Source organism: Kluyvera genomosp. 3 (assembly GCF_011765685.1).
Lineage (GTDB): Bacteria > Pseudomonadota > Gammaproteobacteria > Enterobacterales > Enterobacteriaceae > Kluyvera > Kluyvera georgiana_A.
In genome coordinates, this window is the sequence record NZ_CP050321.1 from 1,256,916 (window position 1) to 1,372,258 (window position 115,343).

Genomic DNA, 115,343 nt, shown 5'->3' on the forward strand with positions numbered 1-115,343 from the left:
TGGCTACAGCGGTCGTTGATGGCATAAAACTCGCCGCCGATATGGAACAGCGCGATGACGGGCGAGGTCTCCAGGCGGAGGGCTTCCCCCTCCGGTAGCTCCGTGGCGGAGCAGGCCAAAATACGGTTCATCAGAAAAGGATGCTCAGGTTGTGGGAGGTGATCACCGCCTGATCGAGCACGATCTCTCGTGCCAGCAGACGCCATGTGTCGTCAGGCAAACGACGGACTTTATCCACGCGAGTACCGACGTAGAACGTTTCATCACGCTCCTTTTGCGCACGGTACAGCAGGTAGTTAAGGCGTACGGCGAACACATCCGGCTGGTCGGTTTCGCTGATCTGCAGGTTACTGATCATGTGGCGGGTGCGGGAAGGCGGCTCCTCCGCCCACGCCATGCCGGTTTCCAGTCGCGCGATACGGCGTTCAAGCTGGTCTTTATTGTCGTTGAAAATCCAGGTGGTCGGCGGTTGTACACCTTTACGGCGGTCGCGCGTCTGGGCATTCACCGTGGTACGCATGGTGTAGCGAATCTCTTCATCCAGTTGCGCCAGCCAGTCGCGAAACTGCCAGTCGTCCAGCAGACGCGCTTCTTCATACAGGAACTGGCTGATGCGGTGATGCAGCTCAGGGGAGACTAACGCGCTCATTTGATCACCTCCTGCTGGTATGCGGCGGTTTTTTCCTGCACTTCCTGCCAGCTTTCGCTGCTTAATAAATCGGCCCAGCGCTGATACATGCCGCGGGCGGCGGTTTCCGAGAAGATGTAGTTGGTGATCCCTGGAATGCCGTCTTCACGACGTTTTTCCTGGCCGAGACCCATCTCCAGACACAGGTTGGTGTTGCGTGCCCGGTGGCCTTTCAGCAGTTTTTGAATTTCACACCAGTTTTCCGAGTCGTCCTGCTCAAGGAACCCCGCCGGTCCGAAGGCGCGGGTGGCGCTGTTTTCAAAAGCGGCTTTGACTTCATCAGAAGCGGCTTTATCGGCGATGCAGAACGCCCATACTTCGACTTTGTCCGGCCCGCGAGGGTGCCAGACGCGCAGCGTGGCGGTGCCATTCAGCCAGGAGAGGGTGGGGAAAATGTTGTTGTGACCGGCGAGACGCAGCGCGCGTACCTTGCCCAGACGCTGCTCGGCCTCTTCATAGGTGTCGCGATAGTAGCTGGAGACTTCGCCGTCGACCCAGACGTTGGCGTCCGGTTTCTCGGTAAAGAAGAAGCCGCTGCCGTGTCCGTCCTGGCCGAACTGCAGCGCGTCTTTGGCGGTTTCCCACACCGGGCGGGCGGTCTGACCGTCGCCGAGGCGCTTATCGCTGCCGTCATCCTTCGCCCCCAGCACCTGCACGGCGGAAGCGTGGCTGAACAGCGCGTGATACTGGTCGCTGGCGAACTGTTCGGCAGGGAATTTCCAGTTACAGTCGATGGTCCACTTCTGCACGCCGCCGACGATTTCGGTGCCGCCTTCACGGCGATCCAGCACGCCGTCGAGATACCAGGCGATGTCGCCGAGATAATCGCGCAGATTCGGCGCGCTGGTATCCCAGTTACCGAAAATCAGCCCTTTGTAGCTCTCGACGCATGGCACTTCGTTCAGCCCCCAGTGGGATTTGCACAGCCCTTGCGGATAGGCGCGCGGCTCCAGCGGCACGTCGATCAGCTCGCCGTTAATGCCATACGACCAGCCGTGATATGGGCAGGTGAAGGCGCGGGTGTTACCGCAGTCGGCGTAACTCACGCGCATCGCGCGGTGGCGACACTGGTTGAGAAACGCTTTGATGCTGCCGTCTTTCTGGCGCACCACCACCACGGCGTCTTCGCCCATATAGGTGTTAAAGAAATCGCCCGGTTTGGGGATTTGGCTTTCGTGGGCCAGAAACAGCCAGCAGCGTCCGAAGATGCGTTCCAGCTCCAGTTGGTAAATGTCAGGGTCGGTATAAATTCGTGGGGTTACGCGACCGTGTTGGGTATCAATCAGTTGGTAGATGTCTAAATTTGAGGGTGTGGTCATATTTTTTAATCCTGAAAGCTAAGATGTATTGACCTTCTTTTTTTGTGCCCTAAGGATGTTGCTGGTTAGTTATCAATCTGTGAAATAGTAAATATCTACCAGCTGAGACGTTTTTTCGATAACAAGGAGAGGGACATGGAACTGAGGCACCTACGCTACTTCGTCGCGGTGGCGCAGGAGTTAAACTTCACCCGAGCTGCAGAAAAATTGCACACCTCGCAGCCCTCCCTGAGTAGTCAAATACGCGATCTGGAGCAGTGCGTGGGCGTCGCGTTGCTGGAACGCGATAAGCGCAAAGTGACCCTCACGGCAGCCGGTGAGTGTTTCTTGCAGGATGCGCAGGCCATTCTGGACAATGCGGAACAGGCCAAGCTGCGCGCGCGTAAAGCGGCGCTGAATAACGACCATCTGGCGATTGGCTTTGTCCCCTCCGCCGAGGTGAATCTGCTGCCAAAGGTGCTGCCGATGCTGCGTCTGCGTCAGCCTGAAACCCATATCGAGCTGGCAAGCCTGATTACCACGCAGCAAGAAGAGAAGCTGCGGAGCGGTGAACTGGACGTCGGGCTGATGCGCTATCCTGTTCACGGGCAGGATATTGAATTTATTGAGCTGTTTCATGAACCGCTGGTGGTGGTGCTGCCGGTAGGTCATCCACTATCCCGCGAGGAGAGCATTTCCGCCCAGCAGTTACACGGTGTGAACTTTGTCACCACCGACCCGGACTATTCCGGCGAACTTTCATCGGTAGTCAACGCGTGGTTTGAGAAAGAGCGCAGCCAGCCGAATATTGTACAGGTGGCGACCAATATCCTGGTGACCATGAACCTCGTTGGTATGGGGCTGGGGGCCACTTTGATACCCGGTTATATGAATAATTTTAATACCGGACAGGTGGTTTTTCGGCCAATTAAAGGCGAAGCGCCGACTCTGGCGCTGCTGATGGCGTGGAAAAAGGGCGAGCTAAAGCCCGCCCTAAGGGATTTTATCGAGCTGGCGCAAAGACCGTTGGTTGAAGCTTAACGCGGGCGTGCTTCTCAGCGGCTGCCGTTAGGGCGGACAACTCTGGAGTGATAAAGAAGGAAGGTGATGCTCGTCACAATTTTCTGGTAACTACCTGCGTTAGTACTCTCCAGAATATGGGGAGAGTCATTAGACTATCGCCTCCATAACGGGAGGAACCATGGTTTTGCACTCCACGCGCTGGCTGGCGCTCAGTTACTTCACCTACTTCTTTAGCTACGGTATTTTTCTGCCTTTCTGGAGCGTCTGGCTCAAAGGCGCGGGGCTCTCTCCCGAAACCATCGGTTTGCTGCTCGGCGCCGGGCTGGTGGCCCGTTTTCTCGGTAGCCTGTTGATTGCGCCGCGCGTGAGCGACCCCTCGAAACTGATTAGCGTTCTGCGCATTCTGGCGTTGATGACGCTGCTGTTCGCGCTGGCCTTCTGGGCGGGCAGCAACGTAGCGTGGCTGATGGTGGTGATGATTGGCTTCAACCTCTTTTTCTCACCGCTGGTGCCGCTGACCGATGCGCTGGCCAATACCTGGCAAAAACAGATAACCATGGACTATGGCCGGGTGCGCCTGTGGGGGTCGATTGCCTTTGTGATTGGCTCGGCGTTGACCGGCAAGCTGGTGAGCTTGTTTGACTATCATGTGATTCTGCTGATGCTGAGTCTGGGCGTTGCTTCGATGCTGCTGGGCATGTTGCTGAAGCCGTCGGTGATGCCGCTCGGCGAGTCCCGTCACCAGGAATCAGTGGGCTGGCCGGCCTGGCGCGCGCTGGTGGTACAAAACTGGCGTTTCCTTGCCTGCGTTAGCCTGCTGCAAGGCGCGCACGCCGCCTATTACGGTTTTAGCGCGATTTTCTGGGAAGGCGCAGGCTACTCGGCGTCGGCAATTGGCTATCTTTGGTCGTTAGGCGTGGTGGCGGAAGTGCTGACCTTTGCCCTGAGCAAAAAAGTGTTTCGTCGCTTTAGCGCGCGGGACTTACTGCTGCTCTCCGCCATTTGCGGCGTGATTCGCTGGGGGCTGATGGGCTGGACCACCAGCTTACCGTGGCTGATTTTGATTCAGATCCTCCACTGCGGCACCTTCACCGTCTGCCATCTGGCGGCCATGCGCTACATTGCCGCGCGCCAGGGCAGCGAAGTGATTCGCCTGCAGGCGGTCTACTCGGCGGTGGCAATGGGCGGCAGCATTGCGGTGATGACCATGTTTGCGGGCTTCCTCTACCAGCATCTGCACCAGGGGCTGTTCTGGGTGATGGCGCTGGTGGCCCTGCCTGCGTTGGTGCTGCGGCCAAAAGCCGTCGTCCGCTAGGTTTCGAGGATCTGGCAGATACGCTGCTGCTGATGTTCGCTGAGCGACTGCTCGGCGTGGATCAGCGGCGGCGAAAACAGCGGCAGCACAATCGCGTAAGGCGATATCACCAGCGTGCTGTCCTTTGGCGCCCCTTCTTTCTGGAAAATATGCGCCGCCAGATATTTCACGTTGAGCGGCAGCAGGGTCAGCTCCCGCAACTGCTGCTCAATCTCCTGTTCCAGCGCCGGGTTATCGCCGGTCAGTAATACCACCTGTTTCTCGTGCAGCTCGCTCTCCTGCATCAACCCCGCGCCGAAAATAACCGCAATCAGCGCCGCTTCGTCATCGCTGAAGCGCAGGGCGTAACGCGTTTCAAAATCAGCCAGCGCGCTGCGGGTGGTGCGAATTAAACGCGGATAGAGGCGATGGATCTCCTCCGGTAGATGATGATCGATGCCGATCCCGAACACACAGCGGTTGAGCGCCTGCGATAAATGAACATAAAGCTGGTTGTGCAGCGCGCGTTCGTCGGTAAAGTGACATCCGGCAAGCTGCTGGAAGCGATCGACCAGATGGGATATCGCCAGATGTAGCTGCTGCTCCTGCTGGCGGCTATCGTCGTGCGGATTGGGGATTTTCAACAGCATAAAGAGTAGGGCGAGGAAATGCTGTTCATAAGGGTCAGGCGTCTGCATAACACGGCGCTGCCAGTGGCGCACGATATCCGCCGCCATCTGGTATTCGTCGGTCGACTGGGTCCAGGCGCTTTGCAATGTTGTGAACCGGGGGCTGACACCCTGATGATGTTGCAGCAGACAATATTGTAAATACAGGCGTAAAAACTGACCGTCCCGGCACTCAAACTCGCGCTCCAGGCTGCGGGCACAGCGGTTAACCAGCGCCTGGAGGTTGGTTTCATCATACAGCGTTCGGGCAATTTTCAGCTGTTTCAGCTGCGTTTTGATAGCCGGTGTAAAATGGTTGGCGACAAACTGCGGGCATAGCCGCAGCGCACGGCGCAGCCAATGCAGCAGACACAGGCGCAGGTCGAGGGTGGTGCCTTCAATCCGATAGCTGCCATCCGCCTGAGTGGCGATTGCCAGACGATGGTAACGCTCAATCTCCTCGCCGGCGTCAACGATATCTTGCCGGGCGGTTGAAACATCGACATTATTCACCATGCCAATGTATTCCGCGGTAATGGTATGCCCTGGGAGATACAGCATCAGCAGCGCCTGGCAGCGGCGCTGGGGACTGGAAAGCACAGATGGCGGTTCAAGTACGGTCATCATCAGCTAGATCCAGTTTTAGGTAACCAGGATTAAGGATAGACAAAAGATAGCGGCGACCACGGCGCTTTCGCTAAGGAATGCTGGCGACGCTCACAGAATTTTTCACTGAGGAACGGATGAAGAGAGTGAAACAATGCGCGGTAATGGTGTTTCTTGCGTTTTTATCATTAAACGCCAGGGCGCATCCGCACAGTTTTATCACCATCACCAATCAATTGGTGGTGAGCGATGGCGCGCTTACCGGCATGAAAATGCGTTGGGTGATGGATGAACTCACCTCGGCCGACCTGCTGTACGACGCGGGTAATGCAAAGCCGGGGGATGAGGTATGGAAAAAACTGGCGGCGGAGGTGATGGCCAACGTGCTGGGGCAGCATTACTTCACCGAGTTCTGGCACAACGGAAAAAAGGTGAAGTTTAACAATCTGCCTGAAGACTACGGTCTGGCGCGTCAGGGGCATCAGGCGGTATTGACCTTCACGCTGCCGCTGGCCTCACCGCAACCGCTGGCGGGGCAAACCTATACGTTCTCCACCTTTGACCCGACCTATTATGTCGATATGAGCTACGAAAAAGACAGCGACGTGGCGTTTGCCGCAGATTTTAAAGGCGCGTGCAAGGTTCGTGTGCACACGCCGCAGCCCAACGAAGAGATGCTCTCCTACGCGCAGTCGCTCGATAAAGAAGACGCGCCGGAGGAGGATATGGAGCTGGGAAAACAGTTTGCCCAGAAGGTGACCGTGCAATGTCAGTGATTTCCGTTAACCGACGCCGTCCGCCGCGCCGCTGGGTCTCGCTCTGGCCGCTGGCGCTGTTTCTTGTTGCCGCTGCAGTAGGGCTGGTCTGGCTGTGGCAGGCGTGGCCGCAGGTGATGCTGAAAAGTGTTATCTGGCAGCGTGACGTGAACCAGCAGATGAGCGGTCTACTGAAAGCGGTGGCTGATAATCCCACTCAGGCGGGCGGCGCGCTGCTGCTGTTCAGCTTTGCGTACGGCGTGTTGCACGCGCTGGGGCCGGGACACGGCAAAGTGGTGATTACCACCTGGCTGGCGACCCATCCGTCAAAACTCAAGTCGAGCATCGGTCTGACGCTGGCTTCCTCATTATTACAGGGGCTGGTGGCGATTGCGTTGGTGGTTATTGTGCTCACCGTATTACGGCTTCCGGCGCGGCAGCTGCATCTCAGCAGCTTCTGGCTGGAAAAGGGGAGTTACGCGCTGGTAGGCGTACTGGGGCTACTGCTGTGCTGGCGGGCGCTGAAAAAGCTGCGCTTACTGCTGCGTAAACCGAAATTCACCGCCTTTACGCCGCATCATGTTCACCATGACGGCTGTGGCTGCGGACACCAGCATTTGCCGAACCCGCAGCAGCTTGAACAGAGCGACGACTGGCGCGCGCGGCTGATGATTATTCTCTCTATGGGAATGCGCCCTTGTTCCGGCGCCATTATGGTACTGCTGTTCAGTAAAGTGATTGGCGTCTTTAGCTGGGGCGTTGCTTCGGCGCTGGCGATGGCGGCAGGGACGTCACTCACCATCTCATCGCTGGCGCTGCTGGTTCACGGCTTCCGTACGCTGGCGGTGAAGCTGAGCGGCAATAAAACACCGGTGCTGTGGCGGCAGGTGGGCTGGACGACGCTGGCCTTAGCGGGCGGCGTTATTCTGATTGCCGCGGCGGTGGTCATGTGGCTGAGCGCGGTGCCGGTGGGCAGAGGGCTGAGACCGTTTTAGCGTTGATGTCGAGGGACATAAAACGGTCTGAGCCCGAAAACAGGGCATTGAGGGCAGTTCTTCTGTGGCATACCTCATCTGCGCCTCTTTTATCAGAGGCGCCAGAATCAGCGGTTTCGCGTTAGTTCAATGTATAATCCAGCGTAATTTCCGCTTTTAGCAGCTGTGATACCGGGCAACCGGCTTTCGCTTTCTGGATAATGCCATCGAACTGTTGCGCGTCAATACCAGGGACCGCCACCTTACTTTGCAGCGCGATTTTGGTAATGGCAAAGCCACCGTCGGTTTTATCCAGCGACACGTCCGCCGTGGTATCAATAGAATCTGCGGTATAGCCTGCTTCGCCCAGCATCAATGATAACGCCATCGAAAAACAGGCCGCGTGAGCCGCGCCAATCAGTTCTTCCGGGTTGGTTCCTTTAGCGCCTTCAAAACGGGTATTAAAGCCATAAGGCTGCTGGTTAAGAACGCCACTTTCGGTAGAAACCGTCCCTTTTCCGTGTTTGATATCACCTGACCAGTGTGCGGAACCGTGCTTGTGAATTGTCATGCTCGTTCTCCTTTTGGCTAACAAAAGGCTAAGTATAGACGACGGATTTGGCGACAACGGGAATAGAGATAATTCTGGGGAAGGGGATAAAAAAGAAGCCCGCGAACGGGCTTCTTAATGACACGCGGTATGAACTTAGCGCTTCAGCGCTTCGCTCAGTTCGTCGCGCATGTTCGCCAGCATGGCTTTCACCACGCGTGGGTTACCGGCAACGATGTTACCGGTCATCATGTAGTTGTGACCGCCAACGAAATCGCAAACCAGCGCGCCCGCTTCACGTGCGATCAGCTCGCCCGCGGCGAAGTCCCACGGCTTCAGGCCGATTTCGAAGTAACCGTCAACGCGCGCAGCGGCCAGGTAGGCCAGATCCAGCGCGGCGGAACCGGAACGGCGGAAGTCCGCGCACTCGGTAAACATTTTGCCGAGGATGTTCATGTAAGCGGTCGCGTGCTGCTTGGCTTTGAACGGGAAACCGGTGGCGATAATGGTGCCATCCAGATCGCGGGCAGTGCTGCCGCGCAGACGGTAACCGTTGAGCTGTGCGCCCTGGCCGCGAGTGGCGGTGAACAGTTCGTTGCGCATCGGATCGTAAACGACAGCCACTTCAGTACGGCCTTTAATGCGTACGGCAATGGAAACAGAGAAGTGTGGCAGACGTTTGATGAAGTTGGTGGTGCCATCCAGCGGATCGATAACCCATTGTACATCCAGATCTTCGCCAACGTGTTCACCGCTTTCTTCGGTGATGATGGTGTGTTGCGGGTAAGATTTGCGAATGGTGTCGATAATTACCGCTTCGGCTGCTTTATCAACGTTGGTCACGAAATCGTTGCTGCCTTTCTGGCTCGCTTCAACAGCTTCTGGCGTTTCGTAGTTTTTGGCAATCAGGTTACCCGCCTTGCGCGCTGCGCGCACGGCGATGTTCAGCATCGGATGCATCAGGTTACTCTCACTGGATGTTAAAGAACGGGAAAACGGCGCATATCATAGCAGCGAATTCGGATTCTGTCTCAGCTTTATGGTAATATGGCCGAATAATCTTTAGACGAAGAATGACAATGCTGCAAAATATCCGAATCGTGCTGGTCGAAACCTCCCATACCGGCAACATGGGCTCCGTTGCCCGCGCTATGAAAACCATGGGTTTAACGAACCTGTGGCTGGTTAACCCGCTGGTGAAACCAGACTCCCAGGCCATCGCCCTGGCGGCAGGCGCCAGCGATGTCATTGGCAGCGCGCAGATCGTCGACACACTCGACGAAGCGCTGGCCGGTTGCAGCCTGGTGGTCGGCACCAGCGCGCGCTCCCGCACTCTGCCGTGGCCGATGCTTGACCCGCGTGAATGCGGCCTGAAAAGCGTCGCTGAAGCTGAACACGCGCCGGTCGCGCTGGTGTTTGGTCGTGAGCGTGTGGGTCTGACTAACGACGAACTGCAGAAATGTCATTATCACGTGGCGATTGCCGCTAACCCGGAATACAGCTCGCTAAACCTGGCGATGGCGGTACAGGTCATTTCTTATGAAGTGCGTATGGCCTGGCTGGCGGCGCAGGAAAGCGCTGAACCGAAGGTGGAACACGAAGAAACACCGTACCCGCTGGTGGACGATCTCGAACGTTTCTACGGTCACCTGGAGCAGACCCTGCTCTCCACGGGCTTCATTCGTGAAAACCATCCGGGGCAGGTGATGAACAAGCTGCGTCGTCTGTTCACCCGCGCGCGTCCGGAAAGCCAGGAGCTGAACATCCTGCGTGGGATTCTGGCCTCTATTGAGCAGCAGAACAAAGGCAAGTAATCGCGTAAATGCCGGATGAGCGAAGCGCCATCCGGCAGATCAATACCGCACGGAACGTCAAATACCTGACTAAATCACTCAAGTAAATAGTTGACTGATTTAGTCGGGAATGTCAGACTTGCTCCTGCTATGCAATACCCACAATATTATTAAAAACCCCGGGCAGGGGCGAGTTTGAGGTTAAGTAAGACATGAGACTGACATCTAAAGGGCGTTATGCCGTAACCGCGATGCTGGACGTTGCACTCAACTCCGAAGCGGGCCCGGTGCCGTTGGCTGATATTTCTGAACGTCAGGGAATTTCACTCTCCTATCTGGAGCAGCTGTTCTCCCGTCTGCGTAAAAATGGCTTAGTGTCCAGCGTACGTGGTCCAGGCGGCGGTTATCTGCTGGGTAAAGAAGCAAACCATATCGCCGTTGGCGAAGTGATCAGCGCAGTGGACGAGTCCGTTGACGCGACCCGCTGCCAGGGGAAAGGTGGCTGCCAGGGCGGCGATAAATGTTTGACCCACGCTCTGTGGCGCGATCTGAGCGACCGTCTGACCGGTTTCCTGAACAACATCACCCTTGGTGAACTGGTAAACAACCAGGAAGTTCTGGACGTGTCCGGCCGTCAGCACTCGCACGACACCTCCCGCACGACTCGCGTACAAGACGCAATCGACGTTAAGTTACGCGCATAATCCAACCGCTCTGCTGGGTACTGCGCAGAGCGAGTTATAGATAACAATGAGATTTCAGAGTCAGGCCGGGACACTCTCCCGTCAACGCGGTCGTACATCCAGCCGGTTGCCTGACTCCTTGCATTGAGTGATGTACGGAGTTAAAGAGCAATGAAATTACCGATTTATCTCGACTACTCCGCAACCACGCCGGTGGACCCGCGTGTTGCCGAGAAAATGATGCAGTTTCTGACCCTGGACGGGACCTTTGGTAACCCGGCTTCTCGTTCACACCGTTTCGGCTGGCAGGCTGAAGAGGCGGTAGATATCGCCCGTAACCAGATTGCCGACCTCGTGGGCGCCGACCCGCGTGAGATCGTCTTTACTTCCGGCGCGACAGAATCTGACAACCTGGCGATTAAAGGTGCAGCCAACTTTTATCAGAAAAAAGGCAAGCACATCATCACCAGTAAAACCGAACACAAAGCCGTGCTGGACACCTGTCGTCAGCTCGAGCGTGAAGGTTTCGAAATCACTTACCTGGCACCGCAGCGCAACGGCATTATCGATCTCAAAGAGCTCGAAGCGGCGATGCGTGACGACACCATCCTCGTCTCCATCATGCACGTGAACAACGAAATCGGCGTGGTGCAGGATATCGCGACTATCGGCGAAATGTGCCGTGCGCGCGGCATCATCTATCACGTTGACGCCACCCAGAGCGTGGGCAAACTGCCTATCGACCTGAGCCAGCTGAAAGTTGACCTGATGTCCTTCTCCGGTCACAAAATCTACGGTCCGAAAGGTATCGGCGCGCTGTACGTGCGTCGTAAACCGCGTATCCGTATCGAAGCGCAGATGCACGGCGGCGGTCACGAGCGCGGCATGCGTTCCGGCACCCTGCCTGTTCACCAGATCGTCGGCATGGGCGAAGCTTACCGTATCGCGAAAGAAGAGATGGAGACCGAAATGGCCCGTCTGCGCGGTCTGCGTAACCGTCTGTGGAACGGCGTGAAGGATATGGAAGAGGTTTACCTGAACGGTGACCTTGAGCAGGGCGCACCGAACATCCTCAACGTGAGCTTTAACTACGTTGAAGGCGAATCGCTGATTATGGCGCTGAAAGACCTGGCGGTTTCCTCCGGTTCCGCATGTACTTCCGCAAGCCTTGAGCCATCCTACGTGCTGCGCGCACTGGGCATGACCGATGAGCTGGCGCATAGCTCCATTCGTTTCTCTTTAGGTCGTTTCACTACCGAAGAAGAGATTGACTACACCATCAATCTGGTTCGCAACTCCATTGGCCGTTTGCGCGACCTTTCTCCGCTGTGGGAAATGTTCAAGCAGGGCGTGGATCTGAACAGCATTGAATGGTCACATCATTAATCGGTACCGATAAGGAGAATTCATCATGGCTTACAGCGAAAAAGTAATCGATCATTACGAGAACCCACGTAACGTAGGTTCCTTCGACAACAGCGACGAAAGCGTCGGCAGCGGTATGGTCGGTGCGCCGGCTTGCGGCGATGTGATGAAGTTGCAGATTAAAGTCAACAATGAAGGTATCATTGAAGACGCGCGTTTCAAGACCTACGGCTGCGGTTCCGCCATTGCTTCCAGCTCCCTCGTCACCGAGTGGGTCAAAGGGAAATCCCTGGACGAAGCACAGGCGATTAAAAATACCGATATCGCCGACGAGCTTGAGCTGCCGCCGGTGAAAATTCACTGTTCTATCCTGGCAGAAGACGCGATTAAAGCCGCTATTGCGGATTACAAAAGCAAACGTGAAGCAAAATAATTAAGAAGAGTTGAGGTTTTTATGTCGATTACCTTAAGCGACAGTGCAGCAGCGCGAGTCAATACCTTCCTGGCAAACCGCGGTAAAGGGTTTGGTCTGCGTCTGGGCGTCAGAACGTCCGGCTGTTCAGGTATGGCCTATGTACTGGAATTTGTTGACGAGCCGGCGGCAGAAGACACCGTTTTCGAAGACAAGGGCGTGAAGGTGGTCATCGACGGTAAGAGCCTGCAATTTCTTGATGGCACGCAGCTCGACTTCGTCAAAGAAGGTCTCAACGAAGGGTTTAAATTTACTAACCCGAACGTGAAAGACGAGTGTGGTTGCGGCGAAAGCTTTAACGTCTGATTTTGTGTCCTGCCAACCCCACCATAGCGCCACTGCTGTGCGTGGGGTTTGTTTTAAATAGTTAACCCTGAGAACGTCATGGATTACTTCACTCTCTTTGGATTGCCAGCCGGTTATCACGTAGACACTCAGGCCCTCGCGGCACGCTTCCAGGACCTGCAGCGTCAGAATCACCCCGACCGTTTTGCCAGCGCCAGCGAAGCTGAACAGCTCGCGGCGGTCCAGCGATCCGCGAATATCAACCAGGCATGGCAAACGCTGCGTCACCCGTTGACGCGCGCCGAATATCTGCTCTCCCTGCACGGCTTCGATCTGGCCTCCGAACAGCATACCGTACGCGATACCGCGTTCCTGATGGAACAGCTGGAGCTGCGTGAAGAGCTGGACGAGATTGAACAGGCGAAAGACGCTGACCGTCTGGAAGCGCTGCTTAAGCGCATCAAAGCGATGTACAGCCAGCGTCAGCAACAGATGGTGGCGGAACTTGATTCGCAAACGTGGGACGCGGCGGCGGATACCGTACGTAAACTGCGTTTTCTCGATAAACTCCAAAGCAGCGCTGAATTACTCGAAGAAAAGCTGCTCGATTTCTGATTCTGGAAGCTTAACATGGCCTTATTACAAATTAGTGAGCCGGGTCTGAGCGCCGCGCCGCACCAGCGTCGTCTGGCGGTTGGCATTGACTTAGGCACCACCAATTCCCTGGTTGCTACCGTGCGTAGCGGTCAGGCGGAAACGCTGGCCGACAATCAGGGGCGTCACCTGCTGCCTTCTGTTGTGCACTATCAGGCGCAGGGCCACGTGGTCGGCTATGATGCGCGTACCAACGCCGCGCTGGACCCGGCCAACACCATTAGCTCCGTAAAACGCATGATGGGCCGCTCGCTGGCGGATATCCAGACGCGTTACCCGCACTTGCCTTACCAGTTCCAGTCCAGTGAAAACGGCCTGCCAATGCTGGTAACCAACGCCGGTGTACTCAACCCGATCCGCGTCTCGGCTGATATCCTCAAAGCGCTGGCGGCGCGCGCCACCGAAACGCTTGATGGCGAACTCGACGGCGTGGTGATTACCGTTCCCGCTTACTTTGACGATGCACAGCGTCAGGGCACCAAAGACGCCGCGCGTCTGGCTGGCCTGCACGTGCTGCGCCTGCTCAACGAACCGACCGCCGCGGCGATTGCCTACGGCCTCGATTCCGGTCAGGAAGGGGTGATTGCCGTCTACGATCTGGGCGGCGGTACCTTCGATATCTCGATTCTGCGCCTCAGCCGCGGTGTGTTTGAAGTGCTGGCCACCGGCGGCGACTCCGCGCTGGGCGGTGACGATTTCGACCACCTGCTGGCAGATTACATTCGCGAACAGGCAGGCATTGCCGATCGCAGCGATAACCGCGTACAGCGTGAGCTGCTTGATGCCGCCATCGCTGCCAAAATCGCCCTGAGCGATGCCGACAGCGTCACCGTTGAGGTGGCTGGCTGGAAAGGCGAAGTGACCCGCGAACAGTTTAACGATCTGATTTCCGCGCTGGTGAAGCGCACCCTGCTGGCCTGCCGCCGTGCGCTGAAAGATGCGGGCGTGGAAGCCGAAGAGGTGCTGGAAGTGGTGATGGTGGGCGGTTCGACCCGCGTACCGCTGGTGCGCGAGCGCGTGGGCGAATTCTTTGGCCGTACGCCGCTGACCTCCATCGACCCGGATAAAGTGGTGGCGATTGGCGCCGCCGTGCAGGCCGATATTCTGGTCGGCAACAAGCCGGACAGCGAAATGCTGCTGCTCGACGTGATCCCGCTCTCCCTCGGCCTCGAAACCATGGGCGGCCTGGTAGAGAAGGTTATCCCGCGTAACACCACCATCCCGGTGGCCCGCGCGCAGGAATTCACCACCTTTAAAGACGGCCAGACCGCGATGTCCATCCACGTGATGCAGGGCGAACGCGAACTGGTGCAGGACTGCCGTTCGCTGGCGCGCTTCGCGCTGCGCGGTATTCCGGCTCTCCCGGCGGGCGGTGCGCATATTCGCGTCACCTTCCAGGTAGATGCTGACGGTCTGCTGAGCGTCACGGCGATGGAAAAATCCACCGGCGTGGAATCGTCTATCCAGGTGAAACCGTCCTACGGTCTGACCGACGGTGAAATCGCCACCATGATTCAGGATTCCATGAGCTATGCCGAGCAGGACGTGAAAGCGCGTATGCTGGCCGAGCAGAAAGTGGAAGCGGCGCGCGTGCTGGAAAGCCTGCACAGCGCGCTTGCCGCCGATGCCGCGCTGTTAAGTGCCGCAGAGCGTCAGGAAATTGACGAGGCCGCTGCGGCGTTGAGCGCGGTAGCTGAGGGCAATGACACTGACGCCATCGAACAAGCCATTAAAAACGTTGACAAACAAACCCAGGAATTTGCCGCTCGCCGCATGGACCAATCCGTTCGTGTCGCGCTGAAAGGCCAATCCGTGGACGAGGTTTAATATGCCAAAGATTGTTTTTCTGCCCCACCAGGACCTGTGCCCGGATGGCGTAGTTGTGGAAGCTGAGACCGGTGAAACCATTCTGGATGCCGCGCTGCGTAGCGGTATCGAGATTGAACACGCCTGTGAAAAATCCTGTGCCTGCACCACCTGCCACTGCATCGTGCGTGAAGGTTTCGACTCGCTGCCAGAAAGCACCGAAGACGAAGACGATATGCTGGACAAAGCCTGGGGGCTGGAACCGGATAGCCGCCTGAGCTGCCAGGCCCGCGTCACGGATGAAGACCTGGTGGTCGAAATTCCGCGTTACACAATTAACCACGCGCGCGAGCACTAAGAGGATAGTATGGGACTGAAGTGGACTGATAGCCGTGAAATCGGTGAAGCGCTTTACGATACCTTCCCGGATACCGATCCGAAAACGGTACGTTTCACCGACATGCACCAGTGGATTTGCGACCTCGAAGACTTTGATGACGATCCTCAGGCATCAAATGAAAAAATTCTTGAGGCAATTCTGCTAGTCTGGTTGGATGAAGCAGAATAATTTTTGCGTCATGATTCGCGCCGCAGGTGCGTTGGCTACGTTCGCTCACCCCAGTCACATAGTTATCTATGCTCCCGGGGATTCGCTCACTTGCCGCCTTCCTGCAACGCGAATCATTTAGCAAAAGATCTAACGGGCTGCCCTTCGGCGGCCCGTTTGCTAATAAGGATAAATAAAATGACAGAAGCGATGAAAATTACCCTGTCTACCCAGCCAGCCGATGCGCGCTGGGGTGACAAAGCGGCCTATAGCATTAATGATGAAGGGATTACCCTGCACCTGACCGGCCGTGACGATGCGGGTCTTATCCAGCGCGCGGCGCGTAAAATCGACGGCATGGGCATCAAGCATGTCGCTCTGGCGGGCGAGGGCTGGGATGTTGAGCGTGCCTGGGCTTTCTGGGCGGGTTACAAAGGGCCGAAAGGCACCCGTCAGGTTGCATGGCCTGAGCTTGACGATGCGCAACGGCAGGAGCTGGATAACCGTCTGACCTACATCGACTGGGTGCGCGATACCATCAACGCCCCGGCGGAAGAGTTAGGCCCGGAGCAACTGGCGCAGCGTGCGGTAGATCTGCTGTGCGGTGTGGCGTGCGACAACGTCTCTTATCGCATCACCAAAGGTGAAGATCTGCGCGAGCAGGGCTACGCTGGCCTGCATACCGTAGGCCGTGGTTCTGAACGTCCGCCGGTTCTGCTGGCGCTGGATTACAACCCAACGGGCGATAAAGACGCGCCGGTTTACGCCTGCCTGGTCGGTAAAGGTATTACCTTCGACTCCGGCGGCTACAGCATCAAACAGAGCGCATTCATGGACTCCATGAAGTCCGACATGGGCGGCGCGGCGACCGTGACCGGCGCGCTGGCGTTGGCGATCACCCGTGGTCTGAACAAGCGCGTAAAACTGTACCTGTGCTGTGCGGACAACCTGATCAGCGGCAATGCATTCAAGCTGGGCGATATCATCCACTACCGTAACGGTAAAAATGTGGAAGTGATGAACACCGATGCGGAAGGGCGTCTGGTGCTGGCCGATGGCCTGATTGACGCCAGCGCGCAGAAACCTGAACTGATCATTGATGCGGCGACCCTGACCGGGGCGGCAAAAACCGCGCTGGGTAATGATTACCACGCGCTGTTCAGCTTTGATGATAAGCTGGCTAACCGCCTGCTGGCGAGTGCGAGTGCGGAAAATGAAGCCTTCTGGCGTCTGCCGCTGGCTGAGTTCCATCGTCACCAGCTGCCATCTAACTTTGCTGAACTGAACAACACCGGCAGCGCGGCCTACCCGGCGGGCGCGAGCACGGCGGCGGGCTTCCTGTCCCACTTCGTGGAAAACTATCATGAAGGTTGGCTGCACATCGACTGCTCCGCGACCTACCGTAAAGCTGCCGTTGAGCAGTGGTCGGCGGGCGCGACCGGGCTGGGCGTGCGGACGATTGCTAACCTGTTGACTGCCGAGTAATTTGTTCCCCTCACCCTAACCCTCTCCCCAAAGGGGAGAGGGGACAGTTCGGTTTTCTCCCTCGCCCCTTTGGGGAGAGGGCCGGGGTGAGGGGAAGATACCCATACCTTCTGGAACCACTATGTCCGAAACCAAAAACGAACTCGAAACGCTGCTGGAACAAGCGGCGACGGAACCTGCTCATCGCCCGGCCTTTTTCCGCACCCTGCTGGAGTCTACCGTCTGGGTACCCGGCGCCGCCGCCGATGACCAGCAGGTTGTCGACGACAGCGCCTTAGAGCTACAGCACTGGGAAAAAGATGACGGCACCTCCGTTATCCCGTTCTTCACCTCACTGGAAGCCCTGAAACAGGCGGTAACCATCGAGCAGTCGTTCGTCGTCATGCCAGTACGCTCGCTGTTTGAAATGACCCTCGGCGAGACGCTGTTCCTCAACGCCAAACTGCCGACCGGCAAAGAGTTCACCCCGCGTGAAATCAGCCACCTGATTGGTGAAGAGGGTAACCCGCTCAGTACGCAGGAAGTGCTGGAAGGCGGTAGCGCGCTGTTGCTTTCTGAAGTGGCGGAGCCACCGGCACAGATGGTGGAATCGCTCACCACGCTGTTCAAAACCCTGAAAACGGTCAAACGCGCGTTCCTGTGCTCGATTAAAGAGCATGCGGACGAGCAGCCAAACCTGCTGATCGGCATTGAAGCGGAAGGGGATATCGAAGAGATTATCCACGCCGCGGGCAGCGTCGCCACCGACACCCTGCCAGGTGATGAGCCGATTGATATCTGCCAGGTGGTGGAAGGCGAGCCGGGGATCAGCCACTTTATGCTGGCGCACATCACGCCGTTCTATGAAAAACGTTGGGGCAGCTTCCTGCGCGATTTTAAGCAGAACCGGATTATCTGACCCGAGGAAAGCCGCCCCGAAGGGCGGCATCCTGGCTTACTTGCCCTGCGCGTTGCTTATCACGCTAACAGCGCTGACGGAGTGACTCCGTTCGCTGTCGGTGCGAAGAAACAAGACGGCAGTAACAATCAGCACGATACAGAAGTATCGTCTGTTCATTGCGCGGTCCATGCGAAGACCGCATCACAGCAGCACCGCTGGCGATAATGTTGCGATAGCAAGCGCTATGGTGTGCCTGCATTTACGGCCATGGGACATCCTTTCCCGAAGCCAGCGCCCGTTTGCGAGACGGCGGAAAGGGCCGGGATGGATTATACATCAACAGCCAAATAGTCACTCTTGTTACTACCTTGACTTTGTCCGATTTTAAAGCCACTATGATGCACACTATGGTGTGCCTGCATTGCTTTAGCAATGTAGCTTGCTGGAAAGGCCGCGAACCGGACCAGCACAAAATAACCGCTGTTACAGGCGGTTTTTTTGTGGCTGAAAAACGTGAAATATCCGACGAGCGGGGAAATTTACCCCGTCGCCTCCAGCAGCAGTAAATCCATCAACAGTACCAGATTGGACTCAAATGACGTGATATCCGCCGCTTCGGCGGCAAAATGCGCGGCTTCGTCATACAGTGCAAAATGCAGATCCGCCAGTCCCGCCAGGGTATTGGCGGAGGCGCGGGTGAAGGCGACGACCGTCATGCCCACGTTGCGGGCGATACGCGCTTTATCCAGCACCTGCTCGGTTTCGCCGCTGCGCGACACCGCGATAAACACCTGGTAGCGCGCGGCGTTACTGAGAAAGATGTTCCGGCTATCGCCCGGGCCGGAAATAAAGGCCGTTTTGCCAAGCACCTGCAGCTTTTTCGTCAGGTACTCGGCAAAGAGATAAGAAAATCCTGCGCCATAGAGAAAGAAGCTCTCCTGCTCGCGCAGCAGGCGGGTAAACTGCTGCCGCTTGTCCGCCGTTGCCCACTGAAAAGACTGCTGGTAGTTGGCGATAAAGCGGTTGAACAGTTCGGGAAATTCCGCGCAGGACTCAGTGCGATGCGCCGCAATATGCGGCGTTTCCGCCAGCAGGCTTTTACAGTGCCAGATAAACTCGCTGTAGCCGCTAAAGCCCAGCTTTTGACATAGCCGCATAATGGTTGCCGTGGAGACAAATGTCGCCTGCGCTAGCTGACGGACGGTGATCTTGCCTACCAGCAGCGGATGCTCTGTCAAATGCGCCAGCACCCGATACTCCGCGCGGGTTAAGGACGCTCCGCGCGTCAGCAGCGTTGCCAGGCGATTATCCATTACTGCGCAGGCTCTATCGGCAGGTCGGCGCGGGCACCCCATTCACTCCAGGACCCGTCGTACAGGGTTACGTCGTCGGCCTCAAGCGTGGCCAGCGCCAGTGCGACCACCGCCGCCGTCACACCGGAACCGCAGCTCACGATAATCGGCTGATGTAAGTCGACACCCTGACGAGCAAAGATAGCTTCGAGCTGGTCGGTGGTTCTTAGCTCACCGTCCACCACCAGATCGCCCCAGGGCACGTTGCGCGCGCCGGGAATGTGCCCACGACGCAGTCCAGGACGTGGTTCATCAACCTGGGCATTGAAGCGCGGCGCCGGACGGGCGTCGACGATTTGCGCGGAGCCTTCATGGCTGGCCAACAGCACGTCGGTTAGTCGTTTGACTGCTTCGGCATGGAATGTAGACTCAAACTCGCCCTCAGCGCTTTGTACGTCTCCCTGCTCGAGCAGCAGATCGTCGCGCTGCCAGCCGGCCAGCCCCCCGGCCAGAATAGAGACCCGCTCTGCGCCAAAGGTACGCAGCATCCACCACGCGCGCGGTGCGGAGAACAGGTTGCCTTCGTCGTAAATCACCAGGTGTTTATCGCGGCTGACGCCCAGCTCGCGCATGGCGACGGCGAATGCTTCCGGGCGCGGCATCATATGCGGCAGCGGCGAGGTGTGGTCGGAGAGGGCTTCAATATCAAAAAAGACCGCGCCCGGCAGATGCCCGGCGCGGTATTCCGCGTGCAGATCGCGATGTTCTTGTCCCGGCGGCGCCATACGGGCGTCGATAATTTGTACTTCCGGGTCATCAACGTGCTCAGCCAGCCAGTCGGCGGCAACAAAAAACGAAGTGGTCATGGTACCCTCCATTGATGAATCATAGAGAGATTGTCGGTGTTTTTGCTCACACCGACAAGCGACCCGCGGTTTATTAGCGCGTTGCCTCACCATTTTGCCAGGCATGTTGCAGCTGCGGCCAGTAATCCCGGTTGGCGACAATCATCTCGTCAAGAATGGCGCGCGCGTGTTCCATTGTCGGCACGGTGCGGTTGAGGGTAAAGGCCTGCAACGCTTTTTCATAGCTGCCCTCAAGCGTGGCTTCAACCAACAGCTGCTCCGAGGCCAGTTGCTGCATCAACAGTGTCTGGTGGAACAGCGGCACATTGCCCATCCGCACCGGCTCCGGGCCATTGGCGGTAATGTAGGCCGGGACTTCTACCATCGCATCGTCCGGCAGATTGGCGATGGCGCCCTGGTTTTCGACGATCACTAAATGGCGCTGGCGTAAATCAAAGGCCAGAGAACGGGCCACTTCAACGATAAACTCACCGTGCACGCCAACGTGAAAAGCATCCGGCAAAATACCGGTTTGCTGATACTCTACGGCTGCTGCAAACAGCTTCTTCTCTCGCCCGTCCATCACTTCGTTGGCGCGCGTGTAGTCCGGGTTCTGATGCTCGACGATTTGGTTAGGCATCAGGTAATACTGCAGATACGGGTTCGGCAGATATTCCGGGAAGCAATCCATAATTGGTTTGATATTGCGCCAGGTTTTCACCCATGACGGATCGGCATGCTGCGGGTCCGTTTGCGCGGCGTCTTCGGTCAGCAGGCCGAATTTCGCCACGTGGCGACGTAACTCAGGCAGTTTGTCTTCGCCATCGACCCGAACCTGGGTAAACCAGCCAAAGTGGTTGAGACCAAAGTAATCCACATCGAGCTTGTGGCGGTCGACGCCGAGAATCGCCCCCATATTGCGCATGGCTGCCACCGGCATATCGCAGATGTTCAACACTCGCGCCTGTGGACGCAGACGGCGAATGCCTTCGGCCACAATCGCCGCCGGGTTGGAATAGTTGACGATCCACGCTTTGGGATCGGCATAGCGCTCAACGAGATCAATCAGCTCTACCATCGGCAGAATGGTGCGCAGGCCGTAGGCCAGTCCGCCAGGGCCGCAGGTCTCCTGGCCGACCACGCCGTGGCGTAGGGGAATTTTTTCATCCTGCTCGCGCATTTTGTACTGGCCGACACGCATCTGGGCAAAGACGAAGTGCGCGCCGCTAAACGCCGTTTCCGGGCAGGTGGTCACGGTAAATTTGATGCTCTGGCTATGGTCGCGAATCACCTTTTCCACCACCGGGGCGATGGTGTTTTGCCGCGCTTCATCGATATCATAGAGGCGAATTTCCGCCAGCGGGAAGTCGCTCAGGCGTACCATCAGGCTTTTGACAATGCCCGGCGTGTAGGTGCTGCCACCGCCGGCGATAGCCAGAATAAATGGGGATTTCAACATGTTATAGCCTCCTTCAGAGAAACATCTCAACGGCTTCTCGCATTTTTTTGACGTGCAGCCCGTAGACCACCTGAACGTTATTACCTTGTTTAATAATGCCTTTCGCACCGGTTGCCTTGAGCTGTGGCTCGTTAATTCGTGCGATGTCCTTCACGGTGACGCGCAGCCGGGTGTAGCAGTTATCCACCACCTCAATGTTGTCGCGCCCGCCTAATCCCTCGATGATGCTGGTGCCCAGACCATCGTTATTGCCCTTCGCCTGATACTCCTGCTTGCTGTAGAGCTTCGTTTGCTGGTCATCCTCTTCGCGGCCCGGCGTTTTCATGTTGAAGCGCAGGATCAGGAAGCGGAAGATGACGAAGTAGAGCGCGAACATAATCAGCCCGACCACGATGTACATCGGCCAGTTGGATTTTTCCGTCCCTAGCGGCAAGTTGTAGAGAATGAAATCAATAATGCCGTTGGCCCCGATGGCGTGGACGCCGAACAGCGAGAACAGCATCATGCCGATGCCGGTCAGCACGGCGTGCACCACGAACAGTAGCGGCGCGACGAACAGGAAGGAAAACTCAATCGGCTCGGTCACGCCGACCAGCAGCGATGTCAGCGCCGCTGGAATGAGAATGGCTTTCGCCGCGGCTTTACGTTCCGGTTTCGCGGTGACATACATCGCCAGCGCGGCGGCTGGTAAGCCGAACATTTTGCTGATGCCGCGTGCGTCCCACACCACGGTACTGCTCAACTGTTTGACGTCAGGGCAGGCCATTTCAGCGAAGTAGATGTTGCGCGCGCCCTGGTACAGGTTGCCGCAGACCTCGTGCGAACCGCCCAGTTCGGTATACAAAAATGGGGTATAGACCAGGTGGTGCAGACCGGTTGGCACCAGAATACGTTCGAGGAAACCGTAAATAGCCACCCCGAACGGGCCGGAGCCTTTAATCGCCAGCGCCAGCGCGCTGATACCGTGCTGCGCCCATGGCCAGAGTTCGCTCATCACCACGCCAAGGATAATCGCCACCGGCAGAATGATGATGGTGACAAAACAGTGACCGGAGTAGATAGCCATCGCCCCGGAGAACTGCACGCCGGAGTAACGGTTGTAGAGATAGCCGGTGAGCGCGCCAGTGAGGATCCCGGCGAAAACGCCCATCTCCAGTACCTGTACGCCCAGCACCATACTTTGCCCGGCGGTGCGCATCTGGTCAGCCGGGGCCAGTTCGCCCTGCCATTGCAGCGTGAAGTTCATGGCGTTGATAAACACAATAAACGTCACCAGCCCCAGCAGTGCGGCATAGCCTTTATCGCGAGCGGCGAGGCCGATGGGAATACCGACAGCAAAGATCATCGCCAGATTCACCAATAGCGAAACGGCGGATTTGGCGATCAGCTGCCCCAGATGCTGGACCGCAGAGTAGCCCAGAAAAGGGACGTACTCTGCAAGACTGCCGTTGCCCAGCACGTTGCCGAAGGCGATAAACAGCCCGACAATCGGCAGAATCAGGACCGGGCCGTAGAGGGATTTACCAAAATTTTGTAGGGCATTAACGGCTCTTTTCATTATTTTCTCCAACGTTGAACCGCGTAGATGAGACCTCATGACCGGCAAAAGGTAGCAGCAGAAGGGCGGGAGAATCCAGCTATCTTATTGTTTTAAAAACAAAGTACGCATAACGTTACATGTTACGTTATGAGTTGTGATCGCAGTAACATCCCAGAGAGATGGCCAGCAATGTGATCCTTAGCTACTGGCAAACGCCTCCCTGGGGCATAATACTGTGTTGATGACTCAAACAGACTTCACCAGTCAGAGGTTACAGGATGAAACCCTTTCGTTTGGCTACGCTGGCACTCGCGCTGGCAATGACGTTCACGTTGGCCGGTTGCGACAATAAAAACGACGACAAACCCGCCGCCCCTTCGACGCCAGCCGCTGCCGCACCGGTAAAACCCGATGCCGCCCAGCTTGAAAAATTCGCCCGGCAGAGCCAGGGCAAAACGCTTACCCTGCTCGATGCCTCCGAAGTGCAGCTCGACGGCGCGGCAACGCTGGTGCTCACTTTCTCCATACCGCTTAACCCCGATCAGGATTTCAGCAAAACGGTCCACCTGGTAGACAAAAAGAACGGTAAGGTTGACGGCGCATGGGAGCTGGCGCCGAATCTCAAAGAGCTGCAGCTGCGCCATCTGGAACCGAAACGCGACCTGATTGTGACCGTCGATCCTGAGCTGGCGGCGCTGAATAAGTCGACTTTTGGCACCAGCGTCGAAAAAACGCTGACCACCCGCGATATTGCGCCGAGCGTCGGCTTTGCCAGCCGCGGATCGCTGCTGCCGGGCAAGGTGGTGGAAGGGCTACCGGTGATGGTGCTCAACGTGCCGCACGTTGACGTGAACTTCTTCCGCGTGAAGCCGGAATCGCTGGCCGCGTTCGTCAGCCAGTGGGAATACCGCAGTTCGCTGAGCAACTGGGAGTCGGATGAGCTGTTGAAGATGGCCGATCTGGTCTACACCGGGCGATTTGACCTTAATCCGGCGCGCAACACCCGGGAAAAACTGCTGCTGCCGCTGAAAGATATCGCGCCGCTACAGCAGTCTGGCGTCTACATCGCGGTGATGAACCCGGCGGGACAATACAGCTACAGTAACGCCGCGACGTTGTTTACCCTGAGCGACGTCGGCGTATCGCTGCACCGTTATCACGGCCAACTTGATGTGTTTACCCAAAGCCTGGAAAACGGCGCTGCTCAATCGGCAGTTGAATTGACGCTGTTAAACGACAAAGGTCAGACGCTGGCGCAGGCGACCAGCGACGCTAAAGGTCACGCCACGCTGCAAACCGACAAAGACGCGGCATTGCTGCTGGCGCGTAAAGACGGGCAGACGACGTTGCTGGATCTGAAACTGCCCGCGCTGGATTTGGCTGAGTTCGATGTTGCCGGCGATCCTGGTTATCGCAAGCAGTTCTTTATGTTTGGCCCGCGCGATCTCTATCGTCCCGGCGAAACGGTGATCCTCAACGGCCTGCTGCGCGACAGCGACGGCAAGCCGCTGCCCGACCAGCCGGTGAAACTGGAAGTGGTGAAACCGGACGGCCAGGTGGTTCGCTGCGTGGTGAGCCAGCCGCAGAACGGTCTGTATCAATTGACCTACCCGCTGGATAGCGGCGCGGCGACCGGCATGTGGCATATCCGCGCCAACACCGGCGACAACCAGCTGCGCGAGTGGGATTTCCACGTCGAAGACTTTATGCCCGAGCGCATGGCGCTGAGCCTGACGCCGCAGACGACGCCGCTGGCCCCCGCTGACGACGTCAAATTCGCCGTTTCCGGCTACTATCTGTACGGCGCGCCCGCCAGCGGGAACAGTCTGCAGGGGAAATTGTTCCTGCGCCCGCTGCGCGATGCGGTCGCGGCGCTGCCGGGCTTCCAGTTTGGCGATATTGCGCAAGACAATACTTCCCGTAGCCTGGATGAAATGAATCTGACGCTGGATGACAAAGGGCGGGGAGAAGTGACCACCGCCAGCCAGTGGCAGGAAACGCACTCGCCGCTGCAGGTGATTCTCCAGGCCAGCCTGCTGGAGTCTGGCGGTCGCCCGGTAACCCGTCGGGTGAGCCAGGCTATTTGGCCCGCCGCCGAACTGCCGGGGATCCGCCCGCAGTTCGCCAGCAAGGCGGTCTATGACTACCGCACCGACACCACGGTGAATCAGCCGATCGTCGAAGAAAATAGCCAGGCCGCGTTTGACATTGTTTACAGCAACGCTGCCGGTGACAAAAAAGCCGTTTCCGGCCTGCAGGTGCGGCTGATCCGCGAACGCCGCGACTACTACTGGAACTGGTCGGAAAGCGATGGCTGGCAGTCTCGCTTCGATCAAAAAGATCTGGTGGAAGGCGAAGAGACGCTGGATCTCAAAGCCGATGAGACCGGCAAAGTCAGCTTCCCGGTGGAGTGGGGCGCTTACCGTCTGGAAGTGAAAGCGCCAAATGACGCGGTCAGCAGCGTGCGCTTCTGGGCAGGCTATAGCTGGCAGGATAACAGCGACGGTAGCGGCGCGGCGCGACCGGATCGCGTGACCTTAAAACTTGATAAACCGAGCTATCAGCCGGGGGATACCATCAAGCTGCACGTAGCTGCTCCGGCGGCCGGTAAGGGCTATGCGATGGTAGAGTCCAGCGATGGCCCGCTGTGGTGGCAAGAAATTGACGTCCCGGCTCAGGGGGTGGATCTGTCTATTCCGGTCGATAAAAGCTGGAATCGTCACGACCTCTATCTGAGCACGCTGGTGGTTCGTCCGGGGGATAAATCACGTTCCGCGACGCCGAAACGTGCGGTTGGCGTGTTGCATCTGCCGCTGGGTGATGAACAGCGTCGGCTAAACGTGGCGCTGGAAAGCCCGCAAAAAATGCGGCCAAACCAGCCGCTGAGCGTCAAAGTGAAAGTGAATCGCAAGGAAGGCGCGGCGCCGAAACAGGTCAATGTGCTGCTGTCAGCGGTTGACAGCGGGGTGCTGAATATCACCGATTACGCCACGCCGGATCCGTGGCAGGCGTTCTTCGGCCAGAAACGTTACGGCGCGGACATCTATGATATCTACGGTCAGGTCATTGAAGGTCAGGGGCGGCTTGCCAGCCTGCGCTTCGGTGGCGACGGCGATGAATTGAATCGCGGCGGCAAACCGCCGGTGAATCACGTCACGATTATCGCCCAGCAGGCACAGCCGGTAACCCTTGATGACAACGGTGAAGGTACCATCACTCTGCCAATCGGCGATTTTAACGGCGAGCTGCGGGTGATGGCGCAGGCGTGGACGAGCGAAGATTTCGGCAGCGCAGAACAAAAAGTGGTGGTGGCCGCGCCGGTGGTGGCCGAGCTGAACACTCCGCGCTTTTTGGCCGGTGGCGATAGCGCGCGACTGACGCTGGACGTCACTAACCTTACCGATAAACCTCAAACGCTGAACGTGAAGATTGCGGCTACGGGCCTGTTGACGCTGAAAAGCGGTCAACCGTCGCCGGTGACGCTGGAGCCGGGCGTGCGCACCACGCTATTTGTGCCCGTCAGCGCCAGTGATGGCTTCGGCGATGGTGAGGTGAACGTCACCGTCTCGGGGATGAATCTGCCGGGGGAAACGCTGGCCGACCTGCATAAGCAGTGGAAAATTGGCGTGCGTCCGGCCTTCCCGGCGCAAACGGTGAACAACGGCGCGGTGCTGCAACCCGGTGAAAGCTGGAGTGTGCCGGCTAACCAGAACGCGCTCTTCTCGCCGGTGACACAGCAGGGCCAGCTCCTGCTCAGCGGGAAACCCCCGCTGAACCTGGCGCGCTATATTCGTGAGCTGAAAGCCTATCCGTACGGCTGTCTGGAACAAACCGCCAGCGGCCTGTTCCCGCAGCTTTATACCAACGCCGCGCAGTTGAAAACGTTGGGCATTGCGGGTGACAGCGATGACAAACGCCGAGCGGCGGTGGACATCGGTATCTCGCGGTTGCTGCAAATGCAAAAAGAGAGCGGCGGCTTTGGGCTGTGGGATAAAGAAGGGCCGGAGGAGTACTGGCTGACCGCCTATGCTATGGACTTCCTGGTGCGCGCGGCGGAGCAAGGCTATAGCGTTCCGGCGCAGGCGATTAACAACGGCAACAACCGGCTGCTGCGCTATCTTCAGGAGCCGGGGCTGATGAGCGTTCGCTACACCGATGACAATGCCGCCAGCCGCTTCGCCATTCAGTCCTATGCCGGACTGGTGCTGGCCCGACAGCAAAAAGCGCCGCTGGGCGCGTTACGCGAGCTATGGGAACGCCGCGAGCAGGCGCGCTCCGGTCTGCCGCTGATGCAGTTAGGTATCGCGCTGAAGGCGATGGGCGACGCGCCGCGCAGCGAACAGGCATTACAGCTGGCGCTGACCACCAAACGCTCGGACCAGACCCGCTGGTTGGCAGACTACGGTAGCGACCTGCGAGATAACGCGCTGATGCTGGCCCTGTTGGAAGAGAACAAGCTGCTGCCGGACGCGCAGAATGCGCTGCTGCAAACCCTCTCCGAACAGGCATTTAGCGAACGTTGGCTGTCAACACAGGAGAATAATGCGCTGTTTCTCGCGGCGAGAAGCGTGCTGGACCTGCCGGGTAACTGGCAGGCGCAAACGACGCTGGACAGCCAACCGTTGCAGGGCGATAAGGCGTTGACGCGTAACATCGATGCTGAACAGCTTTCGGCGCTGAAAGTGACCAACAGCGGCCAGCAGCCGCTGTGGCTGCGCCTCGATAGCACCGGCTACCCGGAACACGCTCCGGCGGCCAGCAGCAACGTGCTGCATATTGAACGCCAGTTCTATGGCACTGATGGGCAGCGTAAATCGCTCTCTTCGCTGCGCAGCGGTGAACTGGTGCTGGTAAAACTGGATATCAACGCCAGCCAAAATGTGCCGGACGCGCTGGTGGTGGATATGCTGCCTGCCGGGCTGGAACTGGAAAACCAGAATCTGGCCAACAGTAGCGCGAACCTGCAGGATAACGGCAGCGAAGTGCAGGAGTGGCTGAACCAGATGCAGCAGGCGGATATTCAACATATGGAATTCCGTGATGATCGCTTTGTGGCCGCGGTGGCAGTGAATGCCAATCAGCCGGTGACGGTGGTCTATCTGGCACGGGCGGTGATGCCGGGGACCTATCAGGTGCCGCCAACGCAGGTGGAATCGATGTATGTGCCAGCCTGGCGTGCAGTTGGCGCGGCGGACGATATGCTGATCGTCGTACCGTAAGATGCGGATCGTCTGCTGGAAACGCCCCGTCTGGCGCTGGCTGGCCGGGGCGGTGGTACTGTTTTGCGGCGCGATTGTGCTGACGGATAAGCAGTGGCCGCTGCCGCTGCATGAAGTGTCCCCCGCGCGGGTCGTGGTCGCCGAAGATGGCAGCCCGCTGTGGCGCTTTGCCGACGCCGAGGGGATCTGGCGCTACCCGGTCACGATTGAAGAGGTCTCGCCGCGTTACCTCGACGCTCTCATTCAGTATGAAGACCGTTGGTTCTGGGATCATCCCGGCGTCAATCCGTTTTCAATTGCCCGCGCCGCCTGGCAGGATCTCACTGCCGGGCGCGTGGTCTCTGGCGGCAGCACGCTCACCATGCAGGTGGCGCGGCTGCTGGACCCGCATCCGCGCACTTTCGGCGGTAAGTTTCGCCAGCTCTGGCGCGCTTTCCAGCTGGAGTGGCACCTCTCTAAGCGCGACATTCTTACGCTATATCTCAACCGGGCGCCGTTCGGCGGCACGTTACAGGGGATCGGCGCGGCAAGCTGGGCCTATCTCGGCAAACCGCCCGCCGAACTGAGCTACGCTGATGCCGCGCTGCTGGCAGTTTTACCGCAGGCGCCGAGTCGGCTGCGTCCGGATCGCTGGCCCGAGCGGGCGCAGGCGGCACGCAATAAAGTGCTTGCTCGTCTGCTGACGCAGGGCGTCTGGCCTGCCAATGTGGTTAACGAGGCGAAAGAAGAGCCGGTCTGGTTGTTCCCGCGTCAGATGCCACAGCTGGCGCCGCTGTTTGCCCGCGCGATGCTGGCCCGCAGCCGGGAGGAGAAAATTGTCACTACGCTGGATGCCGGGCTACAGCGGCAGCTGGAAGATTTAGCGCTGAACTGGAAATCGCGGCTGCCGCCACGCAGCTCGCTGGCGATGATCGTGGTGGATAATCGCGACATGAAGGTGCGTGGCTGGGTCGGTTCAGCGGATATTGCCGATGACAGCCGTTTTGGCCACGTGGATATGGTCACCGCAATTCGCTCGCCCGGCTCGGTGTTGAAGCCATTCTTATATGCCATGGCATTGGACAGCGCGTTGATTCATCCGGCGTCCCTGCTACAGGATGTGCCGCGGCGGATCGGCGATTATCGCCCTGGTAACTTCGATAGCGGTTTCCACGGCCCGGTGAGTATGAGCGACGCGCTGGTGCGATCCCTTAACCTGCCCGCAGTACAGGTGCTGGATGCCTATGGGCCGAAACAGTTTGCCGCGCGTTTGCGTAATGCGGGGTTGCCGCTGATCTTACCGGCAGGGGCGGAGCCGAATTTGTCATTGATTCTCGGCGGTGCGGGCGCCCGTCTGGCCGATATTACCGCCGCCTATAGCGCCTTCGCCCGTCACGGGAAAGTGGGTAAATTGCGGATGCTGGCAAGCGATCCGCTGGTTGAACGCCCGCTGCTGTCGCCAGGCGCGGCGTGGATTACTCGACGTATTCTGGCGGGGGAAGCGCAGCCTGTGCCGGATGCTTCGCTACCGCAGGTGCCGTCGCTGGCGTGGAAAACCGGCACCAGCTACGGCTATCGCGATGCCTGGGCGATTGGCGTCAACGCGCGTTACAGCATCGGGATCTGGACCGGCAGACCAGATGGCACACCGGTAGCCGGACAATTTGGTTTTGCCAGCGCCATCCCGCTGCTCCATCAGGTGAACAATCTCCTGGCTTCGCGCGGCGTGCGTCAGCAGGAAGGACGCGATCCGAGGCCGGCCTCAGTGAGCGCGGCGGAAATCTGTTGGCCGGGTGGTCAGCCGCTGCCAGCGGGCGACGGTAACTGTCGTCGTCGGTTATCGACCTGGGTGCTGGATAATAGCCTGCCGCCCACGCTGCTGTTGCCGGAACAGGAGGGGATGCAGGGTATCCGTTTCCCGCTGTGGCTGGACGCCGCAGGCAAGCGGGTGGCGGCGGACTGCCCGGATGCTCGCGAGGTCACCCTTAACGTTTGGCCGCTCCCGCTGGAACCGTGGCTCCCCGCCGGGGAGCGCCGCGCGGCGCGACTGCCGCCAGTTTCAGCAACCTGCCCGCCGAGACAGTTGCAAAATGTCGCACCGCTGATGCTCACCGGCGTGCGGGATGACGCGGTCATTCGCCGCCTGCCGGGCGCGCGTAACGCGCAGGTGGTACTACAGGCCCATGGCGGAGAAGGTCGGCGCTGGTGGTTCCTTAACGGCGACCCGCAGGCGGATGCGGACGACCATCTGGTGTTAACGCTGGAGAAAACCGGAGCCTATCAGCTGGTGGTGATGGATGATGCGGGGCAAATGTCGGTGGCTAACTTTACGCTACAGTGATGGATATTGTCGGCCAGCGTAATCGGGTAGGCACGATAAGCGTAGCGCCATCGGGCACAACGGGCGCACCATGCCGATGATGGGCTCGGTAGCAGATCTGTTGCTTAAAAGTATTTTATTTTAAAAAAATGTTACCTTCATCCATAGGCAACGGCGCGGAGGCTCATTATAATCCGCGCCAGATCATACAATGCGTATGCACGACAACAGAATAAATTTTATTAGAGGTAATCATGGCTATTGAACGTACTTTTTCCATCATCAAACCAAACGCGGTGGCAAAAAACGTTATTGGCAGCATCTTCTCTCGCTTTGAAGCAGCAGGGTTTAAGATTGTTGGCACCAAAATGCTGCACCTGACCGTTGAACAGGCTCGCGGCTTCTACGCTGAGCACGACGGTCGTCCGTTCTTCGATGGCCTGGTTGAATTTATGACTTCCGGCCCGATCGTGGTTTCCGTGCTGGAAGGCGAAAACGCCGTTCAGCGTCACCGCGACCTGCTGGGCGCAACTAACCCGGCCAACGCGCTGGCGGGTACGCTGCGCGCTGACTACGCGGACAGCTTCACTGAGAACGGTACCCACGGTTCCGACTCCGTTGAATCCGCCGCGCGTGAAATCGCCTTCTTCTTTGGCGAAGGCGAAGTGTGCCCACGTACCCGTTAAGGGGTCGTTTACACTTTATTTCGTGAATGCCGCGTGCAGACGTGGCATCCATGCGCCAGAATTTGTACAATGCAGCGCCCCCGGACGAGCAGACCGCTGTCCAGGGGCGCTTCTTTTTATCAACCCTCCAGGGGCCATAACGTGTAACAACGAGGCCGGAATAGAAAATGTCTGAACAAATTGTCACGCCTGAGAGCGCCATCCCGGCGGTTCCCAACAAAGATGGAAAAATTAACCTGCTGGATCTCAACCGTCAGCAGATGCGCGAGTTTTTTAAAGACTTAGGCGAAAAACCCTTCCGCGCCGACCAGGTGATGAAGTGGATGTACCACTACTGCTGCGACGACTTTGATGAAATGACCGACATCAACAAAGTCCTGCGCGGTAAGCTTAAAGAAGTCGCTGAAATTCGCGCGCCGGAAGTGGTTGAAGAGCAGCGTTCTTCGGACGGCACCATCAAATGGGCGATTGCCGTCGGCGATCAGCGCGTTGAAACCGTTTATATCCCGGAAGACGATCGTGCGACCCTGTGCGTCTCCTCACAGGTCGGCTGCGCGTTAGAGTGTAAATTCTGCTCTACGGCTCAGCAGGGTTTCAACCGTAACCTGCGGGTATCGGAAATTATCGGCCAGGTGTGGCGCGCGGCGAAAATCGTCGGCGCAGTCAAAACCACCGGCGTACGTCCGATCACCAACGTGGTGATGATGGGGATGGGCGAACCGCTGCTGAACCTGACCAACGTGGTCCCGGCCATGGAAATCATGCTCGATGATTTCGGTTTTGGTCTGTCTAAACGTCGCGTGACGCTGTCTACTTCTGGCGTAGTGCCTGCGCTGGATAAACTGGGCGACATGATTGACGTTGCGCTGGCTATCTCTCTGCATGCGCCGAACGACACCATTCGTGATGAAATTGTACCGATCAACAAAAAGTACAATATTGCCACCTTCCTGGAGTCCGTTCGCGGCTACATTTCGAAGTCCAACGCCAACCAGGGCCGCGTGACCATCGAATACGTCATGCTGGACCATATCAACGACGGTACCGAGCACGCGCATGAGCTGGCTGAACTGCTGAAAGACACGCCGTGCAAAATCAACCTGATTCCGTGGAACCCGTTCCCGGGCGCGCCGTATGGTCGTAGCTCCAACAGCCGCATCGATCGCTTCTGTAAGGTACTGATGGGTTATGGCTTTACCACCATCGTACGTAAGACCCGCGGTGACGATATCGATGCCGCCTGCGGCCAACTGGCCGGTGATGTTATTGACCGTACCAAACGTACCATGCGCAAGCGTATGCAGGGTGAATCTATCGCCGTGAAAGCGGTGTAATCCCGCGCCGCGTGCGTCAGAAATGGCGCACGCAAAGTTAAGTGCTTAAGGATTAGGCGAAACGTACTGATCTGGTTAATAATTACGGTGCGTTTCATCAAGTATTGAGGCAGTATGTAGCGTTACATCGACAGCGTGAATAGGGCTTTTGACGCTGTTTTAGAGTAGGGTATACCGGGCAGCTTGTCTGTCTGTTCGATAACACGACCGGATGTTTCGCGGTGCGAGAACGGCTTCGCATCAGAACCTTAAATTTCACGAATCAGCAGTTGTAGCGAATGAATACTGAAACCAACCACGACCAACAAGAAGCACAAACTACGGGTGTCCGTTTGCGTAATGCCCGTGAACAACTCGGACTCAGCCAGCAAGCCGTCGCAGAACGCTTGTGCCTGAAGGTTTCCACCGTTCGTGATATTGAAGAAGATAAGGCGCCTGCTGAACTCGCTTCAACATTCTTGCGTGGTTATATCCGCTCTTACGCTCGCCTCGTGCATATTCCTGAGGAAGAGCTGCTGCCGATGATGGAAAAGCAGGCGCCGGTTCGCGCAGCGAAAGTCGCGCCGATGCAGAGCTTCTCTCTGGGCAAACGTCGTAAAAAACGCGATGGCTGGCTGATGAGCTTTACCTGGCTGGTGCTGTTCGTGGTGGTGGGATTAACCGTCGCCTGGTGGTGGCAGAACCACAAAGCGCAGCAGGAAGAAATCTCGACCATGGCTGACCAATCCTCCGTTGAGCTGAAGGCCAACGGCAGCGATTCACAAAATATTCCGCTGAATACGGGCGCAGATGCGACCTCGTCTCCGGCAACTACCGATACCGCGGCCGCGCCGAATTCCAGCGCCGCTGCACCGGCGGATACTTCCGCGCAGACGCCGGCAGACACCGCTGCGCCAGCCGCAACCGCCCAGAATAATGCCGTGGTGGCGCCGTCTCAGGCTAACGTTGATACCACCACCGCGCAGACCACCCCTACACCGCAGACCGCGACCCCTGGCGCGCTGCCGACCGACCCGGCACAAACCGCCGCGCCGGTGGCTGACGCTAACGCGCTGGTCATGAACTTCTCCGCCGACTGCTGGCTGGAAGTGACCGACGCCACTGGTAAAAAACTGTTCAGCGGCCTGCAACGTAAAGGTGGCAATCTGAATCTGACCGGTCAGACGCCTTATAAACTGAAAATTGGCGCACCGGCCGCAGTGCAGATCGAATTCCAGGGTAAACCGGTCGATCTGAGTCGTTTTATCAGAACTAACCAGGTTGCGCGCCTGACCGTGAGTGCTGAACAATCACCGGCACAATAACAGACGCGTAATGCGGGAGATTTTTCATGCACAACCAGGCTCCTATTCAACGTAGAAAATCCACACGCATTTACGTTGGGAACGTGCCGATCGGCGATGGGGCACCTATCGCCGTCCAGTCAATGACCAATACGCGCACGACGGATGTCGAAGCGACGGTTAATCAAATCAGAGCGTTAGAACGCGTGGGTGCGGACATTGTCCGCGTCTCCGTGCCGACGATGGACGCCGCAGAAGCGTTCAAGCTTATCAAACAGCAGGTGAACGTTCCGCTGGTCGCCGATATCCATTTTGACTACCGTATTGCGCTGAAAGTCGCGGAGTACGGCGTCGACTGCCTGCGTATTAACCCGGGCAACATCGGCAACGAAGAGCGTATCCGCATGGTTGTTGACTGTGCGCGCGATAAAAACATCCCGATCCGTATCGGCGTTAACGCCGGATCGCTGGAAAAAGATCTTCAGGAAAAATACGGCGAGCCAACCCCGCAGGCGCTGCTGGAATCGGCGATGCGCCATGTCGATCATCTCGATCGTCTGAACTTCGATCAGTTCAAAGTCAGCGTGAAGGCTTCCGATGTGTTCCTGGCAGTGGAGTCTTATCGTCTGTTGGCTAAACAGATCGATCAGCCGCTGCATCTTGGGATCACCGAAGCGGGCGGCGCGCGCAGCGGTGCGGTCAAGTCCGCAATCGGCCTCGGGCTGCTGCTGTCCGAAGGCATCGGCGACACGCTTCGCGTTTCGCTGGCAGCCGATCCGGTTGAAGAGATCAAAGTTGGTTTCGATATCCTGAAGTCGCTGCGCATCCGCGCGCGTGGGATCAACTTCATCGCTTGCCCAACCTGTTCCCGTCAGGAATTTGACGTGATCGGCACGGTGAACGCGCTGGAGCAGCGCCTGGAAGATATCATCACCCCGATGGACGTCTCCATCATCGGCTGCGTGGTGAATGGCCCTGGCGAAGCGCTGGTGTCGACGCTGGGTGTCACCGGCGGCAATAAGAAAAGCGGCCTGTATGAAGACGGCGTGCGTAAAGACCGCCTGGACAACGATGATATGATTAGCCAGCTTGAAGCCAGAATTCGCGCGAAAGCGTCGGTGCTGGATGAAGCTCGCCGTATCGACGTTCAGCAGGTTGAAAAATAACGAGATGGGAAGCCGCTTGCTTCCCGTGTATGATTGAACCCCGCGGGCGTGTTCTGCGCCGAGGGTTCATTTTTATATATAAAGAGAATTAACGTGGCAAAAAACATTCAAGCCATTCGCGGCATGAACGATTATCTGCCTGGCGAAACCGCCATCTGGCAGCGCATTGAAGGCACACTTAAGCAGGTGCTCGGCAGCTACGGTTACAGCGAAATCCGTTTGCCGATTGTAGAGCAGACCCCGTTATTCAAGCGCGCAATCGGTGAAGTGACCGACGTGGTTGAAAAAGAGATGTACACCTTTGAAGACCGCAATGGCGATAGCCTGACGCTGCGTCCGGAAGGGACTGCGGGCTGCGTACGCGCCGGCATCGAACATGGTCTTCTGTACAATCAGGAGCAGCGTCTGTGGTACATCGGGCCGATGTTCCGCCACGAGCGTCCGCAGAAAGGCCGTTACCGCCAGTTCCATCAGCTGGGGGCGGAAGTGTTTGGTCTGCAGGGGCCGGATATTGATGCGGAGCTGATCATGCTGACCGCGCGCTGGTGGCGTGCGCTGGGTATTGCTGAACACGTTAATCTGGAACTGAACTCTATCGGTTCATTGGACGCGCGCGCCAATTACCGCGATGCATTGGTCGCCTTCCTCGAACAACACGTTGAAGTACTGGATGAAGACTGCAAGCGCCGTATGTACAGCAACCCGCTGCGCGTGCTGGATTCTAAAAATCCGGACGTGCAGGCGCTGTTAAACGATGCGCCGAAGCTTGGCGACTACCTGGATGAAGAGTCCCGCGAGCACTTTGCTGGCCTGTGCGCGCAGCTGGATGCCGCCGGTATTGCCTATACCGTGAACCAGCGTCTGGTACGTGGTCTGGATTACTATAACCGCACCGTATTTGAGTGGGTCACCAACAGCCTGGGCTCACAGGGTACCGTCTGCGCAGGTGGCCGTTACGACGGTCTGGTTGAGCAACTGGGCGGTCGTGCGACCCCAGCCGTAGGCTTCGCTATGGGCCTGGAACGACTTGTTTTATTAGTTCAGGCAGTTAATCCGGAATTTAAAGCCGATCCTGTTGTCGATATATACCTGGTCGCCTCAGGTACCGGAACTCAGTCAGCCGCAATGCGCCTGGCAGAGCAGGTGCGTGATGCGTTACCGGACGTGAAGCTGATGACGAACCACGGCGGCGGCAACTTTAAGAAGCAGTTTGCCCGCGCGGATAAATGGGGTGCTCGTATTGCCCTGGTTCTGGGTGAGTCTGAGGTTGAGCAAGCCACTGTTGTTGTGAAGGATTTGCGCTCTGGCGAGCAGACAACCGTAACGCAGGAAGGCGTTGCCGCGCATTTGCGCACTATTCTGGGTTAATCTCCAGGACATCATTATCAGGAGAAGGGCTGCGTGGAAATTCATAACGAAAACGATCAGGTTGAAGCGATTAAAAACTTCTTTGCCGAAAATGGCAAAGCGCTGGCCGTTGGGGTAATTTTGGGGATCGGTGCGCTGGTCGGCTGGCGCTACTGGAACTCTCATCAGGTAGACTCGGCCCGGGAATCTTCCATGGCCTACGAAAATGCCGTTTCTTCTCTTAGCTCAGGGAAACCGGAAGCACTGGCTTCGGCAGAGAAATTCGCCGCCGAAACCAAAAACACCTACGGGTCGTTTGCTTCTCTGGAACTGGCGCAGGTCTTCGTCGATAAAAACGATTTGGCACAGGCGGAAAAGCAGCTGCAGCAAGGGCTGGCTGCCGCTTCTGATGACAACCTGAAGTCGGTTATCAACCTGCGTCTGGCGCGCGTTCAGCTGCAAATGAAGCAGGCTGATGCGGCGCTGAAAACGCTGGAAGGCGTGAAGGGCGAAGGCTGGACGGCGATTGTTGCTGATTTACGCGGGGAAATCCTGCTCAGTAAAGGTGACAAGCAGGGCGCGCGTGCAGCGTGGGAAGCTGGCGCTAAGAGCGATGCATCTCCGGCGCTCAGTGAAATGATGCGCATGAAAATTAATAATTTGTCCGTCTGAGAGGGACCCGATGCAATTGCGTAAACTACTTTTGCCAGGACTGCTTTCTGTCACTCTGTTGAGTGGTTGTTCATTGTTCAGCGGCGAAGAAGACGTTGTGAAAATGTCTCCGCTGCCGACCGTAGAGAACCAGTTTACTCCGTCTACCGCCTGGGACGTTTCCGTCGGTAGCGGGATTGGCGATTTCTACTCTAACCTGCATCCGGCTTATGCGGATAGCGTGGTGTATGCCGCCGACCGTAAAGGCACCGTGAAAGCGGTCAATGCGGATGACGGTAAAGAAGTCTGGTCCGTGAATCTGGCGGAAAAAGACGGCTGGTTCTCTCGTAAACCGGCGCTGCTTTCCGGCGGTCTGACCGTTTCCGGCGGCCACGTGTACGTCGGCAGCGAAAAAGCGCAGGTTTATGCGCTGGACGCGGGCGACGGTTCTATCGTCTGGCAGACAACCGCGGCGGGTGAAGTTCTCTCTCGCCCAACGGCGAGCGATGGCCTGGTGCTGGTTCACACCAGTAACGGCCAGCTGCAGGCGCTGGATGAAAACAGTGGCGTCGTGAAGTGGACGGTGAACCTGGATATGCCAGCGCTCTCTCTGCGCGGCGAATCTGCACCGGCTGTGGCCTATGGCGCGGCGATTGTTGGCGGCGATAACGGTCGCGTGAGCGCGGTCCTGATGCAGCAAGGCCAGCTGATTTGGCAGCAGCGTATCTCCCAGGCGACCGGCACGACCGAAATCGACCGTTTGAGCGACGTGGATACCACGCCGGTTATCGTGAATGGCGTGGTTTACGCCTTAGCCTACAATGGTAACCTGACGGCGCTGGATCTGCGCAGCGGCCAGATTCTGTGGAAACGCGAGCTGGGTTCGGTGAATGATTTCATCGTTGACGGCAACCGCATCTACATCGTCGATCAGAATGACCGTATTCTGGCACTGACCACCGACGGCGGCGTGACCCTGTGGACGCAGAGCGATCTGCTGCACCGTCTGCTGACCGCACCGGCGCTGTATAACGGCAGCCTGGTTGTCGGCGATAGCGAAGGCTACATGCATTGGGTTAACCCGGAAGACGGGCGCTTTGAAGCGCAGCAGAAAGTTGACAGCTCCGGCTTCCTGACGGAACCGGTGGTCGCCGACGGTAAACTGCTGATTCAGGCAAAAGACGGCACGGTTTACGCGATTACGCGTTAATTTCGGCTGTCGTAACTCTATTGGCGGCTCCTGTTTAATCAGGGGCCGTTTGCTATTTTTAGATTTTGAGTAAATGAGGCTTTAACATGGTACCTGTGGTCGCGCTTGTCGGGCGCCCTAATGTTGGAAAATCCACGCTATTTAACCGCCTGACGCGCACTCGTGATGCGCTGGTTGCGGATTTCCCGGGTCTGACTCGTGACCGTAAGTACGGTCGTGCTGAAGTTGAAGGGCGTGAATTTATCTGTATCGATACCGGCGGTATCGACGGCACGGAAGAAGGCGTGGAAACGCGCATGGCGGAACAGTCGCTGCTGGCGATTGAAGAAGCCGACGTTGTACTGTTCATGGTTGATGCGCGCGCCGGGCTGATGCCGGCGGACCAGGCCATTGCTAACCATCTGCGCGCGCGTGAAAAGCCGACTTTCCTGGTGGCGAATAAAACCGATGGTATCGATCCGGATCAGGCCGTCGCCGATTTCTGGTCGCTGGGCCTCGGTGACATTCACCCGATCGCTGCCTCTCATGGCCGTGGCGTAACCACGTTGCTGGAGCAGGTGTTGCTGCCATTCGTGGATGACGTTAATCCGCCAGAAGAGGTGGACGAAGACGCAGAGTACTGGGCGCAGTTTGAGGCGGAAAATGGCGAAGGCGAAGAAGAGCCGGAAGACGACTTCAATCCGCAGGATCTGCCGATCAAAATCGCTATCGTTGGCCGTCCGAACGTAGGTAAGTCAACGCTAACTAACCGTATCCTCGGCGAAGACCGCGTGGTGGTCTATGACATGCCGGGCACCACCCGTGACAGCATCTATATCCCGATGGAACGCGATGAGCGTGAATACGTGCTCATCGACACCGCCGGGGTACGTAAGCGCGGTAAAGTGACGGATACGGTAGAAAAATTCTCGGTTATCAAAACATTGCAGGCCATTGAAGACGCTAACGTCTGTCTGCTGGTGATTGATGCGCGTGAAGGCATTTCCGATCAGGATCTGTCTCTGCTCGGCTTTATCCTCAATAGTGGGCGCTCACTGGTCATCGTCGTCAACAAGTGGGACGGCCTGAGCATGGAAGTGAAAGAGCAGGTGAAAGAGACCCTCGACTACCGTCTGGGCTTTATCGACTTTGCGCGCGTGCACTTCATCTCTGCGCTGCACGGCAGCGGTGTTGGTAACCTGTTTGAATCTATTCGTGAAGCTTATGACAGCTCCACCCGCCGCGTGGGGACAGCGATGCTGACCCGCATCATGACCATGGCTGCTGAAGATCACCAGCCGCCTCTGGTGCGCGGTCGCCGCGTGAAGCTGAAATACGCCCATGCCGGTGGTTATAACCCGCCGATTGTGGTGATTCACGGCAACCAGGTAAAAGACCTGCCGGATTCTTACAAGCGCTATCTGATGAACTACTTCCGCAAATCGCTGGACGTGATGGGCACCCCTATCCGCATTCAGTTCAAGGAAGGTGAGAACCCGTATGCGAATAAACGCAATACCTTGACGCCGACTCAGATGCGTAAACGTAAGCGTTTGATTAAACACATTAAGAAAAGCAAGTAAGCGTTCACGCTAAGCGCGAATTTGCCAAATATATCAAGCCCGCATAATGCGGGCTTTTTACTGCCCGTCGTTCAGATAACCGGATTCGCTCGTACAGATCCAAACTGAAGACATTGACACATTTGCATTATTGCTGAATTGTAAATGGAAATGGTGGCCGACTTTAACATCCATCGGCCTCTGCAACCCAGCATGAGTAAAGGTGAAAACGTGCAGCGAGCGCGGTGTTATCTGTTAGGAGAGAGCGCGGTGGTTCTGGAGCTGGAACCGCCGCTGACGCTGGAAAGCCAGCAACGGATTTGGGGTCTGGCGCAACGTCTGGCGGGAGTGCCCGAAGTGGTTGAAGTGATTCCGGGGATGAACAACATCACCGTGATGCTTCGTAACCCGGCGTCGTTGGCGCTGGATGCCATCGAGCGTTTACAGCGCTGGTGGGAAGAGAGCGAAGCGGTGACTCTGGACTCACGGCAGATAGAGATTCCGGTGATTTATGGCGGTGAGCACGGCCCTGATTTAGCGGATGTGGCGCGGCATACTGGCCTGAGTGAACAGCAGGTGGTTGAACGCCACGCGTCAGCGGACTACATCACCTACTTTATCGGCTTCCAGCCTGGTTTCCCCTATCTTGGCGGCCTGCCAACCGAACTGGCGACGCCGCGACGGGCGGAACCGCGCCTTGCCGTACCAGCGGGATCGGTGGGAATTGGCGGCAGTCAGACGGGAATCTATCCGCTGCCGACCCCCGGTGGCTGGCAAATCATTGGCCGTACCGATTTACGCCTGTTCGACCCGCAGCGAGAGCCTGCGACGCTACTACAGCCAGGCGATCGGGTTCGTTTTGTGCCGTCTAAGGAGGGCGTGTGTTAGAGATTATTCGCGCAGGGATGAGCACCACCTTGCAGGACGGCGGGCGACACGGTCTACGGCAGTCGGGGATTAGCCGCTGCGGGGCGATGGATTCTGCAGCATTGCGCATCGCTAATCTGCTGGTCGGTAACGCCGCCGACAGCGCCGTACTGGAAATTACGCTGGGGCAGTGTGATTTGGTTTTTCATCGCGACGGCTGGTTTGCTCTCGCGGGCGCGGACTGCGCGGCCACCCTCGACGGTCAGCCGGTGTGGTCCGGCTGGCGTTGGCCGGTGCGCGCGGGCCAGCGCCTCAAACTGGCGCTGCCAAAACGTGGGATGCGCAGCTATCTGGCGGTGGCTGGCGGTTTCGATGTGCCTTGCATGATGGGTTCTTACAGCACCGATTTAAAGGCCGGATTCGGCGGCTTTGAGGGGCGAAGCCTGCAAGAGGGCGATCGCCTGCCGCTGCGCCCGGCAACGCGTGACTTCCGTCAGCGTCGCGGCGTGCGTCAGTTGCTGTGGGGCAACCGCGTACGCGCTTTACCGGGGCCGGAGTACCATGAGTTTTCCGCCGCGGCGCATGAGTCCTTCTGGCGCGCGCCATGGAAGCTCAGCCCGCAGAGCAATCGCATGGGCTACCGTATGCAGGGCCAGGTGCTGGAGCGTACGGAATCTCGTGAGATGTTCTCCCACGGTCTGCTCCCCGGCGTGGTTCAGGTGCCGCACAACGGCCAACCGATTGTACTGATGAACGATGCGCAGACCACCGGCGGTTACCCGCGCATTGCCTGCGTGATTGAGGCGGACATGTACAACCTGGCGCAAATCCGGCTCGGTGAAACGGTACACTTTGACCTCTGCACGCTGGAAGAGGCGCTGGCCGCGCGCGCTCAGCAGCAGCGTTACTTTGAACAACTGGAATGGCGATTGAACGATGAAGATTGATTTAAACGCCGATCTCGGCGAAGGCTGTGAGAACGACAGCGCGCTGATGCCGCTGATTACGTCGGCCAACATAGCCTGTGGATTCCATGCCGGGGACGCGCAGACCATGCGCCAGAGCGTGTTGCTGGCGCTGAAACACGGTGTGGCTATCGGCGCACACCCGAGCTTCCCCGACCGGGAAAACTTTGGCCGTACTGCGATGCAGCTACCGCCTGACGTGGTCTATGCGCAGACGCTGTATCAGATTGGCGCGCTGGCGGCGATCGCCCGCGCCGAAGGCGGTGCGCTAACGCACGTTAAACCTCACGGCATGCTGTACAACCAGGCGGCGAAAGAGCCGCTGCTGGCGGATGCTATCGCCAGAGCGGTGCGCAATGTTGAACCGTCTCTTATCCTGGTGGGGTTAGCCGGTAGCGAGCTCATTCGCGCAGGCATACATCATGGGCTGACCACTCGGGAAGAGGTGTTTGCCGATCGCGGCTATCTGGCGGACGGCTCGTTGGTACCGCGTAGCGAGCCTGGCGCGCTGATTCACGATGAGGATGAGGCGGTAGCCCGTACGCTGGAAATGGTGCTGAATGGCCGGGTAATGAGCCGTGATGGCGTCTGGGCAAAGGTGAATGCCCAGACCGTGTGTCTGCACGGTGACGGCGCGCAGGCGTTGGCATTCGCTCGTCGGCTGCGCGAAGCGTTCGACGCCCGGCAGATTGCCGTACGCGCCGACTGAGTTTCCTGCGCTCGTCGTCCGTCTCCGGCGAGCGCCTTGCTACAGCGACGCCGCAGCCCGTGCGGCGGTGTCATACAGCGACGAGATGGTCCGCAGCAACTGGGCGGTCTCGCCAATCGAATGTCCCGGAATACCGCTCTCCACCTGAATCGAAATCAAACACGCTTCCCGCACGTCGCGGTATTTCATGCACAGCGCTTTCCCTTCTTCCGTAGTGTAGAAATAGAGCTCCTTACCCACTTTCTCACTGGTGACGTAGCCCGCTTTGACCAGTTTTTTCAGCGCATAGGTCACCACGTGGGTGTCTTCCACGTTCAGCACAAAGCAGATATCCGCCAGCTTCTTCTTGCGATTGCGATGGTTCACGTGATGCAAAAGCGACACATCAAACGCCCCCATATCCGGCTCGCCCGCCGCGGTCATACAGCGCACCATCCATTTGTTGAAGGCGTTACTGGTCATGATCAGGGCGTACTCCAGCTCCGATAATTCCGCGCAGCGCTCGGAGATCAGATGGCGTGAGGAGACGATCCGGCTTTCGTTGATATCGTCGTTTGTGGCAGGTGTAGCTGTTTTTTTCGAGGTCATAACTGTCCTTACGCAATTGTGACTATTCGCAAAGAATGTAAATGAAACGAGATAATATAAGAACGTTTTATTGATAAATTGTTTACATGTTATCCGCGTTCAGATATAGATTTTTAGCACAGACCGATGACGCATACGTAGATTTACGCGGTCTGATGACACAACACAACATCGTTCGCCGCAATGCCGCACGCTTCACCTTGAGGTGACGCGATAAAAAAGAGCCTTCGGCGTGCAACGCACACTTTGGATAGGGTAAACGTTTATGGACGGTACGACACTGATGCCGCTTATCGGGATTCCGGTGGTGGTGATTGGCTTTGCGCTGCGCTTTAACCCGCTGCTGGTGGTCGTTGTCGCCGGTCTGGCGACAGGACTGCTGGTTGGCATGGATTTCGGCATGCTGCTGGAAACCTTTGGCGAAAAGTTTGTGAATAGCCGCTCGCTGGCGACTTTCATTCTGATTCTGCCGGTGATTGGCCTGCTGGAATACTACGGTCTGAAGGAGCGCGCGCAGGCGTGGGTGGCTAAAATCGCCAGCGCCACCTCGGCGCGTATTCTGATGCTCTACTTTGTGGCGCGTGAGGGGACGGCCGCGCTGGGCCTGATGTCACTGGGCGGTCATGCACAGACGGTACGCCCGCTGCTGGCGCCGATGGCGGAAGGGGCGGCGTTGAATGAATACGGCGAACTGCCGCAGCACATCCGCGATAAAATCAAAGCGCACGCCGCCGCCTGCGACAATATTGCCGTCTTTTTCGGCGAAGATATTTTTATCGCCTTCGGCGCGGTGCTGTTGATTGACGCCTTCCTCAAAGAGAACGGGATTAGCGGGATTGAACCGCTGCATATTGGCCTGTGGGCTATTCCGACGGCCATTTCCGCGCTGATTATCCACATGATTCGCCTGCTGCGTCTGGACGCCAGCATTCGCCGTGACGTGATGGCGTGGCGCAACGCCCAGGGTACGAAGGCGGTGACGCCATGAGTACACTTATCACCATCAATCGCGTTTATTACCTGATCGGTTTTGTCGTGATGCTGCTGGTTATCATGACGCTGCGCGATCGCGGCAACCCGAAACGTTTTACCACCGCGCTGTTCTGGTTCCTGTTCGGCGGGATTTTCCTGTTTGGCGATCTGATGGTCCAGGAACTGGGGAAATCGCTGGCTTATCGCATTATCGGCGGGGCGGTGATTGTCATAGCGCTGCTGGCGGGCTGTGGGCTGGTTGGCAAAGGCGAATACAAAATGTCGAGCGACAGCGAACGTGTTGCCTCGTCTAACCGACTGAAAAATTGGTTATTCCTGCCTGCATTAATGATTCCAGTAGTGACGGTCATCGGCACGCTGTTCCTGAAAGGCGTATCGATTGGCGGCGTGTATCTGCTTGACCAGAAGCAACTGACGCTGGCGGCGCTGTGCGTGGCCTGTGTGGCGGCCATTCTGACCGGCTGGTGGTTGACGCGTGGCACGCCGCTGCATGCCATTCGTCAGTCTCGCCGTCTGGTGGACACCATTGGCTGGGCGGTGATTCTGCCGCAGATGCTCGCCATGCTGGGCGGCGTATTTGTGGTCGCGGATACCGGCGAATCGGTGCAGAAGGTGGTGAGCCTGTTTGTGAACCCGGATAACCGCTTCATGCTGGTGGTGATTTACTGCGTCGGTATGGCGCTGTTTACCATGATCATGGGCAACGCCTTTGCCGCCTTCCCGGTACTCAGCGCCGGTATTGCGCTGCCGTTCCTGATCCATCTTCACCACGGCAACCCGGCGCCGCTGCTGGCGATTGGGATGTATGCCGGCTACTGCGGCACGCTGATGACGCCGATGGCCGCCAACTTCAATATTGTGCCCGCTGCGCTGCTTGAGCTGAAAGATAAGTATCAGGTGATTAAGGTTCAGATCCCCACGGCGCTGCCGCTGCTGGTGGTGAACGTCTTTTTAATGTACTTCCTCGTGTTTCGCTAAGCGCGGTGACTTTTTCAGGAGCTGTTATGGAATTAACGCAACATCAGGCTGACGCTTTCGCCTGTATGCCCTTGACCTATTTGCGCCAGGAATATCCAAACCACATCATGCATCTGCTGAATGATGATGGCGATGTGCTGCCGCCCCGTACGCTGCACCCGATTTTTTATGGCTGCTTCGACTGGCACTCGGCGGTACACGGCTACTGGCTACTGCTGCGCTGCGTGCGCCTTTACCCGGATCTGCCGTGCCGCGATGAAATCATCGCGCTGTTTGACGAGCACTTCACCGAGGAAAACGTGGCGCAGGAGCTGGCCTATTTCACCGCGCCGTTCCGCGCGTCGTTTGAGCGTCCTTACGGCTACGGCTGGCTGCTGGCGCTGGCGCAGGAGCTGAAACACGCCTCTCTGCCGCAGGCCGCGCGTTGGTTTGCGACGCTCGAACCGCTGACGCAGGATATCCGTACCCGCCTTATCGATTATCTCAGCAAGCTGACCTACCCGATTCGCGTGGGCACGCACTACAACACCGCTTTCGCGCTGGCGCTGGGGCTGGACTACGCCCGCGCGCTGTCCGATAAGACGCTTGAGGGGGCGATTCTCGACGCCGCTAACCGCTTCTATGTGGCCGACACGCAGTACCCGGCGCATTATGAACCGGGCGGTGACGAGTATATTTCCGGCGCGTTGACCGAAGCGCTGCTGATGAGCAAAGTCGCGGGGAACTTCCCGGCGTGGTTTGATGCCTTCCTGCCGGACGTGGCGTCGGTGTCGGCACTGATGAACCCGGCGGAAGTGAGCGACCGTACCGACCCGAAAATTGCCCATCTTGACGGCCTGAACCTCAGCCGCGCCTGGTGTATGAAACATATCGCCCGCGCTTTGCCGCAAGACCATGCGGCGCAGCAAGCGCTGGGCGACGCCGTGGCGCGCCATCTTTCCGCCAGCGTTGAGCACGTGGTGGGCAGCCACTACAGCGGCGGCCACTGGCTGGCGAGCTTCGCGCTGCTGGCACTGGAGTAAGCTTCTCAAGGTACTCCGGTGTCGCCGGGGTGCCTTTTTCCCGGCAAGGGAAATGGCAAAATGTTATTGGTCTAATGGCGATTTCTGCTTCTCTCGACCATCCTTTCTTTATTCGCGTATTTACGCGACTCACTATCCACAGCTAAAAATAAATCTCTTCGCCCAGGATATGATAATGCGTAGCGCGCTTCTTCCTGTCATTGCCGCCGTGTGCCTGTTTCTGGCCGGTGTTTTTATTTTGAATACCCAGCTTTGGTATTCCTCTCGCGCGGAAAGTCTTGGCGGCGCCCGATATGCCGCCAATAATATTAACCTTATTCTCGATGAAGCTTTCCGGGCGACCCGCGTGGCCACCGATATTGCGAATAAAGGATGTAATCCGGAGGGGCAATACCAGCTCGGTACTGAGGCCGCATTGCAGCCACATTTGCGCACGATTGTTATTGTTAAGAATGGCGCGATCTGGTGTTCATCGCTACCGGGTAATCGTATTTTACTGTCACAAATTCCGCCGATGGAGGCGCGTAATTTGCTGCTGGCACCTGCACGCGAGACGTCGAATGGGCAGCCAATTCTTATCTATAGCACTCAGTTAACCGCCAGTCGCATCCTGGTCACCATTAGCGACCAGCATATTCGCGGCGCGCTGAATGTCCCTCTGAAGGGCGTGCATTTTGCCTTACGGGTAGGGGAGTCGACGATTGGCATGTCCGGCGATGTGGTGAGCGGAAACGCTCGCTATAGCGGGCAAATCAGCTCGACAAAATATCCCTTCAGTATTGTCTACAATCAGCCGCCGTTATTTAGCCTACAGCGTATGATCACCCGCGGATTAGGCATCCTGCTTTTTCTTGGCGTTATCTCAATTGTCACGGCTTATGTGCTGGGTAAATACCTGAACAAAGAGATGACGCCGGAAGAGATGCTGCGCCGGGCGATAGCCAACGGTGAAATCGTTCCTTTTTACCAGATGGTAGTGAACGGTAGGGAGGGGACGCTGCGCGGCGTTGAAGTGCTTGCCCGCTGGAAACACCCGCGCGCGGGCTATATTTCCCCGGCGTCGTTTATTCCGGTGGCGGAAAAATCGGGGCTGATTGTGCCGCTGACGCGTAGCCTGATGGCGCAGGTCGTGGACAATATGAACGCCATCGAAAGCAAACTGCCGGAGGGATTTCATGTTGGCATTAACTTTAGCGCGTCGCATATCGCCAAGCCGGACTTTGTCGAGGAGTGCCTGCGCTTTAAAGACAGTTTCCACCGCAAGGATCTCAATTTGGTGCTTGAAGTGACGGAACGCGAGCCGCTGCACGTGGATGAAGATTTGGTACAAACGTTGAATACTCTGCACGAGAACGGCTTTGTGATTGCGCTGGATGATTTTGGTACCGGCTATTCGGGATTGTCTTATCTTCATGATTTACATATTGATTATATAAAAATCGACCAAAGTTTTGTCGCACGGGTCAATGCCGATCCGGATTCGACGCGCATTCTGGACTGCGTGCTGGACCTGGCCCGCAAGCTTTCGCTGAGTATTGTGGCTGAAGGCGTCGAAACCAAAGAACAGCTCGACTATCTCAACAAAAATGACATTACGTTCCAGCAGGGATACTACTTTTATAAACCGGTGAAATTCACTGAATTGATTAAAATTCTGCTGTCTAAACCGAAAGTGAAGGTGATTGTTGAGTAATTTGCCGCCTGTATGAAAACGCACGTTGACCTGATAGCGCGTAACGTAGGATAGTCACCGTTTTGCCAGTCTTTATTCCAGGAGCTGTCTATGACGCACGAAATCCCGCTGAAATTTTATGACATCGTCGATGAATACTCGACCGAAGCCGCGCAGGCGGTGAATGACGCCGAGCGTGATGCGCTGGCACACTATTTCCAGCTGCTGATTACCCGCTTAATGAACAACGAAGAGATCAGCGAAGACGCGCAAAAAGAGATGGCCGCTGAGGCGGGCATTAAAGAACAGCGCATTGATGATATTGCGGAATTCCTCAATCAATGGGGCAATGAATAGCACGATTTCTCGTCGGCAAGGCCGCTGAAAGGTACGAGGTAAATTATGGGTCATCATTCTCCATCCGATTTTAATATCAGCACGCAAATTACCCAGCTAGGCCGGGATACTTCCCGCCAGGCAGGGTTTGTGAATGCGCCGATTTATCGCGGCTCTACGGTGGTCTTTCCGACGGTTGACGATCTTGAACATAATCGCGCCGAATTTAACTACGGCACAATGGGTACGCCGACCATCGCCAGCCTCGAGAACGCCTGGAGCGTGCTGGCCGGTGCCGCCGGGACCGTACTGTCACCGTCCGGGCTAGGGGCGATTTCGCTGGCCCTGCTGACAACGCTGAAAGCGGGCGATCATCTGCTGATGCCTGATAGCGTTTACCGACCGACTCGCAATTTCTGCGCCGGTATGCTGGCCAAAATGGGTATTGAGACCACCTATTACGACCCGCTGATTGGCGCGGAGATAGCCTCGCTTTTTCGCGCGAACACCACCACGCTGTTCCTTGAGTCCCCCGGCTCGCAGAGCTTTGAGATTCAGGATGTTCCGGCGATGACCCAGGCGGCGAAAAAACAGGGGATCGCCACCATTATCGACAATACCTGGGCGACGCCGATTTTCTTTCGTGCCCACGAGCACGGTTGCGACCTCTCGCTCGAGGCGGGGACCAAATATCTCGGCGGCCATTCTGACCTGCTGATGGGGCTGGTGTCAGCTAATGACGCCTGGTGGCCGCGATTGCGTAAAACCTACGATCTGATGGCCATGCTGCCCGGCGCGGAAGACTGCTTCCTGGCCCTGCGCGGGCTGCGCACGATGCATCTGCGCCTGAAAGAGGCTGAACAGCGCGGTCTGGAGATGGCGCATTGGCTACAGGCGCGTCCGGAAGTGCTGAGGGTACTGCACCCGGCGCTGCCGGAGTGCCCGGGGCACGAGATCTGGAAGCGTGATTTCACCGGCTCATCCGGGCTGTTTTCGCTGGTGCTGAAGCCCGAATTTACCAAAGCGGGGGGGGCGAATATGTTGGATCATATGCGTATTTTCGCCATGGGCTATTCGTGGGGCGGTTTTGAAAGCCTGATTATTCCGTTCAACTGCGCCGATTACCGCACAGCGACAAGCTGGCAGCCTGGCGGCTTGACGCTGCGCATCCAGATGGGGCTGGAAGATATGGATGATTTAAAAAACGATCTGGCGGCTGGTTTCGACCGTCTGCGTGCGGTGCGCTAACCGCAATACGCCATCGCGGACACGTTTCTGTGATGGCGCTTCACGCATAATGCCCGCCGTATTGTTTTTCTGCATGAGTCGAATGTTATGAATATTGGTTTTATCGGCCTCGGGTCGGTGGTTGAAACCGCCTATTTACCTGCGCTAAAGGCGCTGTCGCTGCCAGTGAGCTCGATTTGCGGCTATGACAGCAATCCGCTGCGGGTGCTGCCGGGCGTAACGACCTTTAAATCCCTTGCCGCACTGCTGGCGCAGCCCATCGACACGCTGTTTATTACCACCGTTTCGCTAGCGCATTTGCCGGTACTTGAACAAGCGCTGCGTTCGCCGATTCCGCGGATTGTGGTAGAAAAGCCGATTGCCGCCACGCTGGACCAGCTTACCGCGCTGCGCCAGCTGCTTTCGGTGCCGGATAACGCTCGGCGCGTGCTGGCGCTGGATCACTGGATGGCCCGGGACGGCGTGCTGTGTCTGGCACAGGGCCGAATGGATGACCGCTGGCAACCTGAAGATGGCGCGGTAATTGACCGCCCGGTGGTCACCGCGCTGGACGAGATTGTCAGCATCGACGGTTTTCTGCTGGAGCCGAGCGGCTATAACGCCGCGGGTGAACCTATCGCGCTGAATTTTGCCACCGGGCAACCGGATACCCGCCAGCTGCGCCACCCGGACGGGGTGATTGTCGATATTGGCACTCACGTACTGGCGATGATGCGTGAGACGGTGCGCTATCTCGGCGGCAGCGATGACATTGTGCTGCGGGCTGAACGGGTTAAGGACCGCCTAGGGCAGCCCATTGCGCTGGGCGATACCGAAACGGCAGAGGGCGAGGCACATCTGATTGGCACGCTTGGCGGTATTGCGGTCAACCTATGGCTGAATAAATACGCCGGGCCGGGCGTGGAGCGCAAGGGCATCCGCATTTCCTTGCGCGACGGGCGAGTGATAAGCCAGAACCGTGGCCCCGAGGGCGAGCGCGTTGAGCTGATTTGTGGCGATTCCGTACTCGGCTGGACCCGTCGCGGCGCAATTTATGCCCACTGTCTGGGCGATCAGATTCTGGGTGCGCAAAGTTTGTATTCCCGTGCGCCGCAGGAAGTGGCGAAGCTCACGGCGCGGCGTATTGGCGAGGTCGAGGCGCTGTTGCAGATTCAGCAGCGGTTACGCGGGACGCACTGAGACGTGATAAAGTGGCGGCACAATACGATGTTAAGGAGTCGCCATGGAATTCATCTGCCCAACCTGTCAGGCCTCGCTGGAGGTGCAGGGCCAACAGGCGCACTGCGCGCACTGTGATAAAACCTTTACCCTCGAGCCACGCTGCCCCGAGTGCCATAAGCCGCTGGAAGTGTTAAAAGCCTGCGGCGCGGTGGATTTCTTCTGCCAGAACGGCCACGGGATGATCTCGAAAAAGCGGGTTGAGTGGGTGCCTGCGGGGGAATAAGCGAGAGGATACCGGGCCTGTAGGCCCGGTTATGTTGAACGATTAAACGGCTTTTTTCCGTGAGCGCGTTTTTTTCACCGGCGTCACTGTTTTAATTTCACTCTCGACCCAGCCGTCTGCCAGCCGGGTCGTCAGCATTTCTCCGGCTTTTGCCTGTTTTGCCTGTTTCAATACCTTGCCATCGCTGGCGGTAGTGACGCTATAGCCGCGCGCCAGCGTCGCCAGCGGGCTGACGGCCTCCAGATGCGTGACCGCATTGCCAAAGCGTTCGCGCTGTTCGCTGAGGCGTGCGCGAATGGTTTCGGCCAGGCGATATTCCAGTTGCTGGATACGCGACTGGGCGCGATGAATACGCGGTTGCGGATTCTGCTGGTTCAGACGTTGCAGCATGCGCTGCTGGCGCTGATTGGCCTGTTTGATCTGGCTTTCCAGCGCGCTGTTCATGCGCTGACGCAGCCGTTCCAGCGAGGTTTGCTGGCGCGCCAGGCGCAGCTGCGGATGCTGCTGCTGCAGGCGATGGAACATCTGAGTAAAACGACGGCTACGGTTGGCGAGGTAGTAGTCCATCGCCATGCCCAAGCGCTGCTGGGCGGACTGAATCTGACGCAGCAGCTCCTGCTGATTACGGCTGACGATCTCCGCCGCCGCCGATGGCGTGGGGGCTCGCAGGTCGCCGACAAAATCGGCGATAGTGACGTCGGTTTCGTGGCCGACGGCGCTAACCACCGGAATGCGGCTGGCAAAAATAGCGCGCGCCACGCGTTCGTCGTTAAAGCTCCACAAATCTTCCAGCGAGCCACCGCCGCGCCCGACGATTAACACGTCGCACTCGCCGCGGGCGTTGGCCAGCTCAATGGCGCGAACGATTTGCCCCGGCGCATCGTCGCCCTGTACCGCGGTGGGGTAAATCACCACCGGCAGCGAGGGATCGCGGCGTTTAAGAACGTGGAGAATATCGTGCAGCGCCGCGCCGGTTTTTGAGGTAATCACCCCGACGCAGTGGGCCGGGGAGGGCAGCGGCTGCTTGTATTGCTGATCGAACAACCCTTCCGCCTGCAGTTTGGCTTTAAGCTGTTCATATTTTTGCTGCAACAGCCCTTCGCCCGCAGGCTGCATGCTCTCGACGATAATCTGGTAGTCGCCGCGCGGCTCATACAGCGTGATGTTGGCGCGCACCAGCACCTGTTGTCCGTGCTGCGGGCGGAACGTCACCCGGCGGTTGCTGTTGCGGAACATCGCGCAGCGCACCTGGGCGTTATCGTCTTTTAAGGTGAAGTACCAGTGGCCGGAAGAGGGCTGGGTAAAGTTGGAGATCTCGCCGCTAATCCACACCTGGCCCATCTCTTTTTCGAGCAGCAGACGCACCGACTGGTTAAGGCGGCTAACGGTAAAAATTGCGGGGCTTTGTGAGGATAACATGTGAGCGGGATCAAATTCTAAATCAGCAGGTTATTCAGTCGATAGTAACCTGCCAGAGGGCGATCGCAAGCATTTTTTGCAAAAAAGTGTGGATGCAATCGCTTACGCTCTGTATAATGCCGCGGCAATATTTAATAACCTCCCAGGTGAGATATTGCCCATGCTACGTATCGCAAAAGAAGCCCTGACGTTTGACGACGTCCTCCTCGTTCCCGCTCATTCTACCGTTCTGCCGAACACGGCTGACCTTAGCACTCAGCTGACCAAAACCATTCGTCTGAACATTCCTATGCTCTCTGCGGCAATGGACACCGTGACTGAAGCGCGCCTGGCGATTGCCCTGGCACAGGAAGGCGGCATTGGTTTTATCCACAAAAACATGTCTATCGAGCGCCAGGCGGAAGAAGTTCGCCGCGTGAAAAAACACGAATCCGGCGTGGTAACCGACCCGCAGACCGTTCTGCCAACCACCACTTTGGCAGAAGTGAAAGAGCTGACCGAGCGCAACGGCTTCGCGGGCTATCCGGTTGTGACCGAAGACAATGAACTGGTAGGTATCATTACCGGCCGTGACGTGCGTTTCGTCACCGACCTGAGCCAGCCGGTGAGCGTCTACATGACTCCGAAAGATCGTCTGGTAACCGTTCGCGAAGGCGAAGCGCGTGATGTGGTGTTCGCCAAAATGCACGAACGTCGCGTCGAAAAAGCGCTGGTGGTTGACGATAGCTTCCACCTGCTGGGCATGATCACCGTTAAAGACTTCAAAAAAGCCGAACGTAAACCGAACGCGTGTAAAGATGAGAAAGGTCGTCTGCGCGTTGGGGCCGCAGTGGGCGCGGGCGCGGGCAACGAAGAGCGTGTTGATGCGCTGGTTGCCGCGGGTGTTGACGTCCTGCTGATTGACTCCTCTCACGGTCACTCTGAAGGTGTGCTGCAGCGTATCCGTGAAACCCGTGCGAAATATCCTGACCTGCAAATCATCGGCGGTAACGTCGCGACTGGCGCTGGCGCTCGCGCACTGGCGGAAGCCGGTTGCAGCGCGGTGAAAGTGGGTATTGGCCCAGGCTCCATCTGTACGACTCGTATCGTGACCGGCGTGGGCGTTCCACAGATCACCGCCGTTTCCGACGCGGTTGAAGCGCTGGAAGGCACCGGTATTCCGGTTATCGCTGACGGCGGTATCCGTTTCTCCGGCGATATCGCTAAAGCGATTGCCGCTGGCGCCGCTGCCGTGATGGTGGGCTCTATGCTGGCAGGTACCGAAGAATCCCCGGGCGAAATTGAACTCTACCAGGGCCGTTCTTACAAATCTTACCGTGGTATGGGTTCTCTGGGCGCGATGTCCAAAGGCTCCTCCGACCGTTACTTCCAGAGCGATAACGCCGCTGACAAACTGGTGCCGGAAGGTATCGAAGGTCGCGTAGCGTATAAAGGCCGCCTGAAAGAGATCATTCACCAGCAGATGGGCGGCCTGCGCTCCTGTATGGGTCTGACCGGTTGTGGTACCATCGACCTGCTGCGTACGAAGGCTGAATTCGTGCGTATCAGCGGTGCGGGTATCCAGGAAAGCCACGTTCACGACGTGACCATCACCAAAGAGTCCCCGAACTATCGCATGGGCTCCTGATAAGTTTCCGCGCCCGGTTTTAAACCGGGCGTTTTGTTATTGTTTCACTTGCCTCGGAATTATCGTCAAATGACAGACAATATTCATAAACATCGCATTCTCATCCTCGATTTCGGATCGCAGTATACCCAGCTGGTCGCGCGTCGCGTCCGCGAACTGGGCGTCTACTGTGAACTGTGGGCATGGGATGTTACTGAAGCACAAATCCGTGAGTTCAACCCGAGCGGCATCATCCTCTCCGGCGGCCCGGAAAGCACCACCGAAGCAAACAGCCCGCGCGCGCCTGAGTACGTCTTTAACGCCGGTGTACCGGTATTCGGCGTCTGCTACGGCATGCAGACCATGGCGATGCAGTTAGGTGGTCATGTTGAAGGTTCTAACGAGCGTGAGTTCGGTTACGCCCAGGTTGAAGTGCAGACCGACAGCGCGCTGATTCGCGGTATCGAAGATTCTCTGACCGCAGAAGGCAAACCGCTGCTGGACGTGTGGATGAGTCACGGCGACAAAGTGACCGCGATCCCGGAAGGTTTCGTCACCGTTGCCAGCACCGAGACCTGCCCGTTCGCCATTATGGCGCACGAAGAAAAACGCTTCTACGGCGTGCAGTTCCACCCGGAAGTGACCCACACCCGTCAGGGCATGCGCATGCTGGAGCGCTTCGTACGCGATATCTGCCAGTGTGAAGCCCTGTGGACCCCGGCTAAAATCATCGACGACGCCGTTGCGCGTATTCGTGAACAAGTTGGCGAAGACAAAGTTATTCTGGGCCTGTCTGGCGGCGTGGACTCTTCCGTCACCGCGATGCTGCTGCACCGCGCTATCGGTAAAAACCTGACCTGCGTCTTCGTCGATAACGGTCTGCTGCGTCTCAACGAAGCCCAGCAGGTGATGGACATGTTCGGCGACCACTTCGGCCTGAACATCGTTCACGTTGAAGGCGAGCAGCGCTTCCTGGAAGCGCTGAAAGGCGAGAACGATCCGGAAGCGAAACGTAAGATTATCGGCCGCGTGTTCGTGGAAGTGTTCGACGAAGAAGCGCTGAAGCTGGAAGACGTGAAGTGGCTGGCGCAGGGGACTATCTACCCTGACGTGATCGAATCTGCGGCGTCTGCCACCGGTAAAGCACATGTCATCAAATCTCACCACAACGTGGGCGGCTTGCCGAAAGAGATGAAGATGGGTCTGGTTGAACCGCTGCGCGAACTGTTCAAAGATGAAGTGCGTAAGATCGGTCTGGAACTGGGCCTGCCGTACGACATGCTGTACCGTCACCCGTTCCCGGGCCCGGGTCTGGGCGTGCGTGTGCTGGGCGAAGTGAAGAAAGAGTACTGCGACCTGCTGCGTCGTGCGGACGCTATCTTCATCGAAGAGCTGCACAAAGCTGACCTGTACAACAAAGTGAGCCAGGCGTTCACCGTGTTCCTGCCGGTTCGCTCCGTTGGCGTAATGGGCGATGGCCGTAAGTACGACTGGGTTGTTTCCCTGCGTGCTGTGGAAACCATCGACTTTATGACCGCGCACTGGGCACACCTGCCGTACGATTTCTTAGGCCGCGTCTCTAACCGCATCATCAACGAAGTGAACGGTATTTCCCGCGTGGTGTATGACATCAGCGGTAAGCCGCCAGCCACGATCGAGTGGGAATAATTTTCCCTCTCCGTTAGCGTGCAAAACCCTCTGCCAGGCAGAGGGTTTTTTTATGCCGCTTCGTCACGTCGTCGCCGATACTGCAAACTCGGCTCTGCCCCCGGCACATCGTTAATTTCTCTGACCAGCCTCATTCCGCACTTCAGCAATACTTTCTGTGATGCCAGATGATTCTTGCGCACAATACCGACGATCTCATCAAGTTTTAACGTCGTAAACGCATACTCCACCGCCGCGAGGGCAAATTCTGTCGCCAACCCTTTGCCCCACGCCTCGGGAGCAAAGCGGTAGCCCAGGTTATTCACCGCGCCGAAAGGATATTCGACAATGCGCAGCCCGCCAAAACCGATGATCTGTTCGGGGGTCTCCCGCAGGCTGAACGCCCAGTTGCCGAAGCCGTGAGCGTCACGATGTTCAAGCCACCCCGTCAGGATACGGTGAGAGTGTTCGATATCCGGATGTGGGCCCGCGGGATTAAAAGTGTTGGTCGCCGGATCGCCATAAATACGGAAAAGCGCGTCAAGGTCTGTGATCGCCACCGGGCGGAGGATCAGGCGTTCGGTTTGCAGGTGCATGGGGGTTATCCTTGTCGTGAAGCGTGTTGATCGTTGTTTTTTGTTATGCGAGCAGTCTGGCACAGCGCAATGGTCACCGCCAGCCCAGCGGCTATGACGGCAAGGGCTGCGGATACGGTAAGGCTTCCCTGCATACCCAGCGTCTGATTGAGCCAGGCGTAGGCAAACGGCGAGGCGGCAGCCAGCAGTTGGGCGGGGATCAGCAATACGCCAGTGCGGCGGGCATAGTCTTCGGCGGCGAACAGTTGAAGTGGCAACGTGGCTTTGAATACCGTGGTCAAACCGTTGATTGCGCCGTACCCGAGGACAAATCCTCCGGCCGCCCAGCCAATATGTGTGCTGCTGATACCCAATGCAAAGCACAGCGGTATGAAAAAGACCGTGAGCAGCGTCAGTCTGATAGGGGTTAACACGGAGCCGGAGGCGACTTCAAGAAAGCGCGCCCCGGTCTGCCCGACTCCCCACAGAATACCCACGGCGATGGGGAGACCGTGGGCGGCGATAAACTCCGGTAGATGCGTAGAGGTGCCATTAGAGATAAAGGTCACGATGGCAATCAGTGCGGCGTAAAGCCAGCCAATATGAACGTCGCGGGAGAGGACTGCGCTGGGGCTGCGCGGGCTCACTGGCGGCAGTTTTTGGTTAGGCATTGGGATGAGAATCAGAGCGCTCAGAAACCCGAGCAGACTGTACACCAGCAGCGCATGTCGCCAGTCGATTAGCGTGAGTAATGCACTGCCCAGCGGCCAGAAGAGCGCGGAGGCTAGCCCGCCGGCTAAGGTGACGCGGGAAATGGTCGCTCTGGCTCGCTGGCCGTAAAGGTTCACCAGCGCGGCAAACAGACCGTCGTACAGCGCCAGCCGCATGCCGACGCCGGTCAGTATCCAGGCGCAGTACCATCCCGACAAGGTGTGGATGAGAGACATCAAAAGACAGCCTATGGCAATCAGCATTGTGCCGCCGATCACCACACGCTGGCCGCCAAAATGTGCCAGCAGGCGGGCGACCCATGGCGACAGTAGCGCCATGACCAGCATGGCCAGCGTCAGGCCGAAATAGATATGCGTCGCTGCCCAGCCGGTATCTTGCATAATCGCGCGGGCGAAGGTGCCAGGCATGTAAAACGAGATTCCCCAGTTAATCAACTGGTTGCCTCCAGCGGCAAGGGTGACAGAAAGAGGGGCGGCAGGTGTTTTCATTATATTCTCGTCAGTTATGCAGTTGCTGGCAGCATAACGCTCACGCTATTGTGCTGGCAGAGCCCTCCGTTTATGACCCTGATAAGAGAAACTTTGTATGACGACCTTGAATCTGGGATATCTGGCAACCTTCCGCCTGGTGGTGCAGCGCGGCAGCTTTTCGGCAGCGGCTGACGTGCTGGGTATCTCTCAGCCGGCGGTAAGTCTTCAGGTACGTCAGCTTGAACAGTTCTTACAGGCAAGGTTGATTGAGCGTACCGGGCGCGGCGTGAAGGCGACGGCGGCAGGAATGGCGTTGCTGCTGCACGGCGAGCGGATTGAACAGGCGGTGAATGAAGCCGTGCAGTCGGTAAACGAATGCAGCGAGCAGGTGAGCGGTGAGATTACGTTGGGCACCGGGGCTACGGCGTGCATTCATCTGTTGCCGCCGATGCTGCAGGAACTGCGTGAGCGTTACCCGCTGCTGACGGTCGGGGTGACCACCGGCAATACGCCGGATATCGTGCGGGCCATAGAAGAAAATCGGCTCGATTTGGGGCTGGTCACCTTGCCCGCTAGCGGGCGTTGTCTGGAGGTCATGGCGGCTCAACGAGAAGAGTTTGTGCTGATTATTGCCGCGGCGCAACGGATGCCAACGGCAACGCCTGCCGGGTTGCGGGCGCTACCGCTTATCGCATTCGAGCAAGGAAGCGGCACGCGTAGTCTGATTGACGGCTGGTTCCAACGCGCAGGCGTAGAAGCCCTGCCGGTGATGCAGCTGGGCAGTATTGAAGCGATAAAGCGCATGGTGGCCGCCGGGCTGGGCTACAGCATTATTCCGCGTATGGCGGTTGAGGCGCCCCGCGATCGTGAAGGGCTGCACGTCAGTTCGCTGGCGCCACTTTTACACCGTCAACTGGCGGTGGTGATGCGCCAGGATAAGATCCTCAGCAAAGGGATTGCTGAGTTAGTGAAGCTGTTGCAAAGGGCACCCTCGTGCCCTCGGGATTAATCAACCAGCTGTAGCTGCGGATGCGCTGGCGCGGTCACATTCTCAACGCGAATATCCATCTGTGGATAAGGCAGGTCGATGTGATTGGCGTCCAGCGCCTCTTTGATGTTTTCCAGCAGGTCGTAGTAGGTGTTCCAGTACTCGGCATTGCGTACCCACACTCGCACATAAAAGTTCAGCGATGAGGCGCCCAGCTCTCCCAGACGGACGGTGACGCCGCGCTGGCGGTCAATTCGCGAGTCTTTTTCAATCAGCTGATTAATCACGCGCTTCACGTCGGCAATGCGGCTCTGGTAACCCACGCCAATGACCAGGTCGATACGGCGGAACGGGTGACGGGAGTAGTTGATAATGTTGTCAGCGATAATCTTGCCGTTGGGGATCACCACTTCTTTGCTATCGCCGGTCAGCAGCGTGGTGGAGAAAATGTGCACCTTCTCTACTGTGCCGGTCATGGCGCCAATCTGTACCACTTCGCCGGCGCGGAAAGGGCGCAGGGAAACCAGCAGCACGCCCGCGGCAAAGTTGGAGAGCGAGCCCTGAAGCGCCAGACCTACAGCCAGCCCCGCAGCGCCGATGACGGCGATTATCGATGAGGTTTCAATCCCCACGCGGCCCAGCGCGGCCACGACAAAGAAAGCCAGCGTGATGTAGCGTACCAGCGCGGTGAAAAACTGGACAATGGTGATATCGACTTTACGTTTGAGCAGCAGCTTCTCCAGCCCGCGAGAAAGCAGGCGTGAGATGGCTTTGCCAACGAACAACAGGATAATAGCGGCAACAACATTCCAGCCAAATTGAATAACCGCATCGCTGTGGCCAGCCATCCATTCAACAGCATTTTTTATTTTTGGAAATAAGGTAAAACCGATCATCACAAGCCCTGCCTGGTTAAAAATAATGGCGAAAAAATCAAATGAAGATATATAAAATATCTATATATTTGTTTTCATATATCCAAGGTGGATGGGTTAGCGATTATTTGCGCACTTATTGTCTTTTTTCTGCCCATTTATCAAGACTATAAAAAAACAGCGCGAATGGTGCGGCGAAGCGAAAAGAAAATTTTGTGTATTCGTGCGGGAAACGTTTTTTTACCCAATTTACGACAGGATATGGCCTGTCATGCAGATCCCTTACCGGATGGTTAAACGAGATGCTTAGCCATTCGGTAAGGAATCTTTCGGGGGATTAACGGTCGTCGGGTTGTGCGGGGGGAGTCTGTTGCGACAGGCTGCTCTGCTGGGATTCTTTTTTGTCCTGGTGGTGATGCCACGCACCGATGGAGGAGTAGACGAAGCGTCCGAAGAAGAAGAGGAAACTGATAAGCAGTACGATCCGGGTCATTCGACTGTTAAATCGGTGTCGTTTTCGTAGGCTGGTAACCTGGCTCACAAAGGGGTCCTTTAGCAATACCCATAGACGGGCGATGTGTACATTAAGGCACAGAGTGACGCACGGGTCAATTGAGGTGAATGTAAAAATCCGTCAGACAAAACATTAATTAATGTTATATAAGATATTATACGTATTCACAAAGATAAATTAATAATTAGATAAACGGCAAAGAAAACGAAATTATTGTTTTTATGTACGCGGTTTCTTGACTCACATCAAACTTCATTCGTAGCTGATAACTAAAATTCTCGCTATACCCGCGCATTGCCTTCTTTCGCGGACGTTTAAGCCAGGTTGGATGCCTGTCTGAAAATACCCAGCAGGATTTGGGGTATCTATAGAGCATCTATGAATTTCTGTAAAATATATAAGCAATATCGCGATTGCTGGTGGGGTCTTCCGCTGATATTGCCACTCCTGATCTTGCCAATAATTAGACTTGCTAATACGTACACTTATGTTGGCGGCGGCAAGACCTACCTTTATTATCTGCCGATGCCGTTTCTGCTGTGTATGATGCTGTTTTTCGGCTGGAAAGCGTTGCCTGGGCTGATGGTTGGTATTGGCTGCTATCTCACGCGCGATCTGCATATGGTTGAAGAAATAGGCATCACGCTGCAGTTTCTGATCCCTACGCTGGTGGCATGGGGCGGCTATCAGTACTTCAACAGCGGGCGCAAAATGGTGTCGCATGGCGACACGCGACTCATGGCGCAGCGGTTGTTCTGGCAGATGTTTGTCCCGGCCACGCTGTTTATGTTGCTGCTCCAATTTACGCTGTATATCGGTATTTACCCGAGTTTCAGCGATGTACAATGGACCTCGCCGCTCACCCAGCGCAATTTGATCAACTACCAGTCGCTGCTGATGGGCTACCTGACCGGCGTGCCGTTATGTTATTTGCTGATTAGATTAATCCGCAACCCATACTATATTCGCTCCTTTATTTCGCAGGTGCGCCGGGACTTTGACCCAAAAGTGAAGTGGCCGGAAATGATAGTATGGAGCGGCTTCTTGCTGGGGATTTTCTCCTTGCTGATGAAGCCGCTGGACAGCGGCAGCACCATTTTCAGCACCAACTATACAATCTCTTTGCTGCTGCCCATTATGTTGTGGGGATCGATGCGCTTCGGCTACCGCTTTATTTCGGTGGTCTGGACGCTGCTGCTGATTGTGGCGATTCACTACCACTATCACTACGTGCCACACACCGCAGGTTACAGCGTACAGCTGGCAATTACCTCGTCCAGCTTTCTGGTGTTCTCGTTTATCATTGCTTATATGGCCATGCTCTCAAGCCGTCAGCGGGCCATTCACGAGCGGGTGCGACGGATGGCCTTTATCGATCCCGTGGTCAATCTGCCCAACATGCGCGCATTGAATCGGGCAATCGGCAAGACTCCATGGTCGGTACTGTGTTTCCTGCGTATGCCGGACCTGGAGGTACTCACGCGGCACTACGGTATTATGCTGCGTATCAACTACAAGCAGAATCTGGCGGAGTACCTGAGCGAGGTGCTGCGTCCTGGTGAAGGGGTGTACCAGCTGACCGGTAGCGACCTCGCCGTACTGCTGCATACGGAATCCTACAAAGAGCGCATTGAAGATCTCTATGCGCGTCTGAAGATGTTCCGCTATAGCTGGAACGGCATGCCGTTACAGCCGCAGATTGGCCTCAGCTACTGCTACATTCAATCGCCAGTATCACACCTTTCGCTGATGCTGGGCGAGCTGAATACGGTGGCCGAGCTGTCGCTGGTGACCGACCGCCCGGAAAACCTCCAGCGGCGCGGCGCGCAGCATTTACAGCAGGAGTTGAAGGACAAAATCGCCATGATGGTCCGCGTTCAGCAGGCGCTGGAGAACGACCGTTTCCGCCTGATGGCGCAGCCGATCGTCGGCATTCGCGGCGATGATTATCACGAAGTGCTGTTGCGTATGTTGGGCGATGATGATGATGAGTTGATCTCGCCAACGCTGTTCCTGCCAGTCGCCCACGAATTTGGTATGGCCTCGCGTATCGACCTGTGGGTACTGGAAAATACGCTGCGCTTTATGGCCAGCCGCCGGGCGACCAACCCGGGTATGCGGCTGGCGCTGAACCTGGCGCCATCAACGGCAAGCGGGCTAGGCTTTTCCAAACAGGTCGCGCTATTGCTGGAAGAGCATGGCATCGAAGCCTGGCAGTTGGTCTTTGAAATTACGGAAAGTCATTCATTGGTCAACGTTGAGCAGGCGCGTCGCACGCTGCGAGAGCTGCAGGAACTGGGCTGTCGGGTGGCGATAGATGATTTTGGTACCGGCTACGCCAGCTACGCCAGGCTTAAGCATATCAGCGCTGATATCCTCAAAATTGACGGCAGCTTTATCCGCAATATTGCTACCAGCAGTATGGACTATCAGATTGTGGCATCGATCTGCCATCTGGCGCGGATGAAGAAAATGCGCGTGGTGGCGGAATATGTGGAGAACGAAGAGATTCGTCAGGCGGCGATTGCGTTGGGTATTGATTACTTGCAGGGTTATAGCATTGGTAGGCCAGCTCCCCTTGAGGAGCTGGCGGCAGCGGAGTGCAAAAGCAGCGAATCAGGCCGCGACAACTTCGTCGGGCGCACGCTCCTCGGTGATTTTTAACAACCAGCCGGTGACGCTCTCCCAGTATTCCTGCTCTTTTTCCAAATCGAGCAGCACCAGCGCGTTCTGAGTAAACCAGTCGTGCGGGAAGCAGAGCGTCCAGTGGTTGGCTTCGGTCGTGAGCTTCAGCGTCGGCGGCGTGGTGGTTGCCTGACGCTGGTTGTTCAGCAGCACGCCCAGGCGTAGCAGCTGGATCATCGGCAGGAACTGCTTCTTCTTGAACAGGGTAAAGCGCGGCAGTTCGTCGAGCTTGATGGCTTTACGATGGAAGCGTACCAACGTCGCCATCAGGTACTGCTGCTCCTGATTGAACCCCGGTAGATCGCTATTTTGCAGAATGTAGGCGGAGTGGCGATGCATGCCGCTGTGATTAATATTCAGCCCCACTTCGTGCAGCATCGATGCCCATTTCAGCAGCGCGTTCAGCTGTGGGTTTCCCAGCTTCGGGTTTTGCTCCAGCCACTGATCGTACATTTGCATGGTGGTTTCGAGTACGCGCTGGGCCTGCTCGCGGTCGATATTGTACTGATTTGCCAGGCTTTGCGCGGTGCGGCTACGCACGTCCTGATGGCGGAAGCGGCCTTCCATCTCATACAGTACGCCTTCACGCAGCGCGCCGTCAGACAGACGCAGCTCCTTAATGGCCAGCGCGTCGAACACCCCACAAAGAATCGCCAGCCCCGGCACAAACACGCCTTTACGTTCTTCGGAAAGTCCCGGCAGGCTCAGGCTGCTGAAGTTCTTATACTTCAGCACTTCTTCCACCAGCTTCTCCAGGCGCTCAGGGGTGATGAAACCGTCTTTTTCGCCCATCTCGAGCAGCACTTCATGCGCGGCCTTAATGGTGCCGGAAGCGCCCATCGCCACGCTCCAGCCCTGGATGCGGAACTGCCATGCCAGCGTTTCCAGCTTTTGCACTGCCGCCATACGGGCGCGCTGGAAGTTCTCGCGGTTGATGGTTCCCGCCAGGAAGAACTGCTGGCCGAAACTCACGCACCCCATACGACGGCTTTCCACCAGCTTGGGTTCGAAATCTTCGCCAATCACCAGCTCCGTTGAGCCGCCGCCGATGTCGATGACCAGCTTGCGGCCTTTCTCCGGCTGTGTGTGCTCTACGCCCATGAAAATCAAACGGGCTTCTTCATTCCCGGAGATGATTTCAATCGGGTAGGGGATCACTTTTTCCGCGCGCTTGAGAAACTCGGTCGCGTTGGCGGCCTGACGTAACGAGTGCGTGCCCACGATACAGACGCTGGAAGGGGAGAAGCCTTGTAGTCGCTCGGCAAACAGCGACAGGCAGCTCAACCCGCGTTCCATGGCCTCTTCGCTCAGCATGTTGTTCTCATCCAGACCGTCAGCCAGATGAACGCGCTGTTTCAGGCGGCCGATGATCTGCATTGCTCCGTCGACGACGCGCGCAATGACCATGTGAAAACTGTTCGAACCAAGATCAACCGCCGCAAACTCCTGCGGCCGGGGTGCTTTGCTTTTTATTGGCATAGGTTAGTCAGGTTGTTCAAGTGATTTGATGTAATCGTAAATCGCCTGCTGCGAGCGGACCTTACGGCGGTTGCCGCGCGGAACATAGCGATTACTCAGTTCTTTATCAATAAAGCGGGCTTTCACCGTGTCGCTAAACAGAATATCGATAATATCGAGGATCCGTTGTTTGAGACGCGGATCGAGCAGCGGCGTCGCCACTTCAATACGGTAATCAATATTACGGGTCATCCAGTCAGCAGAGGAGAGATAAACGCGTTTATCGCCGCCGTTCTCAAAAATATAGATCCTGTCGTGCTCAAGGAAACGATCAACGATGCTGATCACACGAATATTTTCGCTGATCCCCTCTAATTCAGGAATCAAAGAACACATGCCGCGAATCAGCAGATTGACCTGTACGCCCGAACTGGAGGCCGCATACAGGCGATCGACCAGGCCTTTATCCACCAGGTTGTTGAGCTTGAGGGTGATCCCGGCTGCGATACTGTTCTGGGCGTTGGCGATCTCGCGGTCGATCATTTCGTACAACAGGCGGCGCGAGTTCTGCGGGGATACCAGCAGATAGTCGAAGCTCACCGGACGATAGGGGTTCTCAATAAAGTTAAACACCCGGCGCACTTCGTTGGTGATACGCGCGTCGGCGGTCAGCAGCGAGTAGTCGGTGTAAATACGCGCTGTTTTCTCGTTAAAGTTACCGGTGCCGATGTGGGCGTAACGCACCACATCATCGCCTTCTTTACGCGAGATGAGGAACAGTTTGGCGTGAATTTTCAGCCCCGGCGCGGAGAAGATGACATGAACGCCCGCTTCGGTGAGCCGCTTCGCCCAGTGAATGTTGGCCTCTTCGTCGAAGCGCGCCTGTAGCTCGACCACCACCGTCACTTTCTTACCGTTGTGCGCGGCGTGAATCATCGCATCGATGATGCGCGAATCTTTCGCCACGCGATAGATGTTGATTTTGATCGCCAGCACGCTCGGGTCGAAGGAGGCCTGACGCAGCAGTTCGAGCACGTGTTCAAACGTGTGGTACGGATAATAGAGCAGCACATCGCGCTCGCGAATGGCGTCAAAGCCGTTGCGGAACTTATCGAACCACAGGTGACGCAGGCGCGGCAGCGGTTTGTTGACCAGGTTGGCCTTACCGACGTTCGGGAAGCCGATAAAGTCCTTAAAGTTGTGGTAGCGGCCGCCCGGCACGATTGAGTCGTAGCGGGAGATGGTCAGCTTTTTGCGCAGCATTTCGACCATCGCATCCGGCATGTCGCGCTGATAAACAAAGCGCACCGGTTCGGCGGTGAGGCGCTGCTTGAGGCTGGAGGACATCAGCTCCATCAGGCTCGATTCCATTTCGTGCACCAGATCGTACTCGGCATCACGGGTCATTTTCATCGAGTAGGCGTTGAGAGCATCGTAGTCGAAGAAGCCTTTGAAGATGTCGTCAAGGCAATAGCGCAGGATGTTATCCAGCAGAATCATTGGTTTGCGGCGACGTGGCGTCTCCGGCGGCAGATTAACGAAGCGCGGAACCTTATCAGAAGGAATTTCCAGCAGCGCGTAGTTGATCTCTTCGCCACGGATAATTTCCACCGCCAGATAGGTGTAATCGTCTTTCAGGAACTGCACCAGGTCGGTTTCGCGGTTCAGCAGAATCGGCGTGATGTGCTGGCGCAGGTGCTGCTTAAAGTAGTGACGCAGCCAGCCCTGTTGATTGACGGACAGCTGGCGTTCGTTAATCAGGAAGATCTGGTTTCGCGCCATCTCCAGCAGCAGTTCGTTGTACAGTCCATCGAACTCCTGGTCGGCTTTCAGCACCCGGGCCTGGATTTTACTCAGCAGGTGGCGGGAATGTGTGGTCACGCCCTGTTCTTCGCTGATGATGATGCGACGCTTCAGTTCCGCAAAGCGGACCTTATAAAATTCGTCGAGGTTGTTGGAGTAGATCCCCAGAAAACGCATGCGCTCAATCAGCGGGTTGCTTTTATCTGCCGCTTCCTGAAGGACGCGCTCGTTGAAGGACAACCAGCTCAGTTCTTTTTCGATGTACAGTTTTTCCTGACCCATTACTACTCACACTCCGGTTAATTCACGGGACGCGGCAAAGTCGTCTCACCGTTTATATTGCTAGCTTTGCCGGGTTATGTCCAACTGTGTCATCTTAGTATGACAGTTATCCGGTTTTGCCTAAGAAATTATTCGCTATCCGTTTTGATATGTAAGCTTTTTTTAGCCTTTCTTCGTACCTGTGGTACGGATAAAAAGGCATAAAAAAGAGGGCCATAAAGGCCCCCTCATTGTGCGTATCGACGTGATATCACTCTTCCGCCGCGTAGCCTGCGGGCGGCAGCTGTACGCCATCAAGCCAGGCGTGATTATCCTGCATCTTCAGGCGGCCATCGAGAAACCAGCCCACCACCAGCGGGTAGATAGCATGTTCCTGAACCTGCACGCGTGAAGTGATTTCCGCTTCGTCATCACCGTCAAAAACCGGTACCTTGGCCTGCAATATGACCGGCCCTCCGTCCAGCTCTTCGGTCACGAAGTGCACGGAAGTGCCGTGTTCCGCATCGCCGTTATCCAGCGCCTGACGATGGGTGTTCAGGCCGGGATATTTCGGCAGCAGGGAAGGGTGGATGTTGAGCAGTTTGCCCCGATAGTGCTGTACGAATTCAGCGCTCAGGATGCGCATGTACCCCGCCAGCACCACGACATCCGGCGCGTAGGCGTCAATCTCGTGCATCAGCTCGCGGTCGAACGCCTCGCGGCTGGCGAACTGGCTGGCAGACAGGGCATGCTGAGGAATACCCGCAGAGCGTGCGCGCTCAAGGCCGAAGGCGTCGGCCTTATTGCTGAATACTGCCCGGATGGTGCCATGAATCCTTTTCTGCTCACAGGCATCAATGATGGCCTGTAAGTTGCTGCCGTTGCCGGAAATCAGCACCACGATATTTTTCATTTACTCGATGACCACACGCTGTTCGGAATCCGTGGCTTTGATATAGCCGATTTTCCACGCGGTTTCACCTTTTTCGTTCATCAGGGCGATGGCTTTATCGGCCTGGTCCGCCGCCAGGGCGATCACCATGCCGACGCCGCAGTTAAAGGTGCGGTACATTTCGTGGCGGCTGACGTTACCGGCATCCTGCATCCAGTTGAACACCGCTGGCCACTGCCAGGAGGACTCGTCGATCACCGCCTGGGTGTTGTCCGGCAGTACGCGCGGGATGTTTTCCCAGAAGCCGCCGCCGGTCAGGTGGGCGATGGCGTGAACGTCGACGTTCGCAATCAGTTCAAGAATGGATTTCACGTAAATGCGGGTCGGCGCCAGCAGATGGTCGGCCAGAGTTTTGCCTTCCAGCATGGTGGTGTCCGGGTTGCAGCCGCTGACTTCAACAATTTTGCGCACCAGCGAGTAGCCGTTGGAGTGCGGGCCGCTGGAGCCCAGCGCGATCAGCACGTCGCCATCGGTGACTTTGCTGCCGTCGATGATTTCAGATTTTTCTACCACGCCCACGCAGAAACCCGCTACGTCGTAATCTTCGCCGTGGTACATGCCCGGCATTTCAGCGGTTTCACCGCCGACCAGCGCACAGCCGGACTGCAGGCAGCCTTCGGCGATGCCGTTGATCACGCTTGCCGCCGTGTCGACGTCCAGCTTGCCGGTGGCGTAATAGTCGAGGAAGAACAGCGGCTCGGCGCCCTGAACCACCAGGTCGTTGACGCACATGGCGACCAGGTCAATGCCGATGGTGTCATGACGTTTTAAATCCATCGCTAAACGTAACTTCGTGCCAACGCCGTCAGTGCCAGACACCAGCACCGGTTCACGATATTTTTGCGGCAGCGCACACAAGGCACCGAAACCGCCTAGTCCACCCATCACTTCCGGACGGCGCGTTTTCTTCACCACCCCTTTGATACGGTCAACCAGAGCGTTTCCTGCGTCAATATCAACACCGGCATCTTTATAGCTGAGAGAGGTTTTGTCGGTCACTGCAAGTCTCCACGCATTTGCGATAGCAAGAAAAATCGGCGCAATTCTATCAGTCCAGGCAAACGTTTGCGAGCCTATTCTGCACCCAATTTTTCGCCTGCGTATTTTGCTGCGATTCCATCATTAAATTGGTCAAATATGATACTGCTCACGAAAATGAAACCGGGTACACCCTTGTCCTTGCATCCTCTCTGATGAATCCACATCATAGTAATGAAACCGGTTTCTGTTTTTGTTGCATAGCGCCCGGTAAGCGATCTGAAAATGGCCAGAAGGGATTGAATGGAATGAAAATTGCTGCCTTTGATATTGGGGGTACGGCGTTAAAAATGGGGGTGGTCGCCGACAGCGGCGAGCTGCTGGAAAAGGGAAAACAGCCTATCACTGACAGCGATGGCGAGCAGATTCTCGCGGCGATAGCAGGCTGGATCACCGCCCATCCCGAATGTGAAGGCGTCGCCATCAGCGCGCCTGGCTACGTTAACCCGCATACCGGCTATATCGAAATGGGCGGCGCGATTCGCCGCTTCGACAACTTTGCCATTAAAGACTGGCTGGAGGAGCGCACCGGGCTGCCCGTCGCTATCGAAAATGACGCCAACTGTGTGTTATTGGCCGAGCGTTGGCAGGGCAAAGGGGCCGAACTGTCCGATTTTCTGGTGCTGACCATCGGTACCGGCATCGGCGGCGCCATTTTCTGCAACAATCAGCTGGTGCACGGCGCGCGTTTTCGCGCTGGCGAATTCGGTTATATGCAAACTTCACGTCCCGGCTCTCGCGACGTACGCCGCTACTCCATGAACGAAAACTGTACCCTGCGCGTACTTCGCTATCGCTATGCGCAGCATCTTGGCAAAACGCTGGAAGAGGTCACCGGCGAGGAAATTTTCGACCGCTTCGACGCGGGCGATGTCGTCTGCCAGCGCCTGGTCGCCGAATTTTTCAACGGCCTGGGCACTGGCCTCTATAACCTGGTGAACCTGTTCGACCCGCAGACGATTCTCATCGGCGGCGGCATTGTTGAACGTCCCGGTTTCCTGGCGCTGATGCGCGAGCACCTTGCCTGGTTTGGCATTGCCGACTACATCGATACCGTCAGCCACGGCAACGACGCCGGGCTTATTGGCGCGGTTTACCATTTCAATCAGCACTATTCGCAGCGACAACTTACTGATTAACGAGGGAAAGATATGTCTGGATTTAAAGCTGGGTTTCTCTGGGGCGGCGCGGTCGCAGCACATCAACTGGAAGGCGGCTGGAAAGAGGGCGGCAAGGGGGTAAGCGTCGCGGACGTGATGACCGCGGGTGCGCACGGCGTGCCGCGTGAAATAACCGACGGCGTGCTGCCGGGGAAAAATTACCCCAACCATGAAGCCATCGACTTTTACCATCGTTATAAAGACGACCTGAAGCTATTCGCTGAGATGGGCTATAAATGCTTCCGTACCTCTATTGCCTGGACGCGTATTTTCCCGAATGGCGACGAGTTGACGCCAAACGAAGCGGGCCTGCAGTTCTATGACGACCTGTTCGATGAGTGCCTGAAGCTGGGGATTGAGCCGGTTATCACGCTGTCGCACTTTGAGATGCCGTATCACCTCGTCACGGAGTACGGCGGCTGGCGCAACCGTAAGCTGATTGAATTCTTTGTCCGCTTCGCCAAAGTGGTGTTTACCCGTTACCAGCACAAAGTGAAGTACTGGATGACGTTTAATGAAATCAACAACCAGGCCAACTACCACGAAGATTTCGCACCGTTTACCAACTCTGGCCTGAAGTACCAGCCGGGTGAGGATCGCGAGCCGGTGATGTACCAGGCGGCACACTACGAGCTGGTGGCCAGCGCCCTGGCGGTGAAGGCGGCGCGTGAAATCAACCCGGCGCTGCAAATTGGCTGCATGATCGCCATGTGTCCTATCTATCCGCTGACCTGCGCGCCGAACGACATGATGATGGCAATGAACGCCATGCATCGCCGCTACTGGTTTACCGACGTGCACGTGCGCGGTAAGTATCCGCAGCACCTGCTGAACTACTTCCAGCGTCGCGGTTTTGCGCTGGATATCACCGATGAAGACCGTCAGGCGCTCACTGAGGGCTGCGTCGACTACATCGGCTTTAGCTACTATATGTCGTTTGCCACCAAGGCCACCGAAGATAACCCGCAGCTCGACTACGACGAAACCACCAGCCTGGTTTCCAACCCGTACGTGCAGAAGTCCGACTGGGGCTGGCAGATTGACCCGGTGGGCCTGCGCTACTCGCTGAACTGGTTCTACGATCACTATCAGCTGCCGCTGTTTATCGTGGAGAACGGCTTTGGCGCCATCGACGTGCTGGAGAGCGACGGTACGGTGAACGACCAGTATCGTATCGACTATCTCTCCGCGCATATCGCTGAAATGAAAAAAGCGGTCGTGGAAGATGGCGTGGATCTGATGGGCTACACCCCGTGGGGCTGTATCGACCTGGTATCCGCCGGCACCGGCGAGATGAAAAAGCGCTATGGCTTTATCTATGTCGACAAAGACAACGAAGGCAACGGTACGCTGGCGCGCAGTCGTAAAAAATCTTTTGCCTGGTATCAAAAGGTGATTGCAACCAACGGCAGCGAGCTTTAACTCGCTGAATAGATAAAATAAAACCCCGCTCGTCGGGGTTTATTTTTATCCTGTCTTATACTGACAGATGCGCCATTCGCCGCTTTGCTTGATCCTGGTCAATCATCATAGGTATGGCGCAGCCGAAAAAAAGCGGTATAATCCCGCGATTTTTTTTGTGGCTGCCCCATCTAAAGGAGAAAGAGAATGAAGATTGTGGAAGTTAAACACCCACTCGTCAAACACAAGCTGGGCCTGATGCGTGAGAACGACATTAGCACCAAACGCTTCCGTGAACTCGCCTCCGAAGTCGGTAGCCTGCTGACTTATGAAGCCACTGCCGGTCTGGAAACGGAAAAGGTGACTATCGAAGGCTGGAACGGCCCGGTAGAAATCGACCAGATCAAAGGTAAGAAAATTACCGTCGTGCCAATCCTGCGTGCAGGCTTGGGGATGATGGATGGCGTACTGGAAAACGTCCCAAGCGCGCGTATCAGCGTGGTGGGTATGTACCGTGACGAAGAGACGCTGGAGCCGGTACCGTACTTCCAGAAGCTGGTTTCCAACATTGATGAGCGTATGGCGCTGATCGTTGACCCAATGCTCGCGACCGGCGGTTCCGTTATCGCCACTATCGACCTGCTGAAAAAAGCGGGCTGCTCCAGCATCAAGGTGCTGGTGCTGGTTGCTGCGCCGGAAGGTATCGCGGCGCTGGAGAAAGCGCATCCGGACATCGAGCTGTACACCGCATCGATCGACCAGGGGCTGAATGAGCAGGGATACATCATCCCGGGCCTCGGCGATGCCGGCGATAAGATTTTTGGTACCAAGTAAACGAAAAAATAAAAAGAGCCGACTTTGATAGTCGGCTTTTTTTTGAATAAAAAACCCAGACTAATAACACAGAGGAAAACACAATGACGCGCCGCGCAATTGGGGTAAGTGAGAGACCACCGCTTTTACAGACCATCCCGCTTAGTTTGCAGCATTTATTCGCCATGTTTGGCGCAACCGTGCTGGTGCCCGTGCTGTTCCACATTAACCCAGCCACCGTGCTGCTGTTCAACGGCATCGGCACGCTGCTGTACCTCTTTATCTGTAAAGGGAAAATCCCGGCCTACCTCGGGTCGAGCTTTGCCTTTATTTCTCCGGTGCTGCTGCTGCTGCCGCTAGGTTATGAAGTGGCGTTGGGCGGCTTTATTATGTGCGGCGTGTTGTTCTGCCTGGTCTCTTTCATTGTGAAGAAAGCGGGTACCGGCTGGCTGGACGTGATGTTCCCGCCGGCGGCGATGGGCGCAATCGTTGCCGTCATCGGTCTTGAGCTGGCGGGCGTAGCGGCCAACATGGCAGGCCTACTGCCGCCGGATGGCCAGTCAGCGGATACCAAAACCATTATTATTTCCCTGGTGACGCTCGGCGTGACCGTATTCGGCTCCGTGCTGTTCCGCGGCTTCCTGGCGATTATCCCGATTCTGATCGGCGTGCTGGTCGGTTATGCGCTGTCCTTCGTGATGGGCGTAGTGGATACCACGCCGATTGCGCAGGCGCACTGGTTCGCGCTGCCAACCTTCTATACCCCGCGTTTCGAATGGTTCGCTATCTTCACTATTTTACCGGCGGCGCTGGTGGTGATTGCCGAGCACGTCGGTCACCTGGTGGTGACGGCGAACATCGTCAAAAAAGATCTGATTCGCGACCCGGGCCTGCATCGCTCAATGTTTGCCAACGGTCTGTCGACGGTGATTTCTGGTTTCTTCGGTTCTACCCCGAACACCACTTACGGTGAAAACATCGGCGTGATGGCGATTACCCGCGTGTACAGCACCTGGGTTATCGGCGGCGCGGCGATTATTGCGATTCTGCTCTCCTGCGTCGGCAAACTGGCGGCGGCCATTCAGATTATCCCGCTGCCGGTGATGGGTGGCGTGTCTCTGCTGCTGTACGGGGTGATCGGCGCATCCGGTATCCGCGTGCTGATCGAATCGAAAGTGGATTACAGCAAAGCACAGAACCTGATCCTCACCTCCGTGATTCTGATCATTGGCGTCAGCGGCGCGAAAGTACACATTGGCGCGGCCGAGCTGAAAGGTATGGCGCTGGCGACGATCGTCGGTATCTGCCTGAGCCTGGTCTTTAAACTTATCAGCGTACTGCGCCCGGAAGAAGTGGTGCTGGACGCCGCGGACAGCGACGAAGCGAAGTCGTGATCCGCAAACCGGGCGGGATCGCCGCCCGGTTCTCTCATCCGTTATTTCTGTGGTAAACTCTTCACGTTTTTTCGTAAGCCCATGTTGAGGTCTCCTCTGAACGCACCGGCACAGCTTTCTTTGCCACTTTATCTTCCCGACGACGAAACCTTTGCGAGTTTCTTCCCGGGCGATAACCCTTCTTTACTTGCCGCACTGCAAAATGTGCTGCGGCAGGAACATAGCGGATACATCTATATCTGGGCGCGCGAAGGCGCCGGGCGCAGCCATTTGCTGCACGCGGCTTGTGCCGAACTCTCTCAGCGCGGCGACGCGGTTGGCTATGTTCCGCTGGATAAACGCACCTGGTTTGTACCGGAAGTGCTGGAAGGAATGGAGCAGCTCTCGCTGGTCTGTATCGATAATATCGAGTGCGTGGCGGGAGACGAACCGTGGGAGATGGCGATCTTCAACCTGTATAACCGCATTCTGGAATCCGGCAATACGCGCCTGCTGATCACCGGCGATCGTCCGCCGCGCCAGCTGAATTTGGGCCTGCCGGATCTCGCCTCGCGCCTTGATTGGGGGCAAATCTACAAGCTGCAGCCGCTCTCGGACGAAGACAAGCTCCAGGCCTTGCAGCTGCGTGCCCGTCTGCGCGGTTTTGAAATGCCGGACGATGTCTGCCGCTTTATGCTCAAGCGCCTGGACAGGGAGATGCGAACGTTATTCCAGACCTTGGATCAGCTCGATCATGCCTCCATCACCGCCCAGCGTAAGCTGACCATCCCGTTTGTAAAAGAAATTCTGAAACTCTAGGTTTCCTGCGCGCCGTAAGGGCAAAGCTGGAAAGCGCATACCGTCTGGCGCGGACAGCGCCGGAGCTCCGGCATTTCATTGCCGGGGCAAAGCGTGCGTTGTTTGAAATAATCCCACAGCGAAAGGCTATACGGGAACGCGTGCAGCACCTGAATTTTCCTGACTTTCCCGTTCACAACCATGCCAAACGGCGTGCTGTCCATCACCGAACCCTGACGTAAAAAGTAGTCACCTTTACACCAGAGAATCATCTGTAGGTTTTTGGCGCTGACGGCCAGACTATACATGGTCCCGGTATCAGGGCAGACAATGAATTTCTGAATATTCCAGTTCATTTTGCTCCTTATCATCAGGTTTTTTCGTTGTGTAAACGCAGAATTACCGATGTGAGTTGAACTGTCACCTCAGTTTAAATAGTTTTTAAAAACATGGTGTTATATATAAAAACTGAACGTTTATGACAAACGTTATCAGCGGTAGGCGCTATGTCAGTGCGGCTCGGAGAGAAAGCTGATAGTTAAGCTGAGCTTATCAGAAGGAAATGCCCGGCGTCGCGATGCTCGGCCGGGCGGGGGATTAACTGTTGAGGGACAAATCGTTGAGCAAATGCTGCATCAGCAGCGGAATTGGCCTGCCCGATGCCACGCTTTTGCCGCCTTCACGCCACAGCGCCGTCCCGCTGACGTCAAGATGTGCCCACGGAATATCCGCAGGACAGAAGTGATGCAGCAGCCAGGCGGCAGAAGCGCTGATCGCCGCGTTGTTGGTCGGCGTGTTGCACAGATCGGCAATCGCGCTCTCGGTTTGCTTTTTCAACCGCGCATCGAGCGGCAGCGACCACACTTCATCACCGCTCTGTTCACCGGCCAGGGTTAACGCTGAGCGCAGTGCCTTATCCTGGGTCATCAGCCCGCTCAGCTCATAGCCCAGCGCTTTGACTACTGCGCCGGTAAGGGTGGCTAAGTCGATGATATAACGCGTTTGTGCATGGCGCTGGCTGGCCCAGGCAATGGCGTCCGAGAGCACCAGACGGCCTTCGGCATCGGTGTTGTTGATCTCCACCGTCATGCCGTTGCAGGCGCGCGCCACGCTACCCGGCTGCATAGCGTCCGGGCCGATAGCGTTTTCCGCCAGCGCCAGCACGCCCATCACCCGCACCGGTAACGCCAGCTCGGCGATGCTTAGCATCAAGCCCAGGACGTTGGCTGCGCCGCACATGTCGTATTTCATCGTATACATGCCCGCGCCGTCTTTCAGCCACAGACCGCCGGTGTCGAAGGTGATGCCTTTGCCGACGTAGCTGCGTACCGGGCCATGGCTCGCCCCTTCATAGTGAATCGCCAGCAGGCGCGGCGGACGACTGGCCCCTTTGCCTACCGCGTGCAGCAGACCCAGACCTTGCTCGATAATCGCTTGCTCATCCAAAACCTCACAGCGCAGCGCAGGGAAGGCCGCGCACAGGCGCTGCGCTTCTTCCACCACAAACTGCGGTGTGCATTGCTCGGAGGGAATATCCGCCAGGCGGCGGGCGGCAACCATCCCGTTGGCGATGGCCTGCTGTTGCTTAAACAGCGGCTCAAGGCGCGCCAGTTCGTTATCTGAGCAGTAGGCATGAATATGGGTCAGACGCGTATCGTTTTGCGCCGTGGTTTTCAGCCCGAGATCCGTCAGCCGGTGCTGCTGGTTAAACAGGAAGCGCAGGGTTTTCGCCAGTACCGTGTCGTGAATTTGCGTACAATCCAGCAGTACCTCGCGGCACATCGGTGAAGCAAACAGCGGGCGCAGAAAAGTGAGCAGTGAATCGGTCAGATTGTCCTGCCAGGCGCTTTGCGGCACCAGCGTGATACGGGCGAACGGCCCGCAACCGAAACAGGTATCCGCCAGTTTTCCCTGAGCGGCGCGCGCCGTCATCTCGGCAATCAGCGGGTTATTACGTAGCGCATCCTGCTGGAGCAAGGGGCTATCGGGTCTGGTGATAAGATGACACTGTTCCTGTTCGCTGGGCAGCGCCGTGACTAATCGGTAGTGAATCATCGTTTACTCCTCAATGGGCGCGCGAATGCGATCGGCATAGGCCTGCATCCAGGCGTCGTCCACCGGCTGATAATGGGTTTTCTCTTTGACGCGTTCGGCGCGGAACACCGTGAGCGGCTGGGTAGCGGTCGCGACCACGAAAGAGAAGGTTTTGATGTTGGTCGCGGCACCGAACTCGCCTTTGCGGTTCATACAGACCACGGAGAGATCCCCCGCGCGGCCAAAGCGCGACATCAGCTTATCTTCCAGTTCGTAAACCACGGAATCAGCCGCCTGCTGCGGCGTCATTCCCTGTTCCATACGGCGGACGATTTCATAGCTGGTGCAGCCTTTCATGAGATCTTCGCCCACGCCGGTGGCGGTAGCCGCTCCAATCTGACTGTCGCAGTAGAAGCCAGAGCCGATAATTGGCGAGTCGCCAATCCGCCCGCGTTTTTTCATAAACAGGCCGCTGGTCGAGGTGGCGACGCTCATTGACCCTTTTTTATCGAGAGCAATCACGCCGACGGTGTCGTGGCCATCGTAGGGGCTTAACCCTTTATCCAGCGTTTCGCGACAGCGCTTGCGGTAGTGCTGCATCGCGCGTTCGGTGAGCATCTTTTTCTCGGCGAAACCCTGGCTCAGCGCCCATTCGCGCGCCCCCTGGCCGACCAGCAGCGAGTTATAACGCTGGCGGCCCAGGGCCTGGGCGACTTTAACCGGGTTGGCGATGTCGACCAGATTGCCTACGGCACCAAAGGCCAGGGTGTCGCCGTCCATCCAGGCCGCGTCCAGCTCAACCTCGCCGTTCTCGGTGGGCAGGCCGCCATAGCCCACCGATTTATAGAACGGAAAATCCTCTACCGCGACCACGGCATCCACGACGGACGTTGTTGCTGCGCTGCCAGCCGCCAGCGCAGAAGCTGACTCGCCTACGCCTTCCAGCGCCATGCGCCAGGTTGCAATAATTCCCCACATCCTTTGCTACTCCTGTTTTGCTAGCGTGCCGGATTCCTCAACGGCACTGATTTCCGCATTGCGGTACTGCTTGTCGACGATGCGCATAAACGGCAGGTACAGCATCGCGCCAATCAGCAGGTTAATAATTTGCATCACGCTGCCGGAAATATGCCCGGTGACGATAAATCCGCTAATGACCGGCGGCAGCGTCCACGGGATAAACACCCCGGTAGTGACCGCAACCGCACCGATTTTCATCGCCAGATACTGGATGGTCACCAGCACCAGCGGTACCAGGTTGAACGGAATCAGCATGATTGGGTTCATGATCACCGGCAGGCCAAACAGCACCGGTTCATTGATATTAAAGATGGAAGCCCCCGCGCCCAGACGCGCCACTTCGCGCATGTTTTTACTGCGGGCGAAAATCAGCATTGCGATGACCAGCGACAGCGTGGCTCCGGCGCCACCCATCCAGATCATGTCGAAGAACTGTTCGGTAATAATATGCGGCGGCGTGACGCCCGCCTGAATGGCGGCGATGTTGTCGGTCTGGTTTTCCATCCACAGCGGACGGATGATGCCGTTGACCATGGAACCGGAGTTAATCCCCACCGACCACAGAATCGTGATGCTGAATACCGTCATCAGCGCGCCAAAGTAGGAGGTGCCGAAATGACGAACCGGGGTGGCGACGACGTCGTAAATAAATTGGTGAATGGTGTTGTAGTGGGTGTTTTCAAAGCCGATGCGGATAGCCAGCACCAGAATCATCACCACCAGCGCGGGGATCAGCGCGGCAAAAGATTCCTGCACCGCGGGCGGTACCCCTTCGGGCATTTTGATCACCAGCTTTTTGCGCTTCAGCCAGCAGAACAGCTCCGTCCATAGCAGCGAGCCAATCATGGCGACGAACAGCCCTTTGGTGCCAATCCATTCTACCGGCATCACGGTAATGCCGCCGTTCTCGGCGACCTTAATAAACGGTGTCAGGATCAGGAAGCACACCAGCGCGAGGATGCCGCTGGAGATTTTGTCATCGCCATAGTGCTCCGCCAGACGGTAGGCAACGAGGAAGCTAATAAACAGCGACATGGTGGAGAAGACCGCGTTAAACGGAATCTCGATAATGGCGCTCCAGCTGGCGCCAAAAGTGCTGGACATAAACTGCTGATAGCTCTGATTCGGGAACGACGAGATAACCAGCAGGATAGAGCCGACGATAATGAACGGCATAAAGGAAACATATGCGCCGCGGATGGCGCCGAGATGACGTTGCTGTGCGGTTTTCGCCGCAATCGGCATCAATTTCTCTTCTAAAAATCCCAGAACATTGTTCATTGTGAACTCCGTATAAGATTAACGGACATTGTGTGTGTTATGTAATAGAAAACGACGAGGGGATTATCGGAGAAAGGTGGGGGCAGAAAGGTGAATCGGGTCACAATGCATCGACTTAACCCATATAAATCTCATATGATTAGTTACTTATTTTTTAAGGAATGCCATGGAAATTAAGCTGCACGCTAATGCGACGACGACGCCTCGTATCCGCAAATATCTCCAGGAATCGAATAAAAGTGACCGTGAACTGGCAGTTGAGCTGGGTATTTCCGTGACGACGGTTCGCCGTTGGCGTAATCGCGAGCAGACGGCAGATCGAAGTACGATGCCAAAGGTTGTACACAAAGCGATGAGACAAGAACAGATTGTATTGATTAACGCCCTGCGTGAAATTCTTAGCGCGCCGTTGGACGATCTGCTGTTTATCGTGGTGGAAGGTTTAGGCATTCCGCTGTCACGGGCAACGCTCAGTCGTTATCTGGCGCCATCTTATTCGAAAGCGACTGAACAGGCGCTACAGGGTAAGAAGGCGCTCAAGGCGGGAATGCGGCCGCAGACGCTAACGCTGCACTACCGCGCGTTGACGCTGCATATGGATGATGATGGCGATCATCACCTGCTGTGGGCGCAGGAGCCGGTGAGCGGTTGGTGCACGGCGCGGATCTACTCGGGGATGTCGTCGCCGCTGGTGATTCACTGGCTGGATGAGGTGCTGGCGCAGTTCCCGGGTGATATCCAATCTGTTGAGATTAAAAGTGACGAGTGGCTGAATGATGCATATATCGCCACGCTGCGCCAGCATCTGGCTGAGCGAGGAATAAACGCCAGCGTCATGCCCTCGGGCGAAAAACGGCAGGCGGTCACGGTAACCTCACCGTTGGCAGAGATTATTCCAGCGGCAAGCATCTACACGCCGGATGAGCTGGCGTGCAGGTTGTGTGGGTTATTTAACGGCGGGAAACAACAGAAAAAGCTGGGGAATATGACGCCGCAGGCTTTTCTGGAAGCGCTGCGGCCTTAAGGCGAATTAGCCCACAATCTCCAACACCTGCTCCGGCGGGCGGCCAATGCGCGCCTGGCCGTTTTTGACGACGATAGGGCGCTCAATCAGCTTCGGGTTCTCAACCATCGCCTGGATAAGCTGCTCTTCGCTAAGCTGGCTATCGGCGAGGTTCAGCGTTTTATAGAGATCTTCTTTCTGCCGCATCAGCTCGCGGGCGCTGCTGAGGCCAAGCATCTTAATTAGCTTAGCCAGGGTTGCGGCGTCTGGCGGCGTGTCGAGGTAAAGCACGACGTTAGGGTCAATGCCGTTATCTTTCAGCAGGCTCAAGGTCTCGCGGCTCTTTGAGCAGCGCGGGTTGTGGTAAATCGTGACCGAATCCGTCATCGTCTCTCCTGTTACATTTTCTGATAAGGGCGGAAGCGCTCCTGCAGCTCTCGCAGCTGGTCGATGCGCGCATCGTAGCGCGCCTGCTGCAGGCTGCGTAATTTCACCTGCGCGCTGGCGGCGCTCAACAGGGAAATTGCCTGGTCGAGCCGACCGACCAGCGCCATATTTTCGGCGCGTGCGGCCAGCTCCTGGTCGCGGTTGCCGAGCTTCGCTTCCGCCTGGGCCAGCAGATCCCAGCCGTTGGTATCATCTTTGTTATTAAAGGTGTAGCGGTTAAGAATGGTGGCCGCTTCGCCAGCTTGCCCGCCTTCTAACAGGGCGTTAGCCAGGTTAAGCTGGAGGACCGGGTTAGTACGCAGTTCGCGGGCATTTTTCAGCCGGCTAATTGCCTCGTTGGTTTTGTTCTGGCCAAGGTCGATATCGGTGGCCAGGTCCAGGAACCAGGCGTTTTGGCCGTCAGCGCTCAGCAGCGGCTGGAGCAGCTTGCTGGCTTCGGCGTAATTTTTGGCTTCCATGGCCAACAGCGCACGACCGTACTGGGCGGCGTGTTGTTCGCGCACGTTGCCTTTCGACCAGCTGTCGAGCAGGTCGCTGCCGAGCTGGTTTTGCCCGTTGTTGTACATGCCAAGCGTACGCGCTTTAGCAAAGTAGAAGTCGGCGGAAGACTGTACCACCACCGGACGCATCTGGTTGGCGCGGTTACGCGCATCGGACAGACGGCTCTCGGGTAAGGGGTGGGTTAACAGCATTTCCGGCGGACGTGAGGAGTAGCGTGACTGATCGAGCAGCTTCTCCATAAATGCAGGCATGGCCTGCGGGTCGAAGCCGGCGCGCTGAAGTACCTGAATACCGATGCGGTCAGCTTCTTCTTCGTTCTGGCGGGTAAAGCTGATCATGCCCTGTTGGGTGCCGGCTAAGGTACCGCTCAGCGCCGCCATCCCGGCCTGCGGGCTGGCCATCGCCAACAGAATAGAACCGAGTGCGCCGACCCACGTCAGCGGAGCATTGCGTTTTTGATCTTCCATCGCGCGCGCCAGGTGGCGTTGGGTGACGTGGGAGATTTCGTGCGCCATGACCGACGCCAGTTGGCTTTCGTTATCTGAGTAGCGGAACAGCGCCGAGTGCAGCACCACATTGCCGCCGAAGAAGGCGAAGGCGTTAATGTCGTCGTTATTGATCAGATAAAAATGGAACGGGGTGCGCACGGAAAAAGCGTGCGAGACCAGCCGCATACCCAGTGAGTTAATGTACTGCACCAGCAGCGGATCGTTAATCAGCGGCGCGCTTCCGCGCAGTTGTCTAACATAGTAATCCCCCATCTGCATCTCCTGACCAATGGAGAGCGTGCTTCCTGCGGATGTACCCATATCCGGCAGATTATCCGTTGTGTCCGCGAAGGCGGGGGCAATCTGGCCGAAAGCGAGCGTCGCAATAAGGGATGCCAACAGCGTTTTTTTCAACTGCCTGAACATAACCTCTGTCCTGTAATGTGGGATGTGCCTGTTTTGACCAACAGCATAATGTTACGTTCCATTATGGGCTACTTTGGCAGTGTATCTATCTGATCACGGGTTGAAAACGATAATCACCAGATTGCAGGGATAAAAATAAAAAGCGGAGTCTTTTTTGTGACACTTAGATACAATTCATGTTCTGTATGAACGCGATAGGCTTCAGGGAATAGATTTATGCTCGAGATGTTGATGCAATGGTACCGCCGCCGGTTCAGCGACCCGGAGGCCATCGCGCTGCTGGTCATCCTGGTGGCCGGGTTTTGCATTCTGTTTTTCTTCAGTGGCCTGCTGGCGCCGCTGCTGGTTGCACTAGTGCTGGCTTACCTGCTGGAATGGCCGACGGTTCGCCTGGAGCGCCTGGGCTGGTCGCGCACCTGGGCGACCAGCGTGGTGCTGGTGCTGTTTGTCGGCATCCTGCTGCTGATGTCCTTCGTGGTGATGCCGATTGCCTGGCAGCAGGGGATATACCTCATTCGCGATATGCCAGGCATGCTCAACAAACTCTCTGATTTTGCCGCCACCCTGCCGCGTCGCTATCCGGCATTGATGGATGCCGGGATTATCGACGCCATGGCCGAAAACATGCGCACCCGCATGCTGACCATGGGCGACTCGGTGGTGAAATACTCGGTTGCCTCACTGGTGGGGCTGCTGACGCTGGCGGTCTATCTGGTGCTGGTGCCGCTGATGGTCTTCTTCCTGGTCAAAGACAAGGAGCAGATGCTCAACGCCGTGCGTCGCGTGCTGCCGCGCAACCGCGGGCTGGCGGGGCAGGTGTGGAAAGAGATGAACCAGCAGATCACTAACTACATTCGCGGCAAGGTGCTGGAGATGATCGTCGTCGGCGTCGCCACGTGGCTCGGGTTCCTGATGTTTGGCCTTAATTACTCGCTGCTGCTGGCAGTGCTGGTGGGCGTGTCGGTACTGATTCCGTATATCGGCGCATTTGTGGTGACCATTCCGGTCGTCTGCGTGGCGCTGTTCCAGTTTGGCCTCGGCACCGAGTTCTGGAGTCTGTTTGCGGTCTACCTGATTATTCAGGGGCTGGACGGTAATCTGCTGGTGCCGGTGCTGTTCTCTGAGGCGGTGAACCTGCATCCGCTGGTGATCATTCTCTCGGTGGTGATTTTTGGCGGCCTGTGGGGATTCTGGGGCGTGTTCTTCGCCATTCCGCTGGCCACGTTGATTAAAGCGGTCGTGCACGCCTGGCCGGATGGGCTGGTGGCGGATGACGACGCCGACGGTCTGAGTAACAACAAAGCCGACGAGCAGAGTTGATACGGTTACGCATGATGCCGCTGCAGGCGAACCAGCGCCAGCAGCAGCAACCCGCCGCCGATCAGATTACCCAACACCAGCGGGAAGAGATTCCCGGCCAGTAAATAGCACACGCTGAGCGCGTTATCGCTGCCGCTCAGCAACCCGAAACGGGCGGGAGCAGAAGACTGAACGGCGATGGCCAGCGGTAGCAGAAACAGGCTAACCATACCGTGTGCCGCGCCGCTGGCGGAAAACAGGCTCAGCGGCAGCAGCATCGCGAGAATTTTATCCGTCAACGAATGGAAAGCGTGGCTGATTGCCACGGCAAAGCATAAGAGTAAATTGCCGACCATCCCGAGCCCAAGGTTGGTGATAAACGTGTCGCCCGGATGATGCGCCGATATTTGCAGTACCCGCAACCCCCAGCGGCCGTCGCCGCCCGTGCACAGACCGGAAAACCACATGAGCGCGGCCAAAAAGAGTACGCCTCCCGTATTTCCGGCGCAGACAATCAGGCCGCTGCAGAGCGCTTCGCGTGGGCTAATATAGCCACCCGCGGCTGCGGCGGTCGTGGCGAGCATGGACGGAAACAGTTCAGCGCCGCCCAGTACGACCGGAATCAAACTCAGCGTGAAGCACAGGCCGCTGGCCAGTACGCTGACCAGCGTGTTGGGCTGCTGGCTGAGGGAAACGTAGAACGCGGCGGCGATGGCGATAAAAATACCGGCGCTGGCGGCCAGCACAAAGCGCTGCGCCGGGCTCTGTTCCGCCCGTGCCATTCCGGCGCGGCTGGCGACGGCCAGTAGCGAGTGCGGGAGGTCATGACGGCGACTTTTCATGGTGGGCTTCCTGCCTGTCTATAAGACTTCTCGTGGTGAGATACCTAAACGCTGCATGCGCGAGAGCAGCGTGGTGCGCTTCATCCCCAGCCTGTTCGCCGCCCCTCGCGGCCCGGCGACAATGCCGTTGCTTTCCCGTAGCGCCTGCACAATAACGCGTCGCTCTTCGTCGTCGTTTTCCGGCGGCCCGGGATGCAGCATTTGCTGTACCGGGTTGACCGCGGGCGGTTCGACGTTCTTAAACGTTGGCAACAGACGCGTTGATTGCTGAGTCAGGTGCAGGTTCAGGGTGGTGTCGCGCGTCAGTAAGACGGCGCGCTCAATCACGTTCTCCAGCTCCCGCACGTTGCCGGGCCAGTCATAGGAGACCAGCTGTTCGAGCGTCTGTGGCGAAATATTGTCGATGGTGCGGTTCATGCGCAGGGCGAGCTTGCGGGTAAAATATTTTGCCAGCAGCGGAATATCTTCTGGGCGCTCGCGCAGTGGCGGAAGCTCAAGAGGAAAGACGTTCAGACGATAGAAGAGGTCGTCGCGGAACTCGCGGTTATCGACCATCTGGCGGAGGTCGCGGTTGGTGGCGGCAATCACTCTGACATTAACGTTGATGGTGCGGCTGCCGCCCAACCGCTCAATCTCTCGTTCCTGCAGCACCCGCAGTAGCTTAGGCTGTAGCTCCAGCGGCAAATCGCCGATTTCATCCAGAAACAGCGTCCCGCCGTCGGCGATTTCAAACCGCCCCTTGTGGGTGTTGATGGCGCCGGTAAACGCCCCTTTATCGTAGCCGAAAAGCTCGCTCTCCAGCAGGCTGGCGGGAATTGCCGCGCAGTTGATTTTGATCAGCGGTTTATCGTGACGGTTGCTGAGCTGATGTACCGCTCTGGCGATAATCTCTTTTCCCGTCCCGGTTTCGCCGCAAATCAGCACCGTACTGTCGCTTTGCGCGACGATATCGACCTGCTGCAACAGGTCGTGCATCGCCTGGCTCTGGTAAATAATATCGCCTACGCCCATGCTCGACAGCAGCTGCGCGCTCAGCTGGCTGTTCTCTTGCTTGAGGCTCTCTTTCAGCGCGGTCATGCTGCTCCAGGCATCGGCGTTATCGACTGCGATAGCGATGCGATCGGCAATCTGCTGTAGCAACGCGCCATTTTCGCGTTCAAACGGCGTCGTCGAGGCATGGGCGAGCAGCAGCACGCCCGGCGTGTGGTTGCCGAAGGTGAGTGGCAGCACCAGAATGTTGCTCAGGCCGCGGTGAGCCGCTTCGTAAAGTAACGGGTCGTTTTGCCAGCACTTGCTGTCATCCTGCTGATACAGCTGCGGTTGGTTCTGCGTCATTGCCTGAGTGAGGACCGGGCTCATCTCCTGCAAAATATAGTGCTGGCTTCTCGGCCCCTCTTCGCAGAACTCGGTATAGTGAACGCTGTGCTTTCCGGGCCTGCCGTTGTCACGCAGAATGATCCCGATGGCGCTGATGCCAAAATAGTGGTGAATCTCTCGCGCCACATCGCTCACCAGCTCCTCCATCTCCAGATGCGAGAGCACCGAGTTGGTGATATCGACCAGAATCTGGTGGTGGTCGCGCTCCTGAGCCAGCGTTTGCAGGCTGGCGCGCAGTATCTCCTGCTGCAGAAAATTTTCCAGCACTGGCCTTGCCAGCCGCGCCAGCCATGAAAAGAGTTGTGTATCCTGCGGCGTATACTGGCCGCCGTCGCTGCGAATAAAGCGCAGCTCCGCCATCAGCGCGTTGCTGAGTAAAATCATATGAATCGAGCTGTCGCTACACTCTCCCTGCCAGCCGTGGCTGCTACAGGCCACGCTGCCATCATCAAAGCAGCGGTAATAAAAGCCGCTATCAATAAAATGCAGCTCGATAAGCTGAACCCGATTGAACGGCGGGGGCAAAGGAATAAACGCCCGCAGCAGCGAGGCTTTGTCGCTCTGTTGGCGGAGATGTTGTAGTACCGTATTCACTGATTCTTTTAATGACATACCCGGAAGCGGGGCGATATTAGCCTCGTCGAACTGAGTCATCCGCAATCCTTTTTACTGGTAGCGTGTGGCGCAAGGGGCGCGTCGCGGCTAAAAAATAAGCTTATAATAACCATGCTAACTGTATTGTTATCTGTTTCACGTCTATGGCCTCGTGTCAGGCAATCTGTCTGGCCAGCAGATAAATAGCGGGCTCATAGGCAATGTCGTCGAGCAGTGAAAGCATGTCTTTGCTGAATGCCTGCTGCGCGGAAGAGGTATCGTCAGCCAGCGGGGCCAGCGCGTGCCGCAGCAGCGAGAGGTGGCTGGCGTCGATAATGATTTCACCGAACGTCAATACGCCCAGCATTTTGCGCTGTGCCTGTTCGTCTGCCAGCTGCCGCGCCCATTTGCGGTATTCGACCAGCGGGCAGCGTAGTGCCACCCGCAGGCAGTCAATGATGCCGACGTGATGGCCGATCGCCAGCGAGTAGTACATCACCTGACGATGCTGCTCCGGTAGCGTGGTGCTGCTGTCGATAAACTTTTGCCGTAGCGTCCAGAAGACGATTTCGCCTTTTTCTTCAACCACGCTGGGCCTCCAGAATGCGTAAAAGCTGATGGACGATATCATTTAAGCGCGGATCGTCAGCCTGCTGCAGCCAGATGTCGACCAGCTCGCCGGAGGGATCTTCGCGTAGCGTATTAAACAGTCCGTTGCAGATTTCCGTTCCCTGACGATAGCCCGCCAGCCGCCGGGCTTCACGTTCGATGGCAATGCGCAGGGCGCTGGCTATCGACGGCTGACGCAGCTGCGCGGGTTCAGACGCGTTAACGCACTCCTCGGCGTGAATTTTCTGCTGCAACAGCCCCAGCGCGACGGCGAAACCGTGGATAGTGGCCGCCGGCGTTGGCGGGCAGCCGGGGATCCAGACATCTATGGGTACGATGGTGTCGCTGCCGCCCCACACGCAGTAGAGATCGTGAAAGATACCGCCGCTGATCCCGCACGCGCCGTAGGAAATACAGATTTTGCGATCGGGCGCAGCATGATAGGCGCGTAATGCCGGCATCCGCATCGCACGGGTCACGGCGCCGGTGAACAGTAGGATATCCGCATGACGCGGAGAGGCGACGACCTTAATCCCGAAGCGTTCGGCGTCGAACAGCGGCGTAATGGCGGAAAAAATCTCAATCTCACAGCCGTTGCAGCCGCCGCAGTCCACCCGGTAAACGTAGGCGGAGCGACGGATATCCTTGAGCAGCAGGCGCTTCATCGCCTGAGTCTGCTCGTCAATAATCAGGGGCTGGCTGGTATGATGCGGGTGTACAACCTGTGGCGTATTCATCGTTGCTCCTTATTCGAAAAGGAGAGTGTGAGCCCATCGCAGCCGGCGAGGGCCGCACGTTGCTTGCACTGGGGGCAAACCGCCGCCTGCTGACGCAGCAGCGACAGGTTGGCGGCATCTTTTTGCTGCTGTACCAGCAGCGCAACCGCCAGCGCGATGGATTTTTCCACCGTGAAAGGCCGTTGGCATACGCGACAGCGCTGTAGCGTAAAGCGTGCGCGGGTGTAGAGATCGTCTTTACGCAGCACCGTGAGTTCGAAGTTTTCCGACAGTCGGATGGCGTGCGTCGGGCAGACTTCCTCGCAGCGTCCGCAGTAAATGCAGCGTCCCAGATACAGCTGCCAGGTGCGGGTATCGCTTTGGGTGTCGGTTTCCATCGTCAGTGCATTGGCCGGGCAGGCGGTGACGCAGGCGGCGCAGGCGATACACTGCTGCGCATTCAGCTCTGGTTTGCCGCGAAAGCCGGGGCACACCTCCAGCGGGGCAAAGGGATATTTCACCGTTGCTTCTCTGGCGCCTACGATGGTTTTGAGTAATTTCAGCATCGATTCGGTCCTTACTTCAGCGGTGAGTGGCGACGTTCCTGCCCGTAGCGCTCAAGATCTTTGTACGGCACGGTTGTCTGCCTGCGCTTGTGCACATCGACCAGCGTGACGCGATCGGTGCAGGAGTAGCAGGGGTCGAGGCTGCCGATAATCAGCGGTGCGTCGGAGACCGTGTTGCCGCGCAGCATGTAACGCAGTACCGGCCAGTTGGCGTAAGTGGCGGCACGGCAGCGCCAGCGGAAGAGCTTCTGGTTATCGCCAAGCATGCTCCAGTGCACGTCTTCGCCGCGCGGCGCCTCAACGTAGCCAAGGGCAAAGGCGTGCGGTCGATAGCTGAATCCTTCGGTTAATAGCGGCGTATTGGGAAGGTTGTCGAGGGCAAACTCCAGCATCATCAGCGAATCGAAGGTCTCTTTTACCCTGACCATGACGCGGGCAAAAACGTCGCCGCTGTCCATGCTGAACAGGGTTTTCGGCAGGTTGCCGTAGTTGGCGTAAGGATGATCGAAGCGCAAATCCCGCGCGAAGCCACTGCCGCGGATCAATGGCCCGACCGGGCTGTAGTCGCGCGCTATCTGGCGGTCGAGGATACCGACGCCCTGGGTACGCTGCGCCATATTGGGCGTTGCCAGCAGGATCTCGACCAGATCGGACACTTCAGCGCGCATTTCCCGCACCAGCTTCAGCGTTTGCAGACGCTGCTCTTTGAGAATATCCCGGCGTACGCCGCCAATCAGGTTCAGGCCGTAGGTTTTACGCGAGCCGGTGAGCAGTTCGGCCATGGTCATCGACTTTTCTCGTACGCGGAAAAACTGCATAAAGCCGGTATCAAAGCCGACAAAGTGGCAGGAGAGGCCAAGATTCAATAGATGGCTGTGCAGGCGTTCAACTTCCAGCAGCACTGAGCGGATAGCGTGCGCCCGCGGCGGCACGATAATCCCCAGCGCGTTTTCCACCGAACTGGCGTAAGCGACGCTGTGGGCGAAACCGCAGATGCCGCAGACGCGATCGGATAAAAACGTCACTTCGTTGTAGCCCATGCGCGTTTCCGCCAGTTTCTCCATGCCGCGATGGACGTAGAACAGGCGATAGTCGGCATCGACAATCCGCTCGCCGTCGACGAACAGACGGAAGTGTCCTGGTTCATCGGAGGTTATGTGCAGCGGGCCAATGGGAATAATACGCGCGTCGCGGTCGCCCTCGTTCACAAAGGGATAGCTTTCCGCATCGTCAGTGGTCTGCGGGCGCAGACGGTAGTCCATGGCGTCTTTCCGCAGCGGATGCATATCTTCCGGCCAGTCGTCCGGCAGCACCAGACGGCGTTGGTCCGGCAGACCGACCGGGATCAGCCCGTACATATCGCGGATCTCGCGCTCGCCCCAGACGGCGGCGGGAACGCGCGGCGTGACCGAGGGAAACTCGCGGCTGGTTGCGTCCACCAGCGCTTTCACCACCACCCAGCAGTTCTCTTCCCCCTCCATCGACAGGGCGTAATAGACCGCATAGTGACCGTTCAGCTCACGCTCATCGTTGCCGAACAGCACCGGCAGCCAGCCGTCGTGCTGATAGTAGAGAAAGTGGACGACCTCTGGCAGCAGATGGGTTTTTACCGTGATGGTCAGCTGGTTGTGGGTCTGCCGCGCCGCCTCCAGCACCGCGCCGGGAAACTGCTGCTTGACTGCCGCAAGGTAAGCCTCGCCTCGCGGCGCTGAGTCATTAACGCTGTCCAGATAGTTCACTTTTACTCTCCGATGCAGATGCGGTAGTTGCGGGAAAAAGGGATTGCCAGTGGCTAAGAGAAATGGGTTTGTCTGCCGACCCCGACAGGACGATGGCCGAGGCGTTCTCCAGCATGCGAGCAACCGGCTGTGGGATGCAGGTGCCCATGAGCAACATCATGAAAAGCAGCAGCACCATTGGCGCGGTGGTCTGCCAGCCTAATTCGCCCCGGCTCACCGCCTCGGGCGGGCGAGCAAACAGCAGGCGGGCGATCATGCGAATCAGCCCGGCCAGCACCAGCGTCAGCAACAGGAGCAGCACAATGGTCAGCGCCACGTGGCCGCGAGCCAGCCCGGCGGTCACGGTCATAAATTCGCTGAGGAAAATGTTGAACGGCGGCATCCCGCCCAACCCGAGCGCGCCGCCGGCCAGCAAGACGGCGCTGAGCGGCATAATTCTCAGCATCCCGCACACCACGTCGAGGTTGCGGGTGCCATACTTCAGCAGCACGTTACCCGAGCCGCAGAACAGCAGCGTTTTCGCCAGGCTGTGGTTGAGGGTGTGCAGCAGTGCCGCCAGCACGCCGAGCGGCCCGCCGATCCCCAGCGCCACCACGATAAGCCCCATGTTTTCCACGCTGGAATAGGCCAGCAGTCGCTTCATATCCTGCTGGACGAGGATAAACAGCGCGGCAACCGCCACCGACAGCAGGCCGAAGATCAGCAGCAGCCTGGCGGGAAGGCCGCTGTCGACCGCGTGGCTAATCAGGATGTAGTAGCGAATCAGCACCAGCAGCGCGCAGTTCAGCAGCACCGCCGACAGCAGGGCGCTGACCGGGCTTGGCGCCTCGCTGTGGGCATCCGGCAGCCAGGCGTGCATCGGGAAGAGGCCGGTTTTGGTGCCAAAACCGATCAGGATAAAGACAAAGGCCAGCAGCATCAGCGTGGGGTCGAGGCTGGCGGCATGTTTCAGCACTTCCGTCCACAGAATCGACTGTTCCGGGTCAGGCATGATGCTGACGGCGTTGGCATATACCAGCACGGTACCGAACAGGCCAAAGGCGACGCCGACGGTACAAATAATGATGTATTTCCACGCCGCCTCCAGCGATGAACGCTGGCCGTAAATGCCCACCAGAAACGCTGAACTCAGGGTGGTCGCCTCAATGGCCGCCCACATCACGATCAGGTTATTGCTGGTGACGACCAGCAGCATGGTAAACAGGAACAGGTGAAAAAAGCCGTAGTAGTGGCAGAGCGTGGCTGGCGAAATCTCGCCGTGTTCCACTTCATGACGCATATAGCCGATGGAGTACAGGCCGGTCAGAAAGCCGATAATGCCGAGGATGGCGAGAAACAGGCCGCTCAGACTATCAATATGCAGCCAGCGCAAAGGGGAGAATATTTCTCCCTCGTTGAGCGCGGTGGCGACCGTTAGCAGCGACACCGCCAGCAGCAGCGTGATGCCTGAGGTATGCAGCAGGGTGACGGCCCGATGTTGCCCGTCGCCGAGCCAGCGGCAGGCGAAGCAGAGCAGTGAAATAACCAGCGGCGTCAACAGCAGCGAGGTGAGCATGACAGAGTGACTCATTTGTTATCCCTTCAGCGCAGTCAGGTCGTTGGCGTCCAGCGTGCCGTGAGTGCGCCCTATTTTTCTTGCCAGCACCACCATCACCACGACGGCGAAAATGGCATCGGTCGCAATACCGATTTCCACCAGCTCAGGTGCGCGCCAGGCGAGCAGCGCCAGCACCAGATGCGAGCCGTTTTCCATCAGGCAGTAGCCAAAAATCTGCCGCAGGATGTTGCGCTGGCTGATGATGCACAGCAGCCCCAGCAGAAAATGCCCCAGCGCCACCGCCAGCGCCGGTTTTAGCGCGGCGGCCATTGGCAGGCGAACAGGCTGCACGACAAAAGCGCACAGTAAGACGATCAGCGCCGCCAGCAGCGCCATCGTCACCGGGCTGAAAAGCGTCTGTTCAGCGCGTACGGGCGCCATTTTTCGCAATGCATAGCCCATAATCAGCGGCACCAGCACCACCTTGGTAAGCAGGGCGCTGAAGGCCCACATCATCAACTGCTCGGCGGCGAAGACCTGCGACAGGGTGAAAAAGAGGGTTACCAGCACCAGCGATTGCACGGCGTATAGCGCGCAGGAGAGGCGATAGGGTTTCGCGCAGATCACCAGCAGCGAGGTCAACATCATTAGCCCGGCCAGATTGTTGGTCAGCCATATTCCGGTCATTTTTAACCTCCTTATTGAAGCCAACTGGCGGCGATGACGCTGGAAACCAGCGACATCACGATTAAGACAAGCAGCACCAGGCGCATCGACAGCGGCAGGGGCGCGGCGTGAACGACCTCTTCGCTCGCTTTGCCCGGCACCACCCGACCAAACCAGTAGATCAGCCAGCCGAAGCTGGCCACGGATTCGACCAGCGCCAGCACCATGATGGGCAGCAGCAGCCAGTGCTGGCTGGAGAGGGCAAAACCGGCGGCGAAGAGCGGATATTTGCTAAAGAAACCGTTGAACGGCGGCACGCCGGTTATCGCCAGCGCCGCCACGCAGAAGCCGACGCCAACCAACGGCAGAGTGGTGAGCACCCCGCGCAGCCGAGGCAGCAGCCGTGTGCCGCAGCTATAGCTCAGCGCGCCAGCGACGAGGAAAAACAGACTCTTGGCGAAGGCGTGGTTGACGATGTAGGCGATGCCGCCGCTGAACGCGAGGGGGGAGCCGAAAACGGAGAGCGATAGCGCCAGAAAAATGTAGGCCAGCTGGGTGATCGTTGACCAGGCCAGCAGCCGCTTCATATCCTGCTGTGGTAGATACATCAGGAAGCCGTAAATCAGCGTGACCAGCGCCATAATGACGCCAACCCAGCCGATCGCCGTCGGCACGTTACCGCCGTCGAGAATGGCGCGGGCGAAAATGTAGACGCCCACTTTAACCATCGATGCGGCGTGCAGATAGGCGCTGACCGGCGTCGGCGCTTCCATTGCATCCGGCAGCCACGCCTGGAGCGGCAGTTGGGCTGATTTTCCCCACGCGGCGAACAGAATACCGCCATAGACCAGATAGCGGGCGTCGCCCTGTAGCTGGCTCATGGCGCTGAGCGCAAAGGTGCCTGTTTGTAAAAACAGCGTGGCGGCGGCAAGGTACAGTCCCAGAGAAGCAAGATGGGTAATCAGCAGCGCCTTTAGCGCCGAACGTTGCGCCTTCTCGCTTTGGTAGTAGCTAATCAACGCCCATGAACAGCCGCCGGTGATTTCAAAAAACAGCAGCTGGCCGAGGATTGTGGCCGAGAGCACCAGCCCGGACATCGCGCCGATAAAGATCAGCAGAAAGGCGTAATAGCGATTGCCGCCATCGTGCGGATGCTCGCGGTTTTGCGCGGTGAGGTAGCCGGTGGAGTACAGCGCGACCAGCAGACCGAGGAACACGACGACGAACAGAATCAGCGTGCTGACGCGATCGATAACGAAACCGAACAGCGCGGTATCGCCAATGCTGGCGAGGGGAATTAGCGTGGCCGTTTTGCCGCTGCAATAAAACGCGGCGTTGAGCGCCAGCATCGCGAGGGTCGCTAACCCGGCAAACAGCGTGCCCAGCCTGGCTGCCTGCTTCTGCGGGGCCAACGACACGACCAGCGCGCCGATAAACGGCAGTAGCAGCGTCGTTAAAGCAAGATTTTCCATAGTGTAACGGTGCTCCTTACAGACCGGTTAGCCAGAAAACATACGACAGGGCGGCCAGGCTAAAACCGAGCCAGGTCAGATGGTGGGTCAGCAAAAAGCGGCCGCGGGCAAGGGCGTTTTCCACCACCGAGGCCAGCGCAAACAGCACCAGCACCTTCAGCAGCGTCACGACCAGCGACAGCAACAGGCTACCGACGCTGAGCGTGACGGCGCTGCCGAAGGGGAAAAAGAGGGCGATAAATAACGAGGCCATCACCACCTGTTTGAGCCCCAACCCCCACTTCACCAGCGCCAGCCCGGCGCCGGAGTATTCTGTCAGCGGCCCTTCCTGTAGCTCCTGCTCCGCTTCCGCGACGTCAAAGGGGATTTTTCCCATTTCGATAAAGCAGGCGAACCCACAGGCCAGTAGCGCCAGCAGCGTTGCGACAGGCGAAACCCAGCCGTTTGCCAGCGCGTTGCTGATGATGGCGATATGGGTTGAGCCCGCGATCAGCGCCAGCACCAGAAGGGCAAGGATGAGCACCGGTTCGACCAGCACGCCCAGCGTTAACTCGCGGCTGGCGCCGAGCCCGGCAAACGGGCTGCCGGTGTCCAGCCCTGATAGGGCGAAGAAAAAGCGAAATAGCGCCAGCAGGTAAATCAGGGTGATCAGGTCGCCGCCGCCGGTGAAAAGCGAGGCGCGGACAAAAAGCGGCAACGTCGTCGCCACTACCAGCATGCTGCTGAGCAGCACCCAGGGCATCAGGCGGAACATCAGCCCGGAAGAGGAGGGGGCAACCTCCTGACGTTTCAGCAGCTTGCTGATATCCCGGTAGTCCTGCCAGATGCCGGGCCCCTGGCGGGAGTGCATTCGGGCGCGAATCTGGCGCGAGACGCCGGTGAAAAAAGGCGTGAGCGCCAACAGTATCACCGCCTGAATCAGCGCCATAAGCAGCAGGCATCCGGTGGAAAGAGTGTGGGTCATCGTCATATCCTCAGACGCCAATGGTCAGTAGCAGGATCAGCAGCGCGGCGATCACATACAGGCAATAGAGTCGGAAATCGCCGCTTTGAAGATGCTGAACGATCAGCGCCAGCCGCTGCGTCAGACCAACGGTCGGGCGAATAATGCGCTCGTCCCAGAACGGCTCGGCGCGCCGTGCCGCTGACGTTGCGTGCGCCAGTCCGCGAGACATCGTCGGGGCCGGATCGCAGCGTTGACGCAGTTGATAAAGCGTGGAGAACATCACCCGCAGCGGCTGGGTAACGCTGCTGGCTGAGGGCGCCATCGCGCTCTCCCAGCCGTAACCGCAGGCCCACGCATCGCCGCCGCGACGAAACGTGCCCCGGCTCGGGCGGTTTATCAGCCAGAACACGCCGGGAATGAGGGGCAGTGCGATAAGTAGCAGAAGAATGAGCGAAGGCGTCAGCAGGGTATCGTGCAAGCCGCCGGGTATCAGCGCGGCGCCCTGCGCAGCGGGCGGCGTGGCTGTCGCAATAAGCGAGGCGACAATCTGCATTATCTGGGGGGCAATCCAGACCGCGCCGACGCCGCTGAGGACGCAAAGCGCGGCCAATATCAACATGGCGGCGACCATCGGCCACGGAACTTCGCGCGCCCGTTCCGCCGCTTCGCTACGCGCTGCGCCGCAGAAGCTGATGCCATAGACGTTGACGAAGCACATGGCCGCCAGCGCGCCGGCCAGCGCCAGCGTGACGATAGCGACAGGTCCGGCAAGGCGCAGCGCCACATCGCTGAAATGGGTCATGGCGAACAGCGATTGATAGATATACCACTCGCTGACAAAACCGTTCAGCGGCGGCATCGCGGAGATCGCCAGGCAGCCGATGGCGAATGCTCCCGCGGTCCACGGCATTCGCTTCGCCAGTGCGCCCATCTGGTCCATATCGCGAGTGTGCATCCGCCAGATAATCGCTCCGGCGCCGAGGAACAGCAGTCCTTTAAACAGCGCGTGGTTGAGCACATGAAAGAGCGCGCTCAGCAGGCCAACGGCGGCAAGTACCGGCTGATGCAGCGCCAGGCCGATCAGGCCGACGCCGACGCCGAGCAGGATAATGCCGACATTTTCCACCGTACTCCACGCCAGCAGGCGTTTTATGTCGCGCTCGGCCAGCGCGTACAGTACGCCAATAACCGCCGATATGGCGCCGACAGCCAGCACCAGTACCCCCCACCACAGCAAAATACCGCTATGGGACAGCAGGTCGATCGCCACTTTCAGCATGCCGAAAATACCGATTTTCACCATCACGCCGGACATCAATGCCGATGCGTGCGAGGGCGCTGCCGGGTGTGCGCGCGGCAGCCAGCTGTGCAGCGGCAGCATTCCCGCCTTGGCGCCGAAGCCGAGAAAGGCCAGCAAGAACACCGCGGAAGAGAGCGCCGGAGAGAGCGTCAGCGGGCGGAAGCTACTGAAATCGAGACTGCCGCTTTCTCGCCAGAGCAGGAAAAAGGCGATCATGATCAGGACGGAACCAGCGTGGGCGATAAAAAAGTAGAGCATCCCGGCGTGCAGCGATTCGTCGTTTTGCTCGGCGATGACTAAAAACCACGAGGCCAGGGACATCATTTCGAACAGCACGATAAACCAGAACGCGTTGTCCATGACCAGCAGGCCGACCATTGAAGCGATAAACAGGTTCATAAAGAACCCCATCGCCGCCGCCCCCTTTCCGAGGTATTCACGCATATAGGCCAGCGAATAGAGTGCGCAGACGCTGACCAGCAGCGAGATAACCAGCACCATAAACGCGCTGAGGCTGTCCATCCGCACGCTCAGGTCGGCGAATTCAAACGGGGTTGATACACGCCAGAAAAGGGTGGCGCCGTCATTGAGCTGGCTAACGGCGCTGGCGATGCCCGCCAGGCCGCCCAGCAGGGCCGGGATGCCCGCGGCCTTGATGGCCAGCGCTTCTCGGCTGGAAAGCAGCAATGAAGCCAGGCCGCCTGCCACGTACAGCGTCAGGGAACATAACAGGAGTTGTAGGGCATCCATTAACGTTGATCCTGGAGAGGGGAAAGGGAGGGGAGCGACTCTGCCGCGAGCCGCTGCTGTTGTTTCGCCCGCTGCTGTAACGACGCTTCGGTGACGAGGTGCAGCGCCTGAGTGGCGCAGGCCTGTACGCAGGCCGGACCGGCGGGCAGGAAATAGCAAAGATCGCACTTCACGGCGACGGCTTTGATACCGACATCCCAGCGCAGCAGGGGATGAAGCTCGGGCGCGCTTTCTACCGTATTGTGCAGCGGCGTAGCAGGCTGATGCTGAAAGTGGGCTGGGGTACTTACCGGCTGGCTGCCGGAGGGCGTAATCGCGCCAAACGGGCAGACCAGCGCGCAAAGTTTGCAGCCGATGCACAGGCTCTCGTTGAGCTGCACGGCGCTATCAACGACGCTGATAGCACTCACCGGGCAGACATGCAGGCAGGGCGCGTCTTCGCAGTGGCGACAGAGAATGGGCGCGGTCTGCGTGGCGGTACGCGCCAGGGCAAGCCGCGGATGCTGTTGTAGCCCCTGCGTTTTATGCGCGTCCGCGCAGGCGGCAAGACAGGTATTGCACCCGATGCACCATTGCGGGTCGGCAATCACAAAGCGATTCATGACATTTCCTTGAGACAAAAGCGGAATCTGCATCGCCTAATGCATAAGTAATGCCAATCTTTAAAGTTGTTTTAAATCAATGTGATATGTGTTTTTCGCGCCTGAGGCCGAACAAAAGTGATGATGTCGGGAGAAAGGGGGCGGCGAAGATTCGGCACTAGTGTCGGAAGGGAAAATGTGATGTGAGCTTGCTCACAAAAAGAAGGCGCCGGAGAACCGGCGCCGTGAGGCGGTGGCGATCAGGCGTTAGCCTGTAGCCAGCCCAGCACCACGTCATGGTGGTTGCTGGTCTTGAAATCATCGAAGACGTGTTCAATTTTACCGTCGGCGTCAATCAGGAAACTGATGCGGTGAATGCCGTCATAGGTTTTCCCCATGAAGGTTTTCTCACCCCAGATGCCAAATTGTTCACAGACCTGGTGATCTTCATCGGAAAGCAGGGTGAAGTTCAGCAGCTCTTTTTCAGAGAAGCGGGAGAGTTTTTCCGGTTTATCGGTGCTGATACCCAGAACCTCAACGCCGGCTTTTTTCAGCTCGTCCATATTATCGCGAAGGCCGCATGCCTGCACGGTGCAGCCAGGGGTCATCGCTTTCGGGTAAAAATAGACCAGAACACGTTGTCCCTGGAAGTCGGTCAAATTTACTTGCTCGCCGTCTTGATCGGGCAAACTAAATTTCGGTGCGATATCACCGGCTTTCAGTGGGTTCATTACTCAGCTCCATCCTGTTCATCATGCTGTGAATAATTAATCACGTTTATACTGCCTTGCGCTTTCAATTCTGTACATAGGGCTTTGAACGCTTGCTCAATATTTGATGCATTTTGCGTAGCCGGGCTGTGGGCGGTAATTTGAATAAACAACTGCGCCGCCCCTTCATCGGAGCCCGGTTGGGTACGCGACACCAGCTCGGCAATATTCATCTCCCAGCTGTCGAACAGGGCAGTAAAACGCTCGATAATATGCGGTGAATCAGGAACTTCCACCTGTACCCACACGGTAGCCGGCATGGCCGGACGCGGGCTGGCGGTGGTACGTTTCATGACGATCAGCAGGTCCAGCTCCGCACCTTTCAGCGGCAAGGTGGACTCAATCAGCGTAATCGCATTCCATGTTCCGGACAGCAGCATAATAAAAGTGAATTCATCTCCCAGCATCGCCAACCGACTGTCTTCGATATTACAGCCGCAGCTGCTCACGTGACGAGTGATCGTATTGACAATGCCAGGGCGATCCGCGCCCAGGGCTGTTATGACCAGATAGTGTTGTAATGAGGCTGTCAAACCTGTTCTTCCTTTAAAAAGGTGCGGTATACCCTAGGAAAGCATAAAAAAAACCGGCATACAACATTCTGAAGGGCCTCAGTCTCTTGCTTTTATTACAGTACCAAACGTACCATTGAGTTTCATGTCCGCACGTCAGCACAGAGGATGGCCCATGTTCACGGGAAGTATTGTAGCGCTTGTCACGCCGATGGATGAAAAAGGTAATGTCGACCGTTCAAGCCTGAAAAAACTGATTGATTACCATGTCGCCAACGGAACCTCGGCGATTGTGTCGGTAGGGACTACCGGCGAGTCAGCAACGCTTAGCCACGAAGAGCATGGCGATGTGGTCTTAACCACCCTGGAACTGGCCGATGGCCGTATTCCGGTTATCGCAGGAACGGGGGCAAATGCAACCGCAGAGGCGATTAGCCTGACCCAGCGTTTCAACGACAGCGGCGTCGTTGGCTGCCTGACCGTTACCCCATACTACAACCGTCCGACTCAGGAAGGTCTGTTCCAGCACTTTAAAGCGATTGCCGAGCATACTGACCTGCCGCAAATCCTGTATAATGTGCCGTCCCGTACCGGCTGCGATATGCTGCCGGAAACCGTAGGTCGCCTGGCGAAAATTAAAAATATTATCGCGATTAAGGAAGCCACGGGGAACTTAAGCCGCGTTCATCAGATCAAAGAGCTGGTTTCAGACGATTTCATCCTGCTCAGCGGTGATGATGCAACCGGTCTGGACTTCATGCAGCTCGGCGGTCAAGGCGTTATTTCGGTAACGGCGAACGTCGCGGCGCGTGATATGGCGGAAATGTGCAGACTGTCCGCAGCTGGAGAGTTCGCGCAGGCGCGCATCATCAACCAGCGTTTGATGCCGCTGCACAATAAATTATTTGTCGAACCCAATCCTATCCCGGTGAAATGGGCATGTAAGGAATTGGGGCTTGTGGCGACCGACACCATGCGCTTGCCGATGACACCGATTACCGACCACGGTCGTGACGTGGTGGCATCCGCACTGAAGCATGCCGGTTTGCTGTAAAGTTTAGGGAGATTTGATGGCTTACTCAGTACAGAAGTCGCGCCTGGCCAAGGTTGCGGGTGTATCGCTGGTTTTACTGCTTGCGGCCTGTAGTTCCGACTCGCGTTATAAGCGCCAGGTGAGCGGCGATGAGTCCTATCTGGACGCTACGCCGTTAAGTGAACTTCACGCCCCTGCGGGCATGATCCTGCCGATCGAAAATGGCGACTACAACATTCCTGTCGCCAATGGCAGCGGTGCCGTCGGTAAAGCGCTGGATATCCGTCCGCCGGCTCAGCCGTTGGCGCTGGTCGCTGGTGCGCGTACCCAGTTTACGGGCGACACCGCCACGCTGTTGGTGGAAAATAGCCGTAGCGGCTCTCTGTGGCCGCAGGTGGTCAGCATAATTCAGGGGAAAAACTACACCATCACCAAACGTGATGATGCTAGCCAAACGCTGACGACGGACTGGGTCGAGTGGAATCGCCTTGATGAAGACCAGCAGTATCGTGGTCGCTATCAAATCTCCGTGCAGCCTCAGGGCTACCAGCAGGCGGTGATGGTGAAGCTGGTTAACCTGGAACAGGCGGGCAAACCGGTGGCCGATCGCGCTTCGTTACAGCGCTATAGCGCCGAAATGCTTAACGTGATTTCCGCTGGTCTGGATAAGAACGCCAGCGACGCACAGGCTTCTCGCGGTTCCGCGGGCGCGACCTTTGATGTACAGAGCGCTTCTGATGATACCGGTCTGCCAATGCTGGTGGTGCGCGCACCGTTCAACCAGGTCTGGCAGCGTCTGCCGGGCGCGCTGGAAAAAGCGGGCATGAAAGTGACCGACAGCACCCGTTCTCAGGGCAGCATCGCCGTGACCTATAAGCCGCTGTCTGACAGCAGCTGGCAGGCGTTGGGCGCGAGCGATCCGGGTCTGGTCTCCGGTGACTACAAGCTTCAGGTCGGTGACCTGGATAACCGTAGTAGCCTGCAGTTCATCGATCCGAAAGGTCATACGTTGACGCAGTCGCAAAATGACGCCCTGGTAGCAGTATTCCAGGCGGCATTGAGTAAGTAATTTATCAGGGCTGGAGCAATCCGGCCCTTTTTTCTGTATAGTGACGCAAACGTGTGCGTCAGCAGAAAAGCACAAATTTTTATGGTTAATCATCACTGGAGTGACAAAGATGCAAAAGCTAGCTGAGTTGTATCGTGGTAAAGCGAAAACCGTATACAGCACCGAAAATCCGGATCTGTTGGTACTCGAATTCCGTAACGATACGTCAGCAGGGGATGGCGCTCGCATTGAGCAGTTCGATCGTAAAGGTATGGTGAATAACAAATTCAACCATTTCATTATGAGCAAACTGGCGGAAGCGGGTATCCCGACCCAAATGGAAGCGCTGTTGTCCGATACCGAATGTCTGGTGAAAAAGCTGGATATGGTGCCGGTGGAGTGCGTTGTCCGTAACCGCGCCGCCGGTTCGCTGGTGAAACGTTTAGGGATCGAAGAAGGTATTGAGCTGAACCCGCCGCTGTTCGACCTGTTCCTGAAAAACGATGCCATGCATGACCCGATGGTTAACGAATCCTACTGCGAAACCTTCGGCTGGGTGAGCAAAGAGAACCTGGCGCGCATGCAGGAACTGACCTTCAAAGCGAACGACGTGCTGAAAAAGCTGTTCGACGACGCGGGCCTGATTCTCGTGGACTTCAAGCTGGAGTTCGGTCTGTTCAAAGGCGAAGTGGTGCTGGGCGATGAGTTCTCGCCGGACGGCAGCCGTCTGTGGGACAAAAAGACCATGGATAAAATGGACAAAGACCGTTTCCGCCAGAGCCTTGGCGGCCTGATCGAAGCCTACGAAGAAGTGGCGCATCGTTTAGGCGTGAAGCTGGACTAAGTTACGACGTCCCCGGCCTCGCCTGCGCGTAGGCCGGATAAGGCGTTGACGCCGCCATCCGGCAATGTGTTCGTTGCTTGCCCGATGGCGCTGCGTTGACCCGCTCATCTCCCTTCCTGATGTATTTCCAGTGGTAATCCTGCCCGTAACCGCCTACGATCGTATCAGTAACAATAAAAGAAGATCGAGGTAGTTATGCGTTGGCAAGGCCGTCGTGAAAGCGACAATGTAGAAGACCGGCGGAACAGTTCTGAATCCCCACTCTCCGGGCGCGGCCCTGGTTTCCGTATTCCCAGCGGTAAGGGCGGTATCATTCTGCTGATTGTCGTGCTGGTTGCGGGCTATTACGGCGTCGACTTAACCGGCCTGATGACCGGCGAACCGATTGGTCAGAGCCAGCAACAAAGCTCGCAGCGCGTCAGCAACCCGAACGATGATGAAGCGGCAAAGTTTACCTCGGTTATCCTTGCCACCACTGAAGACACCTGGGCTCAGCAGTTTAAAGAAATGGGGAAAACCTATCAGCCGCCGCGTCTGGTGATGTACCGTGGCGCGACCCGTACCGGCTGCGGTACCGGCCAGTCGGTGATGGGGCCATTCTACTGCCCGGCCGATAGCACGGTTTATATCGACCTCTCTTTCTATGACGATATGAAAAGCAAACTCGGTGCAGGCGGCGATTTCGCGCAGGGCTACGTGATTGCGCATGAAGTGGGGCACCACATCCAGAAACTGCTCGGCATCGAGCCGAAAGTCCGTCAGATGCAGCAGGGCGCATCGCAGGCTGAAGTGAACCGCCTGTCGGTCCGCATGGAGCTTCAGGCCGACTGTTTTGCGGGTGTCTGGGGTCATAACATGCAAAAACAGGGGATTCTGGAGGCTGGCGATCTTGAAGAAGCGCTGAACGCTGCCGAAGCGATTGGCGATGACCGCTTACAGCAGCAGAGCCAGGGCCGCGTGGTACCCGATAGCTTTACTCACGGCACATCACAGCAGCGCTACACCTGGCTGAAACGCGGCTTCGATAGCGGCGACCCGTCCCAGTGCAACACCTTCAGTAAATCGCTTTAACGGGATGTCGAAGGTCATGGATGAGCTGCTCGCGCAGGCCGCGCGAATGGCGCAGGAGGGGATTCGCCGTCTGCTGGTGGTTAGCGGCGACCCTGACTGGTGCGCAGAGCAGGCAGTAGCGTTTCGCAACGCTATCGAACACGACGTGCTGTGGGTGGGCCCGCAGACCGTCGCCCCTCCTTTTTGCCAGCCTGGCAAACTTGTCACGCTGCTCGGGCGCGAGTTCCAGCACGCCATCTTTGACGCTCGCGCGGGTTTTGACGTGTCGGCGTTTGCCGCGCTGGCGGGGACCTTGCGTGCCGGTAGCTGGCTGGTGCTGCTGGTGCCGGACTTCTCACGCTGGCCTCTGCAACCCGATGCGGACTCGCTGCGCTGGAGCGATACGCCGGAGCCCATCGCCACCCCCCATTTTGTTCACCATTTTTGCCGTACTCTGGCCGCCAACCCGCAGGCGAGAATCTGGCGTCAAGGTGAGCCACTGACGCCGCTCAATGACCCTCCACGACCACCATGGCAGCAGGCTAACGGCCAGCCCGACATTGAACAGCAATCGATTCTGTCAGCGCTGGCCAACGCCACCGCGCAGGTTTGTGTGGTGACGGCGGAACGCGGGCGTGGTAAGTCGGCGCTGGCCGGAATGCACATCCGACAGCTTTCCAGCACCGCGCTGGTCACGGCACCGTCCCGTGCTTCGGCGGAGGTAATTGCTGCCTTTGCCGGCGAGCGCTTTCGCTTTATCGCGCCGGATGCGCTGCTGGCCTCTGATGAAACCGCCGATTGGCTGGTGGTCGATGAGGCCGCAGCCATTCCCGCCCCGCTGTTGCAAAAGCTGATGACCCGCTTTTCGCGAGTGCTGCTAACCACCACCGTTCAGGGTTATGAAGGCACCGGACGTGGCTTTGCGCTGAAATTCTGTGCCGCGTTCCCGCAGCGGCAGGCGTTTACCCTGAGTCAACCCATTCGCTGGGCTGCCGGCTGCCCGCTGGAGGCGGTTGTGAACGAGGCGCTGATTTTCGATGATGATGCCTTTACCACCCCGCCGCAGGGCGCGATAACGTTGAAACTCGTGACGCAGTCAGCCTGGCAAACGACCCCAGCGCTGCCCCGCGCGCTCTATCAGCTGCTTTCCGGCGCCCATTATCGCACCTCGCCGCTGGATCTGCGGCGTATGATGGACGCGCCGGGCCAGCATTTTCTGAGCGCTCAAAGCAGTGACGGTCCGGCAGGCGCGTTGTGGCTGGTCGACGAAGGCGGGCTTTCGGCGGAACTGAGCCGGGCAGTGTGGGCCGGTTTTCGCCGCCCGCGCGGTAATCTGGTGGCGCAATCGCTGGCGGCTCACGGCGGCAGTCCGCTGGCGGCGACGCTTATCGGGCGACGCATCAGCCGCATTGCGGTACATCCGCTACGTCAGCGCGAAGGTCTCGGACAACGGCTGGTCGAACGGGCGTGGCAGGACGCTGAGGGGTGTGATTATCTCTCAGTGAGCTTTGGTTATACCGATGCGCTATGGCGCTTCTGGCAGCGCTGTGGCTTTACGCTGGTGCGTATTGGCACCCAGCGGGAGGCCAGCAGCGGCTGCTACGCGGCGATGGCTATTCGTCCGCTGACGGCGGCAGGGGAAGCGTTGATGTTACATGAGCATCAGCGATTGTGCCGCGAATGGCGCTGGCTACGCCGGTGGGTAGATGAAAAAGTGCCTCTGGCGGAAGTGACAGAGACTATCCTTACTGAGGATGACTGGTGGGATTTGGCCGGTTTTGCCTTTGCTCATCGCCCGATGCTGGCGGTGCTGGCGAACCTGCACCGGTTGAGCGAGCTGACTGAGCTGGCGATACCCGCGCTGCGCGGGCGTTTGTGCGGCGAGGCTGAGTCGGAACTCTGTGCTCGTCTGGGCGTGCAGGGGCGTAAAGCGCTGCTGGCCCGGCTTCGTGCAGAAGCGGCGCAGGCGATGCGCAGCGTTGACGCTGAACGCACAAACCGGCTGGCGGAACAGATCCCACAACTGCAATTTTTTTAACTGACTCATTCAGTTAAATGGCATGGTCATTATTCTGGTGCGGCGTAAACTGACCGTCAAAACCAAGGAGACAGCCATGACGCACGATCATTTTGTTGTTCAAAGCCCCGCGAAGCCCGCTCAACAGCTGCTGCTGTTGTTTCATGGCGTGGGCGATAATCCGGTCTCAATGGGGCAGATCGGCAGCTGGTTTGCGCCGCTGTTCCCGGATGCCTTGATTGTCAGCGTTGGCGGCGCTGAACCGTGCGGCCCGGCGCCGGGTCGCCAGTGGTTTTCGGTGCAGAGCGTGACCGAAGAGAACCGCCAGGCGCGCGTTGATGCCATTATGCCGACCTTTATTGAAACGGTACGCTACTGGCAAAAACAGAGCGGCGTGGGCCCGCAGGCCACCGCGCTGATCGGCTTTTCACAAGGGGCGATTATGTCGCTGGAAAGCGTCAAAGCCGAGCCAGGTCTGGCTTCACGCGTGATCGCTTTTAATGGTCGTTACGCTACGCTGCCGCAGCACGCGACCACCAGCACCACGATCCATCTGATCCACGGTGGAGAAGACCGGGTGATTGATTTAGCCTGGGCGGTGAAAGGTCAGGAAGCGCTCCTGGCCGCGGGCGGCGATGTGACGCTGGATATTGTCGACGATCTGGGGCACGCGATTGACGATCGCAGCATGCAGTTCGCGCTCGATCACCTGCGTTATACCGTGCCGAAGCACTATTTCGATGAGGCATTGAGCGGCGGAACGCCGAAAGATGACGATATTATTGAAATGCTGTAAGTCTCGCGCGTTCCCGGTTACCCGGGAACGTGTAAGCCATCAGGCAGCCTGATGTGGCGATTTATTGCTTCGGCGGGTTTTTCTTCGGCCAGTCGTCGTCATCGTCCCACTTATCATTGCAGTCACGATGCGGCGGAAGCTCAGGTTTATCGGCAAGGAATTTTTTATGATCGACGCGACTAAGATCCTTAATCACGTTGATAATCACCCCCACCAGGAAAACCAGCACCAGAATCCACCAGTATTTTGTCAGCCAATCCATGCGCATTACCTCTTTTGTTGTGCCGTCAGGCGACAAGTTGTTCCATGATACGCTGATACATCCGCGCTAGCATCTGCAGGTCTGCGGCATTTACGCATTCGTTTATCTTGTGAATGGTCGCGTTCACTGGACCCAGCTCAACAACCTGCGCGCCCATCTGGGCGATAAAGCGACCATCTGACGTCCCGCCGGTGGTCAGTAACTGCGGTTCTATTTCATTATAGTGCGCAATCGCGTTAACCACCGCGTCAACCAGCTTGCCGCGTGCGGTCAGGAACGGCTGCCCGGAGATCCACCAGTCTACCGAGTAGCGCAGTTGGTATTTTTCCAGCAGGGCGATCACACGTTCTTTGATCATCGCGTCGGTCAGCTCGGTGCTGAAGCGGAAGTTGAACTGCACGAACAGATCGCCAGGGATGACGTTGTTGCTGCCGGTACCCGCCTGGATGTTGGCAATTTGCATGCTGGTTGGCGGGAAGAATTCGTTGCCCTGATCCCACTCGATAGATACCAGTTCGTTCATCCACGGCGCGGCGCGGTGAACCGGATTATCGGCAAGGTGCGGGTAGGCCACGTGGCCCTGCACGCCGTGAATGGTCAGGTTACAGGTCATGGATCCACGACGGCCATTTTTCACCACGTCACCCACCACTTCGGTGCTCGACGGTTCGCCCACCAGGCAGTAATCCAGACGCTCGTTGCGCGCCATCAGCGCTTCCACCACCTTCACGGTACCGTGGGTGGCGCTGGCCTCTTCATCGGAGGTGATCAGGAACGCCAGGCGGCCTTTATGGTTCGGGTGCTGGGCGACAAAACGTTCTGCAGCAACAACCATCGCAGCCAGCGAGCCTTTCATGTCCGCCGCGCCGCGGCCAAACAGCATGCCATCACGAATGGTTGGTTCAAATGGCGGGTTAATCCAGCGATCGGCATCACCAGCCGGCACCACATCGGTGTGGCCTGCAAATGCCAGGGTTTCCCCTTTACCGCGCCAGGCCCAGAAATTCTGGGTATCACCAAAATCCATGGGCTCAACGGTAAAACCGATAGCGCGCAGGCGTTCAATCATTAATGCCTGACAGCCCGCGTCATCGGGGCTGAGAGACGGGCGGCGAATAAGCTGCTGAGCCAGCTCAATGACTGGGCAAGACATAAACTAAACCTCGTTATTTTTCGTTATCTGCAAAAAGTCAAAACGGGGCGGCGGCATTAGCGCATCTGGGCGAGCCACTGACCGTAACTGGCATCACTAAAACCCAGCAGCATAGGCTGTGCAGGCGCGCAGAGCAATGGGCGTTTAATGATCGCCGGCATTTCCAACATTAGCGCAGCGGCGGCGTCGGCATTGTTGATGCCCATGCGCACGCTTTCGTCCAGCTTACGCCAGGTGGTACCACGGGTATTCAATAAGGCTTCCCAACCCAGCTCGGCAATAAAGGATGCCAGTAACTCGGGGGGCAGGCCGTCAACGCGATAATCATGAAAGCGATATTCAACCTGATGGTCGTCCAGCCAGCGACGGGCTTTTTTAATTGTGTCGCAATTTTTTATTCCATAGAGGATGGTCATGTTCCACCTTTATATCAGCAGGTTTTTTAGGGTCTCGAATATACACGGAATTCCCGTGGCTGCCTGTTTTAATTTTATCCTGATAAGCAGGCTGAAATTCGTACAGTTTATCATGCTGTCTACGACGAAAGTCGCAGTTTGTTCACTTTGTTGTAGGGTAAATTCTTATCATATGATTCACATTCTGATAACTATTTCAGAATGTTGCTGTTCGTCACATTAAATGTCAACATTCCAGCCCATAGTGGCCTCAAGCAGTAAACAATCGTTGGCAGCGGCAATCAAAGTAATCGGATTAACCGTATTCACAGGTCATACATTTGTACGTAATATACGCATAATAATAAGAGAGGTAGTTATGATCGAACGTGAACTGGGGAACTGGAAAGATTTTATCGAAGTGATGCTTCGTAAATAATTTTCAGACAGGTGAGTGATTAAGCGCTGTGTTCTTTCAATTACCATGATGGTGTTGTTTGCAGTACAGAGTCAATGCTCAACATAAAGATAAAAAGGCGACAGTGACTGTCGCCTTTTCTGTTTTTATTCAGGCTTTTCTTTTAACGGGAATCGACGTCGTACCAGCACAAAGAACAGCGGTACGAAGAAGATAGCCAGCACCGTTGCCGAGATCATCCCGCCAACCACGCCGGTACCCACCGCATGCTGGCCGCCGGAACCCGCGCCGGTGGTTAATGCCATGGGCAGAACCCCGAAGATAAACGCCAGCGAGGTCATCAGGATGGGACGCAGGCGCTGGCGGCAGGCTTCGAGGGTCGCCGACATCAGGTCTTCGCCTTTCTCATTCATTTCATTGGCAAATTCAACGATCAGAATGGCGTTCTTCGCCGAGAGCCCGATAACCGTCAGCAGCCCCACCTGGAAGTAAACGTCGTTTTCCAGCCCGCGCATCCAGGTGGCCAGCAGCGCGCCAATCACCCCCAGCGGTACCACCAGCATCACCGAGAACGGCACTGACCAGCTTTCATACAGCGCCGCCAGACACAGGAACACTACCAGCAGTGAAATGGCGTATAGCGCAGGAGCCTGTGCGCCGGAGAGCCGTTCCTGGTAGGACATTGCTGTCCACTCCAGACCAAAACCGGTCGGCAGCTGTTTGACCAGATTCTGCATCACGTCCATTGCGGTACCGGTACTGACGCCCGGCGCGGCTTCACCGATAATTTCGACGGCTGAATAACCGTTATAGCGCTCCAGGCGCGGCGAGCCGGTTTCCCAGCGTGAGGTGGCGAAGGCTGAGAATGGCACCATCTGACCCGCGTTGTTACGCACATACCACTGATTAATGTCATCCGGCAGCATGCGGTACTTCGCGGCGGCCTGCACGTACACTTTCTTCACGCGGCCACGGTCCATAAAGTCGTTCACATAGCTCGAACCCCACGCGGTTTGCAGCGTGTCGTTGATATCGTCGATAGAGACGCCCAGCGCCTGCGCTTTACGCTGATCGATATCGATCTGCAGCTGCGGGCTGTCATCAAGGCCGTTGTGGCGCACGCGGGTGAGCTGCGGACTCTGTCCTGCCAGCTCCAGCAGCTTATCGCGTGCGGCCATCAGCGCATCGTGCCCGGCGCCTCCGTGATCCTGCAGTTCCATATCAAAACCGGCAGAGCTGCCCAGGCCGCTGATGGCTGGCGGGCTGCTGGCGTAGACGCGCGCCTCTTTAATCTTGTTCAGCGCTTTGGTTGCGCGCTCGATAATGGCAAACGAGGTGCCAGTGGTGCTATCGCGCTCGTCCCAGTCTTTCAGGCGCACAAACATGCGCGCGACGTTCTGCCCATTACCACCCGGGCCTGACCCGATGGTGGCAAAAATGGAGGTGATATTGTCCTTCTCATTTTTGAAGAAATAGTCTTCAACCTGTTCCACCACTTTCAGCGTTTGCTGCTGAGTGGAGCCGCTCGGAAGCTGGACCGAGGTGGTAAACATACCGCGGTCTTCCAGCGGCAGGAACGAGGAGGGCAGACGCAGGAACAGGAACACCATGCCGCCCAGCAGCACCACATAAATCAGCATCCAGCGTACGCTGCGGTGGAGGATTTTCGCCACGCCGGACTCATAGCGGCGCGCGCTGGCATCGAAGTTACGGTTGAACCAGCCAAAGAAGCCTTTGGTGCCGTGCACTTCGCCTTTATGAATGGGTTTGAGAATGGTGGCGCACAGCGCGGGCGTCAGAATCATCGCCACCAGTACCGACAGCACCATCGCCGAAACAATGGTAATCGAGAACTGACGATAGATAGCCCCGGTGGTGCCGCCAAAGAAGGCCATCGGGATAAATACCGCCGACAGCACCATCGCGATACCGACCAGCGCGCCCTGAATCTGGCCCATCGATTTACGCGTTGCCTGCCTTGGCGTCAGCCCCTCGGTACTCATAATACGCTCGACGTTCTCGACAACCACGATGGCGTCATCTACCAGAAGCCCGATGGCGAGCACCATGGCGAACATCGTCAGGGTGTTAATACTGTATCCGCAGGCGTAGAGAATGGCGAAGGTGCCCATCAGCACCACCGGTACGGCGATGGTGGGAATCAGCGTGGCGCGGAAGTTTTGCAGGAACAGGTACATCACCAGGAACACCAGCAGGATGGCTTCCAGCAGCGTTTTCACCACGTCTTTGATCGATGCTTTGACGAAGGAGGTGGTTTCGTAGGCGACTTTATACTCCAGGCCATGCGGGAAATAGGCTTTTAGCTCGTCCAGGCGCTGAATAACGCGCTCGGCGGTCGCCATTTCGTTGGCCCCTGAGGCGAGTTTGATGCCAAGGCCAGACGCCGGGTTGCGATTATACCGGCTGAGATAGTCATATTTTTCCGCGCCCATTTCGACGGTGGCAACGTCTCCGAGCGTCACTTCTGAGCCGTCCTGGTTAACGCGCAGGGTGATGTCGCGGAACTGCTGTGGCGTTTGCAGCAGCGATTGCGCATTAATGGTGGCGTTCAGCGCCTGCTTATCAACCGACGGCGTTCCGCCAAGCTGCCCAACGGCAATCTGCGCGTTCTGCGATTTAATGGCGCTGGTGACGTCGGAAGCGGTTAACTGATAGCTGTTGAGCTTGGCCGGATCCAGCCAGATGCGCATGGAATATTGTGAACCGTAGGCGTCAATGTCGCCGACGCCGTCAACGCGGCTGAGCGGGTCCTGAATGTTACTGGCGACATAGTCGGAAATATCTTGCTTATCCATGCTGCCGTCGGTGGAGACGAAGGCGATGGTCAGAATGTTGGTATCGCCTGTTTTACGTACCGTGACGCCTTGCGTCTGCACCGCCTGTGGCAGCTTGTTCATTGCCGTTTGCAGCTGGTTTTGTACCTGCTGTACCGCTTCGTCCGGGTCGGTGCCGGCGACGAAGCTCAGCGTGATTGACGCCTGGCCGGTGGCGCTGCTTTGAGAGGACATATACATCAGGTTATCGATGCCAGTCATGTTCTGTTCGATAACCTGGGTGACGGTGTTTTCCAACGTTTGCGCGGACGCGCCCGGATAGTTGGCGGTCACGCGGACGTTCGGCGGCGCGAGGTCTGGGTACTGCTCTACCGGTAATGAAAATATCGCCAGGGTCCCGGTAAGGCACAAAAGGATTGCTAGCACCCAGGCAAAAATGGGGCGATCGATGAAGAAATTCGCCATCAGGATCCGAACCTCGTGTTGGTCATTTTTTTTACGTACTGAATTGCGTCAAACACTGTAGCCGTAAGGCTCCCGGCAATCGTGGAGAAAATAAGAAGATAATGTAAATAATCATACCGCTTTGGCGAAACGGTTTGCATATCCTTACGCAAGCCGATTTCTGCCCCCTGAAACGTAATTTCATTTAAGCTGAAATTTTTTGATCTGCCACAGCTTACTGACAAATAGTCGCCGATTCTGGGCAAATGGACATTGCCTGTACGGGGATTCCTCGGCTAATAAATAGGACTTATAAATATAAGGTTTTTTAACCATAGGCTGAGCGAGTATGAACCGTTTTATTAGGGTAGATAGCCAACAATGCATTGGATGCAGGGCGTGTGAAGTTGCCTGTGTGATGTCGCATAACGGAGAGCAACATGTGCTCGACGCGTCGCAGTTTATGCCGCGCATCACGGTCGTCAAAATGAACCATCAACGAGGGGCCGCTACCTGCCATCATTGTGAAGATGCCCCCTGTGCACGCAGCTGCCCGAACGGCGCGATTCGCCAGGTCGATGACGCCATCCAGGTCGACCAGGCGAAGTGCATCGGCTGTAAATCCTGTGCGGTTGCCTGTCCGTTTGGCACCATGCAAATTGTTCTCGCGCCGACTCAGGATGGGCGTGTAAAAGCCACGGCCCACAAATGCGATCTCTGTCACGAGCGCCCGGCAGGCCCGGCTTGTGTGGAAAACTGCCCGGCGGACGCCCTACAGCTAATGACCAGCCAGCAACTTAGCGATATTGCGCGCACCCGACGCCTGCAAACGGCCTGCCGCGAAGCGCAGCCGTGGCACAGCGAGAGTCGTGCGCCGGCTGCGAAGATTCAGCGTAGCAAGGTGCAGCAGATGGCGCAGACACCCGCTCGCGGTGAAGCGGATAAACTCAATCTTGCCGCCCGTAAAACCGGATTCGGCGAAATTTATCTGCCGCTACGTCACGAACAGGCGCAACAGGCTTCCGCACGCTGCCTGAGCTGTGGCGAGCATAGCGTTTGCGAATGGACCTGTCCGCTGCACAACCATATTCCGCAGTGGATCGAACGGGTCAACGCCGGGGATATTGACGCGGCGGTAGAGCTGTCGCATCAGACCAACCCGCTGCCGGAAATCACGGGACGCGTCTGCCCGCAGGATCGCCTTTGCGAAGGCGCCTGTACGATTCGCGATGAGCACGGCGCGGTCACGATTGGCAATATTGAACGCTATATCTCTGACCGTGCGCTAGCCAAAGGCTGGCGTCCGAATATTGGCAATGTCGCCAGCAGCGGTAAGCGAGTGGCGATTATCGGCGCCGGGCCTGCCGGGCTGGCATGCGCCGACATTCTGGTGCGTCAGGGCGTGGAGCCGGTCGTGTTTGACCGCCATCCGGAAATCGGCGGACTGCTGACGTTCGGCATCCCGGCATTCAAGCTGGATAAATCGCTGATGGCCCGCCGCCGTGAAATCTTTAGCGACATGGGGATTCGCTTTGAGCTGAACTGTGAAATTGGCAAAGACATCACCCTGGACAGGTTGCTGGAAGAGTACGACGCCGTGTTTGTCGGAGTGGGCACCTACCGTTCCATGAAGGCGAACCTGCCGAATGAAGATGCGCCGGGGGTGTATGACGCGCTGCCGTTCCTGATCGCGAACACGAAAAACGTGATGGGGCTCGAGGCGTTGCCTGAGGAACCGTATATCAATACCAAAGGGCTTAACGTGGTGGTGCTTGGCGGCGGCGATACGGCGATGGACTGCGTGCGTACCGCACTGCGCCACGGTGCGGAAAAGGTCACCTGTGCCTATCGTCGCGATGAAGCCAACATGCCTGGGTCGAAAAAAGAGGTCAAAAACGCGAAGGAAGAGGGAGCGGAGTTTGAGTTCAACGTTCAGCCCGTCACGCTGGAGCTGGATGCTGAGGGCCGCGTGTGCGGCGTCCGTTTCCTGCGTACTGAGCTTGGTGAGCCGGATGCTCAGGGTCGCCGCCGTCCGACGCCGATTCCCGGCAGCGAGTTTGTGATGCCTGCTGATGCGGTCATCATGGCCTTTGGTTTCCATCCGCACGGTATGCCGTGGCTGAACGCGCTGGGTGTGGAGGTTGACGACTGGGGACGCATTCGCGCCAACGTGCATTCGCGCTACCGTTATCAAACCTCGAATCCCAAAATTTTCGCCGGTGGCGATGCGGTGCGTGGTGCCGATCTGGTGGTCACCGCGATGGCTGAAGGACGTCATGCGGCGCAGGGGATCCTCGACTGGTTAGGCGTGAAAATCACCCGCGCGCATTGACGATACCCCGGCTTCACGGCGTAATATGACGCGAAAGCGTTATCGCCGTGGAGCCTGTATGTCCCTTAATATCAACGTTATTAAAGATAAAATCCTGTCCGAAAACTACTTCGTCCTGCGCAATATTACCTACGATTTGACCCAAAAAAATGGCGAAGTGGTGCAACACAAACGCGAAGTTTACGACCGTGGCAACGGCGCGACGGTGCTGCTCTACAACCGCCAGAAGCAGAGCGTGGTGCTGGTGCGTCAGTTCCGTGTCGCCACCTGGGTGAACGGTAATGCCAACGGCATGCTGATTGAAACCTGCGCCGGGTTGCTCGACGACGACGAGCCGGAAGCGTGCATTCGCAAAGAGGCTATCGAAGAGACCGGCTATCAGGTCAACAACGTGCGTAAAGTGTTTCAGCTGTATATGTCGCCGGGCGGCGTGACCGAAATCGTCCACTTCTTTATTGCCGAATACGACGATCGTCTGCGCGATAACGCGGGCGGCGGCGTGGATGATGAAGATATTGATGTGCTGGAGCTGCCGTTCACCCGTGCAATTGAGATGATTCGCACTGGTGAAATTTGCGATGGTAAGACGGTGATTTTACTCCAGTATCTGCAAGGTTCAGGCCTGATGGCGTAATTTTCTGGCTAGCTCAATCCGATAAATCCGATTGAGCGCTACCGCTTCGTCCTCCAGGATAGCCCCGGTAAGTTGATGCTTTTTTCTTCTGGGGTTGTACCGTCCATGCGTTACCGCATTCTCCTTTTTTTCTTCTGCATCGGGTGGCTCCCGACGTCGTTGACGTGGGCGGCGCCGACGCAGCAGCTTTTTTCCGACTGGTTGGTGACCTGTAATAACCAGAATTTCTGTGTGACCCGTAACGTTGGCCTGCACTATGGTCTGGTGATGACCCTCAGCCGCAGCGCCGGGGCGCACACCGATGCCCAACTGCGTATTGAGTTGGGCGGGCTGGTTAACCCGGTGGCGGCGGTCCCGGCGATCGAACCTCGGTTGCTGCTTGATGGGAAGCCGCTGAAACTCAACGGCGAGCACTGGAAAATACAGCCGAAATGGCTGTCGACCGGCGATAGCGTCACCATAGACGCCTTCCTGCAACAAATTCAGGATGCTCAGGCCATTACGCTGTCGAAGGGCGTGCAGGTGATGTCGTTACAGGGGCTGAAGGCGGCTTTGCTGTTTATCGATGCCCAACAAAAACGCGTGGGTAATGAAACCGCGTGGATCCGTAAAGGCGACGAGCCGCCGCTGAGCGTGCCGCCCGCTCCGCCGCTGAAGACCGTCGCAAAAGTTAGCCCTGCGCCGACGCCGCTCGGTCGCGATGAATACAACGACCTGCTCGATTTCGCCACCTGGCGGATGAACAACGTGCAGTGTTCGCTGGATCCGCTGCGGCGTGAAGTGTGGGTGACCGCGTTAAGTGACGATAAAGCGCTGATCATGACCAGCTGTGAATCCGGGGCCTACAACACTATCTATCGTGCCTGGCTGGCGTCGCGCAAAAAGCCGTTTGCCACCACGCCGATTCGCCTGCGTTTGCCGTTCCTGCCTTCCGGTAAGGAGGGGCGTGATATTGAACTGGTGAATTTGACGTTTAACGAACATACACGTGAACTGATCACGCTTGAGAAGGGACGCGCCCTCGGCGACTGCGGTACACAGACGCGCTGGCGCTTCGATGGACAACGCTTTCGCCTGGCGCGTTACGCCACTCAACCGCAGTGTGACAACTGGCAGGGAGCGGATGCCTGGGCAACACAGTGGGTTTCCGGTTAACGTTTTCACTATTCCATTCCAGGGGCAGCCGCCCCTCCGCGTCTTTTCAATGTTGATAAAAATGTATCAACAACATGATTAATATAACGATTTTAGATGATGGCTTAACGAGGGCGGTTTCCCCAGGATGGTAGACTTGCCCCTGCATCGCCCGGATGGCGGAAGGCGATAGCCGTTTGGTTATGGCTGGCATAACAAAAAAGCATATCCGGAAATCATGATCTTACTATCGATAGTTGATAACATAAGCGACATAAATAAATAACAAAGCAAGGCGTGTTCGCAAGAGTATGGCGGCCTTCAAAGTTTACCGGGCGGTCACAGGCGATACTAGGCGCTTCCTTCGGGAGTGCATCAGGACGTAATTGCGCTTCACCCTTTTAGTTTGATACGTGAAAGGAACCCTAAATGGACGACCAATTAAGACAAAGTGCCCTCGATTTCCATGAATTCCCCGTTCCAGGCAAAATTCAGGTAGCGCCGACCAAGCCGCTCGCCACCCAACGCGATCTCGCGCTGGCCTACTCGCCGGGCGTTGCCGCGCCGTGTCTGGAGATCGAAAAAGATCCGCTGGCGGCCTACAAATATACCGCGCGCGGTAACCTGGTAGCGGTGGTGTCCAACGGTACCGCCGTACTGGGTTTAGGCAATATCGGCGCATTGGCCGGTAAACCGGTGATGGAAGGTAAGGGTGTTTTGTTCAAGAAATTCGCCGGTATCGACGTTTTCGATATCGAAGTGGATGAAACCAACCCGGACAAATTTATCGATGTCGTGGCGGCGCTGGAGCCGACCTTTGGCGGCATCAACCTCGAAGACATCAAAGCGCCGGAATGTTTCTACATTGAACAGCAGCTGCGCGAGCGCATGAACATTCCTGTGTTCCACGACGATCAGCATGGCACCGCGATTATCAGTACCGCGGCCATCCTCAACGGCCTGCGCGTGGTGGAGAAAAACATCTCTGACGTTCGTATGGTGGTCTCCGGCGCGGGCGCGGCAGCGATTGCCTGTATGAACCTGCTGGTGGCGCTGGGGATGCAGAAACACAATATTGTGGTCTGCGACTCGAAGGGCGTGATCTATGAAGGCCGCGAGCCGAATATGGCGGAAACCAAAGCCGCCTACGCGGTGAAGGATGACGGCAAGCGCACGCTGGACGACGTGATTGCCGACGCCGACATCTTCCTTGGCTGCTCTGGCCCGAAAGTGCTGACCCAGGAGATGGTGAAGAAAATGGCTCGCGCGCCGATGATCCTCGCGCTGGCGAACCCGGAGCCGGAAATTCTGCCGCCGCTGGCAAAAGAAGTGCGCCCGGATGCGATTATCTGCACCGGCCGTTCCGACTACCCGAACCAGGTGAACAACGTGCTGTGCTTCCCGTTCATCTTCCGTGGCGCGCTGGACGTTGGCGCGACGGCGATTAACGAAGAGATGAAGCTGGCGGCAGTCCACGCGATCGCTGAACTGGCCCACGCCGAGCAGAGTGAAGTGGTGGCTTCCGCTTACGGTGATCAGGATCTGAGCTTTGGCCCGGACTACATTATTCCAAAACCGTTCGATCCGCGCCTGATCGTTAAGATCGCCCCGGCTGTGGCGAAAGCGGCGATGGACTCCGGCGTCGCAAAACGCCCGATTGCCGATTTTGACGCCTACATCGAGAAACTGAGCGAGTTTGTCTACAAGACCAACCTGTTTATGAAACCTATCTTCTCGCAGGCACGTAAAGAGCCGAAGCGCATCGTGCTGGCGGAAGGGGAAGACAACCGCGTGCTGCACGCCACCCAGGAGCTTATCACGCTGGGGCTGGCGAAGCCGATTCTGATTGGCCGTCCGAGCGTTATCGAGATGCGCCTGCAGAAGTTGGGCTTGCAGATTAAGCCGGGCGTCGACTTTGAAATCGTCAATAACGAATCAGACCCGCGCTTTAAAGAGTACTGGCAGGAATACTACAGCCTGATGAAGCGTCGCGGTATCACGCAGGAACAGGCGCAGCGCGAGATGCGCAGTAATACCACCGCGATTGGTTCAATCATGGTGCAGCGCGGCGAAGCGGACGGCATGATTTGCGGTACAATCGGTGATTACCATGAGCATTTCAGCGTGATCAACCCGTTATTCGGCTACCGTGACGGCGTGCATACCGCGGGCGCGATGAACGCGCTGCTGCTGCCGAGCGGTAACACCTTTATTGCCGATACCTACGTCAACAACGATCCGACACCGGAGCAGATTGCTGAAATCACCCTGATGGCGGCGGAAAGCGTGCGTCGTTTCGGCATCGAGCCGCGCGTGGCGCTGCTGTCGCACTCTAACTTTGGCTCTTCCGACTGCCCGTCGGCCAGCAAAATGCGCGATGCGCTGGAGCTGGTGAAGGCGCGCGCGCCGGAGCTGATGATTGAT

Annotated in this window: 102 protein-coding genes and 1 pseudogene (2 of these 103 cut by a window edge); 58 read left to right on the forward strand and 45 right to left on the reverse strand. The window is 57.2% G+C overall.

All coding sequences use genetic code 11. The annotated features are described in order from the left end of the window. The 3 genes in view from hcaC to hcaE are tightly spaced (each overlapping or abutting the next) and all read right to left on the reverse strand, a layout consistent with a single transcriptional unit that may run on beyond the window. Window positions 1-131 carry the beginning of a 3-phenylpropionate/cinnamic acid dioxygenase ferredoxin subunit gene (gene hcaC / locus GY169_RS05940; protein WP_167575232.1) on the reverse strand. Its footprint begins 187 nt before the window's first position, so 131 of the gene's 318 nt are visible here — the first part of the coding sequence; the start codon lies at window positions 129-131; the stop codon falls past the left edge of the window. Next, entirely contained in the window at window positions 131-649 is a 519-nt protein-coding gene (gene hcaF, locus GY169_RS05945) for a 3-phenylpropionate/cinnamic acid dioxygenase subunit beta (RefSeq protein ID WP_167575233.1), read from the reverse strand. Before hcaF ends, hcaC begins: the two co-directional genes overlap by 1 nt. Beyond that, the gene (gene hcaE / locus GY169_RS05950; protein ID WP_163448293.1) at window positions 646-2,007 is read right to left on the reverse strand and encodes a 3-phenylpropionate/cinnamic acid dioxygenase subunit alpha; all 1,362 of its coding nucleotides are present in this window, start codon (window positions 2,005-2,007) and stop codon (window positions 646-648) included. Before hcaE ends, hcaF begins: the two co-directional genes overlap by 4 nt. Before the next feature lie 135 nt (window positions 2,008-2,142). Here hcaE and hcaR point away from each other — a divergent pair, with 135 nt between their 5' ends. Together hcaR and GY169_RS05960 are read left to right on the forward strand one after the other, a co-directional pair. Beyond that, the gene (hcaR, locus tag GY169_RS05955; RefSeq protein WP_167575234.1) at window positions 2,143-3,027 is read left to right on the forward strand and encodes a DNA-binding transcriptional regulator HcaR; all 885 of its coding nucleotides are present in this window, start codon (window positions 2,143-2,145) and stop codon (window positions 3,025-3,027) included. A 160-nt stretch (window positions 3,028-3,187) separates the two neighbouring features. Then, entirely contained in the window at window positions 3,188-4,324 is a 1,137-nt protein-coding gene (locus GY169_RS05960; protein WP_163448291.1) for a 3-phenylpropionate MFS transporter, read from the forward strand. Here the strand turns inward: GY169_RS05960 and csiE are convergent. Continuing rightward, on the reverse strand, window positions 4,321-5,598 hold the full coding sequence (csiE, locus tag GY169_RS05965) for a stationary phase inducible protein CsiE (protein ID WP_167575235.1): 1,278 nt from the start codon (window positions 5,596-5,598) through the stop codon (window positions 4,321-4,323). The genes GY169_RS05960 and csiE overlap by 4 nt on opposite strands. 116 nt (window positions 5,599-5,714) lie before the next feature. On the opposite strand from csiE, the gene GY169_RS05970 reads away from it, so the two are divergent. Both GY169_RS05970 and GY169_RS05975 read left to right on the forward strand, forming a co-directional pair. Beyond that, entirely contained in the window at window positions 5,715-6,353 is a 639-nt protein-coding gene (locus GY169_RS05970) for a DUF1007 family protein (protein WP_167575236.1), read from the forward strand. Then, entirely contained in the window at window positions 6,344-7,327 is a 984-nt protein-coding gene (locus tag GY169_RS05975) for a nickel/cobalt transporter (RefSeq protein ID WP_163448288.1), read from the forward strand. Before GY169_RS05970 ends, GY169_RS05975 begins: the two co-directional genes overlap by 10 nt. Before the next feature lie 121 nt (window positions 7,328-7,448). On the opposite strand, the gene GY169_RS05980 is transcribed toward GY169_RS05975, so the two are convergent. Together GY169_RS05980 and suhB are read right to left on the reverse strand one after the other, a co-directional pair. Then, window positions 7,449-7,877: an OsmC family protein gene (locus GY169_RS05980; RefSeq protein ID WP_163448287.1), complete on the reverse strand. Its 429-nt coding sequence runs from the start codon at window positions 7,875-7,877 to the stop codon at window positions 7,449-7,451. Window positions 7,878-8,012: 135 nt separating this feature from the next. Next, window positions 8,013-8,816 (reverse strand): inositol-1-monophosphatase, encoded by an 804-nt coding sequence (gene suhB, locus GY169_RS05985; protein ID WP_163448286.1) that lies wholly within the window; start codon window positions 8,814-8,816, stop codon window positions 8,013-8,015. 119 nt (window positions 8,817-8,935) lie between these two features. On the opposite strand from suhB, the gene trmJ reads away from it, so the two are divergent. From trmJ to sseB, 11 genes are all read left to right on the forward strand, one after another. After that, a complete protein-coding gene (trmJ, locus tag GY169_RS05990; protein ID WP_163448285.1) occupies window positions 8,936-9,670 on the forward strand; it encodes a tRNA (cytosine(32)/uridine(32)-2'-O)-methyltransferase TrmJ in 735 nt (244 codons plus the stop codon). Between the two features lie 191 nt (window positions 9,671-9,861). After that, window positions 9,862-10,353 carry a Fe-S cluster assembly transcriptional regulator IscR gene (iscR, locus tag GY169_RS05995; protein ID WP_064543514.1) on the forward strand — a complete coding sequence of 164 codons (492 nt, stop codon included), beginning with the start codon at window positions 9,862-9,864 and terminating at the stop codon, window positions 10,351-10,353. Window positions 10,354-10,503: 150 nt separating this feature from the next. After that, window positions 10,504-11,718 (forward strand): cysteine desulfurase, encoded by a 1,215-nt coding sequence (gene iscS / locus GY169_RS06000; RefSeq protein WP_035891364.1) that lies wholly within the window; start codon window positions 10,504-10,506, stop codon window positions 11,716-11,718. A gap of 25 nt (window positions 11,719-11,743) precedes the next feature. Then, the gene (gene iscU, locus GY169_RS06005) at window positions 11,744-12,130 is read left to right on the forward strand and encodes a Fe-S cluster assembly scaffold IscU (RefSeq protein ID WP_005120408.1); all 387 of its coding nucleotides are present in this window, start codon (window positions 11,744-11,746) and stop codon (window positions 12,128-12,130) included. Window positions 12,131-12,151: 21 nt separating this feature from the next. Then, a complete protein-coding gene (gene iscA, locus GY169_RS06010; RefSeq protein WP_004104506.1) occupies window positions 12,152-12,475 on the forward strand; it encodes an iron-sulfur cluster assembly protein IscA in 324 nt (107 codons plus the stop codon). Window positions 12,476-12,553: 78 nt separating this feature from the next. Next, window positions 12,554-13,069 carry a co-chaperone HscB gene (gene hscB, locus GY169_RS06015; RefSeq protein WP_064543518.1) on the forward strand — a complete coding sequence of 172 codons (516 nt, stop codon included), beginning with the start codon at window positions 12,554-12,556 and terminating at the stop codon, window positions 13,067-13,069. 15 nt (window positions 13,070-13,084) lie between these two features. After that, a complete protein-coding gene (gene hscA, locus GY169_RS06020) occupies window positions 13,085-14,935 on the forward strand; it encodes a Fe-S protein assembly chaperone HscA (RefSeq protein ID WP_163448283.1) in 1,851 nt (616 codons plus the stop codon). Window position 14,936: 1 nt separating this feature from the next. Then, complete coding sequence (gene fdx / locus GY169_RS06025; protein ID WP_015963427.1) at window positions 14,937-15,272, forward strand: ISC system 2Fe-2S type ferredoxin; 336 nt, start codon at window positions 14,937-14,939, stop codon at window positions 15,270-15,272. Window positions 15,273-15,281: 9 nt separating this feature from the next. Then, window positions 15,282-15,482: a Fe-S cluster assembly protein IscX gene (gene iscX, locus GY169_RS06030; RefSeq protein WP_064543522.1), complete on the forward strand. Its 201-nt coding sequence runs from the start codon at window positions 15,282-15,284 to the stop codon at window positions 15,480-15,482. 177 nt (window positions 15,483-15,659) lie between these two features. Further along, window positions 15,660-16,946, forward strand: a complete 1,287-nt coding sequence (gene pepB / locus GY169_RS06035) for an aminopeptidase PepB (RefSeq protein ID WP_167575237.1) — start codon at window positions 15,660-15,662, stop codon at window positions 16,944-16,946. A gap of 121 nt (window positions 16,947-17,067) precedes the next feature. Further along, window positions 17,068-17,844 (forward strand): enhanced serine sensitivity protein SseB, encoded by a 777-nt coding sequence (gene sseB / locus GY169_RS06040; RefSeq protein WP_163448281.1) that lies wholly within the window; start codon window positions 17,068-17,070, stop codon window positions 17,842-17,844. Window positions 17,845-17,880: 36 nt separating this feature from the next. Here sseB and timP read toward each other — a convergent pair whose 3' ends face one another. From timP to GY169_RS06060, 5 genes are all read right to left on the reverse strand, one after another. After that, complete coding sequence (gene timP, locus GY169_RS23600) at window positions 17,881-18,015, reverse strand: small toxic inner membrane protein TimP (RefSeq protein ID WP_411908108.1); 135 nt, start codon at window positions 18,013-18,015, stop codon at window positions 17,881-17,883. Window positions 18,016-18,365: 350 nt separating this feature from the next. Further along, window positions 18,366-19,139, reverse strand: a complete 774-nt coding sequence (locus GY169_RS06045) for a MurR/RpiR family transcriptional regulator (protein WP_163448280.1) — start codon at window positions 19,137-19,139, stop codon at window positions 18,366-18,368. After that, window positions 19,139-19,984: a 3-mercaptopyruvate sulfurtransferase gene (gene sseA / locus GY169_RS06050; protein ID WP_167575238.1), complete on the reverse strand. Its 846-nt coding sequence runs from the start codon at window positions 19,982-19,984 to the stop codon at window positions 19,139-19,141. Before sseA ends, GY169_RS06045 begins: the two co-directional genes overlap by 1 nt. A 73-nt stretch (window positions 19,985-20,057) precedes the next feature. Continuing rightward, window positions 20,058-21,422: a 6-phospho-alpha-glucosidase gene (locus GY169_RS06055; RefSeq protein ID WP_167575239.1), complete on the reverse strand. Its 1,365-nt coding sequence runs from the start codon at window positions 21,420-21,422 to the stop codon at window positions 20,058-20,060. A gap of 13 nt (window positions 21,423-21,435) precedes the next feature. Then, entirely contained in the window at window positions 21,436-22,980 is a 1,545-nt protein-coding gene (locus GY169_RS06060) for a PTS transporter subunit EIIC (RefSeq protein WP_167575240.1), read from the reverse strand. A 260-nt stretch (window positions 22,981-23,240) separates the two neighbouring features. Between GY169_RS06060 and GY169_RS06065 the strand changes: the two genes are divergently transcribed. From GY169_RS06065 to pxpA, 13 genes are all read left to right on the forward strand, one after another. Beyond that, entirely contained in the window at window positions 23,241-28,181 is a 4,941-nt protein-coding gene (locus GY169_RS06065; RefSeq protein ID WP_167575241.1) for an alpha-2-macroglobulin family protein, read from the forward strand. Window position 28,182: 1 nt separating this feature from the next. Next, a complete protein-coding gene (gene pbpC / locus GY169_RS06070) occupies window positions 28,183-30,501 on the forward strand; it encodes a peptidoglycan glycosyltransferase PbpC (protein WP_167575242.1) in 2,319 nt (772 codons plus the stop codon). A gap of 233 nt (window positions 30,502-30,734) precedes the next feature. After that, on the forward strand, window positions 30,735-31,166 hold the full coding sequence (ndk, locus tag GY169_RS06075) for a nucleoside-diphosphate kinase (RefSeq protein WP_064543541.1): 432 nt from the start codon (window positions 30,735-30,737) through the stop codon (window positions 31,164-31,166). Window positions 31,167-31,333: 167 nt separating this feature from the next. Beyond that, window positions 31,334-32,500, forward strand: a complete 1,167-nt coding sequence (locus GY169_RS06080; protein ID WP_065355920.1) for a bifunctional tRNA (adenosine(37)-C2)-methyltransferase TrmG/ribosomal RNA large subunit methyltransferase RlmN — start codon at window positions 31,334-31,336, stop codon at window positions 32,498-32,500. Window positions 32,501-32,778: 278 nt separating this feature from the next. Then, the gene (gene rodZ, locus GY169_RS06085; RefSeq protein WP_163448273.1) at window positions 32,779-33,804 is read left to right on the forward strand and encodes a cytoskeleton protein RodZ; all 1,026 of its coding nucleotides are present in this window, start codon (window positions 32,779-32,781) and stop codon (window positions 33,802-33,804) included. A gap of 26 nt (window positions 33,805-33,830) precedes the next feature. Then, window positions 33,831-34,949: a flavodoxin-dependent (E)-4-hydroxy-3-methylbut-2-enyl-diphosphate synthase gene (gene ispG / locus GY169_RS06090; RefSeq protein WP_065355919.1), complete on the forward strand. Its 1,119-nt coding sequence runs from the start codon at window positions 33,831-33,833 to the stop codon at window positions 34,947-34,949. 93 nt (window positions 34,950-35,042) lie between these two features. Continuing rightward, the gene (gene hisS / locus GY169_RS06095; protein WP_167575243.1) at window positions 35,043-36,317 is read left to right on the forward strand and encodes a histidine--tRNA ligase; all 1,275 of its coding nucleotides are present in this window, start codon (window positions 35,043-35,045) and stop codon (window positions 36,315-36,317) included. A 33-nt stretch (window positions 36,318-36,350) separates the two neighbouring features. Continuing rightward, window positions 36,351-36,968 carry a YfgM family protein gene (locus GY169_RS06100; protein ID WP_064543551.1) on the forward strand — a complete coding sequence of 206 codons (618 nt, stop codon included), beginning with the start codon at window positions 36,351-36,353 and terminating at the stop codon, window positions 36,966-36,968. Between the two features lie 10 nt (window positions 36,969-36,978). Beyond that, window positions 36,979-38,157 (forward strand): outer membrane protein assembly factor BamB, encoded by a 1,179-nt coding sequence (bamB, locus tag GY169_RS06105; protein WP_163448271.1) that lies wholly within the window; start codon window positions 36,979-36,981, stop codon window positions 38,155-38,157. A gap of 86 nt (window positions 38,158-38,243) precedes the next feature. Beyond that, entirely contained in the window at window positions 38,244-39,719 is a 1,476-nt protein-coding gene (gene der / locus GY169_RS06110) for a ribosome biogenesis GTPase Der (RefSeq protein ID WP_163448270.1), read from the forward strand. 210 nt (window positions 39,720-39,929) lie between these two features. After that, window positions 39,930-40,586 (forward strand): 5-oxoprolinase subunit PxpB, encoded by a 657-nt coding sequence (pxpB, locus tag GY169_RS06115; protein ID WP_064543672.1) that lies wholly within the window; start codon window positions 39,930-39,932, stop codon window positions 40,584-40,586. Beyond that, window positions 40,580-41,512: a 5-oxoprolinase subunit PxpC gene (gene pxpC, locus GY169_RS06120; protein WP_167575244.1), complete on the forward strand. Its 933-nt coding sequence runs from the start codon at window positions 40,580-40,582 to the stop codon at window positions 41,510-41,512. The genes pxpB and pxpC overlap by 7 nt, the downstream gene beginning before the upstream one ends. Continuing rightward, window positions 41,502-42,239, forward strand: coding sequence for a 5-oxoprolinase subunit PxpA (pxpA, locus tag GY169_RS06125; RefSeq protein WP_167575245.1), 738 nt, complete (start codon window positions 41,502-41,504; stop codon window positions 42,237-42,239). The genes pxpC and pxpA overlap by 11 nt, the downstream gene beginning before the upstream one ends. Before the next feature lie 39 nt (window positions 42,240-42,278). On the opposite strand, the gene GY169_RS06130 is transcribed toward pxpA, so the two are convergent. Continuing rightward, entirely contained in the window at window positions 42,279-42,827 is a 549-nt protein-coding gene (locus GY169_RS06130) for a winged helix DNA-binding protein (protein WP_163446550.1), read from the reverse strand. A gap of 265 nt (window positions 42,828-43,092) precedes the next feature. Between GY169_RS06130 and GY169_RS06135 the strand changes: the two genes are divergently transcribed. The 8 genes from GY169_RS06135 (at window position 43,093) to GY169_RS06170 (ending at window position 50,520) form a co-directional block, all read left to right on the forward strand. Next, entirely contained in the window at window positions 43,093-43,815 is a 723-nt protein-coding gene (locus tag GY169_RS06135) for a DUF969 domain-containing protein (RefSeq protein WP_163446551.1), read from the forward strand. Next, entirely contained in the window at window positions 43,812-44,798 is a 987-nt protein-coding gene (locus tag GY169_RS06140) for a DUF979 domain-containing protein (RefSeq protein WP_163446552.1), read from the forward strand. The genes GY169_RS06135 and GY169_RS06140 overlap by 4 nt, the downstream gene beginning before the upstream one ends. A gap of 26 nt (window positions 44,799-44,824) precedes the next feature. After that, a complete protein-coding gene (locus GY169_RS06145; RefSeq protein ID WP_167575246.1) occupies window positions 44,825-45,820 on the forward strand; it encodes a DUF2891 domain-containing protein in 996 nt (331 codons plus the stop codon). 175 nt (window positions 45,821-45,995) lie between these two features. Beyond that, a complete protein-coding gene (locus tag GY169_RS06150; protein WP_167575247.1) occupies window positions 45,996-47,513 on the forward strand; it encodes a cyclic diguanylate phosphodiesterase in 1,518 nt (505 codons plus the stop codon). A gap of 90 nt (window positions 47,514-47,603) precedes the next feature. After that, complete coding sequence (locus GY169_RS06155) at window positions 47,604-47,849, forward strand: YmjA family protein (RefSeq protein WP_163446555.1); 246 nt, start codon at window positions 47,604-47,606, stop codon at window positions 47,847-47,849. Window positions 47,850-47,894: 45 nt separating this feature from the next. Continuing rightward, complete coding sequence (gene metC, locus GY169_RS06160; protein ID WP_167575248.1) at window positions 47,895-49,076, forward strand: cystathionine beta-lyase; 1,182 nt, start codon at window positions 47,895-47,897, stop codon at window positions 49,074-49,076. Between the two features lie 87 nt (window positions 49,077-49,163). After that, window positions 49,164-50,255: a Gfo/Idh/MocA family oxidoreductase gene (locus tag GY169_RS06165; protein ID WP_167575249.1), complete on the forward strand. Its 1,092-nt coding sequence runs from the start codon at window positions 49,164-49,166 to the stop codon at window positions 50,253-50,255. A gap of 43 nt (window positions 50,256-50,298) precedes the next feature. Beyond that, complete coding sequence (locus GY169_RS06170) at window positions 50,299-50,520, forward strand: zinc ribbon domain-containing protein (protein ID WP_163446558.1); 222 nt, start codon at window positions 50,299-50,301, stop codon at window positions 50,518-50,520. 42 nt (window positions 50,521-50,562) lie between these two features. Here the strand turns inward: GY169_RS06170 and xseA are convergent, their stop codons facing one another. Further along, window positions 50,563-51,939 carry an exodeoxyribonuclease VII large subunit gene (gene xseA / locus GY169_RS06175; RefSeq protein WP_163446559.1) on the reverse strand — a complete coding sequence of 459 codons (1,377 nt, stop codon included), beginning with the start codon at window positions 51,937-51,939 and terminating at the stop codon, window positions 50,563-50,565. 160 nt (window positions 51,940-52,099) lie between these two features. Between xseA and guaB the strand changes: the two genes are divergently transcribed. After that, the gene (guaB, locus tag GY169_RS06180; protein ID WP_064543580.1) at window positions 52,100-53,566 is read left to right on the forward strand and encodes an IMP dehydrogenase; all 1,467 of its coding nucleotides are present in this window, start codon (window positions 52,100-52,102) and stop codon (window positions 53,564-53,566) included. Window positions 53,567-53,635: 69 nt separating this feature from the next. After that, window positions 53,636-55,213, forward strand: a complete 1,578-nt coding sequence (gene guaA, locus GY169_RS06185) for a glutamine-hydrolyzing GMP synthase (RefSeq protein ID WP_065355907.1) — start codon at window positions 53,636-53,638, stop codon at window positions 55,211-55,213. Between the two features lie 50 nt (window positions 55,214-55,263). Here guaA and GY169_RS06190 read toward each other — a convergent pair whose 3' ends face one another. Both GY169_RS06190 and GY169_RS06195 read right to left on the reverse strand, forming a co-directional pair. Beyond that, window positions 55,264-55,788, reverse strand: coding sequence for a GNAT family N-acetyltransferase (locus GY169_RS06190; RefSeq protein ID WP_167575250.1), 525 nt, complete (start codon window positions 55,786-55,788; stop codon window positions 55,264-55,266). 5 nt (window positions 55,789-55,793) lie between these two features. Then, window positions 55,794-56,987: an MFS transporter gene (locus GY169_RS06195; protein WP_167575251.1), complete on the reverse strand. Its 1,194-nt coding sequence runs from the start codon at window positions 56,985-56,987 to the stop codon at window positions 55,794-55,796. A gap of 72 nt (window positions 56,988-57,059) precedes the next feature. Here GY169_RS06195 and GY169_RS06200 point away from each other — a divergent pair. Then, window positions 57,060-57,978 (forward strand): annotated as a pseudogene (locus tag GY169_RS06200) (LysR family transcriptional regulator). On the opposite strand, the gene mscS reads toward GY169_RS06200, so the two are convergent. Continuing rightward, entirely contained in the window at window positions 57,975-58,853 is an 879-nt protein-coding gene (mscS, locus tag GY169_RS06205; protein WP_167575253.1) for a small-conductance mechanosensitive channel MscS, read from the reverse strand. The pseudogene GY169_RS06200 and the gene mscS overlap by 4 nt on opposite strands. 316 nt (window positions 58,854-59,169) lie before the next feature. Further along, on the reverse strand, window positions 59,170-59,373 hold the full coding sequence (locus GY169_RS06210) for a YfgG family protein (protein ID WP_167575254.1): 204 nt from the start codon (window positions 59,371-59,373) through the stop codon (window positions 59,170-59,172). A 351-nt stretch (window positions 59,374-59,724) separates the two neighbouring features. Here GY169_RS06210 and GY169_RS06215 point away from each other — a divergent pair, with 351 nt between their 5' ends. Then, window positions 59,725-62,010, forward strand: coding sequence for an EAL domain-containing protein (locus tag GY169_RS06215; protein WP_163446565.1), 2,286 nt, complete (start codon window positions 59,725-59,727; stop codon window positions 62,008-62,010). Here GY169_RS06215 and ppx read toward each other — a convergent pair. The 4 genes from ppx to purM form a co-directional block, all read right to left on the reverse strand. Next, complete coding sequence (gene ppx / locus GY169_RS06220; protein WP_163446566.1) at window positions 61,963-63,510, reverse strand: exopolyphosphatase; 1,548 nt, start codon at window positions 63,508-63,510, stop codon at window positions 61,963-61,965. The two genes, GY169_RS06215 and ppx, sit on opposite strands and share 48 nt — an antisense overlap. Before the next feature lie 3 nt (window positions 63,511-63,513). Continuing rightward, the gene (gene ppk1, locus GY169_RS06225) at window positions 63,514-65,574 is read right to left on the reverse strand and encodes a polyphosphate kinase 1 (protein WP_167575255.1); all 2,061 of its coding nucleotides are present in this window, start codon (window positions 65,572-65,574) and stop codon (window positions 63,514-63,516) included. Window positions 65,575-65,824: 250 nt separating this feature from the next. Further along, a complete protein-coding gene (gene purN, locus GY169_RS06230) occupies window positions 65,825-66,466 on the reverse strand; it encodes a phosphoribosylglycinamide formyltransferase (protein WP_163446568.1) in 642 nt (213 codons plus the stop codon). Continuing rightward, entirely contained in the window at window positions 66,467-67,504 is a 1,038-nt protein-coding gene (gene purM / locus GY169_RS06235; RefSeq protein WP_167575256.1) for a phosphoribosylformylglycinamidine cyclo-ligase, read from the reverse strand. It lies immediately after the preceding gene. Window positions 67,505-67,791: 287 nt separating this feature from the next. On the opposite strand from purM, the gene bglK reads away from it, so the two are divergent. The 5 genes from bglK to GY169_RS06260 all read left to right on the forward strand — a co-directional run bounded on the left by bglK (window position 67,792) and on the right by GY169_RS06260 (window position 73,109). Then, window positions 67,792-68,682 (forward strand): beta-glucoside kinase BglK, encoded by an 891-nt coding sequence (gene bglK, locus GY169_RS06240; protein WP_163446570.1) that lies wholly within the window; start codon window positions 67,792-67,794, stop codon window positions 68,680-68,682. 12 nt (window positions 68,683-68,694) lie between these two features. Next, a complete protein-coding gene (locus GY169_RS06245; protein WP_163446571.1) occupies window positions 68,695-70,125 on the forward strand; it encodes a 6-phospho-beta-glucosidase in 1,431 nt (476 codons plus the stop codon). 186 nt (window positions 70,126-70,311) lie between these two features. Next, entirely contained in the window at window positions 70,312-70,938 is a 627-nt protein-coding gene (gene upp, locus GY169_RS06250; protein ID WP_064543612.1) for a uracil phosphoribosyltransferase, read from the forward strand. An 83-nt stretch (window positions 70,939-71,021) separates the two neighbouring features. Then, window positions 71,022-72,311: a uracil permease gene (uraA, locus tag GY169_RS06255; protein WP_064543614.1), complete on the forward strand. Its 1,290-nt coding sequence runs from the start codon at window positions 71,022-71,024 to the stop codon at window positions 72,309-72,311. A gap of 96 nt (window positions 72,312-72,407) precedes the next feature. Continuing rightward, a complete protein-coding gene (locus GY169_RS06260; protein WP_074398749.1) occupies window positions 72,408-73,109 on the forward strand; it encodes a DnaA inactivator Hda in 702 nt (233 codons plus the stop codon). Here the strand turns inward: GY169_RS06260 and GY169_RS06265 are convergent. From GY169_RS06265 to celB, 4 genes are all read right to left on the reverse strand, one after another. Continuing rightward, on the reverse strand, window positions 73,106-73,444 hold the full coding sequence (locus tag GY169_RS06265; protein WP_065355895.1) for an anti-adapter protein iraM: 339 nt from the start codon (window positions 73,442-73,444) through the stop codon (window positions 73,106-73,108). The two genes, GY169_RS06260 and GY169_RS06265, sit on opposite strands and share 4 nt — an antisense overlap. A 241-nt stretch (window positions 73,445-73,685) precedes the next feature. After that, complete coding sequence (locus GY169_RS06270; RefSeq protein WP_167575257.1) at window positions 73,686-75,143, reverse strand: leucyl aminopeptidase family protein; 1,458 nt, start codon at window positions 75,141-75,143, stop codon at window positions 73,686-73,688. A 3-nt stretch (window positions 75,144-75,146) separates the two neighbouring features. Then, window positions 75,147-76,100: a N(4)-(beta-N-acetylglucosaminyl)-L-asparaginase gene (locus tag GY169_RS06275; RefSeq protein ID WP_163446573.1), complete on the reverse strand. Its 954-nt coding sequence runs from the start codon at window positions 76,098-76,100 to the stop codon at window positions 75,147-75,149. A 6-nt stretch (window positions 76,101-76,106) separates the two neighbouring features. After that, a complete protein-coding gene (gene celB, locus GY169_RS06280) occupies window positions 76,107-77,423 on the reverse strand; it encodes a PTS cellobiose transporter subunit IIC (RefSeq protein ID WP_163446574.1) in 1,317 nt (438 codons plus the stop codon). 166 nt (window positions 77,424-77,589) lie between these two features. Between celB and GY169_RS06285 the strand changes: the two genes are divergently transcribed. Next, entirely contained in the window at window positions 77,590-78,447 is an 858-nt protein-coding gene (locus tag GY169_RS06285; RefSeq protein WP_167575258.1) for a helix-turn-helix transcriptional regulator, read from the forward strand. Window positions 78,448-78,453: 6 nt separating this feature from the next. Here the strand turns inward: GY169_RS06285 and arsC are convergent, their stop codons facing one another. Further along, window positions 78,454-78,813, reverse strand: coding sequence for an arsenate reductase (glutaredoxin) (gene arsC, locus GY169_RS06290; RefSeq protein ID WP_163446576.1), 360 nt, complete (start codon window positions 78,811-78,813; stop codon window positions 78,454-78,456). A gap of 11 nt (window positions 78,814-78,824) precedes the next feature. Further along, window positions 78,825-80,288, reverse strand: a complete 1,464-nt coding sequence (bepA, locus tag GY169_RS06295; RefSeq protein ID WP_163446577.1) for a beta-barrel assembly-enhancing protease — start codon at window positions 80,286-80,288, stop codon at window positions 78,825-78,827. Window positions 80,289-80,504: 216 nt separating this feature from the next. Here bepA and GY169_RS06300 point away from each other — a divergent pair, with 216 nt between their 5' ends. Beyond that, window positions 80,505-81,608, forward strand: a complete 1,104-nt coding sequence (locus tag GY169_RS06300) for an AI-2E family transporter (RefSeq protein WP_167575259.1) — start codon at window positions 80,505-80,507, stop codon at window positions 81,606-81,608. Window positions 81,609-81,613: 5 nt separating this feature from the next. Here GY169_RS06300 and GY169_RS06305 read toward each other — a convergent pair whose 3' ends face one another. The 14 genes from GY169_RS06305 to GY169_RS06370 form a co-directional block, all read right to left on the reverse strand. Then, window positions 81,614-82,429 (reverse strand): formate/nitrite transporter family protein, encoded by an 816-nt coding sequence (locus GY169_RS06305; protein ID WP_167575260.1) that lies wholly within the window; start codon window positions 82,427-82,429, stop codon window positions 81,614-81,616. A gap of 18 nt (window positions 82,430-82,447) precedes the next feature. Further along, entirely contained in the window at window positions 82,448-84,460 is a 2,013-nt protein-coding gene (locus GY169_RS06310) for a sigma-54-dependent Fis family transcriptional regulator (protein ID WP_167575261.1), read from the reverse strand. 115 nt (window positions 84,461-84,575) lie between these two features. After that, complete coding sequence (locus GY169_RS06315) at window positions 84,576-84,989, reverse strand: formate hydrogenlyase maturation HycH family protein (RefSeq protein ID WP_167575262.1); 414 nt, start codon at window positions 84,987-84,989, stop codon at window positions 84,576-84,578. Then, complete coding sequence (locus GY169_RS06320) at window positions 84,982-85,746, reverse strand: NADH-quinone oxidoreductase subunit B family protein (protein ID WP_167575263.1); 765 nt, start codon at window positions 85,744-85,746, stop codon at window positions 84,982-84,984. The genes GY169_RS06315 and GY169_RS06320 overlap by 8 nt, the downstream gene beginning before the upstream one ends. Next, window positions 85,743-86,291: a hydrogenase 4 subunit H gene (gene hyfH, locus GY169_RS06325; RefSeq protein WP_167575264.1), complete on the reverse strand. Its 549-nt coding sequence runs from the start codon at window positions 86,289-86,291 to the stop codon at window positions 85,743-85,745. Before hyfH ends, GY169_RS06320 begins: the two co-directional genes overlap by 4 nt. 11 nt (window positions 86,292-86,302) lie before the next feature. Then, entirely contained in the window at window positions 86,303-88,021 is a 1,719-nt protein-coding gene (locus tag GY169_RS06330; protein ID WP_167577250.1) for an NADH-quinone oxidoreductase subunit C, read from the reverse strand. Continuing rightward, a complete protein-coding gene (locus GY169_RS06335) occupies window positions 88,008-89,600 on the reverse strand; it encodes a hydrogenase 4 subunit F (RefSeq protein ID WP_167575265.1) in 1,593 nt (530 codons plus the stop codon). The genes GY169_RS06330 and GY169_RS06335 overlap by 14 nt, the downstream gene beginning before the upstream one ends. Window positions 89,601-89,603: 3 nt before the next feature. Then, window positions 89,604-90,254: a hydrogenase 4 membrane subunit gene (gene hyfE / locus GY169_RS06340; protein ID WP_167575266.1), complete on the reverse strand. Its 651-nt coding sequence runs from the start codon at window positions 90,252-90,254 to the stop codon at window positions 89,604-89,606. Window positions 90,255-90,265: 11 nt separating this feature from the next. After that, on the reverse strand, window positions 90,266-91,705 hold the full coding sequence (locus tag GY169_RS06345; protein WP_167575267.1) for a hydrogenase 4 subunit D: 1,440 nt from the start codon (window positions 91,703-91,705) through the stop codon (window positions 90,266-90,268). A 16-nt stretch (window positions 91,706-91,721) separates the two neighbouring features. Then, a complete protein-coding gene (locus GY169_RS06350) occupies window positions 91,722-92,669 on the reverse strand; it encodes a respiratory chain complex I subunit 1 family protein (protein ID WP_167575268.1) in 948 nt (315 codons plus the stop codon). 10 nt (window positions 92,670-92,679) lie between these two features. Continuing rightward, window positions 92,680-94,701 carry a hydrogenase 4 subunit B gene (hyfB, locus tag GY169_RS06355; protein ID WP_163446588.1) on the reverse strand — a complete coding sequence of 674 codons (2,022 nt, stop codon included), beginning with the start codon at window positions 94,699-94,701 and terminating at the stop codon, window positions 92,680-92,682. After that, window positions 94,701-95,303, reverse strand: a complete 603-nt coding sequence (locus GY169_RS06360) for a 4Fe-4S dicluster domain-containing protein (RefSeq protein WP_167575269.1) — start codon at window positions 95,301-95,303, stop codon at window positions 94,701-94,703. Before GY169_RS06360 ends, hyfB begins: the two co-directional genes overlap by 1 nt. Before the next feature lie 239 nt (window positions 95,304-95,542). After that, window positions 95,543-96,013 (reverse strand): thioredoxin-dependent thiol peroxidase, encoded by a 471-nt coding sequence (bcp, locus tag GY169_RS06365; protein WP_064543632.1) that lies wholly within the window; start codon window positions 96,011-96,013, stop codon window positions 95,543-95,545. Next, window positions 96,013-96,585: a glycine cleavage system transcriptional repressor gene (locus GY169_RS06370; RefSeq protein WP_065355889.1), complete on the reverse strand. Its 573-nt coding sequence runs from the start codon at window positions 96,583-96,585 to the stop codon at window positions 96,013-96,015. Before GY169_RS06370 ends, bcp begins: the two co-directional genes overlap by 1 nt. A 154-nt stretch (window positions 96,586-96,739) precedes the next feature. Between GY169_RS06370 and dapA the strand changes: the two genes are divergently transcribed. The 6 genes from dapA (at window position 96,740) to ypfH (ending at window position 103,352) form a co-directional block, all read left to right on the forward strand. Then, complete coding sequence (gene dapA / locus GY169_RS06375) at window positions 96,740-97,618, forward strand: 4-hydroxy-tetrahydrodipicolinate synthase (protein WP_163446591.1); 879 nt, start codon at window positions 96,740-96,742, stop codon at window positions 97,616-97,618. Window positions 97,619-97,634: 16 nt separating this feature from the next. After that, on the forward strand, window positions 97,635-98,666 hold the full coding sequence (gene bamC, locus GY169_RS06380; RefSeq protein ID WP_064543637.1) for an outer membrane protein assembly factor BamC: 1,032 nt from the start codon (window positions 97,635-97,637) through the stop codon (window positions 98,664-98,666). A 109-nt stretch (window positions 98,667-98,775) separates the two neighbouring features. Next, window positions 98,776-99,489, forward strand: coding sequence for a phosphoribosylaminoimidazolesuccinocarboxamide synthase (gene purC / locus GY169_RS06385; protein ID WP_035891480.1), 714 nt, complete (start codon window positions 98,776-98,778; stop codon window positions 99,487-99,489). A gap of 195 nt (window positions 99,490-99,684) precedes the next feature. Next, a complete protein-coding gene (locus GY169_RS06390) occupies window positions 99,685-100,560 on the forward strand; it encodes a neutral zinc metallopeptidase (RefSeq protein ID WP_064543639.1) in 876 nt (291 codons plus the stop codon). A 16-nt stretch (window positions 100,561-100,576) separates the two neighbouring features. Then, window positions 100,577-102,577: a tRNA(Met) cytidine acetyltransferase TmcA gene (locus tag GY169_RS06395; RefSeq protein ID WP_317983352.1), complete on the forward strand. Its 2,001-nt coding sequence runs from the start codon at window positions 100,577-100,579 to the stop codon at window positions 102,575-102,577. A gap of 76 nt (window positions 102,578-102,653) precedes the next feature. Beyond that, window positions 102,654-103,352: an esterase gene (ypfH, locus tag GY169_RS06400; RefSeq protein ID WP_167575271.1), complete on the forward strand. Its 699-nt coding sequence runs from the start codon at window positions 102,654-102,656 to the stop codon at window positions 103,350-103,352. Between the two features lie 61 nt (window positions 103,353-103,413). On the opposite strand, the gene GY169_RS06405 is transcribed toward ypfH, so the two are convergent. Genes GY169_RS06405 through GY169_RS06415 form a run of 3 tightly spaced genes read right to left on the reverse strand, consistent with a single transcriptional unit; the run spans window position 103,414 to window position 105,183 of the window. Beyond that, window positions 103,414-103,614 (reverse strand): YpfN family protein, encoded by a 201-nt coding sequence (locus GY169_RS06405; protein WP_163446594.1) that lies wholly within the window; start codon window positions 103,612-103,614, stop codon window positions 103,414-103,416. 25 nt (window positions 103,615-103,639) lie between these two features. Further along, the gene (gene dapE / locus GY169_RS06410) at window positions 103,640-104,767 is read right to left on the reverse strand and encodes a succinyl-diaminopimelate desuccinylase (protein WP_064543643.1); all 1,128 of its coding nucleotides are present in this window, start codon (window positions 104,765-104,767) and stop codon (window positions 103,640-103,642) included. A 56-nt stretch (window positions 104,768-104,823) separates the two neighbouring features. Next, a complete protein-coding gene (locus GY169_RS06415) occupies window positions 104,824-105,183 on the reverse strand; it encodes an ArsC family reductase (RefSeq protein WP_167575272.1) in 360 nt (119 codons plus the stop codon). 358 nt (window positions 105,184-105,541) lie between these two features. Between GY169_RS06415 and ypfM the strand changes: the two genes are divergently transcribed. Then, window positions 105,542-105,601: a protein YpfM gene (ypfM, locus tag GY169_RS06420; RefSeq protein WP_001386977.1), complete on the forward strand. Its 60-nt coding sequence runs from the start codon at window positions 105,542-105,544 to the stop codon at window positions 105,599-105,601. 125 nt (window positions 105,602-105,726) lie between these two features. Here ypfM and acrD read toward each other — a convergent pair whose 3' ends face one another. After that, window positions 105,727-108,840, reverse strand: a complete 3,114-nt coding sequence (gene acrD / locus GY169_RS06425; RefSeq protein WP_163446126.1) for a multidrug efflux RND transporter permease AcrD — start codon at window positions 108,838-108,840, stop codon at window positions 105,727-105,729. Window positions 108,841-109,168: 328 nt separating this feature from the next. Between acrD and aegA the strand changes: the two genes are divergently transcribed. From aegA to maeB, 4 genes are all read left to right on the forward strand, one after another. After that, window positions 109,169-111,151 (forward strand): formate-dependent uric acid utilization protein AegA, encoded by a 1,983-nt coding sequence (gene aegA / locus GY169_RS06430; RefSeq protein ID WP_167575273.1) that lies wholly within the window; start codon window positions 109,169-109,171, stop codon window positions 111,149-111,151. Between the two features lie 58 nt (window positions 111,152-111,209). Further along, a complete protein-coding gene (gene nudK, locus GY169_RS06435; protein ID WP_064543651.1) occupies window positions 111,210-111,785 on the forward strand; it encodes a GDP-mannose pyrophosphatase NudK in 576 nt (191 codons plus the stop codon). A 105-nt stretch (window positions 111,786-111,890) separates the two neighbouring features. Beyond that, window positions 111,891-112,940: a DUF1176 domain-containing protein gene (locus tag GY169_RS06440; protein ID WP_167575274.1), complete on the forward strand. Its 1,050-nt coding sequence runs from the start codon at window positions 111,891-111,893 to the stop codon at window positions 112,938-112,940. Between the two features lie 408 nt (window positions 112,941-113,348). Continuing rightward, window positions 113,349-115,343 carry the 5' portion of an NADP-dependent oxaloacetate-decarboxylating malate dehydrogenase gene (gene maeB, locus GY169_RS06445; protein WP_163446123.1) on the forward strand. 285 nt of this gene lie beyond the right edge of the window, so 1,995 of the gene's 2,280 nt are visible here — the first part of the coding sequence; its start codon is at window positions 113,349-113,351; its stop codon lies beyond the right edge, outside the window.

Coding starts and splice junctions, on each gene's coding strand:
- GY169_RS06130 (WP_163446550.1), bottom strand. CDS start 42,827: ATGACCTCGAAAAAAACAGCTACACCTGCCACAAACGACGATATCAAC.
- purC (WP_035891480.1), top strand. CDS start 98,776: ATGCAAAAGCTAGCTGAGTTGTATCGTGGTAAAGCGAAAACCGTATAC.
- csiE (WP_167575235.1), bottom strand. CDS start 5,598: ATGATGACCGTACTTGAACCGCCATCTGTGCTTTCCAGTCCCCAGCGC.
- GY169_RS06265 (WP_065355895.1), bottom strand. CDS start 73,444: ATGAACTGGAATATTCAGAAATTCATTGTCTGCCCTGATACCGGGACC.
- aegA (WP_167575273.1), top strand. CDS start 109,169: ATGAACCGTTTTATTAGGGTAGATAGCCAACAATGCATTGGATGCAGG.
- rodZ (WP_163448273.1), top strand. CDS start 32,779: ATGAATACTGAAACCAACCACGACCAACAAGAAGCACAAACTACGGGT.
- GY169_RS06145 (WP_167575246.1), top strand. CDS start 44,825: ATGGAATTAACGCAACATCAGGCTGACGCTTTCGCCTGTATGCCCTTG.
- fdx (WP_015963427.1), top strand. CDS start 14,937: ATGCCAAAGATTGTTTTTCTGCCCCACCAGGACCTGTGCCCGGATGGC.
- GY169_RS06440 (WP_167575274.1), top strand. CDS start 111,891: ATGCGTTACCGCATTCTCCTTTTTTTCTTCTGCATCGGGTGGCTCCCG.
- GY169_RS06170 (WP_163446558.1), top strand. CDS start 50,299: ATGGAATTCATCTGCCCAACCTGTCAGGCCTCGCTGGAGGTGCAGGGC.
- iscR (WP_064543514.1), top strand. CDS start 9,862: ATGAGACTGACATCTAAAGGGCGTTATGCCGTAACCGCGATGCTGGAC.
- GY169_RS06150 (WP_167575247.1), top strand. CDS start 45,996: ATGCGTAGCGCGCTTCTTCCTGTCATTGCCGCCGTGTGCCTGTTTCTG.
- hscA (WP_163448283.1), top strand. CDS start 13,085: ATGGCCTTATTACAAATTAGTGAGCCGGGTCTGAGCGCCGCGCCGCAC.
- iscU (WP_005120408.1), top strand. CDS start 11,744: ATGGCTTACAGCGAAAAAGTAATCGATCATTACGAGAACCCACGTAAC.
- GY169_RS06065 (WP_167575241.1), top strand. CDS start 23,241: ATGAAACCCTTTCGTTTGGCTACGCTGGCACTCGCGCTGGCAATGACG.
- iscS (WP_035891364.1), top strand. CDS start 10,504: ATGAAATTACCGATTTATCTCGACTACTCCGCAACCACGCCGGTGGAC.
- mscS (WP_167575253.1), bottom strand. CDS start 58,853: ATGATCGGTTTTACCTTATTTCCAAAAATAAAAAATGCTGTTGAATGG.
- GY169_RS06135 (WP_163446551.1), top strand. CDS start 43,093: ATGGACGGTACGACACTGATGCCGCTTATCGGGATTCCGGTGGTGGTG.
- ppk1 (WP_167575255.1), bottom strand. CDS start 65,574: ATGGGTCAGGAAAAACTGTACATCGAAAAAGAACTGAGCTGGTTGTCC.
- pepB (WP_167575237.1), top strand. CDS start 15,660: ATGACAGAAGCGATGAAAATTACCCTGTCTACCCAGCCAGCCGATGCG.
- upp (WP_064543612.1), top strand. CDS start 70,312: ATGAAGATTGTGGAAGTTAAACACCCACTCGTCAAACACAAGCTGGGC.
- GY169_RS06345 (WP_167575267.1), bottom strand. CDS start 91,705: ATGGAAAATCTTGCTTTAACGACGCTGCTACTGCCGTTTATCGGCGCG.
- bcp (WP_064543632.1), bottom strand. CDS start 96,013: ATGAACCCACTGAAAGCCGGTGATATCGCACCGAAATTTAGTTTGCCC.
- GY169_RS06155 (WP_163446555.1), top strand. CDS start 47,604: ATGACGCACGAAATCCCGCTGAAATTTTATGACATCGTCGATGAATAC.
- bamC (WP_064543637.1), top strand. CDS start 97,635: ATGGCTTACTCAGTACAGAAGTCGCGCCTGGCCAAGGTTGCGGGTGTA.
- GY169_RS05970 (WP_167575236.1), top strand. CDS start 5,715: ATGAAGAGAGTGAAACAATGCGCGGTAATGGTGTTTCTTGCGTTTTTA.
- dapA (WP_163446591.1), top strand. CDS start 96,740: ATGTTCACGGGAAGTATTGTAGCGCTTGTCACGCCGATGGATGAAAAA.
- bamB (WP_163448271.1), top strand. CDS start 36,979: ATGCAATTGCGTAAACTACTTTTGCCAGGACTGCTTTCTGTCACTCTG.
- dapE (WP_064543643.1), bottom strand. CDS start 104,767: ATGTCTTGCCCAGTCATTGAGCTGGCTCAGCAGCTTATTCGCCGCCCG.
- GY169_RS06195 (WP_167575251.1), bottom strand. CDS start 56,987: ATGAAAACACCTGCCGCCCCTCTTTCTGTCACCCTTGCCGCTGGAGGC.
- pbpC (WP_167575242.1), top strand. CDS start 28,183: ATGCGGATCGTCTGCTGGAAACGCCCCGTCTGGCGCTGGCTGGCCGGG.
- metC (WP_167575248.1), top strand. CDS start 47,895: ATGGGTCATCATTCTCCATCCGATTTTAATATCAGCACGCAAATTACC.
- der (WP_163448270.1), top strand. CDS start 38,244: ATGGTACCTGTGGTCGCGCTTGTCGGGCGCCCTAATGTTGGAAAATCC.
- hcaR (WP_167575234.1), top strand. CDS start 2,143: ATGGAACTGAGGCACCTACGCTACTTCGTCGCGGTGGCGCAGGAGTTA.
- GY169_RS06080 (WP_065355920.1), top strand. CDS start 31,334: ATGTCTGAACAAATTGTCACGCCTGAGAGCGCCATCCCGGCGGTTCCC.
- ppx (WP_163446566.1), bottom strand. CDS start 63,510: ATGCCAATAAAAAGCAAAGCACCCCGGCCGCAGGAGTTTGCGGCGGTT.
- xseA (WP_163446559.1), bottom strand. CDS start 51,939: ATGTTATCCTCACAAAGCCCCGCAATTTTTACCGTTAGCCGCCTTAAC.
- hyfH (WP_167575264.1), bottom strand. CDS start 86,291: ATGCTGAAATTACTCAAAACCATCGTAGGCGCCAGAGAAGCAACGGTG.
- nudK (WP_064543651.1), top strand. CDS start 111,210: ATGTCCCTTAATATCAACGTTATTAAAGATAAAATCCTGTCCGAAAAC.
- GY169_RS06140 (WP_163446552.1), top strand. CDS start 43,812: ATGAGTACACTTATCACCATCAATCGCGTTTATTACCTGATCGGTTTT.
- GY169_RS06215 (WP_163446565.1), top strand. CDS start 59,725: ATGAATTTCTGTAAAATATATAAGCAATATCGCGATTGCTGGTGGGGT.
- celB (WP_163446574.1), bottom strand. CDS start 77,423: ATGAACAATGTTCTGGGATTTTTAGAAGAGAAATTGATGCCGATTGCG.
- guaA (WP_065355907.1), top strand. CDS start 53,636: ATGACAGACAATATTCATAAACATCGCATTCTCATCCTCGATTTCGGA.
- hcaE (WP_163448293.1), bottom strand. CDS start 2,007: ATGACCACACCCTCAAATTTAGACATCTACCAACTGATTGATACCCAA.
- GY169_RS05980 (WP_163448287.1), bottom strand. CDS start 7,877: ATGACAATTCACAAGCACGGTTCCGCACACTGGTCAGGTGATATCAAA.
- trmJ (WP_163448285.1), top strand. CDS start 8,936: ATGCTGCAAAATATCCGAATCGTGCTGGTCGAAACCTCCCATACCGGC.
- GY169_RS06060 (WP_167575240.1), bottom strand. CDS start 22,980: ATGAAAAGAGCCGTTAATGCCCTACAAAATTTTGGTAAATCCCTCTAC.
- GY169_RS06275 (WP_163446573.1), bottom strand. CDS start 76,100: ATGTGGGGAATTATTGCAACCTGGCGCATGGCGCTGGAAGGCGTAGGC.
- timP (WP_411908108.1), bottom strand. CDS start 18,015: ATGGACCGCGCAATGAACAGACGATACTTCTGTATCGTGCTGATTGTT.
- GY169_RS06405 (WP_163446594.1), bottom strand. CDS start 103,614: ATGGATTGGCTGACAAAATACTGGTGGATTCTGGTGCTGGTTTTCCTG.
- bglK (WP_163446570.1), top strand. CDS start 67,792: ATGAAAATTGCTGCCTTTGATATTGGGGGTACGGCGTTAAAAATGGGG.
- ispG (WP_065355919.1), top strand. CDS start 33,831: ATGCACAACCAGGCTCCTATTCAACGTAGAAAATCCACACGCATTTAC.
- hscB (WP_064543518.1), top strand. CDS start 12,554: ATGGATTACTTCACTCTCTTTGGATTGCCAGCCGGTTATCACGTAGAC.
- GY169_RS06165 (WP_167575249.1), top strand. CDS start 49,164: ATGAATATTGGTTTTATCGGCCTCGGGTCGGTGGTTGAAACCGCCTAT.
- GY169_RS06285 (WP_167575258.1), top strand. CDS start 77,590: ATGGAAATTAAGCTGCACGCTAATGCGACGACGACGCCTCGTATCCGC.
- suhB (WP_163448286.1), bottom strand. CDS start 8,816: ATGCATCCGATGCTGAACATCGCCGTGCGCGCAGCGCGCAAGGCGGGT.
- GY169_RS06305 (WP_167575260.1), bottom strand. CDS start 82,429: ATGAAAAGTCGCCGTCATGACCTCCCGCACTCGCTACTGGCCGTCGCC.
- GY169_RS06045 (WP_163448280.1), bottom strand. CDS start 19,139: ATGGATAATCGCCTGGCAACGCTGCTGACGCGCGGAGCGTCCTTAACC.
- hyfB (WP_163446588.1), bottom strand. CDS start 94,701: ATGGATGCCCTACAACTCCTGTTATGTTCCCTGACGCTGTACGTGGCA.
- GY169_RS06360 (WP_167575269.1), bottom strand. CDS start 95,303: ATGAATCGCTTTGTGATTGCCGACCCGCAATGGTGCATCGGGTGCAAT.
- GY169_RS06395 (WP_317983352.1), top strand. CDS start 100,577: ATGGATGAGCTGCTCGCGCAGGCCGCGCGAATGGCGCAGGAGGGGATT.
- iscX (WP_064543522.1), top strand. CDS start 15,282: ATGGGACTGAAGTGGACTGATAGCCGTGAAATCGGTGAAGCGCTTTAC.
- ypfH (WP_167575271.1), top strand. CDS start 102,654: ATGACGCACGATCATTTTGTTGTTCAAAGCCCCGCGAAGCCCGCTCAA.
- sseA (WP_167575238.1), bottom strand. CDS start 19,984: ATGACCACTTCGTTTTTTGTTGCCGCCGACTGGCTGGCTGAGCACGTT.
- GY169_RS06300 (WP_167575259.1), top strand. CDS start 80,505: ATGCTCGAGATGTTGATGCAATGGTACCGCCGCCGGTTCAGCGACCCG.
- purN (WP_163446568.1), bottom strand. CDS start 66,466: ATGAAAAATATCGTGGTGCTGATTTCCGGCAACGGCAGCAACTTACAG.
- guaB (WP_064543580.1), top strand. CDS start 52,100: ATGCTACGTATCGCAAAAGAAGCCCTGACGTTTGACGACGTCCTCCTC.
- hcaF (WP_167575233.1), bottom strand. CDS start 649: ATGAGCGCGTTAGTCTCCCCTGAGCTGCATCACCGCATCAGCCAGTTC.
- hyfE (WP_167575266.1), bottom strand. CDS start 90,254: ATGACCGGAATATGGCTGACCAACAATCTGGCCGGGCTAATGATGTTG.
- GY169_RS06190 (WP_167575250.1), bottom strand. CDS start 55,788: ATGCACCTGCAAACCGAACGCCTGATCCTCCGCCCGGTGGCGATCACA.
- GY169_RS05975 (WP_163448288.1), top strand. CDS start 6,344: ATGTCAGTGATTTCCGTTAACCGACGCCGTCCGCCGCGCCGCTGGGTC.
- arsC (WP_163446576.1), bottom strand. CDS start 78,813: ATGACGGATTCGGTCACGATTTACCACAACCCGCGCTGCTCAAAGAGC.
- GY169_RS06390 (WP_064543639.1), top strand. CDS start 99,685: ATGCGTTGGCAAGGCCGTCGTGAAAGCGACAATGTAGAAGACCGGCGG.
- GY169_RS05960 (WP_163448291.1), top strand. CDS start 3,188: ATGGTTTTGCACTCCACGCGCTGGCTGGCGCTCAGTTACTTCACCTAC.
- acrD (WP_163446126.1), bottom strand. CDS start 108,840: ATGGCGAATTTCTTCATCGATCGCCCCATTTTTGCCTGGGTGCTAGCA.
- sseB (WP_163448281.1), top strand. CDS start 17,068: ATGTCCGAAACCAAAAACGAACTCGAAACGCTGCTGGAACAAGCGGCG.
- GY169_RS06415 (WP_167575272.1), bottom strand. CDS start 105,183: ATGACCATCCTCTATGGAATAAAAAATTGCGACACAATTAAAAAAGCC.
- GY169_RS06055 (WP_167575239.1), bottom strand. CDS start 21,422: ATGTTGAAATCCCCATTTATTCTGGCTATCGCCGGCGGTGGCAGCACC.
- uraA (WP_064543614.1), top strand. CDS start 71,022: ATGACGCGCCGCGCAATTGGGGTAAGTGAGAGACCACCGCTTTTACAG.
- ndk (WP_064543541.1), top strand. CDS start 30,735: ATGGCTATTGAACGTACTTTTTCCATCATCAAACCAAACGCGGTGGCA.
- GY169_RS06320 (WP_167575263.1), bottom strand. CDS start 85,746: ATGAATACGCCACAGGTTGTACACCCGCATCATACCAGCCAGCCCCTG.
- GY169_RS06335 (WP_167575265.1), bottom strand. CDS start 89,600: ATGAGTCACTCTGTCATGCTCACCTCGCTGCTGTTGACGCCGCTGGTT.
- iscA (WP_004104506.1), top strand. CDS start 12,152: ATGTCGATTACCTTAAGCGACAGTGCAGCAGCGCGAGTCAATACCTTC.
- GY169_RS06350 (WP_167575268.1), bottom strand. CDS start 92,669: ATGACCCACACTCTTTCCACCGGATGCCTGCTGCTTATGGCGCTGATT.
- pxpA (WP_167575245.1), top strand. CDS start 41,502: ATGAAGATTGATTTAAACGCCGATCTCGGCGAAGGCTGTGAGAACGAC.
- bepA (WP_163446577.1), bottom strand. CDS start 80,288: ATGTTCAGGCAGTTGAAAAAAACGCTGTTGGCATCCCTTATTGCGACG.
- GY169_RS06245 (WP_163446571.1), top strand. CDS start 68,695: ATGTCTGGATTTAAAGCTGGGTTTCTCTGGGGCGGCGCGGTCGCAGCA.
- GY169_RS06310 (WP_167575261.1), bottom strand. CDS start 84,460: ATGACTCAGTTCGACGAGGCTAATATCGCCCCGCTTCCGGGTATGTCA.
- GY169_RS06270 (WP_167575257.1), bottom strand. CDS start 75,143: ATGATTCACTACCGATTAGTCACGGCGCTGCCCAGCGAACAGGAACAG.